This window comes from Kribbella sp. VKM Ac-2568, assembly GCF_004345365.1.
Lineage (GTDB): Bacteria > Actinomycetota > Actinomycetes > Propionibacteriales > Kribbellaceae > Kribbella > Kribbella orskensis.
The window spans coordinates 1-113,738 of record NZ_SLVF01000020.1; the positions used below are offsets into that span (position 1 = coordinate 1).

Genomic DNA, 113,738 nt, shown 5'->3' on the forward strand with positions numbered 1-113,738 from the left:
GTGCGATACCAGCACCTTCCTACCCGAGATCTTGTTCAGCGCCGTACTGACGATCGTGACGTCCTCGGCGACGCTGTTGAGGCCGAGCTCGGGGGTCACGGTGCGGTAGCCGTCGTCCTTGAGTTGCCGGGCGACCTTGTCCCAACTGGTGCTGTCTGCCCAGGCGCCGTGGACGAGCACGATCGTCGGTTTGGTGGTCTGCGCCTCGGCGGGCATCGTCAGGGACACGGCGGCGATCAGGACGGCCAGTACGGCGGCCCCGAGCGCGGCGATTCTCCGGCGGCGGCCTGGGGGAGTGGCGGTCTTGTGCTTGGGATGGGCATGCATGAGGTCCTCCTAGTGCGTGGGTCCCTTGATGACGGGATGCCGCCACTCTGGGTGGGAAGGTCGGCCCTGGGCGCCTGGGTAGTCCCGGGTCAATGCCCGGGCCGGCCACCTGGGGCTCGGACCCGGGGGTGGCCGGGGTACTCACAGGCGCGCGCCCTCCTGCTCGGCCCTGACAGTTGAGCATGACCTGGACCCCCACCATTCAGTCCTGCGACTCCTACCTGGACGATCGCACCGGCAAGTACGAGTTCCGTGCCGTCCGGTACCGCGCTGCCGCCGACTGGCTGACAGCGAGCGGCCTCACCCACGACATGACGATCGTGGACGTCGGCGCGGGCATGACCGAACTGGACTACTGCCTGCGCGCGGAGTACGGGTGGCGGGGACGGTACATCCCCGTGGACGGCGGCATCGACGGTGTCAATCTGAACTACTGGACGCCACCGCGGGACGCGCACTTCTTCGTCGCCCTGGAGATCATCGAGCACCTGTCCAACTGGCGCGCCCTGATCGAGCGGATGCAGCGGAAGGCACTGATCGGAGTGGTCATGTCGACGCCGAATCCGCGCACCACGGACGTGATCGGGATGGACCCGACGCACATGGTCGAGGTGTACTCCAAGGATCTCGAGCCCTACGCGTTCAAGGTTTCGGAGGAGACGTTCTACGGGGGCGTATTTTCAGACGGTGAACCGGACGCGCTGTTCGCGACCTGGAGACGCTGAGTCGAGCGAGCTCCGCGACCCCTACCGCAGTTCCGCTGGGAGGACGAGTGATGTCGACCGACGATCGCCGGCCGCAGCCGATGCCCACTTCGGCGAGCGCGATGCTGGCCACCCTGACAGACGAGCGCTTCTCCGATCCGGAGTGGTTGTTCGAGCGGAAGTGGGACGGCGTGCGGTGCCTGGCGTTCCGTACCGCGTCCGGCGAGGTGCGACTGCGCACGCGCAACGACAAGCCGCTCGAAGGCACCTACCCCGAGATCGCCGAAGCGGTGGCGAGCGAGTGCGAGGTCGCCGCGGTGCTGGACGGCGAGGTCGTGGCGTTCGTCGGCCGGCGGACCAGTTTCGAGCGCCTGCAGGGCCGTTTGGGGCTGACCGATCCTGTCGCGTCAAGAGCAACCGGCATCGCTGTGTACTACTACGTGTTCGACGTGTTGCATCTCGACGGGTACGACGTTCGGGCCTTGCCGTTGCGGGAGCGCAAGCGCTTGCTCCGCGACGCCGTCCATTTCGCCGATCCGCTGCGATTCACGGCGCACCGCAACACCACGGGTGAGGAGGAGTTCCGCAAGGCTTGCGCGCGAGGTGACGAGGGCGTGATCGCGAAGCGGGCCGATTCGCCGTACGCCGCCGGGCGGTCGCACGACTGGCTGAAGTTCAAGTGCGTGCGTGACCAGGAACTGGTGATCGGCGGCTACACCGCACCGAAGGGCTCCCGGACCGAATTCGGCGCATTGCTCGTCGGCTACTTCGACGGCGCCGATTTCGTCTATGCCGGGAAGGTGGGTACCGGCTTCAACGTCTCGGTGCTCACCGACCTCCACGCGCGAATGCAGCGCCTCGAGCAGGAGCACTCGCCGTTCACTCGGGGGCGGGTTCGTGAGCGGGACGTGCACTGGGTCGAACCGCGGCTCGTGGCGCAGATCGGCTTCACCGAGTGGACCCGGGACGGCCTGCTCCGGCACCCGCGGTACACCGGGTTGCGCGATGACAAGAACGCGCTCGAGGTCGTGCGCGAAAGCTGATCGGTCGTTCCTCGGCGGCGATGCCGCGGTCGGAACCGGCTGCCGTTCTAGCCTCTGGGCCGGCACATCGCCTGGTCGATCGCGGTCATCGCGGCCATCACCGCGACGTCCGGATCGGGGTCGGCCAGGTTGTGCCAGACCTGGGGATCGCACGGGCGGCCGCCGAGATCCGGAGGTATGTTCGAGCTGTCCCAGACGGATCGCGCGGTCGCGCCGCTGGAGGCGAGTGGGATAACGCTCACACCGCGCTCGAGTGCCCATCGCACCTCGTCGCTGGTGCCGCTTCCCCCGCAGATGACAAGCAGCGCGCGGCAGTCGTCCAGGACGCTGCCGACGAGTTCTTCCCGCTCGAGGTCGGTGAAGATCGCGGTGCCGACGTGCGCGTCCATCAGTGGCGCTTGTGCTGCGGAATTCTTCCGGAAGTAGATGCGGAACCGGTCAGGCCGGTAGCGACCGTTGGCTCGGAGCAGCTCGGCGAGCCGGCTCGTGACGCCCCACCCCGCGGGTCCGCCGAGCGAGGCGAGCTGCCACGACGGAGGACGGGCGGTGAGCGCGACCGCGAGCTTGTCGTACCACGGTTTCAGCAGTGCCTTGTCGCCGCTCCCGCTGACGAACAGGCGTTCCGGGCGGGTGCGGGTGGTGATTGCCTGCAGCATCGGGGTGAGTTCGCTGAAGTCGCTGATCTCGCAGACGTGCACACCGCTGTTCTCCAGATCGCGGACCCGCAGTTCGTGGAGCTGGACCCCCTCGGGGTCGGCCGGTCGACGCAGGACGGTGAGGTGCCGGTCGGCGGCTGTGGTGTCGTAGCGGCGGGCAAGTCGCAGCAGGACCTCGATGTTGGGGTCGGCGAAGCTGAAACCGAGGAACAGCATGGTGCGGGTGAGGTACGACGCCCGCAGGAGTGCCCACATCCGGGGATGCGTGTCCTCGTACTGCTCGAAGTCGCTGCGGGTGATCACCGGTGCGGCGGTCCAGGTCGTCGGGGTATAGCGGCTGAGGCTGCCGTGCATCTTGATGATCGTCCGGCGCCCGGTGCCGATGTCGAGAGCGTCGTTGTCCTGCGCCGCGACGCTGGCATCGGCAGCCGCCGTTTCCAGCAGCGGATCGAAGTTGGTCGTCCAGATCTCGTCGATCGGAAGCTTCGCGATGAGGTGGTGACTCTCCGCCGGTGTCCGGTACGCCGACAGCTCGTTGCGCAGGTGATTCTCCAACGCCGGTCGCCGGCCAGGACCGTTCTGCTCGTAGTACTCGGCAAGCAACGGCAGATCCGCGAACTCACCCGCTACGCCGATCTCGGCGGCGAGCGGGCCCAGGAGGTCGCTCCAGGTCGGCAGTCCGGCCGCCGCTGACAGACCGGCGCCCACGAACAGCGAGGCGACGCCGGCATCGACAGCGCTGCCGAAGATCCCCACGAGCTCGTACCGGTCGATGGTCACCCGACCAGCGTGCCACGTCCGGCCCGCGCTCGTTCCGCACCGAGGATCTCAGAGATCGTCGTGCCACCGTTGTCGTGCCGCGGCTGTGAGACAATTCGGCGGAGGTTTCCCGTGACGTCACCCCAGCTGCCCACAGAACTCCGCGGCAGGCAGAGCGAGTGCGCGACCCTTGACGCCCTCGTGGCCGGCGTGCGCGCCGGCGCGAGCCAGGTGCTGGTATTGCGCGGCGAGGCAGGCGTCGGCAAGACGGCACTGTTGGATTACCTGGCGGGTGGGCTCGGGCCGGGTTGCCGGCTCGCACGAGCAGCAGGCATCGAGTCCGAGGTGGAGTTGCCCTTCTCCGGCCTGCACCAGTTGTGCGCGCCGATGCTGGACCGTCTCGATCGCCTGCCCGGGCCACAGCGTGATGCGCTGGCCACGGCGTTCGGGATACACGCCGGGCAGCCGCCGGACCGATTCCTGGTCGGACTGGCGGTTCTGAGCCTGCTCGCCGACGTGGCGGATGAGCAGCCGCTGGTGTGCGTGATCGACGACGCGCAGTGGTTCGACCCCATCTCGGTTCAGACACTCGCGTTCGTGGCACGTCGTCAGCTCGCCGATCCGGTCGCGCTGGTCTTCGCGATCCGAGGAGAGCACGAGGACAAGGAACTGACCGGGCAACCGACGATGGCCGTTCGGGGGCTGAGGGACGCCGATGCTCACGCGCTGCTCGACACCGTCCTGACCGGCGACGTCGACCATCGCGTGCGCGAGACGATCGTGGCCGAGAGCCGGGGCAACCCGTTGGCGCTGCTGGAACTGCCTCGCGGCCTTTCGAGAGCCGAGCTCAGTTTCGGGTTCGGTCTCGCGCACGCGGTGCCGTTGGAGACTCAGCTGGAGCAGGGTTTCTCGCAGCGCTGGAGGGCACTTCCCAGGCGGACCCGCCTGTTCCTGCTGGCAGCTGCCCTCGAGCCCGTCGGGGACCTGAGCCTGCTGAAACGAGCCCTGCAGCGACTCGATGTCGACTTCGCAGCCTCGCTGCCGGCGGTGCGGGTGGGCCTGATCGAGCTGGGCGCTCGGGTCCGGTTCCGGCACCCGTTGGTGCGATCCGCCGTTGCCCGAGCCGCGGAGCCGACCGACCTGCGAGCTGTCCATCTCGCTCTGGCCGAGGAGACCGATCCGGTGCTGGATCCCGCCCGACGGGCCTGGCACCGGGCGCACGCCGCAAGCGGACCTGATGAGGAGATCGCCGTCGAACTGGAGAGGTCCGCGGATCGGGCGCGGGCCCGGGGCGGTCTGGCGGCGCAGGCGGCATTTCTCGAACGTGCCATCGAACTGACCCAAGACCCGGCCCGGCGCCCTGCCCGCGTCCTCGCCACCGCCAGGGCCCGGCACCAATCCGGCTCGTCGGACGCGGCGCTGGCGCTTCTGGCGGGCATCGAGACCGCGCCGCTCGACGAGCCGACTCACGCCGAGGTGGAGGTTCTCCGGGCGCAGATAGCGTTCTTCTCCAGCCGTGGCCGCGATGCGCCGCCTCTGCTGCTGTCAGCCGCCCGGCGGATGGAAGCGTTGAACGGAACCGCTGCCCACGACATCTACCTCGACGCGTTGGCGGCAGGGCTACTGGTCGGACGTCTGGCCGGCGATGTCGGCGCCCGTGAGGTCGCCACGGCGGCCCGCGCGGCACCGCCATCGACTGCTCGGCCGACCGATCTCCTCCTCGACGGTCTGGCGTCGCTGATGACCGCTGGGTATGCGGAAGGCGTCCCACCAGTGCGGCGCGCCCTGAACGCCTGGCGCACCGACAAGGTGCCGACCCCCGATGCCCTTCGCTGGCTGTGGCTCGCCACCCACGCTGCCCACGACGTCTGGGATGACGAGAGCTGGGAGGTGTTCAGCACACGTCACCTCCGCCTTGCGCGCGAGGCTGGAGCGCTGGCCGTGCTGCCGATCGCGCTCAACAGCCGGATGGGTCTGCATTTCCTCGCCGGCGAGTTCGCAGCGGCTGCCGCGCTGATCGACGAGTTCGCAACGGTCAACGAGGTCATGGGCAATCACCTGCTGCCGTACGGCGCTCTGGCGCTCGCGGCGTGGCAGGGCCGGAAAGACATCGTCTCCGGGCTCAGCCGAACCACCCTTGCGGAGGCTGGGGCGCGAGGTGAGGGCATGGGGCTCACCATCGTCGATTACTCGACGGCTGTCCTCCACAACGGTCTGGGGCAGTACCAGGAAGCGATGAGAGCAGCTGAGCTAGGAGCCGGCTACCCCGACGAGCTCGGCTTCTCCACCTGGTCGCTGACAGAGCTCGTCGAGGCTGCTGCGCGGAGCGGCCATCCCGACCGCGCAGCGGCTGCACTCGAGTCGCTGACTCGGACCACGAGCGCCAGCGGCACCGAATGGGCACTCGGAATCGAAGCCCGAGCTCGCGCGCTGGTGAGCCAGGGCGACGCGGCCGAGGCCTACTACGCCGAGGCCGTAGAGCGGCTCGGCCGGACTCGCATGCGCGTCGAACACGCTCGCGCTCAGCTGCTGTACGGCGAGTGGTTGCGGCGGGAGAACCGTCGTCGCGATGCACGCAGCCACCTGAGGTCGGCGTACGACATGCTCACTGACATCGGCGCCGAAGGCTTCGCCGAACGAGCGCGTCGCGAACTGGTCGCCACCGGGGAGACGCTCCGCAGGCGATCCGTCGAGGCCCGGGAAGAATTCACGGCGCAGGAGGCGCAGATCGCGCGGCTCGCGGCGGAGGGTCGAACGAACCCCGAGATCGGTGCGGAGTTGTTCCTCAGCCCCCGCACGGTCGAGTGGCACCTCCACAAGGTCTTCGCGAAGCTCGGGATCGGCTCTCGCCGAGAACTCTCCAGCACCCTCCTCAACGCCTGAGGCGGGTCCGCTCGTCCTGGCTCATCGGCGGAGCTCGGGTTCGACGTACTCGAAGGTCGGGCCGGCGGTGCTGCCGTCTCCGTCGGGCATCTCCATCAGGCTCTGCGCCTGGGTCTTGAGCGCGTACATGGTGCGGATCGCGGGGCCGAGCGTCTTCGGCCAGCCGTTGAACGCCTGTTCCAGCGACTGGAGCAATGTGCAGTAGGTGTTGTTGAACTCTTGCTGGGCGGTGCGGATCGGGCTGTCCAGCGGGTGATCGGCCAGTCGCGGGTTGCGCCGCATCGGGCGGACACCGGCGAAGTCGACAACGACGGGTTCGCCCGTGGGGCCGGATTGCGGCGTGTCGCCGCGCCGGTAGCGCCGGCCCAGCTTGAGTTCCACGAACCGGTAGTAGTGCGCGACCTCGTCCCGGTCGGGGTGGAAGATGTCCTGGTCGCCGTCCCAGACCTCGCCGCGGCTGGTGCCCTCGCCCTGCTCGACGATCTCCTTCAGCGCCGCGAGGGCCGTATCGAGATCGTCGACCCGGTTCAGTCGTCCGGCGGTGTGGCTGAAGTGGTCTGCGATGACCTGGCGAGACGGGTCGCCGGAGAAGACCTCCCGCTCGCCGAGTTCAGCGCACAAGCGGCGTAGTGCCTGTTCGATCGCGTCGTAGAACTGCCCGATCGTCTCGTAGTGGTCGCCCTCGGCCGGAGCGCCGGGCGGTGCGGGCTGTTCCAGGCGGAGGAACATCTCGAGTGCTTCCGGTCCGAAAGGGACCAGTGACAACTGCAGCGAGGGGTCGCCGTGGGGGAGGCGGCGGGGGTGGTGGGGGAGCATCTCGGGTGTGTCGAGCCGGGGCCTCCCGCCGACCGCGTTCAGCAGGTTCGCGGCCAAGGCCAGATGGATCATCTCCTCGACGAAGACGCTGCTCACCACTTGAACGGCGTCCGGGTTCTGCTCCGGGTCGAGCGAGTAGAGCGCGCACAGGTAGGGCGGCAGGGTGGCGTGCTCCAGTTCGACCGCCCACTGCAGGTGCTCGCGAAGACTTTCGAGCGTCTCGATCCGTGCCCTCGGCGGTGCCACGGCGGTCCGTTGCTGTCCTGGGTCATTCATGAGTGCCTCACTTCGGCTGTCGACAGGGTCGTTGGGGTGCGGGCAGTTCAACTGTGCGAGCCGGGCAGGAGGGCACGCGCCCGTGAGTACCCCGGTCATCCCCGGGTCCGAGGTCCCGGTGGGTCATGGCTGGGTCCTTCGTCATCCGGGTCACTCAGTAGCTGACTTGACTGCTCTGTAGTCAGCTCCTACAGTTCAGAATATCAAACCTGGATATCAAACATCCAGGATCATGGTGGGAGCTGAGGAGAAGTCATGGCGATGAGGATCTTTCTGGCCGGCGCGTCCGGAGTGATCGGGCAGCGGTTGATTCCCCGGCTGGTTCAGCAGGGGCACGTGGTCGGCGCCATGACGCGCTCGGCCGGCAAGACGGAGCTGCTGCGCGATCTCGGTGCGCAAGCGATTCTTTGTGATGTCTTCGACCGGGAGACGCTGATCCAGGCAGTGGTCGACTTCCAGCCTCACGTCATCCTGAACCAGCTGACGGACCTGCCGGACGATGTGACGAAGATCGGCGACCACGTAGACCTGAACGCCCGGATCCGGACCGAGGGCAACCAGAACCTGATCGAGGCCGCGCGGAAGAGCGGGTCGCCGAAGATCCTGGCTCAGAGCGTCGCGTGGCAGTTGCCTGACGGACCTGACGCTCTGGCTGTTGCAGAGCTGGAGGCTTCGGTTCTCGCCGAGGGCGGGGTGGTGCTGAGCTACGGACAGTTCTACGGGCCCGGCACCTACAACGAGCAGGGACAGCCCGCGGAGCCCCGGGTCCACATCGACCGAGCCGCCGACCGGACGGTGGCGGTACTGGGCGAGCCGTCCGGCGTCGTCGTCATCATCGACTGAGGATCAGGTGTCCTGTGGCTCGGCCCAATCACCGTTGGCCACGATCGCGAGATCGTCGAGGTCGAGGTTCCTGCCGGATTCGGTGCGCGGACCGATCACCACAGGCTCGCCGGTACCTCGTTCCACCAGGCGCAGCGGCCCGCCTTCTTCTGCCTGCAGGTGCTTGTTGCCCCACTGCATGAGCGCGAAGACGGCGGGCAGCAGGTCACGGCCCCTGTCGGTCAGGTGGTACTCGTCGCGGGTGCGCTTGCCCGGCTCCCGGTAGGGCTGCTTGGTGAACAGTCCGAGCTCGGTGAGTTCCTTGAGCCGCGCCGCCACGATCGCATCGGTGACCCTCGTACGCCGGGCGAAGTCGTCGAACCGGGTCGTGCCGTAGAGGGCCTCGCGAAGGATCAGCATCGACGACCGGGTGCCGATGACATCCATCGCGAGCGCGATCGAGCAGATCTCCAGCCGCCACGTACTCCGATCGGCCAGCACACCTTCGAACGTGATCGCCATGACTTCATCCACCTCGTAACCGCAAGGAGCTTCTCGTGTCATCATCTCAGGTCTCCACCACGGCGCCGGCCAGCCGGCGCCGTCCGCTCCTGCCCGCCGGACTGGCGTTGGCGGGCGCGGCGATCACGTTCACGAGCCTGTACCTCGCGGCAGGTGCGCTGACGCCGTTGCTCGTGGTCTACAAGGAGCAGTGGAACTTTCCCCCTTCGCTTCTCACGGTGGCGTTCGCCGTCTACGCGATCGGTTTCCTCGCCGCGGTCCTGACCGTCGGGTCGCTGTCCGACCACATCGGCCGGCGCCCGGTTCTGATCGGCGCACTCATCGTTCAGGTCGCGTCGAACCTGCTGTTCCTCGTGGCCAGTGACATCGGCTGGGTGATCGCCGGTCGCATCGTGCAAGGCGTTGCCAGCGGCGCGGCGACAACTGCCTTCACCGCGGCGCTCGTCGAACTCTCTCCGCCCAGCCGGAAGAGACTGGGCATGATCCTCGGCAGCGTCGGCCTGACCGGTGGCCTCGGTTTCGGCTCCTTGCTGGCCGGCCTGGCGATCCAGCTCACGACCGCGGCGAACACCATCATCTTCGTCGTCCTCACCATCGTCACGATCCTCGGCACCGTCGTCGTCGCCCTGTCTCCCGAGAGTGTGACCCGCTCACCGGGTGCGCTCCGCTCGCTGATCCCGCGGATCGCCTTCCCGCCCGCCACCCGCCGGGAGTTCGCCGCGGCGGCGCCCGTCGTGGCCGCGGTCTGGATGCTCGCGGGACTCTCGGGTGGGATCGCGCCGAACATGGTTCGCAGCGTCTTCCATCTGAACAGCGGCCTGCTCAACGGCCTGGCCGGCTTCATCGCGCCGGCCACCTCGGCCGTCATCGGACTGGCGTTCGCCCGCGTCGACGCCCGGCGCGCGATGACCATCGGCATCTACGCGTCCATCATCGGGGCCATCGGCATCATCAGCGGCGTGTACGCCGGAAGCCTGGCCGTCATGATCCTCGGACAGGCCATCGCCGGTGTCGGCTTCGGCGCATCCTTCACCGCGGCCCTCCGCCTCATCTTCCCGCTCGCGGCGGAGCACCAACGCGCTGGAGTCGTCGGCGGGATCTACTTGGTCTCGTACGTCGCTCTCGGCCTCCCCATCGTCATCGAAGGGCAACTGACCGGCCCCCTCGGCGAGATCCCGGCAGTCACCTGGTACACCGCAGCGGCCATCCTCCTCGCCCTGATCAGCCTCATCGCCCAACTCCGCCTGAAGCGCAGTACCCCCAGTGTCAGTGGAACAACTAGCAGCTCCGTACTGCGAACCAGCGACGCGCGCACACCGGAGCGAGACGACATCCCCGCATGACCACCACCGACTGAGGTCGGCGAGCGCGGCCGGTACCCGGCGCATAAAGTTGCCAAAGGCAACGTCAGGTGGGCCCACCGGCGTGACAGTGGTTCGAACAGTTCACACGCACCTTGGCCTGGGCGACGAAGTCTCCTACGTCGTTCTGGACGCGGAGCAAATACTTGCCGTTGGGGATGCCGCCGAACTCGATGGGTTCGGCAGAGCGGGCGGGCACCGTCACGACGTAGTCGTAGTGGGTGTCGCCCCCGGTGATTGGGACCATGTAGTCCTTGGTCGTCTTGTTGGGGTTGCGCAGTTTGGCCACGACTCCGGCACCTTCGGCGGGGTAACACGTGACCCGTGCCTTGCCGAGTGCGGGCGGCCGGGAAGCCTGGGCCGACACGTGCTCGGTCGTCTGGGCTGCCGCGGGCGTGCCGCCCGCCGCGAGTAGACCTACCGCCATCGTCGAGACCAGCAGACCGCCGATGAGCGGACGTCGTCGTGTTGTCGTCATTGCTTTCGCAACAGAGATCGCCGCAAGTGCGAACGGTCTTCGAGGCTGATACATGTCAAGCTCCTGACGGTTGTCGCCGGCAACGCCGGCTACCAGTCTTGATGCGCGCGACATGCCGGAAGTTGCGAGCCGGCCGCTGTCATGAGCAGCAGGACCGCCGGACCACTTGGTGGAAGTCGGGCAGCACGGTCGGTGCATCTCGGCTACGGTGGATCGCGGTTGGCCGTTGGATATTCACGCGACCTCGTGCGAGGAGGAGAAGGTGTCGAAGCCGCTCAAGATCGCGGTACTGGGGTTCTGGCATGTTCATGCGAAGGACTACGCCCGGCAGACCCAGGAGCATCCCGGCACGGAGCTCGTCGCGGTGTGGGATGACGACCTGGCGCTGGGCGAGGCCGGTGCGGAGCAGTTCGGCGTTCCGTTCACCGCGGATCTCGAGGCACTGCTGGGCCGTGACGACCTCGATGGTGTCGTCATCAGCACGGCCACGAACGTTCATCGCGACCTGATGGTCAGGGCGGCGAAGGCGGGCAAGCACATCTTCACCGAGAAGGTGCTCGCGCCGACCGTGACCGAGGCGGAGGAGATCATCGCCGCGGCCGACGACAACGGCGTCAAGCTCGTAGTCTCCCTGCCCCGGCTCGCGCACGGCTACACGCAGGCGATCCGTGACGTGATCGGCGCCAGCGGGCTCGGACGGCTCACCTACGGCCGGGTCCGGCTCTCCCACGACGGGGCTGTTCCGCGGGATGGAAACGAAGGCTGGCTGCCCCAGCGCTTCTTCGACCGGGAGACCGCCATCGGTGGAGCCCTGACCGACCTCGGCTGCCATCCGGTCTACCTGATCCAGCTGTTCCTCGGCGCCGACCCCGAGACCGTCAGCGCGACCTATCGCTCCGTGAACGGTCGCGGCCTGGAGGACAACGCCGTCGTCACCGTCGGCTATCGCGACCAGAAGATCGGCGTGATCGAGGCAGGGTTCGCCAGCCGGAACCCCTTCACGATCGAGATCTTCGGCACCGACGGCAGCCTGACCTACACCGAGACAGGCAACGTACTGCGGGTCTCGGGGCCGGCGTTCGGCGGCAACGACCAGCAATTGCCGGTGCCGGAACATGGCAACGATCCCTTCGCCCAGTGGGTCGACCACATCACCAACGACACCCGGGCGGATGACAACCTGGCCCGGGCAGTGGAGCTGACCCGGATGGTTGCCGCTGCCAACGAATCCGCGGCGCAGGGCCGCTCTGTCCCGTACTCCGCGTCGGACGGCGTCTGACCTTCCCACCCTTCCTCACCACCCCAGGCAACCGAGGAGAAGACTGCTATGCCTCAGATCAAGGTCGGGCTCATCGGGGGTGGTGGCATCGCGGCCGCCCACATCCGTGGCTATCGGGAGCACGCCGAGAGGATCGGCATCACCGCCGTGGCCGACGCAGTGGAGCAGACGGCGGTGGACCGCGGCGGCGAGCTGGGCGCCACGCCGTACACCGACTATCACACTATGCTCGAAGCCGAGGACCTCGACGCGGTCGACATCTGCCTGCCCCACCACCTGCACAGGGACGCGATCGTCGCCGCTGCCCAGGCCGGCAAGCACATCTTGTGCGAGAAGCCGCTCTGCCTCACCGCGGACGAAGCGGCGGACGTCCGGGCGGCAGTGCGGACCAACGACGTGACGCTCATGTGCGCGCACAACCAGCTGTTCCTGCCGGCCGTGGCCAAGGCGAAGGAGTTGCTGGACGCCGGAACCATCGGCGCCGTCTACGAGGTCCGGACCACCGACAGTTTCTACAACAACTTCGATCCGGCCAACATGGGCTGGCGCGCGAGCAGCAAGACGAGCGGTGGTGGCGAGCTGATCGACACCGGGTACCACCCGACGTACCTGATGCTGCACCTCGCCGGCGGCTCCCCGGTCGAGGCCACGGCGATGTTGTCGACCCACCGGCTGAAGTTCATGGAGGGCGAGGATTCCGCGCAGGTGCTGATCAGGTTCGACAACGGCGTCGTCGGCCAGCTCGTGACCAGCTGGGCCTACCAGCCCGCCGCCGTCACCGAGCGCTTCTCTGTCGTCGGGGAGCTCGGATCCCTGCACAGCAACGGCAACTCGCTGACCTACCAGCTCCGGTCCGGTGAGACCGACACCTTCGACCTGGAGCCGGTCGACACCTTCGTCGCCGAGGTCGGTCACTTCGCCGATTCCCTGATCAACAAGACCCGTCCGCTGCATACGGACGAGGAGGGCATCGCAGTACTCGGGATCCTCCTGGCCGCCTATGAAGGCGCGCGGACGAAGACCATCGCCCCTGTCCTCCAGACCTAGTGTCCCGCCGACCAGATCCTCGACACCCTCGCCGCATCCTGCCGGCGAATTGCCGACTCACGACACCAGGCACTCGCGAACTCGAAGGTGCTCAGCAGCTGACGGGCTCGCGTGACATCAGGAGGTCTTGTGGCGGGCGCCGCCCTCAAGGTGGACTGTCTCGCCGGAGATGAAGCCCGCGCGGAGTAGCCACATCACCGTGTCGACGACGTCGTCGGACTCGCCGTACCGTCCGACCAGCGTTCCAGCGGCACTCTTGCTCAGCAAGCCGGCCTTGCCGTCGCCCAACCGGTCCCAGGCACCCGAGTCGACGACACCGGGCGAGATGGCGTTGACCCGCACCGGGGCGAGGTCCGCCGCGAGATGGCGAGCGACGTACTCGACCGCACCGTTGGTCACCCCCTTGACCAGCGAGCCTGGTCCCGGCCGCCACCCGACGACCCCGGAGAACAACACGATCGACCCGTTCGGCCGCAGCACCGGCGCGAAGTGCTTGGCGACCAGCATCGGTCCGATCACCTTCGCCGTGAACGCGGCGATCAGCTTGTCGTGATCCAGTTCGACAGCCCGAACGTCGTGCGGCGCCGAACCGGTCGTCACGATGTGGTCGATCCCATCCGTGAGCCGCGTGGCCGCGGCGGCCATCGTCGTCTCGTCCTGCAGATCGATTCGCACCGCGGTCGCGTCGATCCCGGCCGCCAGCGCCTCGGCGGCAGCCAGATCACGTGCACCGATCACCACCTCGTACCCGTCGTTCACCGCACGCCGCGCGACTGCCGCCCCCAGCGCCCGTGCACCGCCGATGACCAGGATCCGTTCCACTTTCGTCACTCCCTCTCGTAGGATGGATCTCACGGTATGGATTTGATACCGGTATCTTCAACGGAACTGGGAGCACCCATGGGCAAGGCGTACAACGTGATGGCGGCGACCTGTCCGAGCCGAACCGTGCTCCACCGCATCGGCGCCCGCTGGACCGTGTTCGTCGTCAACGCCCTCGCCGACGGCCCCCGCCGCTTCACCGACCTCAAAGCACACATCCAAGGCATCACCCCGAAGGTCCTGACCGAGACCCTCCGCTCCCTCGAAGTCGACGGCCTGATCAGCCGGCACGAGTACGCCGAAAACCCGCCACATGTCGAATACGCCCTGACACCACTAGGACGCTCCCTCCTGGTCCCGCTCCGCGCCGTACGACTCTGGGCCGAACAACACGTCCCCGACATCGAAGCCGCCCGGGCCCGTCACGAGGACCAGACGTACGCCGACACGGTGTGAATGGGCGAGTCATGCTGGGCGCGCGGCTCAACCTGGTCGAACGCTGGTTCGCCGAACTCACCAACCGCAGACTCCGCCGCTCCGCCCACCGCAGCATCACCGAACTCGAAGCCGACGTCCGCCAATGGAGCTTGATCAGCTTGTACGGCGACACGGGGGTGGCCAGCGAGTTCAGGTCACCGTCGTAGCGGACCCGGCTCCGATCGATCAGGATCACTCGCCGGCACAACGACGCCACATCGGCCATGTAGTGGCTGGTGAGCAGAACCGTCGCGCCGGTTCGGACCGCGTAGTCCGCGACGAATCGGCGTAGCGCGGCCGCCGCGGACACGTCGAGTCCGAGCGTCGGCTCGTCCAGGAACAGCACCTTCGGCCGGTACACCAGGGTCGTGGCGAGCCCGGCCCGCATCCGTTCGCCCAGACTCAGGGCGCGCACCTGCCGGTCCAGCAACGACTCGAGGCCGAGCATGCCGACCAGTTCGGCGACGTTGGCGCGGAAGTCGGCGTGCGATACCTCGTACAGAAGCTGTTGGTAGCGCAAGGAGTCCATCACCGTCAGTTCGGCGGGACCACCGATAGGTTGGCTGCCTCGGACGAGGGCGATCTTCTTGAGGTAGTCGTGCTGCCGTCGCCAGGGCACAAAGCCGAGCACCCGGGCTTCACCGACAGTCGGATGCAAGATGCCGGACAGGATCTTCATCGTCGTGGTCTTCCCTGCGCCATTGGGACCGATGAACCCGACGACCTCGCCGGCATGGAGATCGAAGGACACCTCGGCTACCGCTTCGATCTCCCGGTACTCGCGTTTCACCGCCGAACGCCACGCCGCCCGCAGCCCTGCCTCCCGCACCGGCGCGCGGTACGTCATACCGAGTCGTCGCACCGAAACAACTGGTCCGGACTCACTGTCGGTGACCCCATCTGTCCTCATAGGCTCAAACTAGGAGCTTCATGCAAGCTGAAGGGTTAGGGAGATCGCTTGTGCCAGATGACGCTTCAGGCGCTGCCAAAAGCCTGCGCCGTAGGTCAAACCCCCGGACGCAGCTGCGGCCGATCGACCTGGCCCGGATGGCCGGCCTCGGCGTCACCCAGATCCGCACGTACGAGCGGGTCGGCTTCCTGCCGGCGGCAGAGCGTCGGGCCAACGGTTACCGCCGCTACTCGGCCGACCACGTCGAGGCACTCCGGGTCTCGAGGATCTTGATCGACGGCTACGGCTGGCAGGGCGCCCTCGAGGTCATGCGCGCCGTTCATCTCGGCGATCGCCCGACCGCCTTTGCCCTCGTCAACTCGCGGCATGCGGCACTCGACAGCCAACGCATCCGGATCGCCGCGGCCCTCGAGGCCACCGACGCGGTACTGCGCCGATCCAGGCAGGTCTCGCAGGCGCGCGGCCGAGCGGCGGTCCGAATCAAGGCAGCCGCAAGGACCGTCGGCGTGAGACCTTCCGCCGTGCGCTTCTGGGAACGTCAGGGACTGCTCCACCCCACACGTGAGCCGTCGACCGAATACCGCCTGTACGACGCCGAGCAACTCGGCCGGCTCAATGTGATCGCTCTGCTCCGAGATGTCGGCTACCGCTTCGACGCGATCCGCCAGGTCCTCGACGAGCTGGCCGGTGGCCGCCCCGACCAGATCCGGCACGCCCTCGACGAACGGCTCGAGACACTGAACCAGACGACCTGGTTATGCATCACCGCCACCAGCGCCTTGCGCAACTACCTGGATTAGGCACTGCCCGACGCCGGTCGAAATCGTTAGGCTGGCCAAGACACTCTGGGCCGCCCCACACCGATCAAACGGAGGCACGGAATGGGAACGATCACGACCAGCGACGGCATCGAGATCTTCTTCAAGGATTGGGGAAGCGGCCAGCCGATCGTCTTCAGTCACGGATGGCCGCTATCGGCCGACGACTGGGACAACCAGATGCTGTTCTTCCTGCAGCAGGGGTATCGCGTCGTCGCTCATGACCGTCGTGGTCACGGCCGGTCCACGCAGACCGCCGACGGCCACGACATGGACCACTACGCGGACGACCTGGCTGCTGTCGTCGAGCATCTCGACCTGCACGAGGCCATCCACGTCGGCCACTCGACCGGTGGCGGGGAGGTCACTCACTACCTGGCCCGGCACGGCGAGAGCCGGGCCGTCAAAGCCGCGCTGATCAGCGCGGTGCCACCGCTGATGCTGAAGACCGACGCCAACCCGGACGGCCTGCCGAAGGAGGTCTTCGACGATCTGCAGGCACAACTGGCCGCGAACCGCTCGGAGTTCTACCGCGCGTTGCCGACCGGGCCGTTCTACGGGTACAACCGGCCGGGCGTCGAGTCGTCCGAGGCGATCATCGCGAACTGGTGGCGCCAGGGCATGATGGGCGGCGCGAAGGCCCACTACGACGGCATCGTCGCCTTCTCCCAGACCGATTTCACCGAAGACCTGAAGAAGATCACCATCCCGGTGCTGGTGATCCACAGTGAGGACGACCAGATCGTGCCTTACATCGCAGCAGGCCCCCGATCGGCGGAGCTCCTGGCGAACGGGACCCTCAAGACCTACAAGGACTTCCCGCACGGCATGCCGACCACCCAGGCTGACGCCGTCAACGCCGACCTGCTCGCCTTCTTCCAGTCCTGACAGGCAGGCTCCAGTCCTGACCGGCTGTATCCAGCCCTGACGAACCCTTTGGCACGGGACACTGGTCCCCGCTGGCCGAGTCGTTCGAAGGGGTGTTCGTGGTGATCACCGGGGCAAGCTTCCCCACGCCGGATTTCATCAAGGTGTCGCCGAATCCTGACGTGTGGGATCAGCATGCGCGCTTCGCCGAGATCCAGGCGGACGGGGCGAACCGGGCGCTGGCCCGGCTGGACGTACCGCTCGACGACGTGTCGACGGTCGACGGCCGGGCCCAGGCGTTCCCGCACAGGACGGCTTCGACCAGCACGTGGGGACCAAGCAGCAACTGCTGAGCGGCGCCGGGCCATCGGAATTCAAGAAGCGTTGGTCAGCGGGCCACAGCAGGCGTCATAGCCAGCAGGTCTGCCAGGCCGAAGGCGGGTCCGGCCGCGGGCAGGGTCGGCTCCCAGTCCGATTCCAGGCTCAGGTAGCTCGCCGGGTCGGCGCGGAGCAGCCCGATCAGGACCTCTGCCACGATCTGGCCGCCGACCGGGCCCAGCCGGTCTCCGCCACCGCGGTGCTCGGACTCCTTGAGGATGTAGAACCAAAGCGGGGTGCCGTGCGGCCAGGCCTGTTCCAGTTCGTCGGAGGTCAGCGGCGCCGCGCCGACGAGCCGGGCGATCGCCTCACCGCTGGGCAGCCCGGTGGTCTCGCCGCGCAGCAGGTCGCGGACCGCCAGGGAGCGGTAGGAGTTGTTGTCGACCGCGCCGGTGACCTGCTCGGGAAGTCCGATGAGGCTGGCGGCGAGCCGGCCGTCGAGCCGTTTGGCGCGCTGCGCGGGCGGGTGTCCGGGCACATCGAAAACCTGTGTGAGATCCAGGCGCCGGTCAGCGGACAGTGGGCCGAACCCGACCAGGTCGGGGAAGAGCGGCACGGCCGGACCGCCCTCGACCAGTCGGTAGGTGTGCCGGATCTGGCCGTGGCCGTAGCGGTACGCCGCGTCGGCGAACTCCAGCGGGATGTACGCCTCCAACGGCCCCGGCGCGTACCAGCGGCCGCCCTCGGTGAGCACCTGCTCCGTCAGAGGAGCCCCGACCAGCCGGGGCAGGAAGTCGTGGACCACGATCCACTGGTAGTGCCAGGTGAGGGTGATCCGGGCCCGGTCGAAGACCTCGGGCTCGGACACCCCCTTCTCGCGCAGCAGGTCGACGATGCGGTTGTGCGCGTGCAGCAGGGCGACGTGCAGTGTCAGCGAGAACAGGTGCACGTCGTTGCGGGGGTCGCCGATCAGGGCCACTCCCTGCTGGTTGCGCGGTACGTCGCCGCCGTCGGGGCCGAGCAGGAACTTCGCCGGGTCGGCGAGGTCGAACAGGTACGGCGAGCCGATCGGGCCGTCGGAATAGACGATCTCCAGGTTGAGCTTCGGCACGCGGGCGTTGCGCAGCGCCTCGGAACTGACGCCGCCGGCGATGGGCGAGCGATCGGCGGTGATGTCGTGGGCGATCAACTGGCCGAAGAACGGCCAGCCGGCGGCCTCGGTGGCGTCGTCGCCGGCGGCTACCTCGTCCAGGACCGCGGCGGCGTCGCAGATACCGCCGTCGCCGCCGGCACGCATCAGCAGTCCGGGATCCGTGCCCAGCGGGTCCAGCCCCGGGAACATGCGCCCGTAGCGGGCCGCCCCGGTCGGCCGGTCCACAGCCCGTACGGCGCTGAGGCAATGGTCACGCGCGGCAGGGTGGCTGCCATGCGAGTGTCGCGGGGCCGTGGTTGACGCTTCTGGCACTGAATGACCTCCGGTGAGACTGGGGATGCACCTGCTAGGACCGGGTAACCACGCGGTTTGTGACAGGTCCTCCTAGCCGGTGAGACCGGGATCGGCCGGCGCGGCCTCGGCGGCCGGTGGGCGGAGCTGCCGTCGGGAGGTGATGCCCAGCTTGGTGAAGACCTTGCGCAGATGCCACTCGACCGTGTGCTGGCTGAGGAACATCTGGGCTCCGATCTGGGCATTCGTCAGGCCGGCGCCGGCGAGCTCGGCGATCTGTGCCTCCTGCGCGGTCAAGCTGTCACCGGCCCGGCGTGCGCGCTCGTCGATGACCTCACCGGTGGCGGCGAGCTCACGGCGCGCGCGGTCGGCGAACGCGTCGGCACCAGCCGCGGAGAGGATGTCGTACGCCGTCCGCAGCTCGCCGCGGGCATCCTGGCGCCGACCCTCCCGGCGGAGCCACTCGCCATAGACCAGGTGCGCCCGGGCGAGATCCATCCGGATGCGCGTCCGGCCGAGTCGTTCGATGGCCTCCAGATACTCGGACTCGGCCGCCGGGCCGGTCGCCAGCAGGGCTCTCGAGCGAGCGAGCTGGCCTAGCGCCCAGTCCGTGCCGCTGGCCTGCGCCATCTCGGTCAGCCGGTCGAAGCCGTCAGCCGCCAGCTCGGGCCGCCCGCTCCGCGCTGCCGCCTCGACCAGCTCTGGCAGCGCCCAGTCGGCGACACCGAAGTCTTTCGGATCCACGATGGCGGCTCTGGCCGCCGCCAGCGCCTCCTGGTACCTGGAGAGGCTGATCATGAGCACGGAGTTCGCCCAGTGGGTGAAGGACAACCCAGCGCCTTCGCCCCGCGCCGTGACGTCGTCGATGGTCGCGGCGATCAGAGGGCCGGCCTCGTCCGGATTGCCACGCCAGACGGCAACGGCGATGGCGCCGTACGGTGCCAGGCCGATCCCGGTCGCCTCCGCGATCGTCCGGATCTCCCCGACCAGCGAGGATGCCGTCGCGAACTCTCCGGCGAACAGATCCAGCAGGACCCGGGAGTTCATCACCAGCGGGAGCTCGGTGAGATCGCCCAGCTCGCGGGCGATCCTGAGGTGCCGCGCGGTGAGGACGTCCCAGTTCTCGTCGTCCCACAGATCGACGGCGGTGCGCGATGCCAGCCAGAGCCAGCGCAGATCGCTCTGCTCCGCCAGCTCCTCGTCCGAGAACCGCCGGAGCGCCTTCTTGGCCAGGGGTACCGCCGCCGGATAGCCGTCGGTGAAGAGCACAGCCACGGTTTCCAGCAGTAGATCGTGCTTGCGAGGTGTCTTCGGCTGCGGGGCCGCACGGGCTGCTCGCGCCACTTCGGTCTGCGGGGAACTGGGGGCGAGGCGCCCGGCGAACATCGAGGCCGCGATCGCGTCGAGGTAAGTGTCGCGGGCGAGTTCGAGGTCGAGCGGTTCGAGCCGGCGGGCTGCGTCCAGGAGCAGGTGAGCGCCTTCCACGCTGTGACCGGAGGCGAACGCGATCTGCGCGCGCAGGAGATTCACGTGGGCCCGGTGCAGGGGGTCCGCCGGCCCCTCGTCGGCGGTGACGAGCAGTCTCAGTGCGGTGTCGAAAGCGCCGGCGTGGAGGGTGGCCCGGGCGGCGGCCAGGGCGCGGGCAGCCCGCTCGGCCGGGTCCGGGGTGAGCTCGGTCGCCCGCTGGAGGAAGGCCGCCGTGGCCGCGACACCGCCGCGGCGTTGTGCCCGGTCGGCGGAGCTGACCAGCTCGCCGGCGACGTCCTCATCCGGACCGTCGGCTCCGTGGGCGCGATGCCAGGCGCGCCGGTCGGGATCGAGGCCCGGATCGATCGCCTCGGCGAGGGCCAGGTGTACTTCGCGGCGGTCGGCCGAGGCCTTCGTTCGATACGTCGCCGACCGCACCAGGGGATGCCGGAACCGGACTCGTGCACCGAGTTCGATCAGGCCGGCCGCTTCGGCAGGTGCTGCCGCGCTGACCGGGACACCCAGGATCGTGAGAGCACGGAGCAGGAGCGGTACGTCGCCGACCGACTCGGCCGCGGCGGTCAGCAACAACCGCTGCGTCTGCGGCGGGAGCGACTGCACCCGTTGCGCGAAGTTCTGCTCGATCTGGCTTGCCAGCGGTCGGGTGGCCGGCCGCTCGAACCCATCCGCCAGCTGGACCGTCGTCAGTCCCCGCGGTAGCTCCAGCAGCGCCAGCGGATTGCCGCGTGTCTCCGCCACGATCCGGTCCCTGATGTGGACGTCGAGCCGCCCGGGGACCACGGCATCGAGCAGGGCCCCGGCATGCTCGTCCGCCAGGCCGCCGACGACCAGATCCTGGAAACCTCGCCACTGGGGACCGGCCGCGGGCTCCCGGACGGCGAAAACCATGGCGATGCGCTCGGCGAACAGACGCCGGCCGACGAAGGCCAGTGTCTGCGCCGAAGCCTGGTCCAGCCACTGCGCATCGTCGATGACGCACAGCAGCGGCTGCCGGCCGGACGCCTCCGCCAGCAGACTCAGCGCCGCCACGCCGATCAGGAACCTGTCCGGCGGGCCCCCGACACTCTCGGCGAACGCGACCGCAAGCGCCTCGCGCTGCAGTCGCGGCAGGCGATCGCCGAGGTCGAGCATCGGAGCGCACAACTGGTGCAGGCCGGCGAAAGGGAGTTCCATCTCGGACTCGAACCCAGCCGCGCGGGCAACCCGGATGCCGTCGGCCTGTCCGACCAGGTAGTCGAGCAGAGCGGACTTTCCGATACCTGCCTCACCGCGGACGATCAGGACCTGACCCCGGCCCGAGCGCACGTCGGCCACCAGACGGTCCAGCCGCGCGCACTCCGCTCGCCGACCGCGAAGCTGCGCCCCGCCACCAATCGTCATCTCTCCAACGAGATTAGAGCTCTTCGCCGGTCCGCGACAGCGTGGCCCACCCGCCGGACACGAATGCGCCACCCGATCTCTCGGAGTGTGAGACTCACCGGACTGAGCATGATCGGGAGCGATCGGTCAGTAGTCGGTTGGAGCCGCGGTGGGGGACCGCGCGCTCCGGTAGCAGGAGGAGAACAGATGTCATTGGATCGCCATTACATCCGCAGCGTAGAGCTCTCGACCATCCGCACCCGCTATCCCCGGACGGTCGGTCGGAACGCTCGTCTCGGGAGCCATGGTAGTGGCGGCGACTCCGACATCGTGGTCATCCGTACCGACACCGGCAGGGTCGGCTGGGGACTGGTCGCCGGTCCCGTCCCGGCCGAACAGGTGACCGGACGGTCGGTGGCCGACCTGATCGATCCCGGCAGCGGCGTACGTCACGAAGCGCTGCGAGGTCTGGACTTTGCGTTGCATGACCTGGTCGGCCAGATCGAGGACCTACCCGTCCACACGTTGCTCGGGGGACACGGTCGGAGCACTGTCCCGTGCTACGACGGAGCGATCTACTTCGCCGATCTCGATCCGGACGACGGCCCGCGCGGAGTGCCCGCCGTACTGGCCGACTGTGCCGCCGACGACGCGGCCGGGTACCGGGCGTTCAAGCTGAAGATAGGTCGCGGCAACCGGTGGATGGACCGCGCCGCCGGCGGCGCCAGGGACATCGAGGTGACCAGGGCGGTCCGGAGGGCCTATCCAGAGCACCGGATCCTCGTGGACGCCAACGACGGCTATGACTGCGCCGGGTTCATCGAGTACCTACGGGCGGTCACCGACTGCGGGCTCTACTGGGTGGAGGAGCCGTTCCTCGACGACGCGGCCGACCTCGCCCGGCTGCGGAGTCACCTGCGCGACGCCGGGTCGGCGACGCTGATCGCCGAGGGGGAGAGCGATCCTGAGGTGGAGACCTTGCTGAAGATCGCCGGCCGCGGAGACATCGACGTCCTACTGATGGACGTGGTCTCGTTCGGGCTGACGAGTTGGCGCTCGGTCATGCCGAGGATCGCCGAGCTCGGCGCCCACGCGTCACCGCATGCCTGGGGCCTGCCCCTCAAGACTCTGTACGCGGCTCAGCTCGCCGCCGGACTGGGCCACGTGGACACAGTCGAGGGCGTTCCCGGTGAGACGATCGGTGTGGACACCAGCGGATACCTCTGGCGGGACGGCGAGCTGACCGTCCCCGACCGCCCGGGCTTCGGCCTGCCGCTCACCTAGTGCCCTGAGTCCGCACGGGGGTGGCAGGAGTAACCAGGCGGCTGACCAGGGCCTCCACAGGTGAAACGGGTCGTCCGGGGCTGCAGAGTGGTAGCAAGCGCAACTCCTCGAGAAACGGAAACCCAGATGGCCACGATCCATGTCAAAGAAACGACCACCTCGACGCCTGAGCAGTTCATCGCCGGGCTCACCGACTTCGGCCCGGGCCGCTCGAAGATCTTCGGCAACAGCGCGGACAAGTACCTCAAAGTGCACGACCAGAGTCCCGGTCACGCCGACGTCACCGAGGGCTCGGGCGGCATCTGGGAACGCCTGGACTACGACTGGACCGACCCGAACCACATCGTTCTCACCACCACCGACTCCAACATCTGGGGCGGCAGGTCGGGCCACACCTACACCTTGACGCCGCGACCCGACGGCCGGACCGACATCGACGCGGTCGTCGTCCGCGAAGGCAAGAACGCGAAGGGGCGCCTGCTGGGGGCCGTGGTCGGGCTCGCCGGCAGCCGCGTGCTGGGAAAGGCGTTCGGAAACACCGTCAGGGCCATCGAAGCCCGCAACAACGGAGCCACGCCGCCCGATCCCGCCTAGCCGCCCGAGCCGCGCCAGGCGGTGACCATCTGCTTGCCCCAGGCCCCTTCCTCGATCCTTGGCGGACCGGGAACAGGGCAGATTTGTGACAGCGCGTCGAACCGATGCCGTCACATGGACCGACGTCACAAGAGAGGTGGCTGTCCTGTCTTTCTCCGTAGCAACCGCCTAACGGAAGGAAGCACCAGTGACCACGCACATCCTCGAGGCCGCGGCGCAAGAAATCGCCGACGCGACCTCACAGTATTACCCGGTCACCGACGCGGGCCAGGACACCGACAGCTACCGCGAGTTCGCCGACGGCCCGTACCTCACTGCCAAGGGCATGGCTTCATGATGCTCAACCCCGTCCGCGAGACCGCCGCGACCACCGGCGCGATGGTGCAGGCGGTCCACGCCCTTCGCAAGGCACTCGGCACCAACTGATCCCCACCACAGCAGAAAGCAGGAACCTATGACTGAGCAGAAGCCCGTCGTTGTCCTCGTGCACGGGGCGTTCGCGGAGTCCGCGAGCTGGAACGGCGTCATCGAGCAGTTGCAGGCGAAGTCGATCGAGGCCGTCGCGGTCGCCAACCCGTTGCGCAGCGTCGCCGGTGACGCGGCCTATGTGCGCGACGTGATCGCGGGGATCGGCCGGCCTGTCGTGCTGGTCGGGCACTCCTACGGAGGCATTGTGATCACCGAGGCGGCCGCGGCCAACGAGTTGGTGGTCGGTCTCGTGTACGTCGACGCGTTCGCGCCCGAGCAGGGCGAGAGCGCCCTGGAGTTGTCGGGCAAGTTCCCCGGTAGCACTCTGGGCGAGGCCCTCGCCGCCTACCCGGTGTCCACCGGCGGCAACGAGTTCGTCATCAGGCCGGAGGCGTTCCACCACCAGTTCGCCGCCGATGTCTCCGCCGAACAGGCCGCACTGATGGCCGCCACGCAGCGACCGGTCACGGAAGCCGCACTCACCGACGGGCTCCCTACCGCCAGGCCGGCCTGGAAGAACCTCCCGTCGTGGTTCGTGATCAGCGACCAGGATTTGAACATCCCGTTCGCCGCTCACCGGTTCTTCGCCGAACGCGCCGGCTCCCGGGGCACCCGAGAGGTGGCGGGCGGCTCGCACGCGTTGAGCGTGTCACAGCCCGGTCCTGTCGCCGCATCCATCCTCGACGCCGTCGAGGCTGTCTCCAAGTGACCAACAGGGAGGGGGAGCACCATGAGCAAACGCCTTGAACCGCTGATGCACGTCACCACAGAGATCCTCGATGTGGCGTACTACGAGGTCGGTCCCGCCGGCGGACCTCCGGTGCTCCTCCTCCATGGATTCCCCTACGACATCCACAGCTATGTCGAGGTGGCTCCCCGACTGGCCGATTCCGGCTACCGGGTGATCGTCCCGTACCTGCGGGGACACGGGCCGACTCGGTTCCTCGATCCGGAGACGCCGAGATCCGGGCAGCAGGCCGCGCTCGGGAAGGACGTGGTCGACCTGCTGGATGCTCTCGGCATTCCCGCGGCGGTGCTGGCCGGCTACGACTGGGGTGGCCGGGCCGCCTGCGTAGCCGCCGCGCTCTGGCCCGACCGCGTCACCGGGCTGGTCTCAGTGAACAGCTACCTGATCCAGGACATCAGTACCGCGATGAATCCGATCCGCCCGGAGCTGGAGGCCGGCTTCTGGTACTTCTTCTACTTCCTCACCGATCGTGGTCACGCCGGCCTGACCGCGAACCGGCGGGAGATCGCCGAGGTGATCTGGCGACGCAACTCACCTCAGTGGGCCTTCGAGGACGCCGACCTGGACCTGGCGGCGGAGGCCTTCGCGAACCCTGACTACGTCGACGTCGTGATCCACTCCTACCGTCACCGCCTAGGACATGCCGCCGGTTCGGCCGCCTACGCGGAGCATGAACGCGTACTCGCCACCGCGCCCGCGATCGTGGTCCCGGCTGTGACGCTGGACGGCTCGGCCGATGGCAACTTTCCCGCCACCGACGGCAGTTCCAGCGCCGCACACTTCGTCGGTCCGCGGGCCCACCATCAGGTGCCGAACGCCGGTCACAACCTTCCTCGTGAAGCACCTGCCGCATTCGTGCGGGCTGTCGCCGAGGTGTTCGAGCTGGCTGTCACAGGTCGTGGGGCTGTCCTGTCTTAGCTGCTGACCGGACGGCAACTCGTGCCCCGGATGTGAGGAAGGTTTGCAATGAAGATCGTGGTTATCGGCGGTACCGGCCTGATCGGATCGAAGCTCGTGACGAAGCTCGGCGAGCACGGTCATGAGGCGGTAGCGGCGTCGCCGAACAGAGGAGTCAACACCATCACGGGTGAAGGGCTTGCGGACGCTCTCGCCGGGGCCTCCGTGGTGATCGATGTCTCGAACTCACCGAACTGGGAGGACGCCGCGGTACTGGAGTTCTTCGAGACCTCCACCCGCAACCTGCTCGCCGCGGAGTCCGAGGCGGGAGTCGGCCACCACGTCGCGCTGTCGGTCGTCGGCACCGAGCAGCTCCTCGAGAGCGGATACTTCCGGGCGAAGCTCGCACAGGAGAAGCTGATCGAGAGCTCCTCGATCCCTTACTCGATCGTGCGCGCCACTCAGTTCTTCGAGTTCGTGGCGAGCATCGCGGACGCCGCCACCCAGGACGGCGAGGTCCATCTGGCCCACGTGTTCTTCCAGCCCATCGCCGGCGAAGAGGTCGCCCAGGCCGTCGGCCGGGTCGCGGTCGCCGCGCCGCTGAACGGCCAGGTCGAGGTCGCGGGTCCGGACCGCTTCCGGATGGACGAGTTCTTCCGGCAGGTGCTTGCTGCCGGCAACGACAGCCGCGCGGTCGTGACCGACCCCGACGCCATGTACTACGGAATCTCACCCGCTGAGAGTGCCCTCGTCCCGGACGGCGACGCGATCCTCGGTGAGATCAGCTACACCACCTGGTCGGGCCGCGCGGCCGCGGACTCGTAGACCACTCGCTCGCCTCGCCATCCCACCCCGACTCGCCCTGGAGGTAAGCCATGCCCGAAACCGAACCGGTCGCTGCCGAGCAGCCGCCGAGATCAACCGCCTGGCAGACGGCGCTGACCGTGCTGCAGGAGGTGGAGCCGCCCACCGTCACGCCTGGATCCCACGCGATGACCGTGGTCATCGAGTACCCGCCGGGCGACCCGGGTGCGCCGCCCCACCGGCACCCCGGCGGTCCGGCCTTCGGCTACGTGGTCGAAGGCGAGATGTTGTTCGAGCTCGAAGGCGAGGCCCCGCGGGTCGTTCGGGCCGGCGAGGCGTTCTGGGAACCAGGTGGCGACCTCATTCACTACCAGGACGGGAACAACCGCGATGACACCAAGCTGCGCTTCACGGTGACGATGCTGTGTCAGCCGGACCAGCCGATGCTCGTGCTGGTGGACGACGAAGAGCTTGCCCAGCGCAAGGACCGCCGCGTACCCCGGCCCGCCTGACCAGTACCCGGACCAGACGGGAGTTCTGTCGTGACCGCAGCGGCGATGGTTGCCGAGTTCGACGATGTCGCGGGCTGGACCGCCGACGCCGTCGAGGAGCTCGGCGTCCGGTACGCGATACCGGCCGCCTGTCGTGGCAGCGCGAGCCCGGCTGCGCTGGCCTGGCTGGCCGAGGCCTGCGAGCTGTCGGCCGGGACCAGGTTGCTGGACGTCGGTGCGGGTGCCGGCGGTCCGGCGGCCTGGGCGGCCGAGCGGTTCGGAGTACGGCCCGTTCTGCTGGAGCCGATGCAGGCCGCGGGCCGGGCCGCCGCACGGCTCTTCGGACTGCCGGTCATCGCCGCCGACGGAGCACGGATTCCGTTGCGGACGGGCTCTGTCGATGCCGCCTGGTGCCTGGGTGTCCTGTGCACTGTCAAGGACAAGGCCGCGCTGCTCGGCGAGATCCATCGAGTGCTGACCCCTGGCGCCTCGCTGGGCCTCCTGGTGGTCGTTGCCGGAAGCCCCCAGAGTCTTCCGGGTCCTGAGGGCAACCACTTCCCGACCCAGGACGAGCTCGCCGGGCTCCTCGACCGTACTGGTTTCACGCTGCTCGAGCAGACCGGCCGCCCGGATGCCGCTCCGTTGTCCTGGTCACGGCGAGTGGAACAGGTCAACGCGGTCATCGCCGCGAGACATCAGTCGGCGCGCGCCTACACACTGGCCGCCCGCCAAGGCGAGCGCCTCAGCCGCCTGCTCGCCACCGGACAAGTCTCGATGCAGCTGATCCACGCGGTCAGCCGCCCAGCACCTAATACGTCCTTCGACAGCGGAGACGGCACTAGCGCCGGCCCGATCTTCGAGTACGTCGAACCCGAACTTCGCAGCTGACGGCGGTGGATCGCAGTACTCGGCGAGAATTGCGACCGCACGCTGATCCGTCGGAAAATCGCACCGGAAAGACGTCACAACCGGGAGGGTTGTCTGGTCTTAGCTGGCACTACCTAGAGAACAGAGGACATCGTGCGGACGACCCTGGTGGCCGGCGGACGGGCGAGAACCGCCCACCATGGCTGAGACGCGGCCTGCCGTCGAGTCGCTCGTGGAGTTGCTCGACGAACGGCAGCACCTGCTCGAGATCGGGTTGTGGATCTTCGACTCTGCCACCACGGCCGACCGGATAGTCCAGGAGACCTATCGCCGCTGGTACGCCCTCGACGACGACGAGCGCGCCCTCGCCGTACCGCGAGCTTGGCTCACCAGGACGGCAGGATCGGTGTGCCTCGAGCTGCTCGGTTCCCTCAGTGCCGTGGAATCTCCGGTGGTGACCGCGCCCGCGGTGCAGTCGGAGCGTGCCAGCCTGGTTCACTCCCCGCTACTCGCTCAGGTGGCGCAGGTGGATACCGGGCTGGAGGACGGTCGTCGCCATCTACGGAGATCCACCCAGGCGATGCTCAGGAGGCATGCCCGGGTCGTGCAGCGGTTCGCCGCGGCATGCGAGCGGGGAGACACCGCGACGTTGGAGACGATCCTGGCCGCTGACGCCATCGTGGTCAGCGATGGTGGCGGCAAGGTGCGAGCTCCGCTGAGTCCGGTGCAGGGAGCAAGTGAGGCCGCCCGGTTCGTCTCAGCTCTGCTGACCGGTCCGCAGAGCCTTGCTCTGGCCGTCGAGCCCGTCAACGGCCGGATGGGCCTGGCGCTGCGTCGGGCGGGCCAGGCGATCGCCGTGGTCAGCCTGACCGTCGTTGGGCACGAGGTCACTGCTGTGTGGGTCGTACTGAACCCGGACAAGCTGAGCAGCTGGCATCGCCCGTGATCAGAAACGGGCGCAGCGGAAGACGAGCGCCCGGTACCTGGTCATCCGACTCTCCCGGCGGCGATGACCTGGCCGACGGAGGCTCCAGGGACTGACCAGGGTGTCGCACTGGTGCGAGGCCGCGGTGAAGGCGACAAGCTTGTGCTCGACAGCGACCCGACCAGGAGGCAATCAATGAGCACCGCCGAAGCCAGCACAGCTTCTACCAATGACCCGACCGCCGGCACCGTCGACCTGAAGCTCGAGGCCATCGTCATCCCGGTGACGGATGTCGACCGGGCGAAGACGTTCTACGGCAACCTCGGCTGGAGGCTCGACGCCGACTTCGCTTTCGACAACGGCTTCCGGGTCGTCCAGTACACCTCGCCGGGCTCGCCGGCCTCGGTCCAGTTCGGTTCGAACATCACCTCGGCCACGCCCGGTTCGGCCCAGGGCCTCTACCTCGTCGTCTCCGACATCGAGGCCGCGCGCGAGGACCTCGTCGCCCACGGTGCCGCTGTCAGTGAGGTGTTCCACCCCGAGTCGCCGGGCGCTCAGTTCCAGGCGGACGGCACCGGTCGTGGCAGCGGCCGGGCGGACGACCAGGCCAGCTACGGTTCCTTCGCCACGTTCAGCGACCCGGACGGCAACACGTGGCTGCTGCAGGAGATCACGACCCGGCTCCCCGGCCGCATCGACACCGGCGTGACGTCGTACGCCTCGGAGAAGGACCTCATGGACGCGTTGCTCCGTGCGGCGCTGGCCCACGGCGAGCACGAGAAGCTCACCGGAGAGCCCGACGAGCAGTGGCCGGCGTGGTACGCCGCCTACATGGTCGCCGAGCAGGCGGGCACAGAACTGCCGACCTGATCACGTACGGCTGTCCCAGCGACCGCGCGCGGGAATACACTCGGGGGCGTGCCGTGGGTGCCTGATCTGTTCAGCGCGCGGGCGCTGGAGCGACTGCTGGAGAAGCGGCGCCGCGCCGAGCTGGTGGCTGTCCCCTTCTTCGACGGATTGCTGTCCGGTGAGCTCGACGCGTTGCTGGATTCGTTCGCCGGTGAGCCCTTGCTGCTTCATCCCGTCCGGGGCCGGATCCAGGGCAGGCAGGCGTTCGAGGCGTACGTCGCGGAGATGAACGTGTGGTTCGCGGAACACGAGGTCTCGGTCGAGGACGGCGGCCATGTCGTCCTCGAAACGCGTGGCTTCGAGGAAGTGGTCCTGCACATCGACGGCGGAGCGGTGGCTCTGCCGCTCGCGATCGTCGCGGACCATCCGCACGACGGCCGGCTGACCGAGCTGCGGATCTACTACAGCTCGTGGCCGGTCACCGGCCGCCACGCCGTCCGTCCGCCGCTGCTGCAGGCCGACTCGACCGTGCACCCTTCAGGCGTCATCGCCGACTATCAGAGCGCCCTCGCGGCCGGTGATGTGGACGCGATCGTCTCCACCTTCGAAGCTGACGGCTACGCTCGGGAACCCGCGGGCGATCCTTATCGACACTCGGGCACGCGCGACCTCCGCGCGTTCTACGAGCAGCTGTTCTCCAACGGCGGCGGCATTCCGCTCGAGCACTGCGCGGTGGTCGACGACGGCCACACGTGCGCGCTGGAGTACAACGTCACCCGGTGGGGCAAGACCGACCTGCCACCCCAGGCCGGCGTCGCGGTCTACGCACGAGGATCGAGCGGCAAGCTCGCCGCAGCCCGCATCTACGACGACGTCGACCCACCGTTGTAGCTTGAGGGCGGCGCCGGGCTCAGGTGAGTTGCTGGCCTCCGTCGATGTCGAAGGTGGCGCCGGTGACGGCCGTGTTGGCCATCAGGTGGACGGCGAGGTTGGCGATGTCCTCGGGGCCGACGACCCGTCCGATCGGGAGCGTCTTCCGGAGTTCCTCGAGGCGCGCGTCGAGCTCGTCGCCGAGGATCGTGGCAGACAGTGGCGTGTCGACGAACCCGGCCGCGATCAGGTTGACCCGGATCGGCGCCAGTTCGAGCGCGAGGTTCCTCGTCATGGCCGGCGTCGCGGCGGTCAGCGCGCCGATGACCGACATACCCGGCGCCGTACTGCGGCCGCCTGTGCCGCCCATGAAGAGCAGGGTCCCACCTGGGCGCACCCTGCCGATGGCGTTCCGGGCGATCGCCAGGGGGAGCAGGAGATGCGACTCGACATCGTCGCGAACCCGGTCGAGCTCCATCTCCGCCAGCGGCGCGTAGTACGGGCCGGGTCCTGTCACCAGCACGTGGTCGATCGGCGTGGGGAGCTCGCCGAAGAAGGCACTGAGCTGGTCGAAGTCGGTCGCGTCGAAAGCAGCGGTATCGGCTCCCAGCTCACGACCTGCTTGCGCCAGGCGGTCCGGGTTGCGCGCGGTGATGATCACCGCGGCGCCCTCCTCGCGAGCGCGCCGGGCAGTCTCCAGCCCGATGCCCAGGCTGCCCCCGATCACCACCACCGTCTGGCCGAGCAGTTCGGGTGGCCGACCGGTGTTCCGACGTGCCGACGCCTCCGTCATCGTTCCCTCCATTCATTGGTGTGTCCAGGAGCTCGACTCCTCTGCTCCCACCATCGTGCGTCAGATGGGCCATCGCGCCTGTGACCGCCCGGGTCAGCTCCCTGGCCCGCGGGTTCCGGCCGACCGGAGTCTCTCGGCCAGCACGCGACAGCGCTCCCCGAGCTCCGGAGGGTCGAGTGCCTCGAAGTCGTGCCCCAGTAGGAGCACGTGCAGGAGGACGAAGTCAAGGCTGCCGGCGCCGCTGACCACCTCGCAGCGGTCGTCCCCTCGCCGTCGTACGACGGCCGCCGACGCCGGTATCTGCGCGCGCACCGCATCGGCCGACGCGTGCACGAGGAAGCGCGCCTGGTGCGGATAGACCCGGCTCGCCACGCTCTCCTGCACGTACGCCGCCGCATCGGGCGCCGGCCGCGGGCGGAAGTGCCAGGTCCGTGCCGACACCTCGGTCATCCGGTCGACGCGGAAGCTGCGCCAGTCGTCGCGATCGAGGTCGTAGGCGAGGAGGTACCACCGCCGGTCGGAGGCCACCAGGCGGTAGGGCTCGACCCGCCGCCGTCGCACCTCGCTCCCGGACGGGTAGTCGAAGCCGGCCTCGACCTCGTCGCGGCAGGCTCTGGCCAGCGTCATGAGCACATCGGGGTCGACCGGCGTACGGCCTCCGCCGAAGGACTCCACCGAGCCGGAAAGCGCGCGCACCTCGGGCCGTAGCCGGGTGGGCAGCACCCGGTCGAGCTTGGTCAGCGCCCGTACTGCGGCGTCGCCGGCGTTGGCGACCGCGCCACCCGCCCCAGCGAGCAGCGAGACCGCGACCGCGATCGCCTCCTCGTCGTCGAGCAGCAGCGGCGGCAGGTCCTGCCCCGGGCCGAGTTGGTAGCCGCCGCCGACCCCCTGGCTGGCGTGCACCGGGTAGCCGAGAATGCGCAGCCGCTCGACATCACGCCGTACCGTGCGCGGCGTGACCCCGAGTCGGTCGGCGAGTTCGGGGCCGGTCCACACCTGGCGTTGCTGCAGCAGCCCGAGCAGGGTGAGCACCCGCTCCGTCGTACCGAGCTCGTCACCGTTTGCGGTGTCCATGTCACCCACCTTGCCAGAGATAGCGGACCGATCCTGTCCGCTTGGGATGTCAGGGTGTGTCCATGGATGCAGACGAGATCGACTGGAACCGGACACTGCGCGAGCAGTGGGAGCACCACTGGAACCACCAGCTTCGAGACCGGCTCGACGGCCTCACCGACGACGAGTATTTCTGGTCGCCGGTGCCGGACGCTTGGAGCGTGCGGCCGCGCGGTACGTCGGCGGCGCCCGTACAGGTCGGGGCCGGGGACTTCACGATGGACTACGCGATCCCGGAACCGGTCCCGGCGGCCTTCACCACGATTGCCTGGCGACTCGGTCACGTCATCGTGGGCGTGCTCGCCGCGCGCAACGCGTCGCACTTCGGCGCACCGGCGGCGTCGTACGACACTTGGGAGTACGCCGGTACCGCGGCCGGCGCGCTCGACCAGCTCGAGGCGCAGGTCGACGTGTGGATGGCCGGGGTACTCGCCCTCGATGAGGCCGAGCTCCGGGTTCCGGTCGGCGCGAAAGAGCCCTACCCCGAGGCGCCGATGGCCGACCTGGTGCTGCACATCCACCGCGAACTGATCCACCACCTGTCGGAGGTCTGCCTGCTGCGGGACCTCTACCTGCACACTACGAACGGAGCAACTCGATGAGCCGCAAGATCCAGGTCACCTTCGACGCCCGCGACCCGCGGACGCTGTCGACCTTCTGGCGCGACGTGCTGGGCTACGTCCATCCAGGACCGCCCGGAGTCGACGTGCCTGAGGGCGCGGACCCGCTGGCCGCGTGGGACGAGTTCCTCGAACGGGTCGGCGTACCGGAGGACCAGCGCAACACGAGATCGGCCGTCGAGGACCCGGACGGGGACGGTCCGCGGCTGTTCTTCCAGCAGGTGCCGGAGGACAAGGTCGCCAAGAACCGCGTCCACCTCGACGTCCGTGCGGCTCCCGGACTGCAGGGGGAGGAGCGGATGGCGGCGCTCGAAGCTGAGTGCGACCGGCTCGTCGGACTGGGAGCGAAGCGGGTGAGTCGCAGCGAGCCCGAGCCTCCCCTGAGCCTCGGCTTCATCGTGATGACCGACCCCGAGGGCAACGAGTTCTGCCTGGACTGACGCGGCCGGGCTGTCGTCGCGGGGAACTGGTCGTACTGGTCAGCTGAAGCGGACGCGGAGACGGCGGAAACCGCGGCCCTTGCTCTCCATCTTGACGATCTCCATCCGGCCGATCATGGCGGTGGAGGCCACGTGGGTGCCGCCGTCGGCCTGGGTGTCCAGGCCGACGATGTCGACGATGCGGACGACCTCGATGTCGGGCGGCAGCAGGTTCGTGGCGGTGCGGATGATGTCCGGGATGGCGAAGGCTTCTTCGCGCGGCAGCGTGTCCACGGTGATCCTGCGGTCCTCGCGGATCTCCTGGTTGACGGCCTCGGCGACGCGGTCCCTGAAGTCGGGCGGGACCTCGGCCAGGTCGAAGTCCATCCGGGCGGTCAGCGGTTCCATGTTCCCGCCGGTCACCAGTGCGCCGAAGTCGCGGAAGACCACCCCGGTCAGGACGTGGAGACCAGAGTGGGTCCGCATGAGATTCGTCCGGCGTTCGTCGTCGAGCGCGCCACGGACGGCGGTCCCGGCCGGCGGTACGGGATCGGCCTGATGCGGTACCAGGTAGAGGTCGTCGCCCTTGGTCGTCCCGACGATGCGGGTCCGCACTCCGCCCCAGAGCAGGACGCCCTCGTCCGGCGGCTGGCCGCCTCCACCGGGATAGAAGGCGGATCGGTCGAGCACGATGCCGCGATCGGGGTCGACGGCAACGACCACCGCGTCCCAGTCCCTGATCGAGGCGTCCTCGAGATCCAGCCGATGGGTGTGTCCGTGGCGATTCGGCGCGGTACTCATAGTCCTGCCGAATCTAGCAAGGACTCAGTACCCGTAGCCGCCTCCGGTGTTGGCCGGTGGGGCCTCGGTGGTGGTGGGCGCGGCTGCGGAGGTTGTTGCGGCGTGCCAGGTGAACGTGGTGCCGCCGAAGCTGTCCTGGGCGTTCTGGCCGTCGTGCTGGCCCGGTCCGGTGTCGAGCTTGAACGTGTAGAGCGGCTTACCTTGGAAGGCCAGTTGGTCCTGGCCGTTGTCCGGACGGTGCACGGTGGACAGACCTGCGACTGCTCCGCCGGCCGCACCATCCCCGGAGGCCGGGAACCAGAAGCCCAGGCAGGCTGCTGTGCACTTGATCGATCCGGCGGTGTCCTGATCGGTGAAATACAGCGTCTTGCCTGCGCTGTCCACCAGGGCCATGCCCACTCCGTCGACGTTCTTCACCGCAACAGACCCGGTACTGCCTGCGCCGCCCGCCGCGGCGCCTGTGCCACCGGCGCTCGTCCCGGCGTCGTTGCCGCCGCCGCAGCCCGCCAGGGCCATGGCGGCAGCCAGCGCGCCGACGGCCACGATCGCCCGGCGTTGTCCGGATCGCGATGACATCAATTTCATCTCGGGGTTCCTCATCACCAGTTCGGCCGTCCAGTTGCGGCCTTTGCTCTGGTGAGTACGCCGGCGGCGTCGCGGCGGTTCAATCGATACAACGATTGAACCGTTGGCGGCTGATCTGCGTATGTCCTGAGTGTGGAGCAAGCGCCCGACAAGGAGTCGATCGTCCGCGCCCTGTACGACAGGTACCGTCGGCCGCTGTTCGGTTACGTCCTGCGTTCGGTGGGCGGGGACTACCAGTACGCCGAGGACATCGTCCAGGAGACCATGATGCGAGCCTGGCGGGATCCGGCCCTCGTCGAGCCCGAGCGGGCCGGGCCCTGGTTGTTCACCGTGGCGCGCAATCTGGTCATCTCGGGACATCGCCGACGGACGGCACGGGTGAGCGAGGTCCCGATCGCCGAGCACGAGATCGAGGCCACCGATGACGAGATCGGGCATGTCATGCAGGCATGGCAGGTGATGGAGGTCCTGCACGGACTGAGCCACGACCACCGCGAGGTGATCATCGAACTGTTCTACCGCCGGCGGACCGTCGCGGAGGCCGCCAAGGTGCTGGGGATACCTCCGGGGACCGTGAAATCCCGGAGTTACTACGCGCTGCACGCCTTGCGCGCGGCGCTGGAGGAGCGAGGAGTGACGGGCTCATGACGTGTCCGGATACCGTCGCGATCGGCGCCTATGTACTCGGTGCGCTGGACCCCGCCGAGCGGCTCGAGCTGGAGCGGCACCTCCCTGACTGTCCGACCTGCCTCGACGCGCTCCTCCGCTTCGCCAACCTACCGGGCCTCCTGAATACGCTGACACTGGAAGAGGCCATCTCGACAGCGGCCGATCACGACCTCGCTGAGAGCCTCGCTCTCGGCCAGGAACACAACCTGCTGACGGCGGCCTCGCTGGACGATGCACGATCGCCTGCTCTTGCTCAGGTGCCTGCCTCAGCCGACGCTCCGGTTATCGGCAGGTCCGCCGGCAGGCCGCGGCGGACAATCCCTCGCAGACGTGCGCTGGTCGCTACTGCGGCCGCCATCTGCTTGGGGCTCACGGGCGTCGTGATCGGTCGCCAGACGGTCACTCAGCCGGCGCCGCAAGCGCAGACGAGCGTCAACTGGTCGGCCACGGACGGCGTCGGCGGACTCGACACCACCGCACGCCTCAGCAACCAGTCGTGGGGCACAGGCATCCAGCTGCAGATGAAGGACCTCAACCCCGGAGAGCTCTGCAAGCTCGTCGTGCACGCCCGCAGCGGGGCGTTGGAGACGACCGGCTGGTGGACGACCAACTACCTCGACCAGGCCGAGGTGCCGGCCAGCACTTCCATCGCCCTGCCGGACATCGACCGCATCGACGTCGTCACCGCGGCAGGCAGAGTCCTCACCTCGCTCTCACCGTCGACACGGTAGGCAACACGGTAGACGGCCGGCGAGAGCACATGGGGCGTGCTCTCGCCGACTTGCGACTCGACCTCGGGGATCGGCTCAGCCGACGGAGGGGCCCAGGCCGAGCGACTGTGGAGTGCTGGAGTCCGGCGACGGTTGGTGCAGGCCTTCGTCGAGGGGGCCGAACTCTGTCATCAGGGCGGCGCTTCCGCCCCACGGGGTCTGCTCTTCGGCGATGAGCGTGTTGGTGGTGAGCAGCAGGCCGGCCACCGAGGCGCCGTTCTGCAGTGCGGACCTGGCCACCCTGAGCGGATCGACGATGCCCATCTCGAGCATGTTCCCGTAGCGGCCCTCGAGCGCGTCGAACCCGTCGTCCGGGCCGAGCTGCCCGATCCGCTCCAGCACCTCCTCTCCGTTGTAGCCCGCATTCGTCGCGATCAGGTACGCCGGCTCGCGGAGCGCACGCCGTACGATCTCCACGCCGGTCGCGTAGTCGTCCTTCACCTCGAGATCGTCGAGCGCCGACGCGGCGTGCAGGATCGCCACCCCGCCACCGGCGACGATCCCCTCGGCCATCGCGGCCCGGGTCGCCGAGAGCGCGTCCTCGACGCGGTGCTGGAGCTCCTTCAGCTCGGCGGGTGTCGGCGCACCGACCTGGATCACCGCGACCTTGCCGGACAGGGCGCCGATCCGCTCGGTCAGCACGTCCTCGTCGATCCCGAACGTCGCCCGCTCCATCTCGGCCCGGAGCTGGGCGAGCCGGAAGGCGACATCCTGCTCGTGGCCGGCGGAGGCGACGATCGCGGTCCGGTCGGCGGTGACGCGGACCTGGTCGGCCCGGCCGAGCCGGCCGACGTCCATCGTCTCCAGCGTGAAGCCCGAGTGCTTGCTGAGCACCGCGCCACCGGTGATCGCGGCGATGTCCTCCAGTTTGTGCAGCCGCCGGTCGCCGAATCCCGGCGCCTTGACGCCGACGCACTGGAAGTGCCCGTTGATGTGGTTGTGCACGAGCATGCTGAGCGCGGTGCCTTCCAGGCTCTCGGCGATGATCACCAGCGGCTTCGGATCACGCATGATCTTGTCCAGCAGTGGCATCAGCTCCTGCACCTTGGTGATCTTGTCGCTGCAGAGCAGGATGTACGGGTCGTCGAGCACCGCCTGCAGACTGCCCGGATCGGTCACCATGTACGGCGACAGGTAGCCGTTGTCGAACTCGAAACCCTCGACGAAGTCCACCCGGATCCCGTGCGCGGTGGACTCCTCGACCGTCACGATGCCGCCGTCGCCGACCGAGTGCAGGGCTCTCGCGATCACCGCGCCGACCAGGTTGTCGTCGTTGGCCGAGATCGCCGCCACCCGGGCGTAGTCCTCCTCGGTGACGACCGGGTGCACGACCTGGCGCAGCCGCTCGACCAGGCGCGCGACCGCGATGTCGATGCCGCGCTTCACCAGCACCGGGTTGCCGCCGGAGCCGATCGCCAGCATGCCCTCGCGGACGATGGCGTGTGCCAGCACCGTCGCGGTGGTGGTGCCGTCGCCGACGATGTCGTTGGTCTTGATCGCCGCTTCCTTGACCAGCTGGGCGCCCATGTTCTCGAACTGGTTCTTGAGGTGGATCTCCCGGGCGATGGTGACGCCGTCGTTGGTGACCACCGGTGAGCCGGTGATCTTCTCCAGGATCACGTTGCGGCCCTTCGGCCCCAGCGTCGACCTCACCGCCTCCGCCAGCTGGTCCACCCCGGCCAGCATCAGCTCGCGCGCCTGCTCACCGAATCGCAGTTCCTTGGCCATCGGTCTCCTCCTTGACTGCCCGGTCAGGGCGAACGGTGTGTTGGAACGAGAAGCTAGGGAACGAGGATCGCCCGGCCCCGCACCCGGCCGGCATCGAGATCCGCGACCGCCTCGGCGGCCGCCTCCAGCGGGTAGGTCCTGGTGTGCAGCGTGACCTTGCCGGCCTGTGCGAGCGCCATCAGCTCGGCCAGCTCGTTGTAGGTGCCGACGATGTTTCCGATGATGTTGCGTTCGGTGGAGATGATGTCCAGGGTCGGGACCTGCAGCTGGCCGCCGTACCCGATCACGAAGTACGAGCCGTTCGGGGCGGTCATAGCGAAACCGTCCTGCTCGGCGCCCTGCTCGGCGACGAAGTCGAGTACGACGTTCGCGCCCGCGCCGCCGGTCAGCTCCTGGACCGCCGCCACCTGATTGCCATCAGCAACGATAGTGTGGTCGGCGCCGAGCTGCTCGGCGAGTTTCAGCGCGTCCGGGTTGCGATCCACCACGATGATCTTGGTGGCGGTCAGCGCGGCCAGGCACTGGATGCCGATGTGGCCGAGCCCGCCGGCGCCGATCAGCACACAGGACGTCCCTGGGTACAGCAGGGGGAGTGCCTTGCGCACTGCGTGGTACGCCGTGATGCCGGCGTCAGCCAGTGCCGCAACGTCCTTCGGCTGCGTCTCCGGGTCGAGCTTCACGCAGGCCCGCGCGGAGGTGAGCAGGTACTCGGCCATCCCACCGTCGCTGTCCAGGCCGGGGAAGGTGCTGGCCCCGCAGTGCATGTCGTCGCCGGCCCGGCAGGCGTGGCAGAGCCCGCAGGTCGGCGTCGGGTGCAGGATCACCGTGTCGCCGACCCGTACGTTGGTGACGGCGGAGCCGATCTCATGCACCCAGCCGGCATTCTCATGGCCGATCGTGTAGGGCAGCGTCGGGTGCATCGCCTCCGCCCACTGGCCCTCGATGATGTGCAGATCGGTGCGGCACACCCCGGCGCCGCCGATCTTGACGACCACGTCCAGCGGGCCTTTGACGCTCGGTTCCGGGACGTCCTCGACCACTGGTTGCTGGTGGTATCCGTGCAGTCGAACGGCCTTCATTCCTCGTCCTCCTCCTCACCCGCACCGGTGGTTGCGTAGCGGTGCCGCAGCATTCCCCGGCAGATACCGGTGTTGGCCTCGATACCGACCCTGGTGAGCCGCGCCTTGCCCAGATGCAGAGACACCGTGGCACCGGTGATCGGTTCACCGGTGCCAGGATCGACGAGCAGGGGCGCAGCAGGGTCCGTTCGCAGCCCGAGCTCAGCCCGCCGTCGGCACAGCCGCTCGAGCTGTGCCGACGGGGGCATGTTGCCGAGCGTCATCGTCGTCAGCGCCGCCGGGTCGAGCCCGGCGGCCAGCAGCGGACGGCAGACCTGATCAGTGCCGGCGAGCACCGCCTTCGTGATGAAGGTTCGGCGTAGCTCGTCCAGCTCGCCGACCGCCTCGCCCTCGAACGACACGGCGAAACCGGCCCGCGCCGCCACGCCGGCATTGATCGCCGCCGACGCGAAGTGGTCCTCCAGGGCGACGTCGGCATGGCGCACCTCCGGCAGGGCCGCCACCACGTCGTACGCGTCGGCGACCATCAGGAAGGCGAAGTTGGGCGCGCAGAAGTACGTCGGCAACCGGAGCCGGACCACAACGTCACCGGCGGCCGACACGACGCACGACGACACGAACCCGAGCGTCGTGATGGGCTCGTCGAGCTCCGGGTCCCGCACCGCGTCGAGCGCGGTGAGGACCCGGGACCGCTGCGCGACCGCAGCCGGCATTACTGCGTGACCAGCTTCGCGTCGTCCTGCGCGGCGGGCTGCCCGTGGTCGAGCTGTAGCTCGTCCGGCACCTTGATGTCGTACAGCTTCGCCGCGTTCAGCCCGAGGATCTTCTTCTTGCCCGCGGTGCCGAGCCGCGGGTAGTCGGAGTACGCCTCGTCGTCCGGGAAGTCCCAGTCGACGAAGCCCTCGACCTGCCACTTCGGCTCCCAGATGGCGTAGTCGCTGCCGAACGTCATCTTGTCCTCGCCGACCCAGAACAGCAGCTCGCCCATCACCTTGGCGAAGAACCGCGGCCGGGCGGCCATCAGACCACCGATCACCACCGACAGTCCGGCGTACACGTTGGGCTCCTGGGTCGCCATGAAGCAGAAGTCCTCGATCCGCGGCAGCCCGACGTGCTCGACGATGAAGTTGAGCTCGGGGAAGTCGGTTGCGGCGTGGTCGACGTCGGACACGTCGAACGCGTCCTTGTCCAGCGGCCAGATCGTGGGGCCCTTGTGGACGTGGATGTTCTTGATCCCGAGTTCCTGGGCCTTCTCCAGGTAGCGGTACGCCGCGGTGTCGGTGAGCTTGTAGCCGCGCGAGCCGGCGTTCCACTCGGCCGTGTAGAGCTTGACGCCACGGGATCCGTACCTGTCGACGTTGGCCTTCAGGTCCTCGAGGCCGACGTCACCGTCACGGGGGTCGAACCGGGTGTTGTGGACAAACATCCCGGGGTGCTTCTCACCCAGGGCGGCGTTCTTCTCGGTGGTGTTGAACCCTTCCTTGTACCACTCCTTCAAGTACGTCGGCTGGAAGATCGCCACGTCCACGTAGCCGTCCTCGAAGACGTCCTTCATCAGGTCTTCCTCGGTGTAGCTCATGAACTTCTCGATCGGCCAGTGGGTCTCCTTCGGTGCCAGGCTCTGGTAGGCGTGGAAACACTCGATCCACCCCTTGGCGTACTGTTCGGCTCCTGGCACCCAGTTGTCCGGTCCGGCGTTCCAGAAGTGCATGTGGCTGTCGACCACGAAGTACTTCTCGCCATCCTTCTCGTACACGGTCGCCTCCCGGCGTTTCTCAGACCGCCCTGAGGTCGAAGCCGAGATACTCGGCGGCGTCCTCGGGGTTGGCGAACATGATCGTGCGGTCGTCGAGGTGGATCATCCGGCCGTAGTGCGTCGACATGTTCTCCTCGAACTCGGCGGCGTCGAAGTACCCCGGCTCCTCGCCCAGCGCTTCGGAGATCTCGTCGTAGACGACCTCCATCTTGCCGACCGCGTCGACCCTGATCATCGACGGCAGCGGCATCAGGGTGACGTTGTCGTTCTGACCCATCACCTCGGCGACGACCTCCCCGACCTGGTTGTTCATCAGCGTGAATCCGCACCGGTTGGACGCGGTGCTGTCGGACTTGAACGGACTCTCTGCGGTGGTGAAGGCGGTGGTCACTGTGCCAGCTCCTTGGGCTCCTCGAGGCCGAGTCCGATGACGATGCCGCTGAAGCGGCTCTTCGCCCGGTCCAGCCCGTCTTCGAATCGTGGTGGCTTGCTGTCCGGCTGCGACCAGAGCGGCTGCATCGTCCGGGCCGCCTCGATCGCACGGGTCGTCCAGTCGGACAGCCAGTCCTGCATGATCGCCTTGTTGTGGTCGGCGAACTCCTTGTCCGCGGTCAGCAGCTCGAACATCGCCCTGGTGTAGCGCAGGTCGCGTTCGGCGAAGTCGTACTCCGCCGCGCCGACCACCGTCGGCGTCACGAAGTCACCGTTGCCGGGGGAGGCCTGCTGGACCAGCTGGCTGCGGAACAGCTCGCCGACGAGCGGTTCGAACACGACATTGGCGGCGAAGATCGCCTCGCACCAGTCGTCGATCGCGGTGAGTCGCTCGGCCAGGTCACGCACGCCCTGCCAGGCCGGGTCGGAGTTCCAGGTCTCCAGGTGCGCGCTGCCGTCGAAGTCGGGGAGCTCCTCGCTCAGGGTCAGGTTGTAGAGCGCGAGGTCCTGCGCGGCGCGGATCCGGTGCATGCTGTTCACCGAGATCGCGTTGTTGTGCATGTTGGTCGGAGCCCGCCGGTTCGCGTTCGCGAAAAGGTAGAGACCCAGGCCGTGGTCGACGTGCATCCACGCGCCGACGTGGTGCTCGATGAAGCGGATCCAGTTGCGGTTCCACTGCTCGAAGGCCTTGGACTGCCGGGCCGCCTCGACGTTCTGGGTCACCTGCCGTACGACGTTGGAGTTGTACCGGTAGAGCGTCATCTCCCATTCTTCGTTGGGGTCCCGGAACTCGTGCCAGCCGGTAGCCGGCCAGTCGTAGCCCTTGCCGCCGGTACCGGGGCCGCGCGCCGGCTCGGGCCGGTCCGAGCCCCAGGCCTTCAGTACGGTCCAGTCGAGCGGGTAGCCACCGCGGCCGTCGGAGAACCCGTACAGCCAGCCCTGGCTGAGGTAGTGCCGTGGGTCCGGCTGCACCTCGACGGTGACGTCCTCGTAGTGGCTCTGCTTGCGCTTCTGCGGCGTGTAGTAGTTGAAGTGACGTTCCGTCGAGTCCGGGAACACCTTGGCGCCGGCCTCAGCATCGGTGAAGACCGGCTGCGGCACGCTCCGTACTTGGGGGGAGTCCTGTGTGGCCGTCATCTGGTATCTGCCTCCAGCACCTCGGGATCACCGGCGTCGCCGGTGGTGGTGAACTTGTCGTAGAAGATTCGCTTCTGCGCGACGCCCAGCCGTTCCAGCAGGGGTAGCGCGGCTTCGACCATCGGCGGCGGGCCGCAGACGTACGCGTCGGCGCCGGCCAGGTCCTCCTCGTGCCGGGCGACGACGTCGGTGATCAGACCGACCTCGCCGTCCCATTCGTCATCGTCGGCCGGCTCGGACAGCGCCGGCACGTAGCGGAAGTTCGGCAAAGTCTCGGCCAGCGCCCGGAGTTCCTGGTCGAAGCAAAGGTCACGCTTGGCGCGCGCCCCGTAGTAGTAGGTCGCCGGCCGGTCGATCGCGCGCTCTGCCATCGACCGGAGCAGCGCGAGGATCGGCGCCATCCCGGCTCCGCCCCCGAGGAACACCAGCCGCGCGTCGAGGTTGTCCCGCAACGTGAAGACCCCGAACGGCCCGGTCAGATCGAGCCGGTCACCAGGCGACACGCTCTCGTCCAGGTACGCCGAGAACAACCCGCCCGGGTAGATCTTGATCACGAACTCGAGCAGTCCGCCGTCACGGCTGGACGTGTTCGCCATCGAGAACGACCGGGTGGCCACGGTCCCCGGTACCGCGATGTCGACGTACTGGCCCGGGAAGTACTTCAGCTCGCCCGGCTCCAGCAACCGCAGTACCAGGTGCCGCATGTCGTGCGTGACCGCGTCGTTCGCGACCACCTCGGCGACGGCCTCCTGGATCGGCAGCCCCGACCGGATCATGTCCTCGTCGTAGTTGAGCAGCTCGATCGTCAGATCCTCGTACGGATGCGCCCGGCAGAGCAGCGTGTAGCCCTCGTTCAGCTCATACTCCGGCAGCGCGAACGTCGAGTACCGCTCGAGCTCGATGTCGTCACCGTCGAGCACGAACGACTTGCACGACGAGCATTGGCCCTCCTTGCAGCCGTGCATCAGCATCACGCCCTGCTCGGCCGCCGCCCGCAGGATCGTCTGATTCTCGTCGACCTCGATCTCGATGCCGACGGGCTCGAACCGTACGACGTGCTTGTCGCCCATGGCTCCTCACAGTCGCGCTGACAGGAAGGGATGCCGGGAGGGCAGGGACACCTGCCCTCCCGCGTGACGTTGCGCGGTCAGCCGTCGGCAGGAGCCCGTCCGGCAGGTCCGCCGCGGACATAGCGGGCTGCGAAGGCCGTCCGCTCGTCGTCGGACATCTCGTTGAGCAGCACGTTCGGGCTCTGCAGTGGCGGGCACCGCCGCAGGTGGTCCAGGGTCCACATCTTGTCCGGGTTCAGGTCGAGATGCGGTTGCGCGACCATCGTCTTGCCGTCGTCGCGGACGAATCCCATGTCGGACACCACGTCGGCCCAGTTCCAGCCGTGGTACAGCGTCTCCCACTCACGGTGGCCGATCAGCTGGCCCATGTTCGGCGTCTGCCGGCCCTGGTACGTCGGCCGGAACGCCGTCTCGTCGGTCCACTTGCACATCTCGTGGCAGTACGTGCGCCACTGGCCGTCGACCTTCGCCATCACCATGTCCTCGCGGACCAGGCACGGCACCATGCAGGTCCAGCAGCGGTGCGGGTACTCGTAGTCGACGTCCTCGAAGACGATCGGCTTGTGACCGTTCGGCATGGACAGCCGGTTGTAGTTCTCCCACCACTTGCCGTACTTCTCGTACCAGCCTGGGTACTTGAACTCGAACCACTCGAAGTCCTTGTCGGTCATCGGGTCGATCCGCCAGTAGTTCGCCAGCCAGCCGGTGGCGAAGAACTGGGCCACTTCGTGCACGTAGCCCTTGTTCCAGATCTGGTTCCAGGACTCCTCGATCAGGTCGTGCGGGATCTCCAGGCCGTACTTCTCCAGCGGTACCAGGTAGCTGCGGTAGTAGTCGTCGTAGATCCACCGGCGCCACATCTCGGCGTAGCTCTCGCGGTCCTTGCGCCGGTCCTTGGTGCCGTACTCGATGAAGGTGCCGATGGCCGCGTCGACGACCCGGTGGTTGTTCCACCAGGCGTAGCGCAGGTCGCGCGCGAGCAGCTGGTGGTTGCCCTCGTCGGACAGGGCCATCAGGAGGGTCGCGTAGCCGTTGCTGATGTGCCGCGACTCGTCGGACTGCACCGAGTGGAACACGGTCGGCAACAGGTAGTCGCCGTTCGCGGCCGCCTCGGCGGGCATCGCGACGAACAACGTGTTGGTGAAGGCGGTCTCGGCCACGATGGTGAGGTAGATGCTCGCCGCCGTGATCGCGTCACCGGTGATGAAGCCTTCCGCGAACTGCCGCCCGATGGTGCCGCAGTAGTCGTTCTGGAAGTTGCGCAGGCTGGAGTTGAAGCCCGCCGGGTCGATGTAGTTGTTCATGTACAGGCGCTTGAGGTTCTGCTGGATCGTCGAGTGCCTCACCTCGTCGATCATCTGGATCGCCTGGCCGTTGTGCAGCTCGGGGTTCGGCACCGTCCGGAACAGCAGCGGCATCGCCCGGGCCGCCGAGATCTCCGGCAGCGGGATGATGCTCAGGAACAACTTCTGCCACTCCAGCCAGCGCTCCTGCACCTGGCGGAACATGTTGCCGCGGATGGCTCCGTCCGCGGCGCCGTACACGCGGTGGTCCTTCTCTTCCTGCATCGGGAAGTACGACCGCAGGACCTGCTTCAGCGGGTCCTTCTTCTGAGCCTTCTGGAACGAGTAGTCGGTCCCGTACTGCGAAACGGGCTCGTGGTACGCGGGCTCCCAGGAGAGTTCCTGGATCTTCTGGTGGGCCTTAGCCACACTCTGGCGACTCATGGCACTCCTCACGCTTGCTGTGGCCGCGGGCCTGGCCCCACCTACCGGTCCGGCATCTCGGTGCCGTCCAGGCCGCAGGGCCGTGCGGGCGTGGGCCCTCGGCGCGAGCCCACGTCTTGCTAGCGTTTGGAGTAAGTACATCGCCGCCGTGCTCGGCGGGAGGTCTCAAATTGAGACACCTCTTGCGTCAGGAGTCTCCGAACATGGCCTGCCGGAGCTCGGCGAGTTCATCCTTCGCGTCCCGCAGGGGCCGGACATCACCATGGGTGGACGGCCGGATGCCGAGCGCGACGAGCAGGGCGGCGGCTGCTTCGCTCGGATCGCCGGCCGCTCCGAGCACGGGATGCAGGCCGGCATCGGCCAGTTGGCGGAAGACCGCGTTCACGATCGTCCACGGGTTGTAGGTCTCCTCGGCAGGAATGTCGTCGTCCATGCGCTACTCCCATCCGGTCCTTCTCATCAGACGCCAAGGCGCCGGAACCGGCTGTCTCAATCTGAGACAACCAGATGCTCGCGAAGCACTACGCTGAAAAGAGCGATGCCACCGGTGGGGGAGGCCTCCACACCCAGCAGGGTCTCCCGGCCGGTCGCCAGGAGGCCTCGTGGACGAGATGGAACCCGTGTCAGGCCGCCGGACTGCCCAGGCCCGGCTGAGCTTTCTGACCTTCGACGCGTTCCCGGTAGGCGACGTACGCCGTCCGGTGCTGGCCTCCTGGGTGCGTTCCCGGCGGCGGAACCTCCCCGCCGACCGGATCGACCTGCCGTACGTCGCGGACCCGGACCTCGACCAGCCCCTGGCCCGCACCGCGACCCCAGTACTGCGCCGGCTCCGCGAGCACCTCGATGGACAGCCGATCAGCGTCATCCTGACCGAACGCAACGGCCTGGTACTGCGACGCCTGACCGCCGATACCCAGCTGAGCAGACACCTCGATCAGGTCCACCTCGCGCCGGGCTTCAGCTACTCCGAACAGTTCGCGGGTACCAACGGCATCGGCACGGCCCTCGAGCGCGGTGGCCCGATGCACGTCTTCGGGCACGAGCACTACGCGGAGGATCTCGAGGACCTGGCCTGTGCCGGGGTTCCGATCAAGCACCCGGTCAGCGGCAAGATCGTGGGCGCCATCGACCTCACCTGCTGGCGCAAGGACGCCGGATCGCTGCTGATCACGCTGGCCAAGACCACCGCGGACCAGATCCGCGCGGCCCTGATGAGTGACAGCTCGGCCCGCGAGTTGGAACTGCTCCAGGAGTACCTGCAGGCGGGACGCCGGTCTTCCGACATGGTGCTCGCCTTCGCCGAGGACCTGCTGCTGATGAACGCCACCGCGAAGCAGAACCTCGACGGTAGCGACCAGTCGGCCGTCCTCGCGCATGCCACCGAGATGCTGGCCGAGGCCCGGGCCGTGGCCCTGGTGGAGCTCCCGAGCGGGAGCCGGGTCCGGATCAGCTGCCGCCCTGTGCCCGAGGGGGCACGGGCCACCGGAGCCGTCCTCCAGGTCACCCCGCAAGCCGCCGACCTGAGTTTGGCGGTGAGCGCGCACCGGCCACCACCACGCCCGGACCTGCCCGGCATCGTCGGCAGAAGTGGTCCTTGGCTCGCCTGCAGCCGGGAGGTGGACAACGCCTATCGCTCCGGGAACTGGATCGTGCTCAGCGGCGAGGCAGGGTCCGGAAAGCTGGCCCTCGCGCGGGCGGCTCACCGGCAGAACAGCCGGGCCAGGTCGCTGCGGGTGATGGACGCCACCGATGCGGCGGATGACTTCGCGGACGACGTCGAGGCGGAGCTGGCCGACGACATCGTCCAATCGCTGGTGATCCGCCACGTCGAACGGCTCGGCCAGATGCGGCTCGACGAACTGATCGGCGCCCTCTACAGCAGCCGCGAGCGCCGGCTGTCGGATCCGCCGTGGGTAGCGCTGACGCTGACGACCGGTGGCTCGAACCAGCCCGACCTGGGCGAGTTGCTGACGTTGTTCCCCCTCACCGTTGATGTGCCACCGCTGCGGCACCACATCGACGACGTTCGTGAGCTGGTCCCGTTCTTCCTGAGCCAGTTGAGCCACGGCGACCTGAGCTGCTCGCCGGAAGCGATGCACCAACTGCTGCGATCGGCCTGGCCGGGCAACACCGCGGAGCTCCGCCAGGTCATGAAGCAGATCGTCCAGCACCGGCGACGGACCGGCGTCATCGTCCTGGCCGACCTGCCGGCCGACCAGCAGGCGATCAGCCGCCGCAGCCTCAGCCAACTGGAAGCCCTGGAACGCGACGCGATCATCCGAAGCCTCCTCGACAACAACGGCAACAGAAGCGACGCCGCCCGAGCCCTAGGCATGTCCCGAGCCACCATCTACCGAAAGATCCACGACTACGGCATCCGCTGACCGCATCCGTTCGTAGCACCTCTGACGGGGTGCGGTGGTCACGCGATCTAGGGTGGCGGGGTGGACGATCAGGTGAGCTGGCGGGAGAGGCGGCGGGAGGCGTCGGCTGTTCAGGCTGCTGCGCTTGAGCGGCGTAAGGCTGCTGAGACTGTGCAAGCTCGCGCGCAGTTGGTCGAGTTCGTCCAGACGATGAAGGAAAAGGGCATCCAGCCGGGGCTGCTGCGGGCGCCGGTTGTGGGCTCGGGCGCGAGTTATCGGACCGGGATCACCGGCTGGTATCTGCGCCGTAATCGGTCGCTCGGTGTGGACACCGACGGCAATTTCTACATTCTCGGTGCGCCCGCCAGTCTGAAGGCGCGGCTGGTGGGCGTGCGGATCTCGCCGTCCGACCCGCCGCTCACGGTCGGCCTCGGCGCGCGCGACGGTGAATCGTTGCCCCTCAAGAAGCTCCTGCGGCTCCGGCTGGAGGAGATCGACGACGCGCAGCGGCGGGCCGGCGGCGAAACCCAGGAGCCGGAGCACCCGGGCGCCGACTAGCGCAGTGCGGGCAGGACCAGTTCGACCAAGGCGTCGACGTCTTCGTCGACCATCGGCTCGCCGGTCATGCCCATCCGGTGGAGCAGGGTTCCGACCACGACGTCGATCAAGAAGAGGACCCGGTTCTGCGGTTCGCCCAGCGCGTCCTGCAGCGCGATCCGGTACGGGTCCTGCAACTGGGTGGACAGGATCTGGCGCAGCCCAGGATCGGCGACGGCATCGGTGAACACGCCCGCGAAGGCCGCGCCGATCCCGGGTTCACCGATCTTCGCCGCAATCCAGCGGATGGCTGACGACAAGACCTCCTCCCGGTCGGCGCCCTCCAGCGGCACCGGGCCGAACGCGTCGACGAGGCAGGCGGTGATCAGCGCGCCCTTCGACGGCCAGCGACGGTAGACCGTGGTCTTCGCGACGCCTGCCGCGGCGGCGATGCGGTCGACGGTGGCGCGCCCGTAGCCGAGCTCGTGGACCGTGCTCAGCGTCGCCGCGAAGACCGTGGCGTCGACGCCGGAGCGGGGGCGGCCGGGTGGTCTGGTGGGGGTGGTTGCTCGGGCCATGGTGACACCTTAGCTAGTTATGCTACTTTCGGTATCGATACTTCTAGTAGCGAAACCAGGTCGGCCGAGGAGAAGACATGCACGACACCACCACCACCACCAAGCAGCAGCCACCGCTGGGCATCCGCTTGCTGCACGCCCTGAGCAAGGAGCCGGACTGGTTGACGATGTCGGCCGAGGCGCTGACCGCCTTCCGCGACGCGGAGAACCGCAAGCGGTCCTCTGGTCTGGCGCGGGTGATCACCGGGTTCCCGGACAGAGGGGCCACGATCAACTGGCAGCAAGTGACGCTGCCCGACCGCGTACTGCGGGTCCGGGTGTACCGGCCGTCGCCCGGGCGCGGCGGCACGGACGCCGGCCTGCCGCTAGTGCTCCACGTGCATGGCGGGGGATTCGTGGGTACGGCAGTGCAGTGCGACTGGGTCAACAGTCACCTCGCCGCCCGGTTGCCCGCGGTGGTCGTGTCGGTCGAGCACCGGCTTGTCTCTCCGGAGATCCCGCTATCAGCGGCAGTCGACGACGGCTGGGACGTACTGCGTCATGTGGTGCAGGACGCCGCCCAGTGGGGAGTCGACCGGGCACGAGTGGTTGTCGTCGGAGAAAGTGCCGGTTCGATGGTCACCGCCCTGGCCGCGATCCGGGCCAGGGGGTCCGAGCTGTCGCTGCGGGCGCAGGTACTGGTCAATCCCTGTGTCGATCTGACCTCTACGGCGTTCGACTACCACTCGATGGCCGACTATGCCGACACCCCGACCCTCACCGTGAACCAGATGGAGTTCTTCCGCCGATTGGCCGTTCCGGAAGGTGCGGATCCTCGTGCGGTGTCGCCGCTGTACGCCGACGACCTGAGCGGGCTGGCCCCGGCGCTCGTGGTGGTGCCGACGCTCGACCCCGTGGCCGATCACGGACGCGTGTACGCCGATCGGCTGCGCGAGGCCGGAACGCCCGTGCAGGTGAGCGAACACGCCGGGGCGGGGCACGCGTTCCTCAGCATGCCGGGCGTCGTGCCGCAGGCCAGGGCCGCGCGGACCCGGATCACCGAGTTCCTCCGCGACCGTCTCGCCGGCTGACCTGCCTTGCGGTGGGAGAGGGCCGATCTGGTTGCTGGCGGCAACTAGCCGCGCTGTCCAGCGGTCGTGGCGTGCGTCCCGGCATCGGGCTCGGCGACGTGACAGGCCGCATCGTGCCCCTCGCCCAGGCGGCGGAGGGTGGGGGTGACGTGGTGGCACTCGTCGACGACGAGAGGGCAGCGCCAGCGGAAGCGGCAGCCGGGTGTCGGGTCGATGACCCTCGGCGGCTCGCCGGTATCGCCTTCGACGGCGACGCTGAGCGGTGCGCGGGGATCGGGCACCGCCCCGAGCAGCAGGTCGGTATAGGGGTGCTTGGGGTTGGCCAGTACCGCCTCGGTCGGGCCGGACTCGACGATGTGACCGGCGTACATGATGAGGAGGCGGTCGGCGACGTACCGGGCGCTCGCGATGTCGTGGGTGATGTAGAGGAACGAGACGCCGGCCGACCTGCGCAGCTCCGCCATCAGGTTGAGCAGGCCGATCCGGATCGACACGTCGAGCATCGACACCGGCTCGTCGGCCAGGATGAGCTTGGGCTTGTGCGCCAAGGCCTGGGCGAAGCCGATGCGTTGCCGTTGTCCGCCGCTGAGCTCGTAGGGGTAGCGGTACATGAGGTCGGAGGCCGGCGCCAGGCCGACCGCCTCGATCACTCGCTCGGCTTCCTCGTTCCGCTGTGCCCGCGTGAGCTCGGGCTGGTGCAGTTTCAGGCTGCGCAGGATGCCGTGGGAGACGCGGAAGGCGGGATTGAGGGAGCTGAACGGATCCTGGAACACCATCGGCACATCGCCGCGGTAGGCCAGTCGGTCGCGTCGCGATCGCATACTCGACACGGCGCGGCCCTGGTAGTAGATCTCGCCGCTTGTCGGTGTGTAGACACCCGCGAGCAGGCGGGCGATGGTGCTCTTTCCGCTGCCGCTCTCGCCCGCGAGCGCGACGATCTCCTGCCGATCGACTGTGATGTCGACGTCGTCGACGGCGTGCAGCATCTTGGGGGAGAGTCCGCGGCCGACCCGGAAATGGCGGGTCAGCTTCCTGGTGTCGATCAGCGGCGCTGTCGGCGCGGCCGCCCGCGGGTCGGTGTCGACGCTCACATCGGTCATGACCTCGCCTCCTGGACGGGTTCTGCCGCGGTCGCGGCGCCGGGAGCGTGCAGCAGACAGCGCGCCTGCACGGCTCCGACCTGATAGAGCTCGGGCTCGACCTTGGGACAGTCGGCGAACACCTCCGGACAGCGCGGATTGAAGCGGCAGCCGCTCGGTGGGTGGGCGAGGTTGGGCGGGCTCCCGGGAATCCCGATCAGTGGCACCTTCGGTCCGCGGATCGACGGGAACGCGTCGAGCAACCCTTTGCTGTACGGATGCGCCGGATGATCGAAGACCGCACGAGTGGCCCCCAGCTCGACCACCTGGCCGGCGTACATCACCACCAGCTGGTCGGAGAAGTGACTGATCAGGGACATGTCGTGGGTGACGAAGACGACCGCGAAGCCGAGCTGCTGCTGCAGCTCCTTGATCTGCACCATCAGGGACCGCTGGGCCACGACGTCGAGGGCCGACGTCGGCTCGTCCATGATGATCAGGTCGGGCGTGAACAGCAGCGCCATCGCGATCATGGCCCGTTGCCGCATCCCACCGCTGAGCTGGTGCGGATAGCTCTTGAGGTGGATCGGATCGATGCCGACCAGCCGCATTACCTCGGCCGGGCGATCGTCGGCCACCGCTTCGTCGTGCGCCATGATCGCGTCCCTGAACTGGGTGCCGATGCTCGTCACCGGGTTGAGGGCGTTCATCGCGCTCTGCATGACGACGGAGAAGTCACGCCAGCGCAAGGCGGCCAGCTTCTTCTCGCTCATCGCGACGAGGTTCTGGCCCTGGAACCGAACGTCTCCGCTGGTGATGGCGGCCGGCGGGCTGAGCAGCTGCGCGATGGCGAACAACAGCGTCGACTTGCCGCAGCCCGACTCGCCGACCACACCCACGAACTCACCGGCATGGACGTCGAGATCCACCGAGTCGACCGCGACGACGGGACGATCGCCGCCGGTGTCGTACTCGACGGTGAGATCACGGACCTCGAGAATGGGCTTGCCCTCAATGTGACCGTGCACGTCGCCTCCGAACCGGCCGCAGCGCGGGGTTGCTGATCTCGTCGAACGCGTAGTTGAGCAGGGCGAACGAAACACCCAGGAGCGCGACCGCCAGTCCCGGCGACAGCGCCCAGGCGGGCAGGCCGTTCACCAGCGCACCCTGGTTCTGCGCCCAGTACAGCATCGTGCCCCAGCTCAGCGAGTTGGGGTCGCCGAGTCCGAGGAACTGCAGGCCGGCGGCGGTCAGTACGGCGTACAGCGCGGCGCCGAGGAAGTTCGCGACGATGAGGGAGGTCATCGTCGGCAGCATCTCGACCACGATGATGTACGACTGACGTTCACCCCGGACGCGGGCCGACTCGAGGAAATCACGGTTGCGCAGGGAGAGCGCCTGCGCGCGCATCTGCCGGGCGCCGTACGACCAGCCGGTCAGGATAAGCACGACGACGATCACGGTGAGGTTGCCCTTGCCGGCGTACGTCGCCAGCACGATGATCAGCGGGAACGTCGGCAGCACCAGGAACACGTCGGTCAACATCGACAGCGCGTCGTCGGCGTAACCGCCGAGATAGGCGGCCGAGACGCCGATGATGACCGACAGGAAGGTCGCGCCGAGACCCACGACGACCGCGATGATCAGCGACTCCCGCGTGCTGTAGACCAGCTGGGCGTACACGTCCTGGCCGAGGCCGGTGGTGCCGAGCCAGTGCTTGCCGGAGGGATGCTCCAGCGGCAGGTCGCCGATCGCGCGTGGATCGCCGTGCAGCCACGGCACGAACAGATGCGGGAAAGCGGCCAGCAGAACGAAGAGGAGGAGCAGCACCGCGCCCAGCATGGCCTTGCGGTTGTGCAGGATGGCACGCCACAGACCGCCCCTCGGGCGGCGGGCCGCAGTCGGTGCGGGCGCGGCGGTGCCGGCAACGAGAGCGCTCATCGTTCTATCCCTTCGTCCGGGCTCGCGGGTCGAGCAGGAACACCGCGAAGTCGCAGAGCAGGACACAGATCAGCACGGCCAGCGTCACGAGCAGGAACAAGGCCTGCAGTAATGGGTAGTCCGTGCTCACCGTGGCGTTGTAGAACATGTAACCCAGGCCGGGATAGTTGAAGACGTACTCGACCAGGATCGTGCCGGAGATGACGAAACCGAGCGACATCGCGAAACCGGACAGATTCGGCAGGAACGCGTTCCGGCCCGCGTAGCCGAACATGATCCGCCGGTTCGGGATGCCCTTGGCCCGGGCCATCCGGACGTAGTCCTCGGCCAGCGTGGTCACCATGTTGTTGCGCATCGTCAGGATCCAGCCGCCGATGGCGGTGATCAGGATGGTGCCGGCCGGCAGGATGCCGTGCTTCAGCACGCTGCCGATGAACGGCGGGTTGAATCCCGGCGTCAATCCCTGTTCGTAGTTGAAGTCGTTGGGCAGGATCGGATTGCTGCCGATCGCGAAGAGCGAGATGAACACCAGCGCGACCCAGAAGTACGGCAGGGCGGAGGTGATGATGAAGACCGGCGGAACGACCCCGTCCATCAGCCCGCCGCGCCGCCAGCCGGCGATCGTGCCGATCAGCGTGCCGAGGACGAACGCGAGGACGGTCGCGATGCCGACCAGGCCGACCGTCCACGGCAACGCGTCGCCGATCAGCGTGGTCACCGGGGCGCCGAGGCTGCTGCCGATCGACACGCCCCAGTGTCCGGTGACCATCGCCTTCAGGTACTCGGTGTACTGGAGAATGATGTTCTTGTCCGGGTCGAAGCCGAACTCGGCCAGGACCGTTCGCAACTGCTCCGGCGAGACGACCGAGCCGCTCTTGCTGAACCGCTCCCGCAGAGCTTCCTCGGGACTGCCGGGCATCATCCGCGGGATGAAGAAGTTCAGCGTCATGGCCGCCCAGAGGGTGAGCACGAAGAATCCGAGGCGACGAATCAGGAATCTCACGGACACCAGCTCCTCGTGCTCACTCTCACCGACGTTTCCTTACTTCTGGGCCGACTTGGAGTACAGGTTCGTCAGGACCTGTCCGACGTCGGGGATGTTGTACGGCGCGGGCTGGGCGTAGGGGTCTTCCTGCGTCGGCCAGCCCTCTAGGTCCTTGGTGTTGTACTGGTACCAGTCGACCGACTCGGTGGTCGGAATGATCGGCACGTCCTTGATCATGTAGCCCGAGATCTGCTTGATCAGCTTGACCTGCGTGTCCGGGTCGGCACTCGCGTACTGGTCGAACAGCTTGTCCACCTCAGGCTTGATGTAGCGCGAGTAGTTGCTGCTGGCCTGTGTGCCGATCGGGGCGCTGTTCTTCGAGTACAGCAGTTGCCGCAGCTCGTAGTACGGCGTAGGGCCGCCGGACAGGCTGGAGTAGGCCAGGTCGTAGTCACCGGTGAAGAGCTTCTGGTTGTACGACTGCTGCTGCAGGTCCTGGATGGACAGCTCGATGCCGACCTTCGCCAGCTGCTGCTTCACGACCGCCAGCGACGCGTCCCAGTCGGTGTAGCCGGTGACCGTGATGACGCTGAGCTTCAACGGGTTCGACGACGAGTAGCCCGCACTCTCCAGCAGTTGCTTGGCCTTGTCCGGGTTCGGCTTGTCGTAGCCGGCGGCCGTCAGCGCGTCCTTGTCGAAGTACTTGTCGAAGGTCGGCGTGACGACGCCGGTCTGGTTCGCGGCCGGCTGGTAGCCGCTCTCACCGATCTTCGAGATCTGCTCCCGGTCGAGCGCGTAGGCGATCGCCTGCCGGACGGCCAGGTTGCTGGTCACCTTGTGCGACGGGTCGAGGTTCGGGATGATCGCCACGTTCGCGGTCGGCGGGAACCAGTAGTTGTTCTCCGGCGACTTGGACTTGTAGAAGTTGTCGATGTTCGGGATGTACTGACCACCCCACTGCGCCTTGCCGCTGGCCAGGTCGAGGTTGGCCGGGTTGTTGTCCAGATACGCGGGATACTGGACCTTCTCCAGGTACGGCTTGCCCGGCTGCCAGTAGCTGCCGTTGGCAACGTAGGAGATGTTGTTGCTGGTGCAGGACCCGACCGTGAATGCCCCGGTGCCGACCGGTTTCGTATTCGGCCAGGTGGCAGGCTTGGCGGCCGCGTCGCCGGTGGACCAGATGTGCTTGGGCACGATGCCGACCTGGTTCGCGAAGTTGAAGAAGTACGGCTCGGCCGGTGCCTTGAACTTCAGCGTGACCTTGTCACCGGCCGCGGTGACACTGGTCAGGCCGGCACCGGTCCACAGCGAGTACAGGTCGAGGGCCGGCTGCTGCTTCATCAGGTTGAACGTGTAGACCACGTCGTCGGCGCTGAACGGCTGCCCGTCGCTCCACTTCACGCCAGAGCGGATGGTGAAGACGATCGAGTCCTTGGTCGGCGACCAACTGAAGGCGGTGGCCAGCATGGGGGTGGTGGCACCGCTCTTCAGCACGTTGACGAAGGTCAGGGGCTCGTAGACGAAGCCGAGAGCCTGCTGGTTGACCGCCGGGTTGAACGGGTTGAACTGACACGGCCAGGTCTGACCGCCCACATTGGCGATCGTGACCGTGCCGCCCTTCTTGAACTGCCCTGTGCTGCCGCCGCTGCTCGTCGAGGACGACGGGTTGCTGGACGCGCCTCCGATCGGCTCGTCGCCGCCGCCACAGCCAGCGGCCAGTACGCCGACCGCCACCGCGGTGACGGCGATACGTTTGATGCCACTCATCGTCTCTGCCTTTCATTCCTCGAACTCATGGTCATGCGAATGCCTCCGCACCGAGAACCGCACCCGCGGCCTCGACGCCGAGGGCGAGTGCCCCCACCAGCGGCGCGTCCGAAGGGAATCGGGCCACTGTCAGCTCCGGTGGGAAGGGGACTGCCGCGTCGAGTGCCCGACGCAGCTCAGGTGCGATCCGGTCCCACGCGCCGACCAGCCCGCCACCGACGGCGATCCGGACCGGGTCGAGGGCGATCGCCAGGTTGACGACATGCATCGCCAGTTCGCGCTGGAACTCCTCGGCGAGTACTGCAGCGTCCGGCTGTGATCGCGCGAGCGCGAACACATCGGCCGCCGTGACCGGCTTGCCCAGCCGGGCGCTACCGGTGGTCTCGAGTGCTTGGCCGCTGACGACATGTTCCAGGATCGTGCGCTCTTCGGCGCCGATCCAAACGTCCGCGGCGGATCGCAGGTTGTAGCCGATCTCGCCGGACGCGCCGTGCGCCCCGGAGATCACGGTGCCCCCGGCAACGATCGCCGTGGCGAGACCGGTGCCGAGATTGAGGTAGATGCCCGGATCGCAGCCGACCAGCGCGCCCCACCGCAGCTCGGCGGCAGCGGCCGCCTTCACGTCGGTCCCGAGCCGGACGGGGATGCCGGGGAAGGCGTCCCGGATCAGCTGTCCGAAGGGGAGTGCACCCCAACCGGGGAAAGTGGGCGCGAGCTCGACGCGGTTGTCGTACGGGATGCCGAGGGTGGCTGCGCCGACCCCGGCGAGCTCCTGACCCGGGGCGACGTCCGCGAGCAGATCGCTCGCCGCGGCGAGGCCGCGAGCCATGGCTGCGTCGGCTCCGGCCTCGGCCAGGCTGTCGATGGTCGCGTCACCGAGACGCCGGCCGGACAGGTCTCCGACGGCAAGAGCGATCTTCGTCCCGCCGAAATCGAGTCCGAGGACGACCGGCCTACGTTTCATGGACTGGCACCTCCTCGTGCCGACCAATAGAATCGATAGGAAACTAACTTAACAATCACCCCGGGCACAAGGGCTAACTCTGACTGTGACCCGAAGTGTTAACGAGCGAGGAGATCGACGTGACGGTTGTCGCCGGGGGTGCCTCCGCGGCCCGCCCGCAACTGATCCGCGCGATCAACGGGAAGGTCCTGCTGGACCACCTCCGGCGATCCGGGCCACTGTCGAGGACAGAGCTGGCCAGGCTCTCCGGCCTGTCGAAACCCACGGTCTCCGCTGCGCTGGGCACCATCGAGCGCGCCGGACTCGTGCACGCGACCGGTCAGCGGACGGGGGTCCCCGGTCCTGCCGCGATCCTGTACGACGTACGGCCGGAAGCAGGGTTCATCCTCGGGCTGGACGTCGGGCGGGAGTTCCTGCGCGGCGCGGTCGCCGATCTGGCCGGCACCGTGCGCAGCCGGATGAGCGTGCGCACGAAGGCCGTCGACGCGATGGCCCGGATCCGGGAGCTGGCCGGCCTCGCAACAAAGCTCCTGGGTGACTCCGGCATCAGCGCCTCGCAGCTCACCCAGACGGTGATCGGAAGTCCCGGTGTCTACGACCCGAAGGTCGACACCCTGACATTGACCGGGCGTCTGTCCGGCTGGGACTCCCCGGCCGTGCTGCCGGCGCTGCGCGACGCGTTCGGACCGGCGTTGATGATCGAGAACGACGTGGACGCGGCCGCCCTGGCCGAACGGGTCCACGGTCATGGTCGCGACGTCGACAGCTTCGCGTTCGTGTCCGTCGGCACCGGGATCGGCATGGGTCTGGTGCTCGACGGCAAGCTCCGGCACGGCTCGCACGGTGTGGCCGGCGAGATCAGCTACCTGCCGTTCGCCGAAGGCACCGGCAGCGATGCGCGGGATGCCCGCAAGCGGGGCAGCTTTGACGCCTCAGCCTCGGCGGCGGCGGTGGTCCGAGCCGCGAGACGTGCCGGCGTCCGTAGTGCGTCGACGGCCGAGAAAGTGTTCGCCGCCGCGGCGCGCGGTGATGCGGTCGCCGCCGGGATCGTGGCCGAAGAGGCACTGCTCGTGGCCAAGGCAGTGTGCACCGTCATCACGGTCGTCGACCCCGACCTGATCGTCCTGGGCGGCGGCATCGGCCAGGCGCCAGGTTTCCTCGACGCCGTCGTCGACCAGCTACGGATCCTGGCACCGGTCCTGCCGGAAGTGAAGGTCAGCGTCCTTGCCGCCGACGCGGTCGTGGCCGGCTGCTTAGCCGCCGGCCTCGACCGAGCCTGGCAACACGTCGCAGCCCGAATTGGGAACTCAGCCAGCTGAGCTACAGCGGCACGCCCCAGGCCGCGAAGGTGGCGGGCGCCGCGTCGTAGTACTGACCAGGGTTCTGATGGAGCCAGCGGACGTTGGCGGCGCTGATGGGGGAGTCGAACAGGCGCAGGTCGTCGACGTCGGCCACCGACGAGTCCGGGTTGTCGCCGCCTACGTTCAGCTCGTTCGGCTGCAGGAGCGCGCCCACCGAGTAGGGTTCGACCGTGAACATCTTCCCGTTCAGGAAGAACTGGATCGCCTTCTGATCGCACGATGCCGCTACGTGCGTCCAGGTCTCGGCGGCGATCGGCCCTCTGGTCGAGTTGATGATGCCGGTGGTGCCGCTCGCGCCGAACAGCCGCACCCAGAACAGCCCGTCCAGGTAGCCGGCATGGGCGACCTCGCCACCACCGTTGCGCAGTACGAGGAATCGGGCGCCGCTGCTGCTGGTGCGACACTTCACCCAGGCCGAGAACGCCCAGCCCGGGGGCGACGCCGGCCACGTGAACGAGGTCCTCGACGCGCCCGGACCGGTGCCGTTCGACCCGAGCGCGGATCCCTGGACGCCGGTCACCCAGGACCCGGCCGCCGTGAGGGTGAGGTCGTTGCCGGACGGCGACTTGTCGTCGACGATTGTCCCGGTGTTCTCGTTGAAGTGGTAGACGCCGCGCGCGGCGTTGGCCGGCCGGTACGGCGTGACGACCGGCGCGCCGCTCCAGTACCCCGAGGTCACCTCGGCGAGGAAGTTCTTGGTGAAGGTCAGGTAGTCGTACGACACCCGGCCCCCGGCGGTGGCGTCGCCGCCGACGTGCAACTGGTCCAGCCCGTCGATGGCCGGCGTCACGTGCGGAACACCGTCGCCGATGTTCGCCGTCGCGTTGTCGGCCTCGAGCCGGACCTGCACGTAGGTCGGGTTGATCGCGAACTGGAACCGGGTCCACTGGCCGACGGTCAGCGTCGCCGTACTGGTCACCGAGACGGTCCCGTCGTCGATCGTGGTCCAGGTGGCGGTGACGGTTCGGGCGGTGTTCACCACGACGCGGACCCGCGCGCTGCCGAGGGTGTCGTTGATGGCGAGGATCGGGGCGGGGGAGCCGACGGGCGCGGTATCGAGGCGGAGCCAACCGCAGATGGCGAGCCGGTCACAGTCGGGGAAGTTGACGGCACCAGTTGCGCCGGCCGCCGTCGCGCCGGAGACCAGAGCGCCGCCGTACAGGCCCGTGGTGAAGCTGGCGGACGGTGCGACCGCGAGATCCCGCCCGTAGCTGCCGAAGTCCTCGGCGGTGTCGTTGTCGAACGGGTAGACCGCCAACTGGTGGTCGATCTGCTCGGCGGCCACGAGGGTCGGCCAGTACGCCGCCTCGACCGGGTCGTTCCACCAGCGCAGGTCGTCGACGATCCCGTCGAGGGCATCGGTGCCGGTGAGCGTGTTCCGTCCGGCCTCCATGGTGACCTCGGTATCGGAGTAGGTCATCGCGGCGCCGGCGTTGACCGACAGCACCTGGACACCGTCGACGGCGATCTTCACGGTGTCGGTGGACGGCGTGGCGTCGTACACGACGAGGACGTGATGCTGCTGGCCGTCGCGGATGCTCGTGCTGGTGCTGTACGTCGCGCCCGCGATCCTCGCCTCCACGTTGCCGGTGGCGTTGGAGGCGTACACGGCCCAGTTGAGAGTGCCGTCGCTGGTCGCTGACGCGATGCAGCGGGCCGCGACGGTGTTGGTGTTCAGTTGTACCCAGGCCGCGACCGACAGCCCGCCGTCGGTGTTGAGAGGGTAGAAGTCGTCTCCGGCCTTCGGCGGCCGCACGAGGACGTGCATCGCGCCACCGGTGCAGTTCAGGCCGTTGCCGTACCTGCCCGTCGTGAGCGCTGCCGAACCGACGATCGTGCCGTGCAGGAAATAGCCGGCGACGTCTCGTACCGTCGTGCCGTCGACCGTGTCCGCGTTGAACGTGTAGCCCGCTGCTTGCGCCACGCCCGTCGCCTAACTGGCCTTGCGGACCCGGACGGTCACCGTCAGATCAGCGCCCGCGGCTGTCGATCCGACCTGGTCGACATCGACCGTCAGGTAGTCGCCGGCGGCCAGCGCGGTGACGTCCGGATTGTTGCCGGTGGCACTGTTCGTCCCGGCCGCGATACTCGGCCGGTGGCCCTGGTCGGTATAGATAGTCGTGCCGTTCCTGTTCACATCGACCACCAACGCGGCGCCGGTCGGCGCGGTGTTGACCGCCGCCCGGACGGTCTCGACGATGTAATCGCCCTCGAGGTAGATCCGCGACTTGCCGGTCGTGACCGCGACGGCACCCGTCACGGAGAACGTGTACGCCTCGATCGGCACGGCCAAGACGCCGTCAATCGTCAGACTGCCCTGAATCTGCATCAGCGATTCCCCCCCAGCACAGTGGTGAACTCCCCGGCCGCCGTCACCCCACGACGACCCACATAGCGGACGAGCGTACGGGGTGAACCGGCCGCCCGGAAGTGGACAGCGGCGAATAATCGGTGGCGGCTCGTCGGGGGCGCTGGTAGCGTGCTCGGCCTGTCTTTTCGGGTGGTTTCCCTGCACTGCGTGAAGGATCGAATCGAACCGGATGGTTCTCCGGGGCGGGACCCTGTTGATCGCCTCCAGTCCGCCGTTCGTACACCTGCCAACACGAGTTGAGGCCCCTTCCGATGGTCCAATCTGCACTCACTCCTGCCAGCTCTCCGGAACTCGAGGCCGAAAGGGCCTTCCTCACCGAGGCTCGCGCTGCCCTCTCCCGTATGCACCAGGTCGTGGAGGAGCGGGATGTCCCGCTGATCGGTGGCGAGGACAACGACGAACGCTTCACCAACGAGTCCAACATCCGCGCCAAGCAACTTCGTGCGCAGGCGCTGCTCGACCTACCCGATGTACCGCTCTTCTTCGGGCTGCTCGACTACGAGAGCGGCACTATCGAGGGGCTCGACCGGGTTCACATCGGCCGCCGGCACGTTCACGACGGCAGCGGCGCCCCACTCGTGATCGACTGGCGGGCGCCGGTGTCGGTGCCGTTCTATCGAGCGACCCGCAGCGACCGGCAGCGGGTCCTGCTGCGGCGCCGCTATGGGTTCTCCGATGCGGCCGAGCTGACCGGTTTCGAGGACGAGCCGCTGATCGGAACCGGCGAGTCCGGTCAGGCCGACGCGTTCCTGCGCGCCGAGATCGAGCGCCCGCGCACCGGTCCGATGCGCGACATCGTGGCCACGATCCAGCCTGAGCAGGACGACCTGGTCCGGGCGCCCCTGCATCCGAGTGTCTGCGTGCAGGGCGCACCCGGTACGGGGAAGACGGCTGTCGGCCTGCACCGCGTGGCGTACCTGCTCTACACCGAACGGGAACGCCTTCGTCGGGGCGGCGTCGTGATCGTCGGACCGAACCGCTCGTTCCTCTCCTATATCCGCAAGGTCCTGCCGGCGCTCGGTGAGGTCGACGTACGGCAGATCACCATCGACGAGCTGATCAGTCAGCCCGCGACGGCGTCGGACGAACCGGGGGCCGCGCGCGTCAAAGGTGATGCCCGGATGGCCCGCGTACTGCGACGCGCGCTGTGGTCGCACGTCGGCACGCCGGCGGAAGGAATCCTGTACAGCAAGGGTTCCCAGCGTTTCCGGGTGCACGACTACGAGGTCGCGGAGATCGTGTCCGCGCTGCGTGAGTCGACCAGGTACGCCCCGGGGCGAAACGCCCTCGCGCAACGGATCGCCCACGCCGTACTGGTCCTGATGGAGCAGCGCGGCGACTCGCCGGACGACCGTGTACAGAATGCCGTGGCCCGCTCGAAGCCCGTGAAGCAACTGCTCGACGCGGTCTGGCCCCGGGTCGTTCCGGAACAGGTCCTGCACCGGCTGTTCTCCGATGCCGACTACCTGGCGCAGTCGGCCGATGAACTCACGGCGGCAGAGCGCACCGCGTTGCTCTGGCGCAAGGCTCCCCGCTCCTGGAAGACGGCGAAGTGGTCGGGCGCCGACACCCTGTTGCTCGACGAGCTCGAGGACCTGATCGAACGCAGCTCCGGCTCACTCGGCCATCTCGTCCTGGACGAGGCGCAAGACCTGTCGGCGATGCAGTTGCGCGCTCTGGGCCGGCGTTGTCGCACCGGCTCGGCAACAGTCCTCGGCGACCTCGCCCAGGCGACGACCCCGTGGGCCGCGGGCTCCTGGGACCGGGTCCTCGGTCACCTCGAGAAGACGGACGCCGTTGTGGCCGAACTCGATCGGGGTTTCCGCGTGCCGGCCCAGATCATCGACTTCGCGGCGAGGTTACTGCCGCAGATCGCCCCCACGCTCGGCGTGCCGAGCGGTATCCGGACGCGCGCCGACGCACTCTCGATCCTCTCGACCGATGAGCCTTCGTTCGCGGACACCCTCGTCGCAGCCTGCAGGACCGCCCTCACCGGCGAAGGCTCGGTCGCACTCATCGCAGCCGACGAGCAGATCTCAGACCTGCACGACGCGCTCGCCGCCGCCGGTCTCCACCCGGCCCTCCTCGGCGCGACCGAGGACGAGATGGACACGGAACGACTGGTCTGCGTCCCGGCAAGCCTCGCGAAGGGCCTCGAATTCGACGCGGTCATAGTGGCCGAACCAGCCCAGATCGTCGCAGCCGAACCTCGCGGCCTCCACCGCCTGTACGTCGTCCTGACCCGCGCCGTCACCCGCCTCCAGATCGTCCACGCAACACCCTTACCCACCGCCCTGACCGAGGTCCCGGCGAGCATCAGCTGAGGGCAGTCACAGCAGCGATGAGCCTGGCCCAGAAGGCGGCCCGGTCGAGCTCCATCGCGACCTGGGCATTGGCAGGACGGCCGGTGTAGCCGTGCAGGTCGACGGCTGTCGCTCCCGCCGTCCAGCGACCGGCCGTCTCTACGACCACGTTTGCCTCGACGCACCGGACGATCGACGGGTCGATGACCCGGGCGACGGCGACCGGGTCGTGCAGCGGTGGCGCTTCGAAGCCCCAGAGCTGCCGATAGGTCGAGGCGAAGAAGGTCATCCACTCGACGCAGATCTCGGCCAACGGCGTGCCGATGCGCGCGAACGCCGCCAGTACGTCGTCGGTGACCAGCGCCTGGTGGGTGACGTTGAGGCCGCACATGGTGAACGGGAGGCCGCACCGCAGGACCTGATCCGCGGCCTCCGGATCGACGAAGGCGTTGGCCTCGGCGTACGGCGTCACGTTGCCGCGCTCGGTCGACCCACCCATCCAGACGATCTGGTCGATCCGCCCGGACAGGTCCGGCCGGTCGGAGAGCAACCTCGCGACGTTCGTCAGAGCCCCGGTCGCCACGATCGTGACCGGCCCGTCGTGGTCTCGGAGTACCTCGATGAGCAGTTCGTGGGCCGTCTGAGGGGCCTCCGGCACCGCCGGGTCGCCTTCGAAGCGGGGGCCGTCCAGACCCGTCACGCCGTGCACGTCGTCGGCGATGCGCAGCGGCCGGACCAGGGGACGGGCGGCGCCGCGTGCCACCGGAACGTCCACCGCTCCCGCGAGCGACAGCACCCGCCTGGCGTTGACCGTGCACTTCTCGACGGTCTGGTTGCCGCCGACCGTGGTCACGGCCAGCAGGTCGACGGCCGGATCGGCGATCGCGAGCAGCAACGCCATCGCGTCATCGTGCCCGGGGTCACAGTCGAGAATCAGCGGTATCGCCATGCAGCAGTTTGTACCAGCAGCCGGGCACAGAACTCTGCCCGCAGAGAGCAAGATGCCCGGTGACCGATCACGTGGTCACCGGGCATCTGTGCGGCTGGTGTCAGCTCAGCCCAGGGAAGCCAGGGCGTCGTTCCAGGTCTTCGACGGGCGCATCACGGCCGCGGCCTTGGCCGGGTCGGGCTGGTAGTAGCCGCCGAGGTCGACCGGGTTGCCCTGGACGGCGAGCAGTTCCTCGACGATGACCTGCTCGTTGCCGGCCAGGGTCTCGGCCAGCGGCGTGAAGGCCTTGGCCAGCTCGGCGTCGTCGGTCTGGCTGGCCAGTTCCTGCGCCCAGTACAAGGACAGGTAGAAGTGGCTTCCGCGGTTGTCGATGCCGCCGACGCGCCGGGTGGGGGACTTGTCCTCGTTGAGGAACGTCGCGGTGGCGCGGTCCAGGGTGTCCGCGAGCACCTGGGCGCGGGCGTTGCCGGTGGTCTGGGCCAGGTGTTCGAAGCTGGCGGCCAGGGCGAAGAACTCGCCGAGGCTGTCCCAGCGCAGGTAGTTCTCCTTCACCAACTGCTGGACGTGCTTCGGCGCGGAGCCGCCCGCGCCGGTCTCGAACAGACCGCCGCCGGCCATCAGCGGAACGACCGACAGCATCTTCGCGCTGGTGCCGAGCTCGAGGATCGGGAACAGGTCGGTCAGGTAGTCGCGCAGTACGTTGCCGGTGACCGAGATGGTGTTCTCGCCCCGGCGGATCCGCTCCAGCGAGAACTTGATCGCGTCCACCGGCGCCAGGATCTTCAGCTCCAGGCCGTCGGTGTCGTGCTCGGTCAGGTACTGCTCGACCTTCGCGATCAGCTTCGCGTCGTGGGCGCGGGTCTCGTCCAGCCAGAAGACCGCTGGGTCGCCGGTGGCCCGGGCCCGGGTGACGGCCAGCTTGACCCAGTCCCGGATCGGGGCGTCCTTCGTCTGGCAGGCGCGGAAGATGTCGCCCGCCGCGACCTCCTGCTCAAGTACTACGTTGCCGTCCGCATCGACCAGCCGGACCGCACCGGCTCCGGCGATCTCGAAGGTCTTGTCGTGGCTGCCGTACTCCTCGGCCTTCCGCGCCATCAGGCCGACGTTCGGGACCGAGCCCATCGTCGCGGGGTCGAACGCACCGTTGGCGCGGCAGTCGTCGAGGACGACCTGATAGATCCCGGCGTAGCTGCTGTCCGGCAGTACTGCGAGGGTGTCGTGCTCCTGGCCGTCCGGACCCCACATGTGCCCGGAGGTACGGATCATCGCCGGCATCGAGGCGTCGACGATCACGTCGGACGGCACGTGCAGGTTGGTGATGCCCTTGTCGGAGTCCACCATCGCCAGCGCCGGGCCTTCGGCCAGCTCCGCGTCGAACGACGCCTTGATCGCGTCGCCGTCCCCCAACGCGGACAGGCCGGCGTAGATCCCGCCGAGCCCGTTGTTCGGGGACAGCCCGGCCGCGGCCAGCGTCTCGCCGTACTGCGCGAAGGTCTTCGGGAAGAACGCGCGGACCACGTGCCCGAACACGATCGGGTCGGACACCTTCATCATGGTGGCCTTCAGGTGGACCGAGAACAGCACGTCCTCGGCCTTCGCCCGGGCGATCTGGGCGGTGAGGAACTCGCGCAGCGCTGCGACGTGCATGACCGAGCTGTCAACGACCTCGTCGGCCAGTACTGGCACCGACTCACGCAGTACAGTCGTCTCGCCGTCCGCGCCGACGAACTCGATCCGGAGCGAGCCGTCGGACTCGATCACGGCCGACTTCTCGGTGGAGCGGAAGTCGTTCTCGCCCATCGTGGCCACGTTCGTCTTGGACTCCGGCGTCCAGGCGCCCATGCGGTGCGGGTGGGTCTTAGCGTAGTTCTTCACCGAGGCGGGCGCGCGGCGGTCGGAGTTGCCCTCGCGCAGGACCGGGTTGACGGCGGAGCCCTTGATCTTGTCGTAGCGGGCCTGGATCTCGCGCTCGGCGTCGGTCTTCGGCTCGTCCGGGTACTCCGGCAGCGCGTAGCCCTGGCTCTGCAGCTCCGCGATCGCGGCCTTGAGTTGCGGGAGAGAGGCGGAGACGTTCGGCAGCTTGATGATGTTCGCGCCCGGCGTCTTGGCCAGGTCGCCGAGCTCGGCCAGCGCGTCCGGGATCCGCTGGTCCTCGGTCAGGTGGTCGCCGAAGACGGCGATGATCCGCCCGGCCAGCGAGATGTCCCGGGTCTCCACGCCCACCCCGGCCTGCGCGGCGTACGCCTGGATCACCGGCAGGAACGAGTAGGTGGCCAGGGCCGGGGCCTCGTCCGTGTGCGTGTAGATGATGGTTGACTCAGTCACCGCGTACTCCGCTTCCTCTACTCCGTCGATGTCGCTCCCGGTCACGCCGTGGAGGCATCCCCACCCTAATGGGCGGACCGCCCGCGGCAGCCGGAGAGTGGCGATGGTCACCGCCCGTACCGGAGGTTGACGCCCCGGCCCGGCTGAGCCGCGCTTGTGCGAGGGCCGGGGCATCCTGGTCGGTCGGGCGACCGCCGAGGAGATGTTCGAGTATTGGCCCACCGCCGGCGACGAGAAACCGCTGGAGCTGATCAGCTCGACAGCGTTCGAGAGCGGTGTGTGCGGGCTGTACTACAAGCCCACTACCGGCTAGGCGGCCAGTTGCAGCGGTGGCGATACTGCGAGGCCGTCGTGGTGGCCGCTGACGCGCGGTAGCCGGTGCGTGGTCTGGACAGTGGCGGACAGTTTGGCCAGCTGGTAGCAGCCTGCTGTGATCGCATCCTGCAGGGTCGGCCATTGGTCGACGCACCAGTAGGGGTCGTCGGGCTGGCGGTCGTGGTCGTCGTCGATATCGGCGCACCAGCCGCCGGTGAAAGCGTGGTGGATGTGCAGTCTGAGATTCATGGCCGTTGTCTGTCGGATTGTGCGGGCGGGCTGGGTCAGAAGGGAAGCGGTCGGCCGGACGGCGTACGGAGGTCGAGCGGCTGCGTGCTCTTGCGCGTGAGTGGTCGTTGTGGTCTTCGCTGGATCCGAATCTGTCGCATCGTCTTGCTCCTACCTGGGGGAGTGGTGCGACGGGCCGCCGTACCGCTCGATTACTGGTAAGAACAACATCCCAGGCCGAAAGTTCAGATACATGCGGGGAATTACCTATATCGATACCTACGCACCCCTGACCCACTCCATAGGGATCCTCATCCGCCCCCTGACCCCACGCTCAGGGCTCGGACCGCGGCAGTTGAGTGCAGTGCGCGACTGTGGCGTCGTCAGGGAGCCGAGCATCGGGGTCTCCGGCGGTGCGCGCTTCGGCCTCCCGAACGCGGCGGATGATCTCGGTCGGCCCACTTGCGCCGAGCAGTTCCAGCACGCCGGGCCAGTCGGTCAGGCCGTACGGGCTGACAATGCGGCTGGCGCCATTGCTGAGCAGCGCGAGGCCATCCAGGTCGTGCAGCGGCTGGCTGCCGGTCACCGCTTCCTCCGCCGCGTGCGGGTCATCCTTGGCGATCCAGTAGCCACCCGGTTGGTTCCGCCGAGCCCGCAGCGACTCAACGCAGGAGTCTCGAATGCGGTCGTACTCCGGTGTTCCCCTGGGAACGCCATCCAGCGGCCCTGAGCAGACTCGCCTGGCGGCGACCTCACGCTCATCGGTGATCACCCGCGGGCCTCCGCTGCCCAGGTCGAGCACGAGAAAGGAGTCCGCGAGCAGAAGATAGTCCAGGCGACCCCGGCAAGCACGCACAATCGCCACAGTCGCCTGCGGGCTACTGGGGTCCGCGATGTCGCAGCTACCGCCATGATCAGCAGCTATCTCGCCGATCGCGCCGGCGAGGATCGCCCCAAGGCCTCGCCCGTCATCCCGCGACAACTGCCCAACCAACGCCCCACCAAGCCGATGCGTATACCAGGCAACCCCATGCGAGCAGATCGACTCGGTCCCCGGGATGCCAGCCCCGTCCAGCAGCACAACAGCCCCAGAAACCGCCCCGACAAAGTCCTCATTCGCCCGCCCGAACCCACCGGCACTACTCGCCATACTGACCCGCACTCACGGCCTCCTCAGGCAGGGCCTGCAGGGACGACCACCGACGATCCCCGCAGATCGGACAGAGAACTGACGTACTCGCCTGGCTCACCGACCAGCCTGACTGCAACCCTGGCACGCCCCAACCGACTCGAGCGCGCGATCCCGGCGTGGAGGCCGGTGGAGCGGGCGGTCCGGAGAGACGTCGAGCGCCCAGGTAGGGACGTCGGCTGGGGCGCCGCTCGTTAGCGCCAAGCGTCCCCGGGCGTTTGGACGTAGCGCCTCCAGGTGTATCGCCAAGGGATGACGGCGACGATGACGACGACGAAGGAACAGTTGAACAGGACCGCGCGTGTTGCGGCGTCCAGGTCGTCGGAGACCAGGTGGGGAATGGCGACCGCGGCGATCCAGATGACCTTCCAGGTCACCTCGAACAGCAGGATCGGCAGCATCCGGACGGGGTATCTGAGCCCGAGGAACGCCAGCAGCGACATGGCCGTCAGCAGGCAGGCGACGACTCCCTCCATCACCGGGAGGGAATGGGCGTTCTGGATGAGCGGCCACTTGACGATCGCCAGTCCCACCCCCCAGAACGCGTAGCCGAAACGCAGGACGTTCAGGCGGCGCGTAGACAGTTCTTCGTCGATAGCTGTCGCGTCGACGATCCGGGCAGCAGGCATGGCTCCTCTTCCTTTTCTTCCTTTGTGGTTGGTGGATCTGGCGTACTGCGGGACGTGGCGGCTCAGCTGGTCGCGGTACGGGTCAAGAGGCGTCGACGGAGCCGGTGCAGCTGTGGCATCAGCCCGTAGATGACGATCGGTACTGCGATGGTCGCGAGCACGAACGTGCGCACGACCGGTGTCAGCGTGCGCAGCCAGTCACCGAGGGCAAGGTTGATGACGGTGAGGGTCGGGAAGACGGCCAGCCAGATCATCAGCGCCAACTGGTGCTTGGTCGGCGGTCCAGGAACGCGGTGCTGGGAAATCGGGGCGGGGTTCGGGTCGGACGCTGGGACGGTCACTGTGACTCCTTCGGGTGGACGTACGCGACGCCTACGCGCGACAAATAGCTGCGCTACGTCGTAGTGGTTCATGTCCCAAGGCTGGAGGCGCGTGGGCTGTTCACCTACGAAGGTTGCTGTTTGTGGGAAATGGGCGTCAGATGAGTCCCGTGGAGGACGCCTCAGCGGCCGAGATCGCCGCAGTGCTCGGCCGGGTCGGTGGCCGGCTCAAGCGAGTCCGCACACAACGCCGGATGACTCTCGCCGATGTTGCGAAGGCGACCGATATCTCGAAGAGCACGCTGTCGCGGCTCGAGAACGGACAGCGGCCGCCCACCCTGGAACTGCTCCTCGCGTTGTCGCATGCCTATCGGGTGCCGCTGGACGACCTCGTCGCGGCTCCGGAGGAGGGCGATCCGCGCATCCGTCTCAAGCCTGGCCGGGTCAAGGGCAGAACGGTGATCCCACTGACCCGACAGCCCGATGGCACGCAGGCCTGGAAGATCGTCATTCCGACCAGCAAGGTCACCCCCGAACCACGGGCGCACGACGGCCACGAGTGGATCTACGTTCTGTCCGGCCACCTGCGTCTCGTTCTCGGCGACCAGGACTGGGTGCTCTGCCCCGGCGAGGTCGCGGAATTCGACACCCAGGTCCCGCACTGGTTCGGCAGCTCAGGCAACGAGCCCGCGGAGATCCTCAGCATCTTCGGCCGCCCCGGTGAACGAATGAACGCCCGAGGAACACCACCGCCGGCTTAGTTGCGGAGGTCGAGGCGCATCAGGATCCGGGGATGGCCGGCCAGGACAGAGGTGGTGTCGGCGGCTTTGGTGAAGCCGGCGCGCTCGAAGTTCTTCCGGATCCCCGCGTACGCCATCGTCAGGTCGACCTTGGCGTCGCCATTGTCCAGTGGGTAGGCCTCGATCGCCGGGGCACCGTGGTCGCGGGCGAATTCGACCGCGCCGGCGATGAGGGCGTGCGAGATGCCCGTCTTTCGGTGACCAGGGCGTACGCGGATGCACCACAGCGACCAGACCGGCAGGTCGTCCAGGTGCGGGATCTTGCGGTTGCGGGCGAAGGAGGTGTCCGAACGCGGTGCGACCGCGGCCCAACCGGCCGGCGTACCGCCGTCGTAGGCAAGCACTCCCGGAGCGGGCTCGGCTCGGCACAGTTCGGCGACGAACTCGCCTCGGGCCGGGCCGCGCAGTTCGTTGTTCTGCTTGGACGGGATCCGGTAGCTCAGGCACCAGCAGACGTTGGACCCAGGCGACTTCGGGCCGAGGACGGCACGAACATCCTCGAAGACCTCAGCCGGTCGAACCTCGATCGTCATGGCCCCACAATCCCACGGGCCGCCTTCGAAGAACTCCTGTACTGCCCCAGCCCCGCCGTACGCGTCGCCGATGCCGTGCGGTGCCTCGGCTCAGGGCGATCAGACCGGGCGTGGGCTCAAATCTTGACAGAGTTAAGTAAAGGCTCCAATATCCTATCGGATCCGTGTTCCTGGGAAACGTGTGTCGAAGACCGCGAGCACCAGGGGTCTCGGCTGGCAGATCATCAGAGAGGTCACCGCTCATGACCAGATCCCTTCGAAAGAGGGCGATGCAAGGCATAGTCGCGCTTGTCGCCGTCGGCGTGCTGCTCCCAGCGGGCGCGGCTGCGACGCCATCCGCCGTACCTGGCGCGAGTGGACCGCCACGGGGGCCGCGCGAGGTCACCACGACGGCGAGCGCTCCCAGCGCGGCGAGCATCAGCAGCCCGGCGAGCGTCACCGCGGCGGCGAGCCCTTCGCTCGGCCCGGCGGGGGAGGCGGCGCAGAAGCCCTACATGGGCTGGAGCAGTTACAGCATGCAGGTGTACGAAACCAAGCCTGGCGCCCCCAGTTGGATCACGGCGGACCAGATCATCGCGCAATCGGATGCGATGCATCGCAAGCTCCAGCCGTTCGGGTTCAAGAACATCAACATCGACGCCGGGTGGAACGACGGCGTAGACGAGTACGGCCGGCCCGTGCCGAGCAAGAAGCTGTATCCGAACGGTCTGCAGGCGGTGATCAAGCACATCCACGCGAACGGCCAGAAGGTCGGGCTCTACAGCATCCCGGGAATCTCGAAGGCGATGATGGACGCCAACTATCCCGTGTACGGCCATCCTGGCTGTACGACGGGTGACCTGGCCAAGCAGCCGTTGCAGCAGGGGGACTACTGGGGCTTCGGGTACCGCATCGACATGACGAAGCCGTGCGCCCAGGCGTACATCGACTCGATCGCCGATCAGTTCGCCGCGTGGGGCGTCGACTTCCTGAAGTTCGACAGCGTGACGCCGGGCTCCGGCAAGAACGATCTCTCCCTCGACGCGCGCGACGAGGTCAAGGGCTGGTCGCAGGCTCTCGCTCGGCACAAGATCTGGTTCGAACTCTCCTGGGCTCTCGACATCAACTACGCGGACTACTGGAAGCAGTGGGCGAACGGATGGCGACTCGACTGGGACGTCGAGTGCTACTGCCCGGGTGAGGCGCTGACGGCCTGGCCGAACATCGCGCGACTCTTCCCCAAGGTGGCGGACTGGTGGCGCCATGGTGGGCCGGGTGGCTGGAACGATCTCGACTCGCTGGATGTCGGCAACGGCACGATGGACGGCCTGACCAAGGACGAGCGTCGTACTGCGGCAACGCTGTGGGCGGTCTCCGCCGCTCCGTTCTACATCGGCAACGACATGACCAAGCTCGACTCGTACGGGCTGGAGCTGCTCACGAACCCCGAGGTGATCGCGGTCAACCAGGCCGGGCGTCCCGCGCAGCCGGTGTCGACCAAGACCAACCGGCAGGTGTGGTACTCGCTCAACGCCGACAGCTCGTACACCGTCGCGATGTTCAACCTCGGGACCACCGAGGCCGACATGACGGCGAACTTCGCGGACCTCGGTCTGGACGGCTCCGCGAAGGTGCGCGACCTGTGGGCGAAGAAGGACCTGGGACAGTTCGCGTCCAGCTACACCGCGGCGACTGTGCCCCCGCACGGTGTCCGTCTGTTCAAGGTCACGCCGCAGAAGAACTCGGCGATCCGCGTCAACGACGATGACCTGCGCGTCTCCTACGAGGGCGCCTGGAAGCGCAACGGCAACAACGAGGTTCCGGCGGTCTCGGAGCCGCTGACGGTCACGGTGGCGGACTCGGGGGCTTCCGCGGCCGCCAAGGCGACCACGTCCGCCGTACGGACGGTCGAGCTGAACAACGACGACCCGGGCATCGTCTACACGGGCTCGTGGAGCCGGAGTACGGGCCGTGGGCTCGGTGACTATCAGGACGACGTGCAGTACACGGAGACCAACGGCGACGCCTTCTCGTACAGCTTCGTCGGCAACGGTGTCGACTACGTGACGGAGAAGGACCCCTCGCAGGGTGAGGTCGAGATCTACGTCGACGGGGCCTTGAAGGCAACCGTGGACACCCACGCCGATGGGCGATCCGCGCAGCAGGTGGTGTACAGCATCTCGGACCTGCCGAACGGAAGCCACACGATCCGCGGTGTGAAGAAGTCGGGACAGTTCATGCTGGTCGACAAGCTGGTCGTGCGGCAGGAGAGCCTGCTCAACCCGGGTGCCGCGGCCTTCGACAAGTCCGCTCAGGCCGATGTCAGCACCGAGATCGGGCGCGACTCCGGCGAGTTGGTCTCCATCGCGAACGCCGGCAAGATCCTTGTCAAGGGCACCGACTACACCGTCGAGGGCAAGGTCGTGACCATCAAGAAGGAGTACCTCGCGGCCCAGCCGGTCGGCAGCACGGTGTTGGACTTCAGTTTCCGTGGTGACTACCGCGACGACGTGCACTCCGCCACGGCGAACGGCGCGGCGATCACCTTCGCCTTCCGGGGCACGGGCGTCGACTGGATCACGGCGCTGGCTCCGGATCAGGGCGACGCCGACGTCTACCTCGACGGCAAGCTCGTACGCCGGGTGAACCTCTCCAACGAGGCGCGTGTCACGACGCGCCAGGTGTTCAGCCAAACCGGCCTGACGGATGGGCAGCACACTCTGCGCATCGTGAAGGTCTCAGGCGAGGTGCTGCGAAGCGACGTCATCCGCTACACGATCGCGAAGTAGCCCTGACACCGTAGGGACTGGGAGATCTGGAACCTGTCGAAGGTTCCAGATCCCCCAACCCGCTGTCACGTGGCGCAAGGCATCCGCCAGGGACGTGACGGTGGTCACGGGATTGACCGGTGAACGCCGCCTCGTCGTCGGGATCGCCCGGAGGCCAGCAGCGGGAGGTACACCTCGGGTGACGTAAGGTCGGGCTTACTCATGGTCTGACCGACCGAAGGTGATCTGATGCCTGTGGGGGTGGGGGAAATCGTCATGACCGGTTGCGGCAACAGGAGAGAGGTCCGGATCCGGGCGATCGAGGTGGCCCGGTCATGACCGGCGCGGGTACTTCGCCCAGGCGTGCCGGACGGTGGCGTCGAAGGCCGTTCTCGGTCGAGGCGCGCTTGGCCGAGCATGTCGACCGGCTGGCCGATGAACATCCGCCGATCCCGGTGGACAGCGCCGACTACTCGATGGCGCGCCCGGAGGTGCTCGCCGAGAGATTCGGCCCAGTGCTCACCTACATGTCGAGGGTCGAGCTGGAAGTCGAGCGGAACGTGCTCGAACTCAACATCCTGCTGCCGGATCCGCCGGCCGTGGACCGGCACTTCTACGCCGACGTGTGGCTTCCGCAGGAGACGCATCACGGGCTACTGCTGGATCGGTTGCAGTCGCTGGCCGGTTTGCCGCCGGCGGATCCGGATCTCACCAAGGTGGCCTTCAGCTATCGGCTACTCGGTTCGCTCGGGCGATGGAGCGCCGTACAAGACGTGAGCCGGATGCTGTACTACCTGACCGGTGTGGCGACGGAGCAGTCGGCCATTCTCGCGTACAACAAGCTGCACCAGGGTTTGCTGGAGCTCGGTGAGCGAGCCGTCGCCGCGACCATCGTCGCGCCGATCCGTCGCCAGGAGCCGGGCCACTTCGCCTACTACAAGATCGCCGCCCAGGGTCTGTGGACCGAGCTGGCCTCGTGGCAGAAGTGGCTGGTCAGGACGCTGCGCCGCCATACCTTCGAACCGGTCGGCGCGTACACCAAGAAGCAGTGGGCGGAGTTCGGTGCCGTGATGCACCATCTCGGCATCACGGCAGAGGGTGGGGGCGGGTTGACTCGCTACGCCCAGCAGATCGGGAGAGTCGAACTCGAACTGCTCTGGGCACAGAAGCAGGGTTTGCGCGTGCCTGCCTACGTCGTGGACTCCCTCAAGTCCGCCGCCAGGCTCGCCGCAGCCGAGCGCTCTGTGTCGCCTTCGAAATGAGCGTGGTCAGAAGCATTGGGGTGCCGAATGTGAGGTGCCGGTGAGCAAGGGCTGGTGGTGGATCGCGGTCGGCGCCGTTGTTGTGGCGGCGTGGGCTGCGCGCGGGGGAGACTCGCCGGAGACTGCGGTCCCGCCGCCCCGGGCCACTGCGTCGGACACGCCCAGACCTCCGGCACCGAAGCCGAGCCCCAAGCTCACGCCGAGTCCCGCGGACTGGTCCACGAGCTACGATCCTGCATCCTTCGCCGTGCAGGTGCGCAGGTCTGCCGGTCGGGCAGGGATCAAACCTCAGTTGCTGATGGCAATCCTGTACAACGAGTCCTACAAGCCGCATGACCCCGAGCTGGAACGCTCCTGGCAGCGCATCAAGCCCGACGCGGCGTTCGGCATCGCCAACATGCATCGCGCCGCCTTCAACGAGACCAAACGCGGCCGCAGCTTCGCCGGCCGGAGCTGGGAAGAGCTGCCCGACAACCCCGAGCTCGCCGTGGAAGCGGCTGCCTGGCATCTGCATGACCTGGCCGCGCGATTGCCCCGTCGTACGCGCGGGACGCTCAGCAAGGACGAATTGCTTGCTCTCGGCTACAACACCGGTTCAGGCAATATGCGAGCCTTCGCCACGGGCGCGAAGCCTGGCGCTCAAGCGCAGTCCTACCTCGACCGCCTGCACCAAAACTGGGCCAAGGCTGCGAACGCCGTCCAGGTGCCATAGCGCCTCCGCACCAACGATGCGGCTAACTGGTGCAGGGCAGCGTGCCTACGCGGAGGGCGTGTTTGCCGGTGTTGCCGTCGTCGGGCCAGGGAGCCGCCTCGTGGCCGGCGGAACAGTACATCCGAGTGACCAGGAGGTTGTCCGACACGGGGTGGGCCGTCGTTCCGGGCCTGTGGACAAGTCTCGAGGTTGGGAGGACATTGGTAGCAGGGGGAGGGGATTCAATGGCCATTGCTGTTGTCCGTAAGGTCCCCGTGGATGGCGCGAACACGACGTCGATGGCATCCAACAAGGGCCGTTAGTCAAGGCGAAGCCCGGGGGAAATCCTGGTCGCTCCTGATCGGACTCCCGAGCTCGAAATCATCAAACAGATGCTTAAGGGCGAGACAGAGATTCTCTTCGCGATCTTCGCCGTTGCCGGCTCGTCACGCATCGACGATGCGATGCCTGCGCTCGCACGCGGCGTAAAGATCAAAGGTGTATTCGACCCGGGCCAGGCACGGCAGAAGTGAGCGGCGCCGCGTGGCTTGTCTATCCGATATCGAGGAGGTCGAGGGATCACCGGCAGCGTGCCGTACAGCTCTGGCTAGCGAACGAGGGGGATCGAGATGTATTTGGAGACGACTGACATCTACGCACGGATGGATCCGAGGCTGCAACGGGCGGTCGAGCGGCGTCGGCGCGGTATGAGGACTGTGGCCACCGCGTCGAGCGACGAGGCTGAGATCGGCGTGCTCGTTCTGGTCGAAGACACGGAGCAGTTCGCCGCCAGGGGAGACGTACGGCTTGGCGCGGTGATCGGTGAGGTCGACGGCGGCTGGCTGGTGACTGCCCGGGTGCCGCTCGGCAGAATTGAGACCATCCGCCAGGCGGAAGGGGTACGCAGTATGAAATCGGCGCAGCCGATGCGGCCTGTGCTGAACGCCACGGTACCGGAGATCGAGGCCGACCAGGCCGCGCTCCCGCCAGGCTCACTCGCCGCCGGCGGCGCGGGAGTGGTGGTCGGGATCATCGACTCTGGCGCCGACTTCGCGCACCGCAACTTCCTGCGGCCAGACGGTTCGACGCGGCTGGTCGCGCTGTGGCACCAGGACGGACCGTCCACTCCTGGCAGCCCGTTCGGCTATGGCAAGCGTTACACCGCGGCCGACATCGATCTGGCGCTGAGTGGGCCGAACCCGTATGACGCGCTTGGCTATGGCCCCGCGCCGGATGTCATCGGGCGGCCCAAAGGCACTCACGGCACGCACGTCAGCGATATCGCGGCGGGCAATGGCGGCGGCTCGGGGGCCACTGGCGTGGCCCACGAGGCCGACATCGCGTTCGTGGAGCCCGCATTGTCAGACATCGCCTGGGAAGGCGAGGATGTGGTCAACTCCTTCTTCGGCGACTCCGTGCAGCAACTCGAAGCGGCGCGCTTCCTGTTCGACGAGGCCGGCGCGCGACCCTGCGTGATAAACATCAGCCTTGGCACCAACGGCGGGCCGCACGACGGCTCCAGCCTGGTGGAGAAGGGCCTGGACGCGCTGGTTGCGCAGCGGCCTAACCGCGCAGTGGTGATCGCGGCGGGGAACGCCTTCGACGACGGTGTTCACATCGCGGGCGCGGTGCCTGCCGGCGGCTTTGTCGACGTGGGCTTGTCGATCCCGGACGGTCTCGTCTCGCAAACCGAAATGGAGCTTTGGTACGCCGGGGGTGACCGCTTCACTGCCGAGTTGATCACCCCGGCAGGGGAAAGCCTTGGCGAGGTGCCGCTCGGGTCCAACGCCCGAGTCCGGGCCGACGACGGCACGACGCTGCTGTTCGTCAGCCATCGTGCCGACGACCCGAACAACGGCGACAACATGTTCAGCATCTTCTTGGAGGAGCGGGTGCCGGCGGGCGTCTGGCAGGTCCGACTGCACGGCGAGCAGGTCGCCGACGGTGGTTACCATGCGTGGATCGAGCGCAACGACCAGTCCCAGGCGTCCTTCGTCGACGCAGACGGCAGCGGAACGTTGGGTTCCATCTCCTGCGGCCGGCTCACCCTGACGGTTGGCTCGTACGACGCGCACAAAGCTGCCAAGCCACTGTCATTCTTCTCCGCCGCCGGGCCGACCCGAGATGGTCGGCAGAAGCCGGAGATCAGCGCACCGGGACAGGACGTCTTCGCAGCCCACTCGCGGACGACGACCGGGGTGGTCCGCAAGTCAGGCACGAGCATGGCTGCACCGGCCGCTACCGGTGTCGTTGCGCTGATCCTGGCGGAGGCCCATGCTCGCGGCATCGCGCTGGACGCAGCTGCCCTGCGACACATCGTGACGGACAGCGCCCGCAGCGGCCCGCCGCCCGCCGGCGGGTGGGATGACCGGTACGGTCACGGCCGGATCGATGCCGCCGAGGCGTTGCGGGCAGTTCAGAGGCTGGCTGGGCCGTAGGTTGAGCGACAAGGGACCGGACCCCGACAAGGCAGATCGCGACGCACGGGACCGCGACCTGCCGGACCGAGACACGCGGGACCGGGACATGCCGGAACGGGAGGTGCCAGGACCGCTGGAGATCGAGGAGCCCAGCGGTCCCGGCCGCTACCGGAAGGTGCGTGCTCGGACGGGCTTGCCTCTCGACGCGGAGGTAGCGGCCGACCAGCCGCTGACCGCCGTCATCGAGGTGACTGAGCCGGGTTACCGACCGCCGGGTGTCGACGTCCGGGGGTTCATCACGGAGACGCTGCTCACCGGCAGAGTCCGCCCGTCAGCACTCGCCGGGCTCGACCAGGACCCTCGCGTCGCCTCGATCGAGCTCGGCAGCCAGGCGGACCAGGTCGACTGACCGGCGCAGCGGCTGCTGTTCGGGGGTATTCATGAAGGACTCGGACGATGGCTGAGCTGTCCGGAATTGATTCGCTTTGCCGTTGTACTGAAGGACGGCGTGGGCTCGATCGCTCCGTTCATCTATCGACGGGAGAAAACCATGCCATTGGCAAGTTACGGAGTCCTGGCCGGCAAGCTGATCCGATTCGCCAGGGAGGATCCGAACGATTTCGGGTCGTGGTATCACGGCAAGCTGTACATCGCGACGCCGGCCGGCGAGTACGAATGCGCCGTGGACGTGTCGACGCCCAGCGGAGTACCTGTCCAGTACCGCGAAGTGCGGAACCTGGACCGGCGGCTCTTCGCCTCGACGGCCGCTCTGAGCGACGGGTGGCATCGGTTGGCCAGTTCACCCGACTCGGGTGCCTTGGACTATGTCCGATCGCCGTTGTTGCGCGGACGGGGCGGATGTGTGGCAGTGGTTGCCAGCCCGTTGATCGTCCTGATCAACGCCATCCTGCGATCTCCGAGGTTCGGTTGGGTGGACAGCACCGCCGACAATGCTTTGGATCTCCTGGAACAACGCCTGACCGGGTGCGAACGGGTCTACGTCTTCGGCGCCCCCTACTCGAGCGGACTCGGGGTCCACGACATTCACTACAACCAAGGCGACCCGCCCGGACAGTTCCAGCACCTCGACGGGATCTGGCAGGACGGCGGCACGATCATCCAACTCGCCGGTGGCGAACTGACGGCATTCCTCACGAAGTTCAAGCCCCAGTCGCTCACCACCGATGACCACGGACTACCTGCATGATGCGGGCCCCTGCGACCTGTGAGCCGCAATTGTTGTCAGGTGTCAAAGCACCAGGCTTGCCAGGGCACCGACGAGTAGCGCGACGAGGATGCTGGACAGGTACTGCGTGGCCGGTATCCGGGTGCGGCGGGGTCACGAACCACTGCAAACGCGTCGCTTCACTGTCCGTGCAGGAGGACGATGGAGCGGGGGTTGACCGGGACGTGGTCGCCGGCGGCGATCCGGTCCGGCGATGCGGTGCCGTTGGGTTCGTAGGTGTCGATCTCGCGGGTCCACGTCCTGCCGGTCTCGGTCGCCGGTACGACGACGTCCAGCGGCTCCCACCAGGCGTTGACCAGGAGCAGGAAGTCGTCATCGACCAGCAGTGTTCCGTCCGCGGCCCGATCGGGATCGTCGTCCCCGTCGAGGTAGAGCGCGACGCTCCGCGCACCCGGGTCGGTCCAGTCCGCCTGAGTCATCTCCGCGCCACCCGGGGTGTACCACCGCAGCTCGTCGGCCCCGACGCCGGTGAGGAACCGGCGCCGCCGGAACACCGGGTGGGCCCGGCGCAGCGCGATGAGTTTCTTGACGAAGACGGTCAACTGCTCGTCCTGGGTGGACCAGTCGAACCAGCTGATCGCGTTGTCCTGGCAGTAGGCGTTGTTGTTCCCCTGCTGGGTGCGGCCGAGCTCGTCGCCTCCCAGGAGCATCGGTACTCCGAACGACAGCATCAGCGTGGTGAGCATGGCACGGCTCTGCCTGGCTCGTAGGTCCAGGACACCCTGATCGGTGCTAGGCCCCTCGACACCGCAGTTCCACGAGCGGTTGTCGTTGGTGCCGTCCGCGTTCGCCTCGCCGTTGGCCTCGTTGTGCTTCGCGTCGTACGAGACGAGATCGGCCATCGTGAAGCCGTCGTGAACCGTGATCAGGTTGACCGAAGCGGTGGGACGCCGGCCGGCCGCTGAGTACAGGTCGGACGATCCGCTGAGGCGGGAGGCGAACTCACCGATCAGGCCGTCGTGGCTGCGCCAGAAATCGCGCATCACGTCGCGGTACCGGCCGTTCCACTCGCTCCAGAGCGGCGGGAACCGGCCGAGGTCGTAACTGTCGGCCTGGCCGACGTCCCACGGCTCGGCGATGAGCTTGGCGCGGGAGACCACCGGGTCCTGCGCGGTCAGGTCGAAGAACGCCGCCATCTTGTCGAAGCTGCCATCCTCACGCGCCAGCGTCGGCGCCAGGTCGAAGCGGAAGCCGTCGACCTGCATCTCGGTCAGCCAGTAGCGCAGGGAGTCCATGATCAGCTGCAGGCTGACCGGACTGTCGGCGTTCAGCGAGTTGCCGGTGCCCGTCGTGTCCACGTAGAACCGAGGGTCGCCGGGGTCCAGCCGGTAGTACGCCGGGTTGTGCAGTCCGCGATGGCACAGCGTCGGGCCGAGGTGGTTGCCTTCGGCGGTGTGGTTGAAGACCACGTCGAGGATGACCTCGAGGCCGGCGCCGTGGAGGGTGTCGACCATCGCCTGGAACTCGGCGACCTGCTTGTCGGGCCGACCGGCCCGGACCGCGGCGGAGTAGCCGGCGTGCGGCGCGAAGTACCCGATGGTGTTGTAGCCCCAGTAGTTGGTGAGGCCGCGCTCGACCAGGAAACCCTCGGGGACGCTCTGGTGCACCGGGAGCAGCTCCACGGCGGTCACCCCGAGGCCGACGAGATGGTCCACCGCGGCCTCGTGCGCCAGGCCGGCGTAGGTACCGCGGATCTGCTCCGGTACGGCGGGGTGCGCGGCCGTGAAGCCTTTGACGTGGAGCTCGTAGATGATCGTGTCGGCGTAGGAGTAGGCCGGCCGGGGATGGTCGCTCCAGTCGAAGGAGGTGTCGACCACCAGACTGCGGGGGACGTGGCCGGCCGAGTCCAGCGCGCTCGGGGCTTCGACGTCGTCGACTGCGTAGCCGAGCAGCTCCGGCCCGAACCGTACCTCGCCGTCGATCGCCCTCGCGTAGGGATCGAGCAGCAGCTTCGCCGGATTGCACCGCACACCTCGCTGCGCGTCGTACGGTCCGGTGGCGCGGTAGCCGTAGGCCTGGCCGGGCCGTACGCCGGGCAGGAACCCGTGCCAGATGTCGCCATCGCGCTCCAGCAGCGGGATCTGGGTCTCGGTGCCGTCTGAGTCGAAGAGGCACAAGAGCACGCCATCGGCGGCCGACGCGACCGCGAAGTTCGTACCGTCAGGCCCGGGGGTCGCGCCGAGTGGGGCGGCGGCACCGGGAAGGGCCGGCGCGATCGAGACCTGCGCGGTCATGACTATCCGCCCAACGTGCGGAGGACTTCCCCGATGGACCGCACCGACCCGTGTCTGCGCCGGATCACATCGGCCACGATCCCGGTCCAGCCGGTCTGATGCGTGGCACCCAGACCGGCCCCGTTGTCGCCGTGGAAGTACTCGTTGAACATGAGGTTGTCCTTCCAGTTCGGGTCGTGCTGCAGCCGGTCGACCCCGCCGAAGCACGGCCGCCGGCCGTCCGGACCGACGAGGAAGATCGACACCAGCCGAGCGAACAGATCGTCGGCGACGGTGTCGAGAGCGAGCAACTCGCCCGATCCGGTGGGGTACTCGATCTTCAGGTCATCGCCGAAGAAGCGGTGGTAGCGCTGCACGGCGGTGGTCGCGAGGAAGTTCAGCGGGAACCAGATGGGCCCGCGCCAGTTCGAGTTGCCGCCGAACATGTCGGTGGTCGACTCGGCCGGTTCGTAGTCCACCGTGGCGCGCATCCCCTCCACCTCGAGGGTGTAAGGGTGGTCGCGGTGGAAGGCGGAGATCGAGCGCAGTCCGTACGGCGACAAGAACTCGTCGGGGTCGAACAGCTTGCCGAACAGGCGCAGTACCTGCTCGACCCCGACGGCGCCCATCAGCAACCGCTGCTGCCCGGCGTCGCCCCGCAGTACGCCGGCCGCCGCCAGGCTCTCCCGGTCGCGCAGCCCCTGGCGATCGAGGAACTCGGCGAACTGCTTGCCCGGGGCAACAGCTCGCTCGAGCAGCTGATCGTCGATCACGGCGACCGCCAGCATCGGGATGATGCCGACCATCGAGTGCACCTTGACCGGCACGACGCCGCCGTCGGGAGTGGCGATCCGGTCGTAGAACAAGCCGTCGGTCTCGTCCCACATCCCCTGCTGCGCCATCGCGGTGCGGATCGCGGCGAAGTGCTCGAGGAACTTGTGGACCAGGTCGCGCGCGGGCCGGTGTCCGGTCCGGTTCAGGATCGCCGCGATCGTCGTCATCGCCAGCGCGTACGCCGCCATCCAGCCGGTGGCGTCGGACTGTTCGAGCACCCCGCCGACCGGCAGGTGCGAGCGGTCGAGCGGGCCGATGTTGTCCAGCCCGAGGAACCCGCCCTCGAACAGGTTCGACCCGTCGGCGTCCTCCCGGTTGACCCACCAGGTGAAGTTGACCAGCAGCTTGTCGAAGATCCGGCTGAGGAAGTCGAGATCGCGCCCACCGTCGATGGCGAACACCTCGAGCGCCGCGAACGCCTGCACCGGCGGGTTCACGTCACCGAAGTCCCACTCGTATGCCGGCAGGGCGCCGTTGGGGTGCTGGAACCACTCGCGACACACCAGCAGCAGCTGATCCTTGGCGAACTCCGGATCGACGTGCGCGAGCGCGATGCAGTGGAAGGCGAGGTCCCAGGAGGCGAACCAGGGGTACTCCCACTTGTCCGGCATCGACATCACGTCGAAGGCGTTGAAGGTGCGCCACCGGCTGTTGCGCCCGGTGTGCCGCGAGGCCGGCGGCACCGGCTGTCCCGGGTCGCCGTCCAGCCAGCGGGCGACGTCGTAGTAGTAGAGCTGTTTGCTCCACAACATCCCGGCGAAGGCCTGCCGCATCACCATCGCCTCGTCGGGCGACGCGGCCGCCGGGGTCAGCTCGGCGTAGAACTCGTCCGCCTCCGCCCGGCGGGTTCTGAGGACCTGCTCGTACTCCGGTCCGAGTGCGGTCGCGGAGTCAGCGCCTGATCCTGCCGGACGCAGCCGTATCCGCAACTCCGCGGTCGCACCCGGCGCGACCTCGACGCGGTACCAGGCCGCGCACTTGGTACCGCGCTGAGCGGGGTCGACGGTGGACGCACCGGTTACGACGTGGTCGTTGATCCCGTCCTTTGGGTACGGCGTCGACCCGGCAACGCCGTACAGGTGCTGGAGGTTGGTCTCGTTCTCACAGAACAGGAGCTCCGGCGGGGACCCGTCCGGACCTGGTGCGGCCAGTAGTTCCAGCTCGCCCAGGGATGGGTGCGAGACCCGCACGCTCGTGTCACCTGTCGCGGCGAGCTCGGGTCGTGGAGCATCTGGGCTCCACGACCAGGTGTTGCGGAACCAGGCCGTCGGCAGGACATGGAGTGTCTCCGGGTCGGGACCGGCGTTCGTGACCTGGATCGTCATCAGCAGGTCGGTCGGGTTCGCCTTGGCGTAGTGCACCTCGACGATCCAGTACCGATCCTCGTCGAACGCGCCGGTGTCGAGGAGTTCGTACTCCGGATCGTGCTTGCCGCGTCTCCCGTTCTCGGCTCGCAGGCCTTCGTATGGGAACGCACCCTGCGGGTAGTGGTAGCGCCAGCGGTTCCAGGCATGGCTGGGCACGGCGTCGAGGTACCACCAGTAGTCCTTCACGTCCTCGCCGTGGTTCGCCTCCGCGCCGGTCAACCCGAACGGCCGCTCCTTGAGGATCGGGTCGCGTCCGTTCCACAACGTCAGCCCGAGGCACAGCCGTTGCTCGATATCGCTGAACCCGGCCAGTCCGTCCTCGCCCCACCGGTACGCCGTGGCGCGGGCGCGGTCGTGCGAGAGGTAGCCCCACGCCTCGCCGTCGGCGCTGTAGTCCTCCCGCACCGTGCCCCACTGACGCTCGCTGAGGTACGGACCCCAGAGATACCAGTCGTTCCGCTGCGACCTGGGCTGGTCGCCAGCCATCCGCTCGCGCTCGACTCCGGACGTGTGAGGCTGTGTCGTCACGCGGTCCTCCCAGCGGTGGTGATCGTGCACGGCAGCTCTCGCGGAGCCACAGCCCATTCTTCGAGGACCGGCCGAGTTCCGCGTCGTCTACAGATGATGATTCAGAGCTGTCCGCGGGGGAGGGGTTGGCTGTCAGCTCAGGCCGGTTGCGTCGGCGATCAGCTCGATCTGCTGGAGGTCGGGGTTGGCAGGGAACAGGATCAGTTCGTCGCATCTGGCTGCGGTGAAGCCGGCTACGGCGTCGGCGACTCTCTGTTGTGTGGTGAGGGCGCCGGCCACGATCCGGTCGACGTACTCACCCGCGAAGCTGTAGTAGTCGCCGAGATAGCGCCGTGCGTGCTCCTCGGCCTCGTTGCCGAGACTCACGTACCCGATGGCGACCAGGCGCGGCTCACCTTCGCGTCGGGCGTCGCGCCAGGATGCCCTGGCTGTGTCCGCTGCCGCGGCGAATGCGTCCGGCCCGCCGGCGCCGAGGATCCAGCCTGCGCCGTACTCGGTCATTCGGCGGAAGGCGGCGGCAGACCCACCGCCGATGAGCAGCGGGGGACCACCTGGTCGCACCGGGGCCGGGCCGATCGGACCGGCGTACCCCCTCGACTCACCGGCCCACACAGCGCGCATCTCGGCCAACTGGGCGTCGAACGCCTTTCCGCGCTCGGCGTACGGCGACGCCGTAGCCTCGAAGTCATCCGGGCGCGATCCCACGGCCATGCCGACCGTCAGCCGGCCGTCGGAGATGCGATCCACGGTGGCCAGTTGCTTGGCGAGCAGCGCACCGTTGCCCCGGTACGGGCCGATCATGATGGCCGTCGTCAGGCCGATCCGCTCGGTCACCGCCGCCGCGGCCGCGAGTGTCGGAATTGTCTCGAGATTGCCGTACACGAGGCGGTCGAGCGTCCCCAGGGTCGAGAACCCGGCCTGCTCGGCGGCCCGAGCCCAGTCCAGGATCAGCCGGCTCGGGATGCCGGGAATCGTGGACGGCAGACCGATACCGATGTCCATATGAACTCTCCTTGATCCAGTTTGATGCGATCGATGGCCGAGGCTAGTGATAACTCAAGCCGCTTCAGCCAACGACCACGCCGTCTGGCAGCCACCGGATTCCCTCATCCTCTACCTGGCGCATCGCCTACGACCCCCGGAACGGCGCAGGTAGCAGTCGATGGGCGTCTGTCATGGTGCGGTGAGGGCGTCGGTGAGTGGGTGGATCACGGTTAGTGCGGCGGCGGTTTCGGGGTGGAGTCGGTGTCGTTCGGCGATGCTCTCGGGGGAGTAGTACGCAAGCCGCGTTGTCCCCGCGTCGTCCCAGATGAGCAGCTTCAGGGGGAGGTCCAGTGCGGCCAGCGGAGCGGCTGCCATGACGGGCGTTCCGGCGGCCGGGTTGCCGAAGATCACCAGAACAGTGTCGCGCAGGTCGAGACCGGCCGTGCGAGCCGCGTCCGCCTGGTCGATAACGGCGAACACCATGACCCCCTTGGCTTCGAGCATCTGGCGGAATCGCGCAGTCACCTCCGCCACAGTTCCAGCAGCCACCTTACTGACCACCCCGCCCGGCAACGGTCCGCTTCCAGAGTTGGCAGAACCAGGCATCATCGCGCTCCCTCTTTGACGTCATTCCTACGGATTCCGGTCTCGGGAAAGTGTATTTGTGGGTACTCTTGTCGGCTCTCTTCACTGGCCAGGGGCCTGCGGTGGGCGTCACGGGTGGGGAGGGTTCGGTGGGAGCTGTGGTGAGATCTGCGGTTGTGGTCGGCGGTGGCATCGTCGGTCTGTCCGTGGCGAGGGCTTTGCAGCGGCTCGATCCCGGTACGCCGGTCGTCGTACTGGAGAAGGAACGGTCGGTCGCGGCGCACCAGACCGGGCACAACTCGGGGGTTTTGCATTCCGGGCTGTACTACAAGCCCGGATCCCTGAAGGCGCGACTGGCTGTCGCCGGGGGAGCGGCGCTGAGGGAGTACTGCGAGGAGAAGGGCATCCCGGTGGAGATCCCCGGGAAGCTGGTCGTCGCGACGACAGAGGCCGACTTGCCTCAGCTCGACCGCCTGTTCGGCATCGGCGGTGAGAACGGTGTCCCGGTCCGTCGGCTGTCCCTCGGCGAGGTCGCGGAGCGCGAACCGCACCTGCGTGTGAAAGGTGCCCTGGCGGTCGATTCCACCGGTCGGGTGGACTTCAAGCTGGTGGCCGACGCCCTGGCCGATGACGTCCGCGCGGCGGGCGGCGAGATCCGTACCGGAGTGACGGTGACCTCGATCGATAACGCGGGCTCCGTCGTCCGGGTGCGTACGACGGACGACGTGATCGAGGCGGAGCGCGTCGCCGTCTGCGCCGGCTTGCACAGCGACCGGCTCGCGCGGGCCTCCGGGCTCGAGCCCGGTGTCCGCATCCTCCCGTTCCGCGGCGAGTTCAGCGAGATCGTCCCGGAGCGCGACTATCTGGTGAAGGGGCTGGTCTATCCGGTGCCCGACCCCGAGCTGCCGTTCCTCGGCGTCCACCTCACCCGTGGCATCGAGGGAACCGTCCACATCGGGCCGAACGCCGTACCGGCCCTGGCCCGGGAGGGTTATTCCTGGTCGAAGATCGTGCCTCGGGACCTGTGGGAGTCCATGACCTACCGGGGCACCTGGCGCCTCGCCCGGCGCTACGCCAAGACAGGCGCCAAGGAGGTGATGCGCTCACTCACCGGCCGAGCGCTCGTGCGGGAAGCCCAGCGGATGCTGCCTGAACTGCGAGTCTCGGACGTACGGCGCTCTGGCGCCGGCGTGCGTGCGCAGGCCGTGACCCGCGACGGCAAGCTCGTCGACGACTTCCTGTTCCTCCGCGACGGCCGCACGCTGCACGTCCTCAACGCCCCATCCCCAGCCGCCACCGCCTGCCTTGTGATCGGCGAACGCATCGCCGAGGAGCTGTCCGCCGACCGGGCCTGAAAGTCCTCGCGGTCAATCGCGGATCCAGCGAGGTACGGTCGTCTTCCGGTTCGTTCGCTGATCGGAGGAGTGCACGTGGCTGGTGATATCAGGCTGATCGTTCAAGGTGACGACTTCGGCATGTGTCATGCCGTCAACGTCGGCACGATGCAGGCGTTCCAGGAGGGGATCCTGACCCAGGTCTCGACCATGGCCGCGTGTCCGTGGTTCACGGAGGCCGCGGCGCTGGCGCGTGAGTCCGGGATTCCGCTCGGCGTACATCAGACGCTGACCTGCGAATGGGACTTTCTGCGGTGGCGGCCGCTGACCGATGGACCCTCGCTCGTGGGTGCCGATGGAACATTCTTCCGGACAATCGCCGAGGCCCGGGCTTCAGTCACCCATGCCGACGCCGTACGCGAACTGTCCGCTCAGGTGGCGAGATTCGCTGCCGAGGGGCTCGCTGTCGACTACCTGGACGTCCATATGGGCGAGTCCGCGCCGGAGGCGTACGCGGAGATCTCGAACGCCGTCGGCAAGCCGTACATCTATGGCCCCGTGGAGTCGCGTAGGTTCGCCTCGATCGAGACTCTGAGCGACCGGGAAGCGGCTGCCAAGAAGCCCTGGGTGCTCGCCTACATCGCCGGCCTGACGCCAGGCGTCCACCTGTTGGTCACGCACTGCGCCGCCGCGGAACCGGAACTCGCTGCGCTGACCGCGCCCGGCACCGAGACCTACCGATGGGCCGAGGAGTACCGGCTCGGCGACCAGGACATCGTGACCGACCCCGAGATCCGCAAGGCGATCGAGGAACGAGACATCGAGCTGGTGTCGGTGCGCAACGCGTTCACCGGCTGACGTGGTAGAAGGGGTGCATGACTGCGAACAACCCTCAGTTGACCCGAACGCTCTCGAATGGTGCGGAGATCCCGCTGCTGGGCCTGGGGGTCTGGCAGGTGGAGGACGGCCCGGAAACCGAGCGGGCGGTCGCCTGGGCGCTCGAGAAGGGCTACCGGCTGATCGACACGGCGCAGGCGTACGGGAATGAATCGAGTGTGGGGCGGGCGATCCGGAGCAGCGGGATCCCCAGGGAGGAAATCTTCCTCACCACGAAGTTCTACCCGGGGAGCCGGGATCCACGGGTCGAGGCGGAGAAGAGCTTGGGGCGGCTCGGCACCGACTACCTCGACCTCTATCTGATCCACTGGCCGAAGGGCGGGCCGACGTGGGCCTGGCCCGGGATGGAGGCGGCCGGCGAGGCCGGCCTGACCAAAGGCATCGGCATCTCGAACTTCGGAGCCTCGGAGATCCAAGAGCTCTTGAAGGTGAGCCAGATCCAGCCGGCGGTCAATCAGATCCAGTTCAGCCCGTTCGAGTACCGCCGGGCCCTGGTCGATGCGTGTGAGGATGCGGGTGTGGTCGCACAGGCGTACAGCCCGCTGGGAACCGGGCGGCACCTCGGGGATCCAGTAGTCGAGCGGATCGCGTCTGCCTCCGGACGTACGCCGGCTCAGGTCCTGATCAGGTGGGCGATCCAGAAGGGACTCTCGGTCATCCCCAAGTCAAGCCACCGCGAACGCATCGACGAGAACTTCGACGTCCTCGACTTCGACCTCGACGAAGAGTCCGTCTCCGCCCTGGACGCCCTCGACACCACCGGCCAGACCCCCGACGCGCTGTCGCGGAGCGGTAAGTGGTGGTGATGATCGCCGGGTCCGCCTTGCCGGGGATCCGCACGAGGAGTCGGCTTTGAAGGTGTTCTTGTCAACTGACATGGAGGGAACGGCCGGCGTCGTCGACTGGAGTCAATGCCGCGGTCCGGGTCAGGAGTACGAGTACTACCGAGGGCAGCTGCAGGCGGAGGTCAACGCCGCGATCGACGGCGCACTTGCCGCCGGCGCGACCGAGTTCCTGGTCAACGACTCACACTCGACGATGCAGAATCTCCGCCCGGACGAGCTCCGCGGCCGCGCGAGCTACCTGTCCGGCCGGCACAAGCCGCTGTACATGATGGAAGGCCTCGATGATTCCTTCGACGCGGCCTTCTTCGTCTCGTACCACGGGTCGGCGGGTTCCACGTCGTCGGTGCTTCATCACACGTACAACCCCCGGGCCATCGCCGAGGTCCGCCTCAACGACGCGATCGCCGGCGAGGCCGGAGTCAATGCGCTGGTGGCGCTCGCCCACGGGGTTCCGGTGGTACTCATTTCGGGCGACCGGGTGACGATCGAGGAGGCGCAGCCGTTCTGCCCGGATGTCGAGGCGGTCGTCGTCAAGGAGTCGGTCTCGCACAATGCCGCCCTGTCCGTGCATCCGGACCTGGCACGCGAACTGATCCGGAAGGGTGCGCAACGCGCGCTGGCCCGGCTGTCTGACTTCCAGCTGCCGAGCGTCACGCTGCCCGCTGAGCTGACCGTCCGTTTCCACAACCGCGCGCCGGCGGAACTGGCGTGCGCACTTCGTGGCGTCGAGCAACGAGAAGAGAAGGTCGTTGCCATCCGCAACGAGGACCCACTCCAACTGTTCCGGACCTTCATCGCCACAGTAATCCTGAGCAGAGGCGTAAGCGACTGATCGAGATCGCCAACCGTGACGCGGGGGACCCGGGGTCCGGGATGCACACGTCAGGGGCCTCGCGCGGTCCGGGTTCCGCCTACAGCCCTTACCAGGTAAGGCTGTACTAGTTCGGTGAACAGCTCGCTCGGTGGCAGCCCGAGCTCACGATGCAGCATCGCGCGGAATTTCACGTAGTGCTTGACGGCCTCGACGATGTCGCCGTTGTCCAGGTGGGTTCGGACGATGGTGCGGTGCGCACTCTCGTGAAGTGGCTCGATGCTGGTCGCGGCGCGCGCAGCCTGGAGTGCCTCGTGACCGCGCCGTTGGAGCCGCCAGCGGCTGGCGAGGGCGTCCAGAGCGCTGAGCCGCAGGTACTGCAACCGCTCGCGCGCGGCGAGGACCCAGTCGTCGTACCAGCCGGGCAGTAGCTCCGAGGAGTGCAGGACAGCGGCCGCGGCGTCCTCGCCGTCTTCCCTGCCGTACGGGTCGTGGATCAGCAGTTCGGCACTCAGCCGGAATCGGTGGACGTCCACGACGACTTCGCTCGCCAATGCGAGGGAGGTGTCGCCGATCTCCAGCAACGGTGGTACGCCGGCATGCCGGTGCCGCAGTCTCCAGAGGATCGCCCGGAGGCGAGCGGCCGCCACCTCGTCGCGGCAGTCCGGCCACAGGGTCGCGGCCGCTTGAGTCCTTGCGCAGCGACCCTGCAAGGCCAACAGGGCAATGAGATGCTGCGGCCCGGACGGTAGCTCGACCGATTCGTGAGTGTCGGTGTGGCTGTCGCCGACGGTCAGGAACCAGTCGCCGAGAAGGTGAAGGCGGAGGTCGCAATCCCCTAGTGTGCGCACTGCTCGGCCTCCCCCCAGTCGAGGTGACGGCGTGCGTCAGAACGAGCCCGCCCCCCGGCTATGCTGCCCCCGCAGATCTGCTTCCACTATGTGTGACGGCGGACACCGAACGCCACCATCTATTGCACGATTGGTCAGGAAGCGCCGGATGTCAACCTGTCAGACCAATCCCTCGGCGCTTGATCGGTCGATGAAACGTTCGAGCTAGGCTCTGACCTCGCTGTCGTCTCAGTGGTGACGTCGACCGACGGCTTCCTGACAACGCTGAGACAACAGCGTGACAACGCGGTGAGCACGCGCCCCGGACTCCACTTGCTGTGAGCACTGAACAGGCGAGGGGGTGACTCATGAACAAGAAGATGACGAAGGTCGCGCTCGAGCTGGAAGAGGTCCAGATCCTCCCGGCGCGAGAGGCGCTGGGTTCGTTCAACATTGCGAACATCGTCGCATCCAACACGGCGGTGGCGGTGAACGCGGCGTCCCACTTCTCCGTGGCGAACGCGGTGGCGCTGCAGGGCATCAACGTCCACCAGCGCTAGCAGACCCGACACAGACCGGTGCGTGGGCGGTGGCGCAGTGCGCGCCGTCCACGCACTCGAGGAGAGGATGGAATGTCGATGACGAATCTCGGCAGGATCTCTCGGACGGAGGTCGCGAACCAGTCGGTCGACCTCTTGCCCGCGAGAGAGGCGTTGGCGTTGGTCAACATCACCAACATCACCGCGATCAACCTGGCCATCGCGGTGAACGCGGCCACTATCGGCTCGACCGCGAGCGCAGCGGCGCTGCAGCATGTGGCTGTGTTCCAGCGCTAGCAGCTTCCGCGCACGCGCAATGCGGGGGGCTTGCGCCTCCCGCTCTGGTCGAAGGCCACCGCGATGACGATGAACGAGTTGGTCGATCGCACGACTGTGGGCCCGGTTCAAGGCGGGCCCAGGCCGAGCCGTGCGGTCGGCCTGCGGCTGCTCGGACCGTACGAGGGATCGGGGTTTCGGGAGGAGCGCTACCTGGTCGAGCGGGCCGACCGGCAGATGGTGCTGCTCACCAAGCTGCTCTACCTGATCGTCGACTACGCCGACGGGCGCACCTCCACCGACCTGCTGGCCGACCGGGTGAGCCGGGCGTACGGCCAGCGTCTCGATCCCGCCGACCTGGTTCAGCTCATCCACGAGAAGCTCGGGCCGTCCGGCTTGGTCGCGCTCTGGAACGGCGCACCTGTCGGGCAGCGACGCGCCGACCCGCTGCTCGCGTTGAGTGTCCGGGGGGTGCTGCTGCCCACGGCCGCAGTACGAGTCGTCGCCCGGGTCTTCGCGCCGTTGTTCCACCGGCCGATCGTCCTCGGCGTGCTGACGGCAGTGGTCGCCTTCGACGTGTGGATGGTCACCAATCTGGCGCCTTCGCAGGTGTTTGCCGCTCTGATCGAGCCGGCCGGCGTACTTGCCGTCCTGGTGCTGTTGCTCGCCGCAACGATTTTCCACGAGTTCGGCCACGCCGCTGGATGCCGCTACGGAGGTGCCAAACCGGGGCAGATCGGCGTGGGCATCTATTTGTGGATCCCGGCTTTCTACACGAACGTGACCAACGCGTACCGCCTGAATCGTGCGGGCCGGCTGCGGACCGATCTTGGCGGCGTGTACTTCAACACGGTGTTCATCGTCGCGGCCGCCGCGACGTACCTGTGGACCGGGTGGGCTCCGCTGCTCGCGGTCGTTGCCCTCTCGCACTTGGAGATAATCCAGCAACTGCTGCCTGTGGTCCGCTTCGACGGGTACTACATCCTGGGGGACCTCGCCGGGGTACCGAATCTGTTCGGGCACGTCCGGCCGATCATGCGGAGTCTGCTTCCGGGCCATGGTGGCGACCGCGGCGTGGCGCAGCTCCAGCTCCGGCCCCGGGTGATCGTTACGGCCTGGGTGCTGGTCACCGTGCCCACGTTGGCCATCGGCGTCGGAATTGCCGTTCGGAACGCCCCTCGCTACCTGGCCGACTTCTGGGACCGCTCGAGCGAATTGGCGGCCGGTGCGCGAGCGCTCTTCTCCGCGGGGCAGCCGGGCGCGGCGACGCTCGCCATCCTGTCTCTGCTGGCGATCACCGTGCCCGTCATCGGCCTCGGCCTGGTGCTCGGCAGATCGTTGCTCCACGTCAGCCGGGGGCTGTGGGCGCGACGTGCAGCAGGCGGGGCGGCTCCCGCCCCGCCATTGGCAGAGGACCAGCAACGGACGGTGCCGGGGGAGGAACCCATGAGCTCTGTGGACAGCTCGAACGACCACAAGATCAACGGCGTCGAGTCCGAACTCGTTGCGGCAGCGCCGCCCGGCGCGGCCGCTTTCACCGAGGAGGCGATGCTCCGCCGGCGCGTACCGCCGCCCCAGCGCGGTTGGCGTCACGGCCTGTACTTCGCGACGAGCGGTCGCGTCAACGTCGGGCCGAGCGTCGCCGAACAACGCGAGCGGGAGCGGATCTCCCGGGTCCGAGCGCCGCTCCGGGGCCCGCGCCGAGTGGTCACGCTGAGCCGCAAGGGCGGCGCCGGAAAGACCACTACGACGCTGATGCTCGGCCACACACTCGCCGTCCACCGCGGCGACCGGGTGGTTGCCCTGGACGCCAATCCCGACGCGGGCTCCCTCATCTACCGCGTCCGGCGAGAGTCACCGGCCACGGTGACCAGCCTGCTGGGCGAGCGCGAGCTCATCACCAAGTACGCCGACCTGCGGGCCTACACCTCGCAGGCGCCGAGCCGGCTCGAAGTGATCGCCTCCGACGACGATCCTCGGATCACCCAGGCTCTGGGCGACCTCGACTATCGCGCCGCGATCGGGCTCCTCACGCAGCACTACAACCTGATCCTCATCGACACCGGAACCGGCATCCTGGACAGCGCCGTCCAGGGCATCCTCCGGGAGGCAGACCAGGTTGTCGTGGTCATGCCGCCCGCGCTGGACGGCGCTCGGGTCGCCGCGGGAACTCTGGACTGGCTCGACCAGCACGGCCACCAGGACCTGGTCGCCTCCGCTGTCGCGGTCATCAACACGACCAGAGGAAGGCCGCGCTGGCTCCAGCTCGACGAGATCGAGAAGCATTTCTCCACGCGCTGCGCCGGCACGGTCCGCATTCCGTGGGACCCCGCGTTGGAGACCGGCGCAGCGACCGATCTCGAGGACCTGCGCCCCGCCACCCGCGAGGCGTACCTTGAACTGGCCGAATTGGTTGCCGACGGCTTCTCCGTGGACCACAGGAGCACCCCATGAACCGTCATCCGTCCGTGTCAGGTCCCACCCGAAGAGGAGCCACCCGATGACGATTCGCCAGCGACTCCAAGCGACAGTGCTGATTGCATCCCTGGTCGTCAGTGCGGCCGGCGGCTCCAGCATGCTGAGGTACCGCAACGGGCAGGACTTCGACCTGGTCGCGTCCGCCAATCCGGCGACTCCGGGCAGTTCCGACGCGGACCGCACGACCATGTACGAACGCGCACGCGGGAAGCGGACCCAGGCCGATGCCGTGGCGAGCGCCTCAGCAACCTGCGACTCCTGCAGGGGGACCGCGACCACGGTGCAGGTCATCTATTTCGGTAAACCGCGGAAGGGCACAGCCGACAACACGGCGACCGCGTGGTCGAGCTGTAGCAACTGCGGCGCCATCAGCGTGTCCGTGCAGGTGGTGGTGGTACGGCCTGGAACCAATCTGACCGCCCGGAACCGCGCACTGGCGGTCAATGCCTCCTGCGCAGGCTGTACCACGGCGTCGGTCGCGGTCCAGTTCGTTGTCGTCACGAAGAAGCACCAGGCGTTCTCAAGCAAGGGCCGCGCACAACTCGAGGCGCTGGCGAATCAGCTGGAAGCCGAGCTGCAAGGGGCGTCCCGCACCAAGGCAGCCCGGACGTCCGCGGCCAAGGAGATCGGACTCCCGGGCATCGAAGCCCTTGTCAGGAACGAGCTCAAGCCGACGACCATGCAACCACACTTCGCCATCAAGACCGGCTGACGGGAGGCAACGCAGATGCCTGTCCACCGACTGACCACCATCGCACTAGCCGCCGTTGTTTCACTCGCGCTTGTTGGCTGTGAACCCGTCGAGACAACATCACGAAGCAGCAAGAGCAGCAGCAGTAAGAGCAGCAGCAGCAGTAAGAGCAAGACCAGTGGCAACAGCGGAAAGAGCAGCACGAAATCGCGCGCCAGTGTCAAGATCACCGCGTCCGACAAGGTCTGCTGGGCTGGGAAGGTGGGCGGGCAGACCAAGAAGGGCTGCGGCAATGCCACCATCCAGGTCCGGGACTCCAAAGGCACCTATCGGATCGAGCTCCGAAAGACCAAGGGGAGCGACAACCTCAAGGTCGTACTGATCGTCAACGGCGACAAAGTCGACAGCGGCAGCATCACCTCCACCTCAGGCGCAGTCTCCATCAGCTACGCCAACCGATAGACAGGCGACCAGGACCGAAGGCTGCAAGCCCAACCAGCCACGGTGACGCAGCTAACGGCGGACCGTGCAGTCCGCTCAATGCAGTCGACGAGTGTCCTCAGGACGTCGCCATTTGGGTGGTCTGCTGCGCGGCCCATTGGGCCGCGGCGTCGGCGACCGGGATCGTCGGGTTCACCAGCCACGCGGCCTCGAGGCCGTAGCAGAACGCGATGATCTCCATGGCCTTGAGCTGCGGATCGATGTCGTCGCGCATCTCGCCGCGCTGTTGTGCGGAACGCAGGGTCGCCGTCACGCGGTCGATCGTCGTCCGGTAGCCCTCGACCAGGCGCGGGTGGAGGTCGGTGTCGGGACTGACGTTCTCCCCGAGGACGACCGTGTTCATGCCGAGCAGGCTGTAAACCTTGTCGTCGTGCTGGCTCGGCCAGCTGGCCATGTGCCTGGCGATGATGTCCACGATCTTGACGCCGGGGTCGGGTCCGTCGCCCCACAGCCACTCCTCGGTGAAGGCCAGGTGGCGGTCCAGGACGGCGTTGAGCAGTGCCTCCTTGCTGCCGAAGTGGTACAGCAACCCGGTCTGTGACACGCCCGCCTCGGCAGCGATGTCGGCCAGGCTCGTGCCGCGCGCCCCGTTGCGCGCGATGAATCGCACGGCGACGTCGACGATGCGCTCCCGCGTCTCGAGGCCCTTGGCCGAGGTCTTGGGCTTCTGGATAGCGGGCACGGTCGATCTCCCTCGCGATGGCCGAGACGGTCGCGGCCAAGCATAGACAACTGACTGAGTACTCGGTAGCTTTTGCAAAACAGACTGAGTACTCAGTCTGGAATGTCGGCAACGAAAGGACGGATCCCGATGAGCGCAGCCTTCCGGCCGGAATCTCCGGTCGTCCGCGATGAGGACACTCCGCCACGGCCGCAAGAGCAGGTCCAGGCATTCCTGGACAGCTCCGGCTCGTCGCCCGACCCGTGGAGCTCCGACATCGCGACGGTTCGGGCGGACGCGCGCGAGAAGGTCCTGGCAGTGACCGGCAAGCCCGCGTCGGTGGCCTCCGTCGAATCGATCGACGCGGACGGCGTGCCTGGCCGGCTCTACCGACCCACCGGCACGGAGCGAGAAGTGCTGGTCTGGGCACACGGCGGCGGCTGGATGCACGGCGACCTCGACACCGCCGACGGTGTCTCCCGTGCTCTGGCGAACCGGGCCGCCTGCGCGGTCTTGTCGATCGACTACCGGCTCGCGCCGGAACATCCTTTCCCGGCCGGCTTCGACGACGCGTGGACCGCCATCACGTGGGCACGGCGCAACTTCGACAGCGTGGCCGTCGGTGGCGACAGTTCGGGCGGCAATCTCGCGGCGGCGGCGGCACTCAAGGCGCGGGATGAACGCGTCGAGTTGGCGGCCCAGCTTCTCGTCTACCCGGTGCTCGACAGCATCGAGGACACCGACTACAAGGTCGCGTTCCAGCAGCGGTATGCGCGCTTCGCGGGCCGGCCAGGCTTCGGCTCCAACAGCTACCGGCGGCTCAGGCACATCTGGGAGACCTACGTTCCCGACCCAGCGGCCCGCAAGGCGTCGTACGCGTCGCCGCTCCACGCCGAGTCTGTGGAAGGCGTCGCGCCCGCGACGATCATCACTGCCGAACACGACTTCCTCCGCGGCGAGGCCGAGGACTACGCCCGACGCCTGAAGACGGCCGGCGTACAGGTCGAGCTGGACGAGTACGCAGGCCAGATCCATGGCTTCTTCGAGATGTTCACCGCAATGACCGACGCGCATCACGCGGTCGGCGTGGCCGGCGACGCCGTCCGTCGCGCCTTCCAGTCCATCCACTCCAGCGAGCCTTCAAAGGAGTTCTCGTGCGATCGCTGACCCAGTACCGCGGAATCGTCCGGGTGGCCGCCATAGCCGCGGCCGCTGCACTGCTCCTCGCCGCCTGTGCACCCGGCGGGAACTCCGAAGCCGGCCCGGCGCCGACCAGGCAGGCGTCCACCGGCGTCGGCAGCGAGCCAGTCACGCTGAGGCTGCTCGTCAACAGCGGCGTCGACGTCCCGTTCTACACCGCGCTCGGCGAGCTGTTCCACGCCAAGTACGACAACGTCACCGTCAAGGTGGAGAACCAGGACTACGCCACCCTGACCACGAACATCGCGCACATCCTTGCCGGGAGCAACGTGCCCGACCTCGTCCGGGTCTCGCAGCTCGGCAACCTGATCGAGGACCACCTGCTGACCGGCCTCGACCCCTATGCCAAGGCGTACGGGTGGGACCAGTGGCCGCAGTCGCAGTTCGCCTCCACCCGCGTCGGGCCGGACGGCAAGCAGCGCGGTACGGGCTCGCTCTACGCCGCCGGCGCAGGTTTCGGCCTGACCGGGGTGTATTACAACAAGGCGCTCGCGCAGCGGATCGGTATGACGCGTCCACCGGCGACTGTCGCCGAATTCGAGCAGTTGCTCGCCAAGGCGAAAGACGCCGGGTTGCAGCCGATCATGATCAACGGCAAGGACGGCGGCAGCGTCTATCCACTGCAGAATCTGGTGATGTCCTCCGCGGGCGACGCGCAAGCCGTCCAGGACTGGAACTACGCCAAGCCCGGCGCGAGTATCGACAACGCGGCGACGGTGAAGGCCGCCACGTCGCTGCAGCGCTGGGGACAAGCGGGATACCTGCCGGCCGACGTGAACGACATCGACCAGACCCGGGCGCCGGCCGAGTTCGTCAAAGGCAACGGGGTGTTCTTCCCGAGCGGCAACTGGCAGGCGCCGGCACTGGACAAGGCCGGGGCCGGCCAGTTCGGGTTCTTTCTCTTCCCGTCCGGCGAAACCGGCGGCCCGTCGTACGCGATGACCGCCCCCGCCAATCTGGGGATCCCGGCGAAGTCGCCTCATGCCGACGTCGCGGCCGCGTTCCTGGACTTCGTGCAGACCAACTCGCAGGCCCGGCAGGACACGGTGACCCTCGGCGGCCTCGTACCCGCGGGTCCGTCGGAGGCCGCGGCTCCGACTGCGCCAGAGGGATCGGCCGTCGCCGCCACCGTCGGCTCGTTCCAGGAGCTGCTGAAGAGCAACGGGCTGGTCGGCTTCATGGCTGACGCGACGGCTTCGATCCACGTCAACAGCCTGATCCCGCAAACGCAGCTGCTGCTGGCCGGCAAGACGACGCCCGAGGCGTTCGCGGCCAAGGTGCAGTCCGACTACGAGCGCGACCTCGGACAATGATCCCGGCGAAGCGACCCGGAGGTCAGGCTGTGGCGAGCATCTCGGGCCCGCCGGTGGTGCGGCAGGCTTCGCCTACGGCGGACCCGGCAAGCGTGCCGGCCGCAACGCAACCCGTCGTACCGCGCCGAACCGCACCGCGGACCCGACGCTGGAGCGCGCTGCTCTGGGTTGCGCCGGCGTTCGGCATGTATGCGGTGTTCGTGCTGTTCCCGATGGCCCAGTCCGTTCAGTACTCGTTCTACGACTGGGACGGCATCGGCCCGGCGACGCCGGCCGGGCTGGACAACTGGAAGGCGATCTTCACCCGGCCGGAGCTGCTGCACTCCGTGGAGCACGCGTTCATCCTCGTCATCTTCTACACGGTGCTGCCGGTCGGGCTCGGGCTGGTCGCGGCCTCACTCATCCGCGAACTCCGGCCCGGTGCGTTCAGCACGACCGCCCGGGTGGTGCTGTTCATCCCGCAGGTGCTGCCACTGGTCGCCGCGGGCATCGCCTGGACCTGGATGTACTCCTCGGACGGTCTGGTCAACCAGGTCCTGCGCGCGGTCGGCCTCGAACAGCACACTCGGGCCTGGCTCAGTGACTTCACGTTCGCCTTGCCTGCGGTCGGTGTCATCGGGGTCTGGGTCATGCTCGGCTTCTGTACGGTGCTGCTGCTGGCAGGCATCGGCAAGATCGATCCGGCGCTGTACGAGGCGGCCCGGCTGGACGGCGCCGGGCGGATCAGCGAGTTCTTCGCCGTGACGCTGCCCGGGCTGCGGCGGGAACTCGTCGTGTGCACGACGTTCACGATGATCGCGGCGCTGGCGAGCTTCGACGTCATCCAGATCTCGACGCAGGGCGGCCCCGGCTACCAGACGATGGTGCCCGGCGTGGAGATCTACCGGCTGACGTTCCTGCAGCAGCACGTCGGCCAGGCCTCCGCGCTTGCGGTGTTCCTGGCCGCCCTCGTGCTGGTGGTCATCTGGCCGATCCAGCGTCTCGGGAGGGAGAAATGACGACGTCCGCAGTCGCTCAGCGCGTCACGCGCACCGGCCTCCTACTCGCGCTGATGCTGTTCGCGATCGTGCCGCTGCTGAGTATGTTCACCACGGCGCTCGCGACGCCCGGCAGCACGCCCCAGGGGCTCAGCTGGCCGAGCGACCCGCACTGGCACAACTTCGTGGACGCGTGGAGCGCGGCGAACTTCCTCGCGCTGTTCCGCTCGAGCACGCTCATCGTGCTGGGCGTCGTCCCGGCCACGGTCGCCATGGCCACCGCCGCGGGCTACGCCCTGGCCCAGCTGAACGTGCCCTTCGGCAAGGCGATCTACGGTCTTCTGCTCGTCGGGCTCACCCTGCCGTTCGAGGCCCTCATCACCCCGCTGTACTACGACCTCCGGAGCATGGGACTGCTCGGAACGCGGCTGGCGATCATCCTGCCGCTCATCGGCCTGCTGATGCCCTTCGGGGTCTTCTGGATGCGCGCGCACTTCCTCGGCGCCGAGCCGGCCCTCACCGAGGCCGCGAAGGTCGACGGCGCGAACACTTGGCAAACGTTCCGCCGTGTCCACCTGCCACTCGCCACCTCCGCGTGGTCCGCGTTGGCCGTGCTCTTCTTCCTCGCCAGCTGGAACCAGTACCTGCTGCCCCTCGTCCTCGTCGACGACCCGACGAAGCGAACCGTGGCCGGCGGGCTGGGCGCCTTCCAGGGCCAGTACGGCACCGACATCGTGCTGCTCTGCGCCGGATCGCTGCTGATCATCCTGCCCTCGCTGGTGATCTTCCTGATCTTCCAGCGCAACTTGGTCAAAGCGCTGATGCAAGGAGCCGTGAAATGAAGCACGCTCAGGTAGCCCACCGCAGCGTCCTCGTCGGGCCGGCGACCTCACAGCTCGAGGAGGCCGAGGTCCGAGCGCCCGGGCCAGGCGAACTACTGATCCAGGTGATCGCGAACGGCCTGTGCGCCAGTGAGCTGCCGACGTGGTTGGGCGGCCCGGCCGAGGGCGCCCCGACAACCCTCGGGCACGAGCCGGTCGGTCGTGTCGTCGAGGTCGGCGGCGGCGTCGACACGGTCGCGATCGGCGACGTCGTCACCGGCCGGCTGACCGCCTCGTTCGCCGAACTGATCGTCGCGCCGGCCGAGTACGCTGTCGTCGTTCCGCCCGGACTCGAGTACGAGGCCGGTATCGGCGAGCCACTCGGCTGCGTCGTCGAGGCGTTGCGCCGTGCCCGGCTCGACACCGGTGATCGCGTTGCCGTGGTCGGCGTCGGCTTCATGGGCCTGTGCCTGATCCAGCTACTCGCCACCAGCCCCATCGGTGAGCTCGTCGCGATCGACGGACGAGAGGACGCCAAGCGGGCCGCCCTGGCGTACGGCGCCTCCGCCGCGTCCAACCCCGAGGACGCGGCTCAGTTGACCGACGCGTTCGACGTGGTCTTCGAGGTGAGCGGCACTCAGGGCGGCCTCGACCTGGCCACCGCGCTCACGCGATCTGGCGGCACGCTCGACATCGTCGGCTACCACCAGGGCACGCGCACGGTCGACCTGCAGGCCTGGAACTGGAAGGCCCTCGACGTCGTCAACGGACACGTCCGGGACCAGCGGCGGCTCACCGAGAGTGTCCGGCGTGGCCTCGCCATCGCCGCCGGTGGCCGCATCGACTACGCGTCGCTGTTCACCCACCGCTATCCACTGAGCGACATCGACCGGGCCTACGCCGACCTACGCGCCAAGCCCGACGGCTTCGTCAAGGCGCTCATCGTGATGAACGAGCACTGACCTCCGCAACCTGCATCGGCCGCAGATCCGGCGGACGGTCGAAAACGGCGGTTCGGCAACGTCAGCGGTGCTTTCAGGGGCGTTCGGAGCGACAATGGGGGTGGCGGCCGAGGTCTCGGAATCCACCATCAGGGGACGATGACCGGATCTCCGCGAGCCTCAGCCGACCGAGGAGGTCGTGATGAGCATGCATCCGGAGTCGCGAGTACACAGGCAGGTGCGCCGGTTCGGGTTCGGCCGGACTCCCTTGCGCCGGACCGTGGATCGAGTGGAGACCGCGATCCTCCTGGTTGCCGGGCTGATCGCCGTACTGGTGGTACCGGCCGCCATGGCTGTCGGTACTGCGGCATCCGACGCGAGCAAGGACGCCGCGGCTCAGCGGCGCGCGGTTCTGACCGAGACGCCGGCGCAAACCCTGTCGGACGCAGGGAGTTGGGCTGGGGCGATGCCAGGGCAGACGATGGCCCCGGTCCTGGTTGCTTGGACCGACACGGCCGGCAAGTCTCTGGAGGGATGGACCTACGCGATGTTGGGGACCAAGAGCGGCAGCGAGGTGACGATCTGGCTCGATCGTTCGGGTGCGATCGTCACGCCGCCGCGTCAACCGGCCGACAGTGAGGCGATCGGGACCTTGGCTGGGTCGGCAGCGGCGATGGCCGCTTGGCTGACGCTCATCGGCCTGACCCGACTGGCCGTTGTTCGGCTCGATCGGCGGCGCGCCCGGGACCTGGACCGCGAATGGGAACGGATCGCGCCCCGCTGGAGACACCACGAGAGTTGACCGGCTCGCGCGATCTCGATCTTTGATGTCGTCCGGCGGGCTGCCTCCGCCCTCTCAGTGGTGGATTGTGCCGGGGGTGACGAGGCCGGACTCGTAGGCGGCTATGACTGCTTGGGTGCGGTCGCGGAGGCGGAGTTTGGCGAGGAGGCGGCTGACGTGGGTTTTGACGGTTTCGTCGCTGACCGTCAGGCGAGCGGCGATCTCCGGGTTGGACAGACCCTCGGCGATCAGGGCCAGTACTTCGACTTCCCGGGGCGTGAGGTTGCTGAGGGCAATGGCCTTGGCGGGCGAGCGGGGCCGCTGCCGGGCGAACTCCGCGATCAGTCGGCGGGTGACGCTCGGTGCCAGCAGGCCGCCGCCGGCCGCGATCACGCGGACGGCGTCGAACAGGCGTTCCGCGGTCACGTCCTTGAGCAGGAAGCCGCTCGCTCCTGCGGCCAAGGCGTCGTACACGTGCTCGTCGAGGTCGAAGGTGGTGAGCATCAGGATCCGTGGGCACTGGTCCGGACCGGCGTCCGCGACGATCTGCCGGGTCGCCTCGATGCCGTCCAGGACCGGCATGCGTACGTCCATCAGGACAACGTCCGGGCGCGGCCCGGAGCGGCACAGTGCGACCGCGGCGGCACCGTCGGCCGCCGTACCGTCGACGACGAAGTCGGGCTGGGTGTGCAGGAGCGCGCCGAACCCGGCCCGGACCACCTCTTGGTCGTCCACCACGACGATCCGGATCATGGTTCCTCCGCCGGGATCGGCAGCACGGCCTCGACCAGGCAGCCGCCACCTGGCGATCGGCCCACCACCACGGTGCCACCGACCATCCCGGCCCGCTCGCGCATACCCAGCAGGCCATGGCCACTGCCCTCGCCCGGGACGTCAGGCCCCGGTCCGTTGTCGCGAACCCGGACAAGCAAGGCCGCTGCCGTGTAGTCGAGTTCGACGTCGACAGCCGCACCGGGTGCATGCCGGCGCGCGTTGGTGAGCGCCTCCTGCACGATTCGGTACGCCGTGAGCTGTACGCCCGGGTCGAGCGGCATCACCGTGCCCCGCACGATCAGCCGCGTGCCGGCACCGCCGGACGCGCGTGCCTCGTCGACAAGCGCGTTGAGTTGCTCCAACCCGGGTTGTGGCGCGCGGACGGGACCGCTGTCCGGCGGGCCGACGTCCTCGCGTAGTACTCCCAATAGCCGCCGCATCTCGGTCAGCGCCGTCCGGGCGGTGTCGCCGATCGCCAGCAACCGTTTGGCGCCGTCCGGCGGCAGGCCGGGGGTGGTCAGCCTGGCCGTCTCGGCCTGGACCGCGATCATCGAGATGTGGTGTGCGACCACGTCGTGCAGCTCCCGGGCGATCCGGGCCCGCTCACCTCGGGCTGCGTGTTCCAGCAAGGTGTCGGCCGTGGCCCGGCTGGCTGCGGCGTTCGCGACCGCGTCGCCGCGATCCCGGACGGCCGCCCCCAGCAGGACGGCGGCGGCCATCAAGACCAGCAACAGCGTGGAGCCCGGGTCCGGACGGGCGAGGGCGAACAGCACGAACGGCAGCAAGAACGGCAGTGCAATCTTGCGTGGGCGGGTCCGCCCGAGCCAGTACAGCGCGAGCAGTTCGGCCAGCACGCCCGCGACGAACGGCGGCTCCTCACCCCCGAGCATGATGGCGTTGGCCAGCGTCACGGCCAGCGTCACCGCGACCGGTTGCGCCGCCAGCAAGGCCAGTGGTGCGGTCGCCATCAGGCCGAGCAGCAGCAACGTACCGAGGTCCATGCCTGTTTGGTCGCCACGGTTCCCGGCCTCGACGACGGCGAGCACGGCAAGGACCGCGGCAACGACGAGCATCGCGTCGCGGGTGCCGCCGATCCGGCGGGTGCCGAGCAGCACCCGGTCGGCCAGTTCGCGGGCCTGACTCACGTCAGCATTGTCCGCCCGGTACCACCCTGCCCGCATCACCCCGCGGCAGTACCTCTCGTGGGGGACGGAACACGGTCCCGCTAGGTGACGACTCTCCGCCCGAACGGCCGTAGCGTCCCAGGACATGAACAGCGTCGAGGTGCAGGAATTGCGCAAGAGGTACGGCGCCACCGTCGCGGTGGACGGCCTGTCGTTCACAGTTCAGCCCGGCCAGGTGACCGGCTTCGTCGGACCGAACGGTGCCGGCAAGTCGACGACGATGCGGGTGGTCCTCGGGCTGGACGCACCGGACGGCGGCAGCGCGCTGGTCGGTGGGCGCCGCTACCGGGACATCGGCAATCCATTGCGCGAGGTCGGTGCGCTCCTCGACGCGGGCGCAGTCCATCCTGCCCGGAAGGCCCGCGACCACCTCCTGTGGATGGCGCAGTACAACGGCTTGCCCGCCCGGCGGGTGGACGAGGTCCTGGACCTGGTGGGACTCGCGGAGGTGGCGCGGCGCCGGGCAGGCGGGTTCTCGCTCGGGATGCGGCAGCGGCTCGGGATTGCCGGCGCATTGCTCGGGGACCCCCCGATCCTGTTGTTCGACGAGCCGGTGAACGGGCTCGACCCGGAGGGCATCGTGTGGATCCGTGGGTTGCTGCGGTCGCTGGCGGCCGAGGGTCGAGCGGTGCTGGTGTCCAGCCACCTGATGGGGGAGTTGGAGGGCAGTGCGGACCACCTCATCGTGATCGGGCGTGGCCGGTTGATCGCGGACACGACGGTGCGCGAGTTGCTGGCCGCCGCGTCGGCGGACCGGGTCGGGTTGCGTACGGCGGAGCGCACGGCGGCGATGACCGTCCTCGCGAACGCCGGTGCCGTGGTGGCCGCGACCGACCACGACCGGGTGACGGTGACCGGGCTGACCCCCGAGCGCGTCATCAAGCTGCTGAACGAGAACGAAGTGCGGTTTTCCGAGATCGCGGCCTACCGAGCCTCGCTGGAGGAGGCGTACATGGACTTGACCAGGGACGCGGTCGAGTTCGCCGCTCACACGAGGTCGCGGGAGGCGTGATGAGCACTTTCCTGCAGGTCCTGCGCGGCGAGTGGACGAAGTTCAGGTCGGTCCGCAGCAGCTCGCTGTGCCTGTTCGCCGCGGTCGCCGTGACGGTGCTGCTGGAGCTGCTCGGATCGACCGCTGGATCCACCGACGCCAACAAGCAGCCGCGCTACTCGGACGAGGCGTACTTCGTGCACAAGCCGCTCAGCGGTGACGGCACAGTCGTCGCCCGTGTCGTCAGCCAGCTGGACAGCCAGGAGTGGGCGAAAGCCGGCCTGCTCGTCAAGGCCGGGCTTGCGCCCGGATCGCCGTACGCCGCGGTCATGCTGACCCCTGAGCATGGGGTCCGGATGCAGGCAACGTTCGACACCGACCTCACCGGCACGGCGACCGCGGCGCCACGGTGGCTCAAGCTGACCCGGACCGGCAACACCGTCGCGGGACACGAGTCGACGGACGGCCAGAGCTGGCAGCAGGTCGGCACTGTGACTGTGGCGCTGCCCCGAGACGCCGAGGTCGGGCTCTTCGTGGCCTCGCCGGCGAATTACCGGACCACGCGGACCGGTAGCGGTTCTGCGATCACCCTCGAAGCGACAGTCGGTACGGCGGTCTTCGACAGCGTGACCGTCACCGGTGCACGAACGTCGCCGGACTGGGCCGGCCAGAACATCACCAGCGGGCCGTCCAAGGTGAACCCGATGCTCGGCGCGGGCGACGGGCTCGCTCGGTCGGGCGGGACGTTCACCGTGACCGGGTCGGGTGACATCGCCGGCTACGGCATTGCCAGTTGGCGCTCGCCGGGTGACGACGACGTGGTCATGCTCAGCCTGTTCGGCGTACGTCTCGGGATGATCGCGATCATCGCTCTCGGGGTCCTGTTCATGACCGCCGAGTACCGGACCGGCCTGATCCGGACCACGCTGGCCGCCTCGCCCCGGCGTGGGCACGTGCTGGCCGGCAAGGCCGTGGTACTTGGTGGAGTGGTGTTCGTCGCCGGGCTGCTCGCGAGTGTGGCCGCGTTCCTGCTTGCGCAGCCGGGGATGCATGACGGTGGCTACAACCCACCGGCGTACCCGCACGTCTCGCTGGCGGACGGCACAACGCTTCGCGCGGTGGTCGGCACGGCCATCTACCTGGCGCTCGTCGCGCTGTTCAGCCTCGGCATCGCGATGGTCCGGCGGCGGACCACTGGAGCGATCGTGTTCGTCATCGCCCTGGTGGTGCTGCCGCAGATCATCGGGCCGGTGATCTCGCCGGAGGCCGACATCTGGATCAGCCGGCTGACGCCGATAGCCGGGCTGGCAGTTCAGCAGTCCATCGAGCCCGGCCAGGTCATCGGCCCGTGGGCCGGGCTGGGCGTGATGTGCGCGTACGCCGTCGCAGCACTCGGTCTCGCGTACTGGCAGCTCACCCGCCGGGACGCCTGATGCAGCGCGCCGGACGAGCCCTGTGGGCCGAGTGGACCAAGCTGCGCACTGTACCGAGCACCGGCTGGACGCTCCTTTCGGCCGTGGTCATGACCGCTGCGGTCGGTGCGCTGGTCAGCTGGGACCTCACGCCGCCGAACTGCGAGCGCTCCGATCCGTCCTGCGACTTCGACCTGACCAAGCTCAGCCTGTCCGGGGTGTACATCGGCCAGGCTGCGGTGGTCGTGCTGGCGGTGCTCGCCGTGACCGCGGAGTACGAAGCCGGCATGATCCGCACCACCCTGGCGGCCTGCCCGCGCCGTCTGACCGTCCTTGCGGCAAAGCTCATGGTGCTTACTTCAGTGGTGCTGCTGGTGTCAGTCGCCAGTGTCCTCGGCTCGCTGGTAGTGGGCCGGGAAATCCTTGCGCGCGGCGGGTTTACGAGAGCAGGAGGCTACCGGCCACTGTTGCTCGGCGACGGCCCGACGCTGCGCGCCTACGGCGGCACCGTGCTGTACCTGGGCCTGGTGGCAATCATTGCTCTCGGCATCGGTTTTGTCGTCCGGCACACTGGTGGCGCAGTGACGCTCGTCCTCGGGTTTCTCTACCTGGCGCCTGTCATCACGATCGCCGTCTCCGACCCGCGCTGGCGCGAATGGATCGAACAGGTGTCGCCGATGACCGCCGGGTTGTCCATCCAGGCCACCCTGCGACTCGACGCACTGCCGATCTCACCATGGCGCGGCCTGGGCGTCGTAGCCCTCTACGCCGCTGCCTCCACCGCCGCCGCTGCAGTCGCCCTACGCTTCCGCGACGCCTGACGGGAATCTGTTGCCTTGGGCGCGCAGCGTCTACCGACAGTGACCGTCTTGCCATAGGGTCTTGGGCCATGAGCTTGGTGGGGAGGTTCGACACGCCGGGGTCGCTCCGCGACGTCCCGGCCGGCTCGCCGTTGTACGACCGCTGGCACGCCACGATCGGCGCCCTGATCGCGCCGTCGACCCCGCTCAGCGGACCTGGCGCCTACGTCGATCCGAGCGAACGCGACCTCGACGTCACCGCCACCCGGGCCTACACGTGGACCGGCTTCTCGCGACCCCTGCTGATGAAGCACCGCGACGACCGCGACGCCGCGTTTGCCGAGGGCGAGGATCGATCCACCCAGATCGAGTACCTCGAGTGGCACGTGGCCCGCGACCCCAGCGGCGTCATCGTGCGGGTCACGTTCACGACCGAGACGCCGGAGTACTGGAAGGCGCTCGCCGCGGTCGCCCCCAACCGGGTCGTGGCGCTGTACCGGGAGTTGGTCGATCCCGCGGTCCGAAGTAAGGACCTGTTCAAGGCCAACGGCAGGTACGACCCGCTGAACCGCTGGAACACGACCCACGGCATCGTGCACTACATCATGCCGATCAACTCCATGAGGGATCTGCTCGGCGTCTCGCAGGAGGTCGAGCGCACCGGCGCCGCGCTCGACGGGTACGGCGCGCTGCCGTACGGCCGCGAGACGGGCGCCGACGCCCGGATCAACCTCGATCTCTGGTCGATCAACCGGAAGGGGTACGCCGTCGCTACCGCCGACCCGCCCGGTCCGCTCATCATCGATTGGGACGATTCGGGATGGACCGATCCCGCCGGCGAACCCGTGGGTGACCACTGGAGGGTCGTCCGCGGCGTGCGGGGCGCCGCGCTGCGGGTGGTCTACGAGGTACCGCCGGCAGCCGGGTACCGGGTCGGAGACATCCGGATCGGCGGCCGGCCCATCGCCTTTGGCGGCCAGCTCGCCGAGCATGTGATCATGTCGGCCCACGGCGTCATCGATCGGGGCGCCTCGTGAACTCCGACGCGGCCATCGCACTGGCCGCGCTCGCGGAGACCCAGACGGCGCTGCTGTCGGGCGTCGAGCTCCCGGCAAGCAGCGGCGATGCCGCTGCGCGTCTCGGCCGGGCCGCGGCGGAGACGGTCGGGGCCGAAGCGGTCGCTGCCGAGAGTGGCGAGGTGACAGGCGACCAGATGCCCGCCGGCAGCGGCCGGACCCCGCAGGCGTTGGCCGACGAGCCCGTGTACGACGCCGATGCCGCCGCCGACATCCAGGGCAACATCGTCCCCGGGTTCAACAAGGACCACCAGCACTTCCTGTTCCTGCGCTTCGGAAGCATCGACGGCGCCCGCGAGTGGGTGGGCTGGCTGGCGCCTCGCATCACCGCCATGGACGAGGTGCTGGACTTCCGGCGCGAGTTCCGCGCGCTGCGCCTACGCCTCGGCGTCCGCGAACCCGGACTCAGCGCCACCTGGACCGCGGTCGCCTTCTCGTTCCCGGCCATCGCGGCGCTCGCCGGGCACACCGATGCGCGCGCCTTCGGCGAACAGAGCTTCCGACAAGGCCTGGCTGAGCGGTCCACCTACCTCGGCGACCCGACTGACCCTGATCACCGGGGGCATCGTGCCAACTGGGTCGTGGGCGGCCCGGACAACGAGGCCGACGCCTTGGTGATCGTCGCCGCCGATGACCCGAACGACCTGGACGCCATGGTCGACGAGATCCTCGACCACGCCAGCGCACACGGCATCACGTTGCTTTTCGGGCAGCGCGGCGACACTCTCCCTGGGAACCTCCAAGGCCACGAGCACTTCGGGTTCAAGGACGGCATCTCCCAGCCGGGCGTGCGCGGCCGGCGGGCGACCTCGCCGGACGACCACCTCACGCCCCGCTTCCTCGACGCCGACGACCCGCACGCTGAGCTCTTCGCCAAGCCCGGCCAGCCGCTTGTCTGGCCCGGGCAGTTTCTGCTCGGCGAGCTCCGCCAGCACCATCAGGACCCGACGATCCCGGCCGCACCCGCCAGTGCGTTCCCCGACTGGGCCCGGCGCGGCTCGTACCTGGTGTGCCGACGCCTCCATCAGGACGTCGTCGGCTTCTGGGAGATGGCAACGGCCGCCGCCGCGGCGATGGGGACTACCCCGGTCAGGCTCGCGTCGATGCTCGTCGGTCGCTGGCCGAGCGGAGCTCCGTTGATGCGCTCGCCCGATGCGGACGACGCTGCCCTCGCCGGCGACGAGTTCGCCAACAACCACTTCCTCTTCGACGACGAGACCCGCCCGTCCGCGCTGGTCGATCTCCCCGGTTACCCCGGCGACACGCATCGGCCCGCGACCGAGGACCTGCTCGGCAAGGTGTGCCCGTTCGCCGCCCACATCCGCAAAGTCAACTCCCGCGACAGTGGCACCGACTTCGGTGCACCCGCGGACACGTTCCTGCGGCTGATGCTGCGGCGCGGCATCCCCTACGGTGAACCGATCGCAGGCATCGCCGACCCGTCGCCCGAACTGGAGACGGGCGAGCGCGGCCTGCTGTTCGCCGCGTACATGGCGTCGATCGAGGATCAGTTCGAGTTCGTCACCCGCCGCTGGGCCAACTCGCCTGTACAGCCCAACGTCGGCGGCGTCGACCCGATCATCGGCCAGCGCGACGTGCGGGGGGACCGCCGGCGTACGGTCGACCTTCCGGCCGCCGATGGCTCGACCACCACGATCGAGCTCCAGGAGGACCTCGTCACACCCACAGGTGGCGGCTACTTCTTCGCCCCGCCCATCTCGGCGCTCCGTGGCACCCTCGCCGCCGGCTGATCGCACGCCGGAGTCCGTGAACACCCGCCTCCGCCACGCGGCCAAGGCTCGCTGCCCCTCGAGACACTCAGAGTCTGCTTGCCTGAGCCGGTGCTGAACGCCCGTAATACCACCGGCTGGGGGCCGTCCAGGTCTATTTGCCTCAGGCCACTTCCTCGGGACTTGTCGTCCGGGGCTGCGACCACCGGCGCGACGAGCTCCGATCGACGGCAGCTCAGGCGGATGGCGGTGGTGATCAACCCGGTGACGAACGGCAAGATCGAGGTCCGCGGTCGCGAAGTCCTCCGTGGGCCACTCAAAAGGGCGTCAACCGGCGATACACTCGCCGGTCAGGCGAACCCGGTCAACTGACACAGCATGAGGGGACCCAGCGGATGCGGCATCACGATGAGACGCTCGCGGCGTTCATAAGGACTCCTTGTGAGGACTGGCTAGCGGTTGTGCTGGACGGCTCGGTGGCGCGCGGCCGGGAGCGACCGGACTCCGACGTCGATGTGACCGTCGTCGTGACAGAGGAGGCGTTCGAGCAAGCCCGCGCAGGGGATCGGGTGAGCTACGTCGACCGCGAGGTCGCGACGTACGAGCGCGGCTACGTCGACGTCAAGGTTGTCACTCTGGCACTGCTGGCCGCAGGCGCAGTGCGCGGCGACGAGCCGATGCGGGCCGCCTTCACTGAGGCCCGGGTCGCCTGGTCGCGCGACGATGCCATCCGCTCAGAGCTCGAGCACCTGCTGAAGGGCGTCGTTGAACTCGATGAGGAGGAGTGGGAACGGCGGATGGCGTCCGCCATCGCGGTCGTGCGGCTGCAGGCCGGCTATTTCGCAAAGCAGGCATTCGCCTCGGGGGAGGAGTACCTGGTTCGTCACGCGACACTCCACACCGTCTCGGCGGCGGGCCGTGCGCTGCTGGCCTTCAATCGCACCTTGTTCCAAGGCCACAAGTACCTGTTCCCTACCCTCGCCGGGCTGGAGAACACACCGGACGGGTTTCTCGATCAGGCACGCTCTGTCTTGGCGGATCCAACGCCGGAGAGACTCGACGTGCTTGTCAAGACGGTGGAGGACTTCCACGACTGGCCGCTGACTCGTGAAGCGACTCTCTCCCGCTACGTCTCCGACAACGAGCTGGCCTGGCTCGACCGCTCACTCCCAACCGAATACCACTGAACGCCGCCAGGTCGAGCGTCGCCACGCCTAGCTGGGGCCGGCGGTGACAGTTGCTGATGGCAACGTAGGTGTCGGCGTCGTCAATTGCGCTTCGGGTGGGTCAGGTGGCGGGATCGAGGTAGCTACTTAGGCGGGGGAGCGTGTGGGTCTTCTTGAGGGTGGTGGTCAGGTTGGCGAGTTGCTCGCAGCCGGCGGTGAGGGCGTCTTGCAGGGTGGGCCAGCGGTCGACGCACCAGTAGGGGTCGTCGGGCTGGCGGTCGTGGTCGTCGTCGATGTCGGCGCACCAGCCGCCGGCGTACGCGTGGTGGATGTGCAATCTGAGCTTCATGGTCGTTCGTCTCTCGGGGAAGTGCGTGCGTGGAGTCAGTAGGGCAGTCGTCGGCCCGAAGGGGTCCGGAGGTCGATGACTTTGGTGTTCCTTGGTCTGCGGGTTCGCAGCGGCCGTTGGCGAAGTTGGATTTGTCGCATTGGACTCACCTCCTGTGGTGGCGTTGCCTGACAACGACGCTGGCAGTGGCTGATGCCGCAGCCAGCTGGTCGTAGCAGGGGCTATTTCCGGCTATTGCAGGTAGTTCGGGCTTGTGCACGAGTCGGATGGGTGCGTCGTTCCGCGGAACGCTTCGGTGGGCGAGGGCTGACCGGTCAGATCTACCGGACCTGAGCGCGCAGTTCGCCGGCTACCAGTGCCACCTGCAGCGACATCCGGATGTGAGACGGCAAGAAGGTCGCGTCGGCCACCACGTGCGGTCCGCGGCCGCGCAGACCCGGTAGGCCAGAGGGTTCGGCGACAGTCGGCTGCCTCACTTTCCGTAACCTGACCGGTCAGCAGCCACGACACGGCGTACCGTCGTGGGATCTGAGCGTCCTGTGGGCGAACAGAGCTGCGCTGGCGGCGGTGCCAGGTGAAGGAGGCCTGAGCCGCGACCAGCTCAAGTTCTCGACTACAACGCTGACCGACGGAACGATGCCGTTGGCGGCCGGTGCCTCCGTATCGTCGCAGTAGTCGATTCGTCCTGGCATCGATGCAGCCGAGGCACCCATCGGCGACCGGTAAGGGTTCAGCGCGTGTAGCGGGCGACGAGCGTGTTCATGGCCTCGTCGATGCTGTGGTCGACGCGGTGTCGGGTGGGGTCCTCGTCGTACCAGGTGATGATTTCGCGGGCGCCTGTTTCGAAGGGGATGGTGGCGACGAAGTCCGGGACCACCTGGCGGAGTTTGCTGTTGTCGAAGACCGCCGAATGGGCCTTGTCGCCCAGGAGGCCGTCCCCCCAGCCCTGATGCACAGCGGCGATGGCGTCCGAAGGGACGTGGACGATCTGTGCTGACGTCCCGGCTGCCGTGGCCAGCGCGTGCGCGATCTGATCCCAGGTCAGGACGTCGTCCGAGGTGATTTGGAAGGCGTCGCCGAGCGTGCGGGGGTGGCCGAGCAGCGGAACCAGTCCACGGGCGAAGTCGCGGTGGTGCGTCAGAGTCCACAGCGAGGTTCCGTCACCGTGCACCACCACAGGTTGGCCGCGGCGCATCCGTTCGACGATCGTCCAGCCGCCGTCGAACGGGACGAGGGTGCGGTCGTAGGTGTGCGAGGGCCGCACGATCGTGACCGGATAACCCTCGTCGCGGTACAGGGCGGTGAGGAGGTCCTCGCAGGCGATCTTGTTACGTGAGTACTGCCAGTACGGGTTTCGCAGCGGCGTCGACTCGATGATCGGCAGCCGGGCCGGTGGCGTCTGGTACGCCGACGCGGAGCTGATGAAGACGTACTGGCCGACGTGTCCTCGTAGCGCGTCGGTGCGGGCGCGCACCTGATCGGGCGTGAATGCGACCCAGTCGACGACGACATCGAAGTCCTGGCCGGCAACCGCGGCCAAGGATGCCGCGTCGTCGACATCGGCAGTGATCTGTTTCGCCTCCGGCGGGAGGGAACGAATCGAGGTCTGACCGCGGTTGGCGACGGTGAGGTCGAGCCCCGCCTCGACTGCTCGCCAGGAGCAGGCCGAGCTGATGATTCCGGTTCCGCCGAGAAAGAGAACACGCAGGCCACTCATTCGATCGACTCCTCGGGCAGCTAACTGTAAGGTCACTGACGCTCAGAACTTGGAGAATGATAACAGTTGAGCGATCCTGGTCTTACGGATGGAAGATTCAAGATCCACAAGGGGAGGGTGTGTTGTGACCAGTCTCGAGGGGCGCGTTGTTCTGATCACCGGCGCCGGTGGTGGTATCGGCTCGGCGACTGCTCGCACGGTGGTGGCCCAGGGCGGGCATGCGCTGATTCACGACATCACGGGATCCGCGCTCGATGCTCTCGCCAAGGAACTCGGTGACAGCGCCACGGTGCTGGTCGCCGACCTCACCGACCTGGCGGCGGTCAAGAAGCTGTGGGACGACGCTTGGGCCGTCAAGGGGCAGGTGGACGTCGTGGTCAACAATGCCGGCGCCTATCCGCCTGCTCCGCTGGACGCCCCGCTCGACGAGTGGCTCAAGGTCTGGGACTTCTCGCTCGACCTGCATCTCAAGGCGCCCGCGGTCTTGTGCCGCGAGGCGGTGGCGGCGTACTCCGGACTGGAGCGGGGCGGCATCATCATCAACCTGGCGTCGCGCGCTGCGTTTCGCGGCGAGGATCCGGAGTACTGGCACTACGCGGCCGCCAAGGCGGGGGTGGTTGCGATGACGCGCACGATCGCACGCCAGTACGGCCGTCACGGTGTGACTGCCTTCGCTGTCGCTCCTGGGTATGTGAACACCGACTTGAACGAGCACTTCCGTGACACTGTCGGGGTCGAAGTCGCCGCGGAGCAGACGGGCCTGGGGGAGGTCGCACAACCGCAGGACGTTGCCAACATCATCGCGTTCCTGGCGACTGGTCTGGCGAAGCACGCGACGGGCACCACCATCGACGTGAACGGAGCGTCGTATGTCCGTTGACACCGGCCTCGCGCGGATGAGTGCGGACCTGTTCGTCAACGGATCCTGGACCGCGGGCAAGGCCGGGACACTCGACAACGTTGACCCAGGCAACGGTCAGACCGTCGGTGCGGTCTCGCTGGCCGGCGCCGACCAGGTCGCTGAGGCGATCACCGCCGCCGAGAACGCGTTCCCAGCCTGCGCGGCGATGCCGGCTGCTGCGAGAGGGGATATCCTCCGGCGTGCGGCACGCCTGCTCGCGGATCGTGCCGAGGAGGCCGCGGCGACGATCCTGCTGGAGACCGGCAAGACGGAGGCCGACGCTCGCGGCGAGATCGACCGGGCCGTGGAGACGCTGCGCTGGAACGGTGAGCAGGCCGGCCGGGTACAGGCCACGATGTTCCCGGGCGTCGTGGCCGGTTCGCGGCGTACGTCGATCCCGACTTCGCTCGGCCCGGCCGCGGTGATCACGGCCTGGAACTTCCCGGCGGTCCTGGCCACGCGCAAGCTCGGCGCTGCTCTCGCGGCCGGCTGCACGGTGGTGTTCAAAGCGTCGGAGTTCGCTCCGGCCACGGCGCGACTCGTCGTCGAAGTGCTGGTTGACGCAGGCCTTCCGGCCGGCGTGCTGAATCTGGTCTTCGGTGATCCGCGGGCGGTGTCGGAACAGTTGACCTCGTCCTCGTCGATCAAGGTTTTGTCCTTCACCGGGTCGACGGCCGTCGGGAAGGCGTTGGCCGCGCAGGCGGCACCGAATCTGATCCGCACCGTGATGGAGTTGGGCGGGCATGCTCCCGCGCTGGTGATGGACGACGCCGATGTGGATCACGTGATCGCCACCACGGCGGCCGCCAAGTTCGGTTCCGCAGGTCAGTCGTGTGTCGCGCCCTCGAGGTACTTCGTTCACGAGTCCCTCTACCAGGAGTTCGTCGACAAGCTCACGGCCAAGGCCGGGTCCTACATCCTCGGGCATGGCACCGGGGAGGGAGTCACGCTCGGCGCGGTCGCACATCAGGGACGCGTGGACGCCTTGGTCCGCCTCGCCCGCGATGCTGCCGATCATGGGGCCACCGTCACCACCGGGGGCAAACAAGCGGGCCGGGACGGGTTCTACTTCGAGCCGACGGTCGTCGCTGGACTCCCGCTGGACTCCAAGGCCATGATCCTCTCGGAAGAGCCGTTCGGTCCCATCGCGACCGTCTCCTCGTTCAGCACGCTGGACGAGGCGATCAGTGCAGCCAACGCGGCGCCCTATGCGTTCGCGGCGTACCTGTTCACGAACAGCATGAACGTGCGCGACGAGGTCGTCCGGCGGCTGAACGCCTCGAACA

Annotated in this window: 111 protein-coding genes and 1 pseudogene (1 of these 112 running past the window's edge); 63 read left to right on the plus strand and 49 right to left on the minus strand. The window is 68.0% G+C overall.

Annotated features, from left to right (window positions below; translation table 11 throughout):
• On the minus strand, positions 1-327 hold a 327-nt coding region (locus EV648_RS39120), incomplete at its 3' end, for an esterase/lipase family protein (protein WP_370452767.1).
• 182 nt (positions 328-509) lie between these two features.
• On the opposite strand from EV648_RS39120, the gene EV648_RS39125 reads away from it, so the two are divergent.
• Positions 510-1,052 carry a hypothetical protein gene (locus tag EV648_RS39125; protein WP_132300985.1) on the plus strand — a complete coding sequence of 181 codons (543 nt, stop codon included), beginning with the start codon at positions 510-512 and terminating at the stop codon, positions 1,050-1,052.
• A 50-nt stretch (positions 1,053-1,102) separates the two neighbouring features.
• A complete protein-coding gene (gene ligD, locus EV648_RS39130) occupies positions 1,103-2,074 on the plus strand; it encodes a non-homologous end-joining DNA ligase (protein ID WP_132300987.1) in 972 nt (323 codons plus the stop codon).
• Between the two features lie 47 nt (positions 2,075-2,121).
• Here ligD and EV648_RS39135 read toward each other — a convergent pair whose 3' ends face one another.
• Positions 2,122-3,510: an SIR2 family protein gene (locus EV648_RS39135; RefSeq protein ID WP_132300989.1), complete on the minus strand. Its 1,389-nt coding sequence runs from the start codon at positions 3,508-3,510 to the stop codon at positions 2,122-2,124.
• 111 nt (positions 3,511-3,621) lie between these two features.
• On the opposite strand from EV648_RS39135, the gene EV648_RS39140 reads away from it, so the two are divergent.
• Positions 3,622-6,372 carry an AAA family ATPase gene (locus tag EV648_RS39140; protein WP_132300991.1) on the plus strand — a complete coding sequence of 917 codons (2,751 nt, stop codon included), beginning with the start codon at positions 3,622-3,624 and terminating at the stop codon, positions 6,370-6,372.
• Between the two features lie 21 nt (positions 6,373-6,393).
• Here the strand turns inward: EV648_RS39140 and EV648_RS39145 are convergent, their stop codons facing one another.
• On the minus strand, positions 6,394-7,464 hold the full coding sequence (locus EV648_RS39145) for a ferritin-like protein (protein ID WP_132300993.1): 1,071 nt from the start codon (positions 7,462-7,464) through the stop codon (positions 6,394-6,396).
• Between the two features lie 255 nt (positions 7,465-7,719).
• Here EV648_RS39145 and EV648_RS39150 point away from each other — a divergent pair, with 255 nt between their 5' ends.
• Entirely contained in the window at positions 7,720-8,307 is a 588-nt protein-coding gene (locus EV648_RS39150; RefSeq protein WP_206751960.1) for an SDR family oxidoreductase, read from the plus strand.
• A 3-nt stretch (positions 8,308-8,310) separates the two neighbouring features.
• Here EV648_RS39150 and EV648_RS39155 read toward each other — a convergent pair whose 3' ends face one another.
• Positions 8,311-8,808, minus strand: a complete 498-nt coding sequence (locus EV648_RS39155; protein WP_132300997.1) for a helix-turn-helix domain-containing protein — start codon at positions 8,806-8,808, stop codon at positions 8,311-8,313.
• 35 nt (positions 8,809-8,843) lie between these two features.
• On the opposite strand from EV648_RS39155, the gene EV648_RS39160 reads away from it, so the two are divergent.
• Positions 8,844-10,151 (plus strand): MFS transporter, encoded by a 1,308-nt coding sequence (locus EV648_RS39160; protein WP_132300999.1) that lies wholly within the window; start codon positions 8,844-8,846, stop codon positions 10,149-10,151.
• A gap of 64 nt (positions 10,152-10,215) precedes the next feature.
• Here the strand turns inward: EV648_RS39160 and EV648_RS39165 are convergent, their stop codons facing one another.
• Positions 10,216-10,647 (minus strand): hypothetical protein, encoded by a 432-nt coding sequence (locus tag EV648_RS39165; protein WP_132301001.1) that lies wholly within the window; start codon positions 10,645-10,647, stop codon positions 10,216-10,218.
• Between the two features lie 262 nt (positions 10,648-10,909).
• Here EV648_RS39165 and EV648_RS39170 point away from each other — a divergent pair, with 262 nt between their 5' ends.
• Both EV648_RS39170 and EV648_RS39175 read left to right on the plus strand, forming a co-directional pair.
• Positions 10,910-11,926, plus strand: coding sequence for a Gfo/Idh/MocA family protein (locus EV648_RS39170; protein WP_132301003.1), 1,017 nt, complete (start codon positions 10,910-10,912; stop codon positions 11,924-11,926).
• 48 nt (positions 11,927-11,974) lie between these two features.
• A complete protein-coding gene (locus tag EV648_RS39175) occupies positions 11,975-12,973 on the plus strand; it encodes a Gfo/Idh/MocA family protein (RefSeq protein WP_132301005.1) in 999 nt (332 codons plus the stop codon).
• Between the two features lie 117 nt (positions 12,974-13,090).
• Here EV648_RS39175 and EV648_RS39180 read toward each other — a convergent pair whose 3' ends face one another.
• Positions 13,091-13,804, minus strand: a complete 714-nt coding sequence (locus tag EV648_RS39180) for an SDR family oxidoreductase (RefSeq protein WP_132301007.1) — start codon at positions 13,802-13,804, stop codon at positions 13,091-13,093.
• 69 nt (positions 13,805-13,873) lie between these two features.
• On the opposite strand from EV648_RS39180, the gene EV648_RS39185 reads away from it, so the two are divergent.
• A complete protein-coding gene (locus tag EV648_RS39185) occupies positions 13,874-14,251 on the plus strand; it encodes a helix-turn-helix domain-containing protein (RefSeq protein ID WP_132195838.1) in 378 nt (125 codons plus the stop codon).
• Entirely contained in the window at positions 14,248-14,439 is a 192-nt protein-coding gene (locus EV648_RS39190) for a hypothetical protein (RefSeq protein WP_132301009.1), read from the plus strand. Before EV648_RS39185 ends, EV648_RS39190 begins: the two co-directional genes overlap by 4 nt.
• A gap of 74 nt (positions 14,440-14,513) precedes the next feature.
• Here EV648_RS39190 and EV648_RS39195 read toward each other — a convergent pair.
• Positions 14,514-15,182, minus strand: a pseudogene (locus EV648_RS39195) (ATP-binding cassette domain-containing protein); the annotation flags it as partial.
• 50 nt (positions 15,183-15,232) lie between these two features.
• Between EV648_RS39195 and EV648_RS39200 the strand changes: the two are divergent.
• From EV648_RS39200 to EV648_RS39210, 3 genes are all read left to right on the plus strand, one after another.
• On the plus strand, positions 15,233-15,982 hold the full coding sequence (locus tag EV648_RS39200; RefSeq protein WP_158294191.1) for a MerR family transcriptional regulator: 750 nt from the start codon (positions 15,233-15,235) through the stop codon (positions 15,980-15,982).
• An 81-nt stretch (positions 15,983-16,063) separates the two neighbouring features.
• Entirely contained in the window at positions 16,064-16,888 is an 825-nt protein-coding gene (locus EV648_RS39205) for an alpha/beta fold hydrolase (RefSeq protein WP_132301013.1), read from the plus strand.
• 101 nt (positions 16,889-16,989) lie between these two features.
• Complete coding sequence (locus EV648_RS39210) at positions 16,990-17,220, plus strand: hypothetical protein (RefSeq protein ID WP_132301015.1); 231 nt, start codon at positions 16,990-16,992, stop codon at positions 17,218-17,220.
• A gap of 35 nt (positions 17,221-17,255) precedes the next feature.
• On the opposite strand, the gene EV648_RS39215 is transcribed toward EV648_RS39210, so the two are convergent.
• Together EV648_RS39215 and EV648_RS39220 are read right to left on the minus strand one after the other, a co-directional pair.
• Entirely contained in the window at positions 17,256-18,563 is a 1,308-nt protein-coding gene (locus EV648_RS39215; RefSeq protein WP_199235071.1) for a peroxidase family protein, read from the minus strand.
• Between the two features lie 159 nt (positions 18,564-18,722).
• A complete protein-coding gene (locus tag EV648_RS39220) occupies positions 18,723-21,497 on the minus strand; it encodes an AAA family ATPase (RefSeq protein WP_132301019.1) in 2,775 nt (924 codons plus the stop codon).
• 186 nt (positions 21,498-21,683) lie between these two features.
• Between EV648_RS39220 and EV648_RS39225 the strand changes: the two genes are divergently transcribed.
• The 11 genes from EV648_RS39225 to EV648_RS39275 all read left to right on the plus strand — a co-directional run bounded on the left by EV648_RS39225 (position 21,684) and on the right by EV648_RS39275 (position 30,294).
• Positions 21,684-22,760, plus strand: coding sequence for a mandelate racemase/muconate lactonizing enzyme family protein (locus tag EV648_RS39225; RefSeq protein ID WP_132301021.1), 1,077 nt, complete (start codon positions 21,684-21,686; stop codon positions 22,758-22,760).
• A gap of 126 nt (positions 22,761-22,886) precedes the next feature.
• Positions 22,887-23,354, plus strand: a complete 468-nt coding sequence (locus tag EV648_RS39230) for a hypothetical protein (protein WP_132301023.1) — start codon at positions 22,887-22,889, stop codon at positions 23,352-23,354.
• Positions 23,355-23,541: 187 nt separating this feature from the next.
• Positions 23,542-23,691 (plus strand): hypothetical protein, encoded by a 150-nt coding sequence (locus tag EV648_RS43545; RefSeq protein ID WP_199235072.1) that lies wholly within the window; start codon positions 23,542-23,544, stop codon positions 23,689-23,691.
• A gap of 117 nt (positions 23,692-23,808) precedes the next feature.
• Positions 23,809-24,531, plus strand: a complete 723-nt coding sequence (locus tag EV648_RS39240) for an alpha/beta fold hydrolase (RefSeq protein ID WP_132301025.1) — start codon at positions 23,809-23,811, stop codon at positions 24,529-24,531.
• Positions 24,532-24,552: 21 nt separating this feature from the next.
• Positions 24,553-25,488, plus strand: a complete 936-nt coding sequence (locus EV648_RS39245) for an alpha/beta fold hydrolase (protein ID WP_132301027.1) — start codon at positions 24,553-24,555, stop codon at positions 25,486-25,488.
• A gap of 48 nt (positions 25,489-25,536) precedes the next feature.
• On the plus strand, positions 25,537-26,292 hold the full coding sequence (locus tag EV648_RS39250) for an SDR family oxidoreductase (RefSeq protein ID WP_132301029.1): 756 nt from the start codon (positions 25,537-25,539) through the stop codon (positions 26,290-26,292).
• A gap of 50 nt (positions 26,293-26,342) precedes the next feature.
• Positions 26,343-26,783: a cupin domain-containing protein gene (locus EV648_RS39255; RefSeq protein WP_132301031.1), complete on the plus strand. Its 441-nt coding sequence runs from the start codon at positions 26,343-26,345 to the stop codon at positions 26,781-26,783.
• 30 nt (positions 26,784-26,813) lie between these two features.
• Positions 26,814-27,650: a class I SAM-dependent methyltransferase gene (locus EV648_RS39260; protein WP_132301033.1), complete on the plus strand. Its 837-nt coding sequence runs from the start codon at positions 26,814-26,816 to the stop codon at positions 27,648-27,650.
• A gap of 178 nt (positions 27,651-27,828) precedes the next feature.
• The gene (locus EV648_RS39265; protein ID WP_132301035.1) at positions 27,829-28,575 is read left to right on the plus strand and encodes a hypothetical protein; all 747 of its coding nucleotides are present in this window, start codon (positions 27,829-27,831) and stop codon (positions 28,573-28,575) included.
• A gap of 174 nt (positions 28,576-28,749) precedes the next feature.
• Positions 28,750-29,424 carry a VOC family protein gene (locus EV648_RS39270; protein ID WP_132301037.1) on the plus strand — a complete coding sequence of 225 codons (675 nt, stop codon included), beginning with the start codon at positions 28,750-28,752 and terminating at the stop codon, positions 29,422-29,424.
• A gap of 48 nt (positions 29,425-29,472) precedes the next feature.
• Positions 29,473-30,294, plus strand: a complete 822-nt coding sequence (locus tag EV648_RS39275; protein WP_132301039.1) for a nuclear transport factor 2 family protein — start codon at positions 29,473-29,475, stop codon at positions 30,292-30,294.
• A 19-nt stretch (positions 30,295-30,313) separates the two neighbouring features.
• Here EV648_RS39275 and EV648_RS39280 read toward each other — a convergent pair whose 3' ends face one another.
• Positions 30,314-31,066 carry an SDR family oxidoreductase gene (locus EV648_RS39280; RefSeq protein WP_132301041.1) on the minus strand — a complete coding sequence of 251 codons (753 nt, stop codon included), beginning with the start codon at positions 31,064-31,066 and terminating at the stop codon, positions 30,314-30,316.
• 93 nt (positions 31,067-31,159) lie between these two features.
• Positions 31,160-32,140, minus strand: coding sequence for a YafY family protein (locus tag EV648_RS39285; protein ID WP_132301043.1), 981 nt, complete (start codon positions 32,138-32,140; stop codon positions 31,160-31,162).
• A gap of 62 nt (positions 32,141-32,202) precedes the next feature.
• Here EV648_RS39285 and EV648_RS39290 point away from each other — a divergent pair, with 62 nt between their 5' ends.
• Positions 32,203-32,781 (plus strand): DinB family protein, encoded by a 579-nt coding sequence (locus EV648_RS39290; protein WP_132301045.1) that lies wholly within the window; start codon positions 32,203-32,205, stop codon positions 32,779-32,781.
• Positions 32,778-33,239 carry a VOC family protein gene (locus tag EV648_RS39295; protein WP_132301047.1) on the plus strand — a complete coding sequence of 154 codons (462 nt, stop codon included), beginning with the start codon at positions 32,778-32,780 and terminating at the stop codon, positions 33,237-33,239. The genes EV648_RS39290 and EV648_RS39295 overlap by 4 nt, the downstream gene beginning before the upstream one ends.
• Before the next feature lie 39 nt (positions 33,240-33,278).
• On the opposite strand, the gene EV648_RS39300 is transcribed toward EV648_RS39295, so the two are convergent.
• Together EV648_RS39300 and EV648_RS39305 are read right to left on the minus strand one after the other, a co-directional pair.
• Positions 33,279-34,019 carry an alanyl-tRNA editing protein gene (locus EV648_RS39300; RefSeq protein WP_132301049.1) on the minus strand — a complete coding sequence of 247 codons (741 nt, stop codon included), beginning with the start codon at positions 34,017-34,019 and terminating at the stop codon, positions 33,279-33,281.
• A 24-nt stretch (positions 34,020-34,043) separates the two neighbouring features.
• Positions 34,044-34,595, minus strand: a complete 552-nt coding sequence (locus EV648_RS39305) for a hypothetical protein (RefSeq protein WP_158294192.1) — start codon at positions 34,593-34,595, stop codon at positions 34,044-34,046.
• 141 nt (positions 34,596-34,736) lie between these two features.
• On the opposite strand from EV648_RS39305, the gene EV648_RS39310 reads away from it, so the two are divergent.
• Both EV648_RS39310 and EV648_RS39315 read left to right on the plus strand, forming a co-directional pair.
• Positions 34,737-35,252, plus strand: coding sequence for a sigma-70 family RNA polymerase sigma factor (locus EV648_RS39310; protein ID WP_132301053.1), 516 nt, complete (start codon positions 34,737-34,739; stop codon positions 35,250-35,252).
• Positions 35,249-36,004 carry a zf-HC2 domain-containing protein gene (locus EV648_RS39315; RefSeq protein ID WP_132301055.1) on the plus strand — a complete coding sequence of 252 codons (756 nt, stop codon included), beginning with the start codon at positions 35,249-35,251 and terminating at the stop codon, positions 36,002-36,004. Before EV648_RS39310 ends, EV648_RS39315 begins: the two co-directional genes overlap by 4 nt.
• A gap of 75 nt (positions 36,005-36,079) precedes the next feature.
• On the opposite strand, the gene groL is transcribed toward EV648_RS39315, so the two are convergent.
• From groL to EV648_RS39360, 9 genes are all read right to left on the minus strand, one after another.
• Complete coding sequence (gene groL / locus EV648_RS39320) at positions 36,080-37,771, minus strand: chaperonin GroEL (RefSeq protein WP_132301057.1); 1,692 nt, start codon at positions 37,769-37,771, stop codon at positions 36,080-36,082.
• 53 nt (positions 37,772-37,824) lie between these two features.
• Positions 37,825-38,850, minus strand: coding sequence for an NAD(P)-dependent alcohol dehydrogenase (locus EV648_RS39325; protein ID WP_132301059.1), 1,026 nt, complete (start codon positions 38,848-38,850; stop codon positions 37,825-37,827).
• Positions 38,847-39,563, minus strand: coding sequence for an iron-sulfur cluster assembly protein (locus tag EV648_RS39330; RefSeq protein WP_132301061.1), 717 nt, complete (start codon positions 39,561-39,563; stop codon positions 38,847-38,849). The genes EV648_RS39325 and EV648_RS39330 overlap by 4 nt, the downstream gene beginning before the upstream one ends.
• Positions 39,563-40,606, minus strand: coding sequence for an amidohydrolase family protein (locus EV648_RS39335; RefSeq protein ID WP_132301063.1), 1,044 nt, complete (start codon positions 40,604-40,606; stop codon positions 39,563-39,565). Before EV648_RS39335 ends, EV648_RS39330 begins: the two co-directional genes overlap by 1 nt.
• 19 nt (positions 40,607-40,625) lie before the next feature.
• Positions 40,626-40,997 carry a propane 2-monooxygenase effector subunit MimD gene (gene mimD / locus EV648_RS39340; RefSeq protein WP_132301065.1) on the minus strand — a complete coding sequence of 124 codons (372 nt, stop codon included), beginning with the start codon at positions 40,995-40,997 and terminating at the stop codon, positions 40,626-40,628.
• On the minus strand, positions 40,994-42,175 hold the full coding sequence (locus tag EV648_RS39345; protein ID WP_132301067.1) for a toluene hydroxylase: 1,182 nt from the start codon (positions 42,173-42,175) through the stop codon (positions 40,994-40,996). Before EV648_RS39345 ends, mimD begins: the two co-directional genes overlap by 4 nt.
• A complete protein-coding gene (locus tag EV648_RS39350) occupies positions 42,172-43,245 on the minus strand; it encodes an NADH:ubiquinone reductase (Na(+)-transporting) subunit F (protein WP_132301069.1) in 1,074 nt (357 codons plus the stop codon). The genes EV648_RS39345 and EV648_RS39350 overlap by 4 nt, the downstream gene beginning before the upstream one ends.
• A 77-nt stretch (positions 43,246-43,322) precedes the next feature.
• Entirely contained in the window at positions 43,323-44,972 is a 1,650-nt protein-coding gene (locus EV648_RS39355; protein WP_132188545.1) for a methane monooxygenase, read from the minus strand.
• A gap of 187 nt (positions 44,973-45,159) precedes the next feature.
• Positions 45,160-45,405, minus strand: coding sequence for a hypothetical protein (locus tag EV648_RS39360; RefSeq protein ID WP_132301071.1), 246 nt, complete (start codon positions 45,403-45,405; stop codon positions 45,160-45,162).
• 178 nt (positions 45,406-45,583) lie between these two features.
• Here EV648_RS39360 and EV648_RS39365 point away from each other — a divergent pair, with 178 nt between their 5' ends.
• Both EV648_RS39365 and EV648_RS39370 read left to right on the plus strand, forming a co-directional pair.
• Positions 45,584-47,356 carry a sigma-54-dependent Fis family transcriptional regulator gene (locus tag EV648_RS39365; RefSeq protein ID WP_132301195.1) on the plus strand — a complete coding sequence of 591 codons (1,773 nt, stop codon included), beginning with the start codon at positions 45,584-45,586 and terminating at the stop codon, positions 47,354-47,356.
• 60 nt (positions 47,357-47,416) lie between these two features.
• Positions 47,417-47,893: a hypothetical protein gene (locus EV648_RS39370; protein WP_132301073.1), complete on the plus strand. Its 477-nt coding sequence runs from the start codon at positions 47,417-47,419 to the stop codon at positions 47,891-47,893.
• On the opposite strand, the gene EV648_RS39375 is transcribed toward EV648_RS39370, so the two are convergent.
• Positions 47,890-48,450, minus strand: a complete 561-nt coding sequence (locus EV648_RS39375) for a TetR/AcrR family transcriptional regulator (protein ID WP_132301075.1) — start codon at positions 48,448-48,450, stop codon at positions 47,890-47,892. The two genes, EV648_RS39370 and EV648_RS39375, sit on opposite strands and share 4 nt — an antisense overlap.
• A gap of 77 nt (positions 48,451-48,527) precedes the next feature.
• On the opposite strand from EV648_RS39375, the gene EV648_RS39380 reads away from it, so the two are divergent.
• Positions 48,528-49,520 carry an alpha/beta hydrolase gene (locus EV648_RS39380; RefSeq protein ID WP_132301077.1) on the plus strand — a complete coding sequence of 331 codons (993 nt, stop codon included), beginning with the start codon at positions 48,528-48,530 and terminating at the stop codon, positions 49,518-49,520.
• A 44-nt stretch (positions 49,521-49,564) separates the two neighbouring features.
• On the opposite strand, the gene EV648_RS39385 is transcribed toward EV648_RS39380, so the two are convergent.
• The 6 genes from EV648_RS39385 to EV648_RS39410 are packed head-to-tail and all read right to left on the minus strand — an operon-like array spanning position 49,565 to position 56,256.
• Positions 49,565-50,620, minus strand: coding sequence for an ABC transporter ATP-binding protein (locus EV648_RS39385; protein WP_132301079.1), 1,056 nt, complete (start codon positions 50,618-50,620; stop codon positions 49,565-49,567).
• Positions 50,617-51,627 (minus strand): ABC transporter ATP-binding protein, encoded by a 1,011-nt coding sequence (locus tag EV648_RS39390; protein ID WP_199235074.1) that lies wholly within the window; start codon positions 51,625-51,627, stop codon positions 50,617-50,619. The genes EV648_RS39385 and EV648_RS39390 overlap by 4 nt, the downstream gene beginning before the upstream one ends.
• A complete protein-coding gene (locus tag EV648_RS39395; RefSeq protein WP_132301081.1) occupies positions 51,611-52,540 on the minus strand; it encodes an ABC transporter permease in 930 nt (309 codons plus the stop codon). Before EV648_RS39395 ends, EV648_RS39390 begins: the two co-directional genes overlap by 17 nt.
• Positions 52,541-52,544: 4 nt before the next feature.
• Positions 52,545-53,543 carry an ABC transporter permease gene (locus EV648_RS39400; protein ID WP_132301083.1) on the minus strand — a complete coding sequence of 333 codons (999 nt, stop codon included), beginning with the start codon at positions 53,541-53,543 and terminating at the stop codon, positions 52,545-52,547.
• Between the two features lie 39 nt (positions 53,544-53,582).
• Positions 53,583-55,292 (minus strand): ABC transporter substrate-binding protein, encoded by a 1,710-nt coding sequence (locus EV648_RS39405; RefSeq protein ID WP_132301085.1) that lies wholly within the window; start codon positions 55,290-55,292, stop codon positions 53,583-53,585.
• 31 nt (positions 55,293-55,323) lie between these two features.
• Positions 55,324-56,256 (minus strand): ROK family protein, encoded by a 933-nt coding sequence (locus tag EV648_RS39410; RefSeq protein WP_132301087.1) that lies wholly within the window; start codon positions 56,254-56,256, stop codon positions 55,324-55,326.
• Positions 56,257-56,375: 119 nt separating this feature from the next.
• Here EV648_RS39410 and EV648_RS39415 point away from each other — a divergent pair, with 119 nt between their 5' ends.
• Positions 56,376-57,575 (plus strand): ROK family transcriptional regulator, encoded by a 1,200-nt coding sequence (locus EV648_RS39415; RefSeq protein ID WP_206751961.1) that lies wholly within the window; start codon positions 56,376-56,378, stop codon positions 57,573-57,575.
• Between the two features lies 1 nt (position 57,576).
• Here EV648_RS39415 and EV648_RS39420 read toward each other — a convergent pair whose 3' ends face one another.
• Entirely contained in the window at positions 57,577-59,541 is a 1,965-nt protein-coding gene (locus tag EV648_RS39420) for a LamG-like jellyroll fold domain-containing protein (protein ID WP_132301091.1), read from the minus strand.
• Between the two features lie 9 nt (positions 59,542-59,550).
• A complete protein-coding gene (locus tag EV648_RS39425; protein WP_132301093.1) occupies positions 59,551-59,946 on the minus strand; it encodes a hypothetical protein in 396 nt (131 codons plus the stop codon).
• Positions 59,947-60,239: 293 nt separating this feature from the next.
• Between EV648_RS39425 and EV648_RS39430 the strand changes: the two genes are divergently transcribed.
• A complete protein-coding gene (locus tag EV648_RS39430; RefSeq protein WP_132301095.1) occupies positions 60,240-62,312 on the plus strand; it encodes an AAA family ATPase in 2,073 nt (690 codons plus the stop codon).
• Here the strand turns inward: EV648_RS39430 and EV648_RS39435 are convergent.
• From EV648_RS39435 to EV648_RS39460, 6 genes are all read right to left on the minus strand, one after another.
• Complete coding sequence (locus EV648_RS39435) at positions 62,305-63,240, minus strand: nucleoside hydrolase (RefSeq protein WP_132301097.1); 936 nt, start codon at positions 63,238-63,240, stop codon at positions 62,305-62,307. The two genes, EV648_RS39430 and EV648_RS39435, sit on opposite strands and share 8 nt — an antisense overlap.
• Positions 63,241-63,345: 105 nt before the next feature.
• Positions 63,346-65,565, minus strand: coding sequence for an NADP-dependent isocitrate dehydrogenase (locus EV648_RS39440; protein WP_132301099.1), 2,220 nt, complete (start codon positions 65,563-65,565; stop codon positions 63,346-63,348).
• 309 nt (positions 65,566-65,874) lie between these two features.
• Positions 65,875-66,129, minus strand: a complete 255-nt coding sequence (locus EV648_RS39445) for a hypothetical protein (protein ID WP_132188520.1) — start codon at positions 66,127-66,129, stop codon at positions 65,875-65,877.
• A 313-nt stretch (positions 66,130-66,442) separates the two neighbouring features.
• Positions 66,443-66,964: a hypothetical protein gene (locus EV648_RS44550; protein ID WP_241996064.1), complete on the minus strand. Its 522-nt coding sequence runs from the start codon at positions 66,962-66,964 to the stop codon at positions 66,443-66,445.
• A gap of 527 nt (positions 66,965-67,491) precedes the next feature.
• On the minus strand, positions 67,492-67,926 hold the full coding sequence (locus tag EV648_RS39455) for a hypothetical protein (protein ID WP_132301101.1): 435 nt from the start codon (positions 67,924-67,926) through the stop codon (positions 67,492-67,494).
• A 62-nt stretch (positions 67,927-67,988) separates the two neighbouring features.
• Positions 67,989-68,267: a hypothetical protein gene (locus EV648_RS39460; protein ID WP_241996065.1), complete on the minus strand. Its 279-nt coding sequence runs from the start codon at positions 68,265-68,267 to the stop codon at positions 67,989-67,991.
• Between the two features lie 140 nt (positions 68,268-68,407).
• On the opposite strand from EV648_RS39460, the gene EV648_RS39465 reads away from it, so the two are divergent.
• A complete protein-coding gene (locus EV648_RS39465) occupies positions 68,408-69,007 on the plus strand; it encodes a helix-turn-helix domain-containing protein (protein WP_132301103.1) in 600 nt (199 codons plus the stop codon).
• On the opposite strand, the gene EV648_RS39470 is transcribed toward EV648_RS39465, so the two are convergent.
• On the minus strand, positions 69,004-69,579 hold the full coding sequence (locus EV648_RS39470; RefSeq protein ID WP_132301105.1) for a GNAT family N-acetyltransferase: 576 nt from the start codon (positions 69,577-69,579) through the stop codon (positions 69,004-69,006). The genes EV648_RS39465 and EV648_RS39470 overlap by 4 nt on opposite strands.
• Positions 69,580-69,821: 242 nt before the next feature.
• Here EV648_RS39470 and EV648_RS39475 point away from each other — a divergent pair, with 242 nt between their 5' ends.
• The 7 genes from EV648_RS39475 to EV648_RS39500 all read left to right on the plus strand — a co-directional run bounded on the left by EV648_RS39475 (position 69,822) and on the right by EV648_RS39500 (position 77,906).
• Positions 69,822-72,347, plus strand: coding sequence for a X2-like carbohydrate binding domain-containing protein (locus tag EV648_RS39475; protein ID WP_132301107.1), 2,526 nt, complete (start codon positions 69,822-69,824; stop codon positions 72,345-72,347).
• A 314-nt stretch (positions 72,348-72,661) separates the two neighbouring features.
• Positions 72,662-73,588 (plus strand): GTP-binding protein LepA, encoded by a 927-nt coding sequence (locus EV648_RS39480; protein WP_241996066.1) that lies wholly within the window; start codon positions 72,662-72,664, stop codon positions 73,586-73,588.
• Between the two features lie 253 nt (positions 73,589-73,841).
• Positions 73,842-74,300: a transglycosylase SLT domain-containing protein gene (locus EV648_RS43550; protein ID WP_255512895.1), complete on the plus strand. Its 459-nt coding sequence runs from the start codon at positions 73,842-73,844 to the stop codon at positions 74,298-74,300.
• Positions 74,301-74,671: 371 nt separating this feature from the next.
• Complete coding sequence (locus EV648_RS42890; RefSeq protein ID WP_158294193.1) at positions 74,672-74,812, plus strand: hypothetical protein; 141 nt, start codon at positions 74,672-74,674, stop codon at positions 74,810-74,812.
• A 96-nt stretch (positions 74,813-74,908) separates the two neighbouring features.
• Complete coding sequence (locus EV648_RS39490; RefSeq protein WP_132301111.1) at positions 74,909-76,717, plus strand: S8 family serine peptidase; 1,809 nt, start codon at positions 74,909-74,911, stop codon at positions 76,715-76,717.
• An 88-nt stretch (positions 76,718-76,805) separates the two neighbouring features.
• The gene (locus EV648_RS39495) at positions 76,806-77,108 is read left to right on the plus strand and encodes a hypothetical protein (RefSeq protein ID WP_132301112.1); all 303 of its coding nucleotides are present in this window, start codon (positions 76,806-76,808) and stop codon (positions 77,106-77,108) included.
• A gap of 141 nt (positions 77,109-77,249) precedes the next feature.
• On the plus strand, positions 77,250-77,906 hold the full coding sequence (locus EV648_RS39500; RefSeq protein WP_132301113.1) for a DUF2278 family protein: 657 nt from the start codon (positions 77,250-77,252) through the stop codon (positions 77,904-77,906).
• Between the two features lie 158 nt (positions 77,907-78,064).
• On the opposite strand, the gene glgX is transcribed toward EV648_RS39500, so the two are convergent.
• From glgX to EV648_RS39520, 4 genes are all read right to left on the minus strand, one after another.
• Positions 78,065-80,179: a glycogen debranching protein GlgX gene (gene glgX / locus EV648_RS39505; RefSeq protein WP_132301115.1), complete on the minus strand. Its 2,115-nt coding sequence runs from the start codon at positions 80,177-80,179 to the stop codon at positions 78,065-78,067.
• Between the two features lie 2 nt (positions 80,180-80,181).
• A complete protein-coding gene (locus EV648_RS39510; protein WP_199235077.1) occupies positions 80,182-82,887 on the minus strand; it encodes a hypothetical protein in 2,706 nt (901 codons plus the stop codon).
• 132 nt (positions 82,888-83,019) lie between these two features.
• Positions 83,020-83,889, minus strand: coding sequence for an LLM class flavin-dependent oxidoreductase (locus EV648_RS39515; RefSeq protein ID WP_132301117.1), 870 nt, complete (start codon positions 83,887-83,889; stop codon positions 83,020-83,022).
• A 171-nt stretch (positions 83,890-84,060) separates the two neighbouring features.
• On the minus strand, positions 84,061-84,396 hold the full coding sequence (locus EV648_RS39520; RefSeq protein WP_158294194.1) for a DUF302 domain-containing protein: 336 nt from the start codon (positions 84,394-84,396) through the stop codon (positions 84,061-84,063).
• Positions 84,397-84,617: 221 nt separating this feature from the next.
• Here EV648_RS39520 and lhgO point away from each other — a divergent pair, with 221 nt between their 5' ends.
• The 4 genes from lhgO to EV648_RS39540 all read left to right on the plus strand — a co-directional run bounded on the left by lhgO (position 84,618) and on the right by EV648_RS39540 (position 88,364).
• On the plus strand, positions 84,618-85,811 hold the full coding sequence (lhgO, locus tag EV648_RS39525) for an L-2-hydroxyglutarate oxidase (RefSeq protein ID WP_199235078.1): 1,194 nt from the start codon (positions 84,618-84,620) through the stop codon (positions 85,809-85,811).
• 75 nt (positions 85,812-85,886) lie between these two features.
• Positions 85,887-86,648, plus strand: coding sequence for a carbohydrate deacetylase (locus EV648_RS39530; protein WP_132301123.1), 762 nt, complete (start codon positions 85,887-85,889; stop codon positions 86,646-86,648).
• Between the two features lie 17 nt (positions 86,649-86,665).
• Positions 86,666-87,493, plus strand: coding sequence for an aldo/keto reductase (locus tag EV648_RS39535; RefSeq protein ID WP_132301125.1), 828 nt, complete (start codon positions 86,666-86,668; stop codon positions 87,491-87,493).
• 52 nt (positions 87,494-87,545) lie between these two features.
• Positions 87,546-88,364, plus strand: a complete 819-nt coding sequence (locus EV648_RS39540) for a M55 family metallopeptidase (RefSeq protein ID WP_199235079.1) — start codon at positions 87,546-87,548, stop codon at positions 88,362-88,364.
• A 50-nt stretch (positions 88,365-88,414) separates the two neighbouring features.
• Here EV648_RS39540 and EV648_RS39545 read toward each other — a convergent pair whose 3' ends face one another.
• A complete protein-coding gene (locus tag EV648_RS39545; protein ID WP_132301129.1) occupies positions 88,415-89,194 on the minus strand; it encodes a BTAD domain-containing putative transcriptional regulator in 780 nt (259 codons plus the stop codon).
• A gap of 347 nt (positions 89,195-89,541) precedes the next feature.
• On the opposite strand from EV648_RS39545, the gene EV648_RS39550 reads away from it, so the two are divergent.
• From EV648_RS39550 to EV648_RS42900, 5 genes are all read left to right on the plus strand, one after another.
• Positions 89,542-89,733 (plus strand): hypothetical protein, encoded by a 192-nt coding sequence (locus tag EV648_RS39550; RefSeq protein ID WP_199235080.1) that lies wholly within the window; start codon positions 89,542-89,544, stop codon positions 89,731-89,733.
• 72 nt (positions 89,734-89,805) lie between these two features.
• On the plus strand, positions 89,806-90,009 hold the full coding sequence (locus tag EV648_RS39555) for a hypothetical protein (RefSeq protein WP_132301131.1): 204 nt from the start codon (positions 89,806-89,808) through the stop codon (positions 90,007-90,009).
• A 63-nt stretch (positions 90,010-90,072) separates the two neighbouring features.
• The gene (locus EV648_RS39560; RefSeq protein ID WP_132301133.1) at positions 90,073-92,442 is read left to right on the plus strand and encodes a MinD/ParA family protein; all 2,370 of its coding nucleotides are present in this window, start codon (positions 90,073-90,075) and stop codon (positions 92,440-92,442) included.
• A gap of 46 nt (positions 92,443-92,488) precedes the next feature.
• Positions 92,489-93,178 carry a hypothetical protein gene (locus tag EV648_RS42895; protein ID WP_158294195.1) on the plus strand — a complete coding sequence of 230 codons (690 nt, stop codon included), beginning with the start codon at positions 92,489-92,491 and terminating at the stop codon, positions 93,176-93,178.
• Positions 93,179-93,193: 15 nt separating this feature from the next.
• Positions 93,194-93,619, plus strand: coding sequence for a hypothetical protein (locus tag EV648_RS42900; protein WP_158294196.1), 426 nt, complete (start codon positions 93,194-93,196; stop codon positions 93,617-93,619).
• Positions 93,620-93,716: 97 nt separating this feature from the next.
• Here the strand turns inward: EV648_RS42900 and EV648_RS42905 are convergent, their stop codons facing one another.
• Complete coding sequence (locus tag EV648_RS42905; RefSeq protein ID WP_158294197.1) at positions 93,717-94,340, minus strand: TetR/AcrR family transcriptional regulator; 624 nt, start codon at positions 94,338-94,340, stop codon at positions 93,717-93,719.
• A 129-nt stretch (positions 94,341-94,469) separates the two neighbouring features.
• Here EV648_RS42905 and EV648_RS39585 point away from each other — a divergent pair, with 129 nt between their 5' ends.
• The 6 genes from EV648_RS39585 (at position 94,470) to EV648_RS39610 (ending at position 100,373) form a co-directional block, all read left to right on the plus strand.
• A complete protein-coding gene (locus tag EV648_RS39585) occupies positions 94,470-95,486 on the plus strand; it encodes an alpha/beta hydrolase (RefSeq protein WP_158294198.1) in 1,017 nt (338 codons plus the stop codon).
• On the plus strand, positions 95,474-96,832 hold the full coding sequence (locus EV648_RS39590; protein ID WP_132301141.1) for an ABC transporter substrate-binding protein: 1,359 nt from the start codon (positions 95,474-95,476) through the stop codon (positions 96,830-96,832). The genes EV648_RS39585 and EV648_RS39590 overlap by 13 nt, the downstream gene beginning before the upstream one ends.
• 29 nt (positions 96,833-96,861) lie before the next feature.
• Positions 96,862-97,830, plus strand: coding sequence for a carbohydrate ABC transporter permease (locus tag EV648_RS39595; protein WP_199235081.1), 969 nt, complete (start codon positions 96,862-96,864; stop codon positions 97,828-97,830).
• Positions 97,827-98,651: a carbohydrate ABC transporter permease gene (locus EV648_RS39600; RefSeq protein ID WP_132301145.1), complete on the plus strand. Its 825-nt coding sequence runs from the start codon at positions 97,827-97,829 to the stop codon at positions 98,649-98,651. The genes EV648_RS39595 and EV648_RS39600 overlap by 4 nt, the downstream gene beginning before the upstream one ends.
• Positions 98,648-99,592, plus strand: coding sequence for an alcohol dehydrogenase catalytic domain-containing protein (locus EV648_RS39605; protein ID WP_132301147.1), 945 nt, complete (start codon positions 98,648-98,650; stop codon positions 99,590-99,592). Before EV648_RS39600 ends, EV648_RS39605 begins: the two co-directional genes overlap by 4 nt.
• Before the next feature lie 181 nt (positions 99,593-99,773).
• On the plus strand, positions 99,774-100,373 hold the full coding sequence (locus tag EV648_RS39610) for a hypothetical protein (protein ID WP_132301149.1): 600 nt from the start codon (positions 99,774-99,776) through the stop codon (positions 100,371-100,373).
• 54 nt (positions 100,374-100,427) lie between these two features.
• Here EV648_RS39610 and EV648_RS39615 read toward each other — a convergent pair whose 3' ends face one another.
• Positions 100,428-101,105 (minus strand): response regulator transcription factor, encoded by a 678-nt coding sequence (locus tag EV648_RS39615; RefSeq protein WP_132301151.1) that lies wholly within the window; start codon positions 101,103-101,105, stop codon positions 100,428-100,430.
• Complete coding sequence (locus EV648_RS39620; RefSeq protein ID WP_199235082.1) at positions 101,102-102,271, minus strand: sensor histidine kinase; 1,170 nt, start codon at positions 102,269-102,271, stop codon at positions 101,102-101,104. The genes EV648_RS39615 and EV648_RS39620 overlap by 4 nt, the downstream gene beginning before the upstream one ends.
• 124 nt (positions 102,272-102,395) lie before the next feature.
• Here EV648_RS39620 and EV648_RS39625 point away from each other — a divergent pair, with 124 nt between their 5' ends.
• The 6 genes from EV648_RS39625 to EV648_RS39650 all read left to right on the plus strand — a co-directional run bounded on the left by EV648_RS39625 (position 102,396) and on the right by EV648_RS39650 (position 109,506).
• Positions 102,396-103,322 carry an ABC transporter ATP-binding protein gene (locus tag EV648_RS39625; protein WP_132301153.1) on the plus strand — a complete coding sequence of 309 codons (927 nt, stop codon included), beginning with the start codon at positions 102,396-102,398 and terminating at the stop codon, positions 103,320-103,322.
• Positions 103,322-104,734 (plus strand): ABC transporter permease subunit, encoded by a 1,413-nt coding sequence (locus EV648_RS39630; RefSeq protein ID WP_132301155.1) that lies wholly within the window; start codon positions 103,322-103,324, stop codon positions 104,732-104,734. The genes EV648_RS39625 and EV648_RS39630 overlap by 1 nt, the downstream gene beginning before the upstream one ends.
• Positions 104,734-105,534, plus strand: a complete 801-nt coding sequence (locus EV648_RS39635) for an ABC transporter permease (protein WP_132301157.1) — start codon at positions 104,734-104,736, stop codon at positions 105,532-105,534. Before EV648_RS39630 ends, EV648_RS39635 begins: the two co-directional genes overlap by 1 nt.
• Positions 105,535-105,602: 68 nt before the next feature.
• Entirely contained in the window at positions 105,603-106,550 is a 948-nt protein-coding gene (locus EV648_RS39640; protein ID WP_132301159.1) for a hypothetical protein, read from the plus strand.
• Positions 106,547-108,340 (plus strand): Dyp-type peroxidase, encoded by a 1,794-nt coding sequence (locus tag EV648_RS39645; protein WP_132301161.1) that lies wholly within the window; start codon positions 106,547-106,549, stop codon positions 108,338-108,340. The genes EV648_RS39640 and EV648_RS39645 overlap by 4 nt, the downstream gene beginning before the upstream one ends.
• 374 nt (positions 108,341-108,714) lie before the next feature.
• Complete coding sequence (locus tag EV648_RS39650; RefSeq protein WP_132301163.1) at positions 108,715-109,506, plus strand: nucleotidyltransferase domain-containing protein; 792 nt, start codon at positions 108,715-108,717, stop codon at positions 109,504-109,506.
• Positions 109,507-109,606: 100 nt separating this feature from the next.
• On the opposite strand, the gene EV648_RS39655 is transcribed toward EV648_RS39650, so the two are convergent.
• The 3 genes from EV648_RS39655 to EV648_RS39665 all read right to left on the minus strand — a co-directional run bounded on the left by EV648_RS39655 (position 109,607) and on the right by EV648_RS39665 (position 111,551).
• On the minus strand, positions 109,607-109,834 hold the full coding sequence (locus EV648_RS39655; RefSeq protein ID WP_132301165.1) for a hypothetical protein: 228 nt from the start codon (positions 109,832-109,834) through the stop codon (positions 109,607-109,609).
• Positions 109,835-110,154: 320 nt separating this feature from the next.
• On the minus strand, positions 110,155-110,310 hold the full coding sequence (locus tag EV648_RS42910) for a hypothetical protein (protein ID WP_158294199.1): 156 nt from the start codon (positions 110,308-110,310) through the stop codon (positions 110,155-110,157).
• A 254-nt stretch (positions 110,311-110,564) separates the two neighbouring features.
• Positions 110,565-111,551: an NAD-dependent epimerase/dehydratase family protein gene (locus tag EV648_RS39665; RefSeq protein WP_132301167.1), complete on the minus strand. Its 987-nt coding sequence runs from the start codon at positions 111,549-111,551 to the stop codon at positions 110,565-110,567.
• A 124-nt stretch (positions 111,552-111,675) separates the two neighbouring features.
• On the opposite strand from EV648_RS39665, the gene EV648_RS39670 reads away from it, so the two are divergent.
• Together EV648_RS39670 and EV648_RS39675 are read left to right on the plus strand one after the other, a co-directional pair.
• Positions 111,676-112,431 (plus strand): SDR family NAD(P)-dependent oxidoreductase, encoded by a 756-nt coding sequence (locus tag EV648_RS39670; protein ID WP_132301169.1) that lies wholly within the window; start codon positions 111,676-111,678, stop codon positions 112,429-112,431.
• Positions 112,421-113,738, plus strand: the 5' portion of a protein-coding gene (locus EV648_RS39675; protein ID WP_199235083.1) for an aldehyde dehydrogenase family protein. 191 nt of this gene lie beyond the right edge of the window; only the first 1,318 of its 1,509 coding nucleotides appear in the window; it begins with the start codon at positions 112,421-112,423; the stop codon falls past the right edge of the window. Before EV648_RS39670 ends, EV648_RS39675 begins: the two co-directional genes overlap by 11 nt.

Excerpts from the sequence above, each read along its gene's own strand:
- EV648_RS39365 (WP_132301195.1), top strand. The coding sequence starts at position 45,584 with ATGGAACCCGTGTCAGGCCGCCGGACTGCCCAGGCCCGGCTGAGCTTT.
- EV648_RS39355 (WP_132188545.1), bottom strand. The coding sequence starts at position 44,972 with ATGAGTCGCCAGAGTGTGGCTAAGGCCCACCAGAAGATCCAGGAACTC.
- EV648_RS39205 (WP_132301013.1), top strand. The coding sequence starts at position 16,064 with ATGGGAACGATCACGACCAGCGACGGCATCGAGATCTTCTTCAAGGAT.
- EV648_RS39295 (WP_132301047.1), top strand. The coding sequence starts at position 32,778 with ATGAGCCGCAAGATCCAGGTCACCTTCGACGCCCGCGACCCGCGGACG.
- EV648_RS39635 (WP_132301157.1), top strand. The coding sequence starts at position 104,734 with ATGCAGCGCGCCGGACGAGCCCTGTGGGCCGAGTGGACCAAGCTGCGC.
- EV648_RS39650 (WP_132301163.1), top strand. The coding sequence starts at position 108,715 with ATGCGGCATCACGATGAGACGCTCGCGGCGTTCATAAGGACTCCTTGT.
- EV648_RS39610 (WP_132301149.1), top strand. The coding sequence starts at position 99,774 with ATGAGCATGCATCCGGAGTCGCGAGTACACAGGCAGGTGCGCCGGTTC.
- EV648_RS39495 (WP_132301112.1), top strand. The coding sequence starts at position 76,806 with ATGCCGGAACGGGAGGTGCCAGGACCGCTGGAGATCGAGGAGCCCAGC.
- EV648_RS39345 (WP_132301067.1), bottom strand. The coding sequence starts at position 42,175 with ATGACGGCCACACAGGACTCCCCCCAAGTACGGAGCGTGCCGCAGCCG.
- EV648_RS39430 (WP_132301095.1), top strand. The coding sequence starts at position 60,240 with ATGGTCCAATCTGCACTCACTCCTGCCAGCTCTCCGGAACTCGAGGCC.
- EV648_RS39165 (WP_132301001.1), bottom strand. The coding sequence starts at position 10,647 with ATGACGACAACACGACGACGTCCGCTCATCGGCGGTCTGCTGGTCTCG.
- EV648_RS42900 (WP_158294196.1), top strand. The coding sequence starts at position 93,194 with ATGCCTGTCCACCGACTGACCACCATCGCACTAGCCGCCGTTGTTTCA.
- EV648_RS39305 (WP_158294192.1), bottom strand. The coding sequence starts at position 34,595 with ATGTCATCGCGATCCGGACAACGCCGGGCGATCGTGGCCGTCGGCGCG.
- EV648_RS39220 (WP_132301019.1), bottom strand. The coding sequence starts at position 21,497 with ATGACGATTGGTGGCGGGGCGCAGCTTCGCGGTCGGCGAGCGGAGTGC.
- EV648_RS39175 (WP_132301005.1), top strand. The coding sequence starts at position 11,975 with ATGCCTCAGATCAAGGTCGGGCTCATCGGGGGTGGTGGCATCGCGGCC.
- EV648_RS39555 (WP_132301131.1), top strand. The coding sequence starts at position 89,806 with ATGTCGATGACGAATCTCGGCAGGATCTCTCGGACGGAGGTCGCGAAC.
- EV648_RS39255 (WP_132301031.1), top strand. The coding sequence starts at position 26,343 with ATGCCCGAAACCGAACCGGTCGCTGCCGAGCAGCCGCCGAGATCAACC.
- EV648_RS39630 (WP_132301155.1), top strand. The coding sequence starts at position 103,322 with ATGAGCACTTTCCTGCAGGTCCTGCGCGGCGAGTGGACGAAGTTCAGG.
- EV648_RS39515 (WP_132301117.1), bottom strand. The coding sequence starts at position 83,889 with ATGGACATCGGTATCGGTCTGCCGTCCACGATTCCCGGCATCCCGAGC.
- EV648_RS39600 (WP_132301145.1), top strand. The coding sequence starts at position 97,827 with ATGACGACGTCCGCAGTCGCTCAGCGCGTCACGCGCACCGGCCTCCTA.
- EV648_RS39605 (WP_132301147.1), top strand. The coding sequence starts at position 98,648 with ATGAAGCACGCTCAGGTAGCCCACCGCAGCGTCCTCGTCGGGCCGGCG.
- EV648_RS39560 (WP_132301133.1), top strand. The coding sequence starts at position 90,073 with ATGACGATGAACGAGTTGGTCGATCGCACGACTGTGGGCCCGGTTCAA.
- EV648_RS39455 (WP_132301101.1), bottom strand. The coding sequence starts at position 67,926 with ATGCCTGCTGCCCGGATCGTCGACGCGACAGCTATCGACGAAGAACTG.
- EV648_RS39615 (WP_132301151.1), bottom strand. The coding sequence starts at position 101,105 with ATGATCCGGATCGTCGTGGTGGACGACCAAGAGGTGGTCCGGGCCGGG.
- EV648_RS39150 (WP_206751960.1), top strand. The coding sequence starts at position 7,720 with ATGGCGATGAGGATCTTTCTGGCCGGCGCGTCCGGAGTGATCGGGCAG.
- EV648_RS39360 (WP_132301071.1), bottom strand. The coding sequence starts at position 45,405 with ATGGACGACGACATTCCTGCCGAGGAGACCTACAACCCGTGGACGATC.
- EV648_RS39225 (WP_132301021.1), top strand. The coding sequence starts at position 21,684 with ATGTCATTGGATCGCCATTACATCCGCAGCGTAGAGCTCTCGACCATC.
- EV648_RS39270 (WP_132301037.1), top strand. The coding sequence starts at position 28,750 with ATGAGCACCGCCGAAGCCAGCACAGCTTCTACCAATGACCCGACCGCC.
- EV648_RS39330 (WP_132301061.1), bottom strand. The coding sequence starts at position 39,563 with ATGCCGGCTGCGGTCGCGCAGCGGTCCCGGGTCCTCACCGCGCTCGAC.
- EV648_RS39325 (WP_132301059.1), bottom strand. The coding sequence starts at position 38,850 with ATGAAGGCCGTTCGACTGCACGGATACCACCAGCAACCAGTGGTCGAG.
- ligD (WP_132300987.1), top strand. The coding sequence starts at position 1,103 with ATGTCGACCGACGATCGCCGGCCGCAGCCGATGCCCACTTCGGCGAGC.
- EV648_RS39315 (WP_132301055.1), top strand. The coding sequence starts at position 35,249 with ATGACGTGTCCGGATACCGTCGCGATCGGCGCCTATGTACTCGGTGCG.
- EV648_RS39665 (WP_132301167.1), bottom strand. The coding sequence starts at position 111,551 with ATGAGTGGCCTGCGTGTTCTCTTTCTCGGCGGAACCGGAATCATCAGC.
- EV648_RS39350 (WP_132301069.1), bottom strand. The coding sequence starts at position 43,245 with ATGGGCGACAAGCACGTCGTACGGTTCGAGCCCGTCGGCATCGAGATC.
- EV648_RS39490 (WP_132301111.1), top strand. The coding sequence starts at position 74,909 with ATGTATTTGGAGACGACTGACATCTACGCACGGATGGATCCGAGGCTG.
- EV648_RS39410 (WP_132301087.1), bottom strand. The coding sequence starts at position 56,256 with ATGAAACGTAGGCCGGTCGTCCTCGGACTCGATTTCGGCGGGACGAAG.
- EV648_RS39240 (WP_132301025.1), top strand. The coding sequence starts at position 23,809 with ATGACTGAGCAGAAGCCCGTCGTTGTCCTCGTGCACGGGGCGTTCGCG.
- EV648_RS39155 (WP_132300997.1), bottom strand. The coding sequence starts at position 8,808 with ATGGCGATCACGTTCGAAGGTGTGCTGGCCGATCGGAGTACGTGGCGG.
- EV648_RS39465 (WP_132301103.1), top strand. The coding sequence starts at position 68,408 with ATGAGTCCCGTGGAGGACGCCTCAGCGGCCGAGATCGCCGCAGTGCTC.
- EV648_RS39385 (WP_132301079.1), bottom strand. The coding sequence starts at position 50,620 with ATGACCGATGTGAGCGTCGACACCGACCCGCGGGCGGCCGCGCCGACA.
- EV648_RS39380 (WP_132301077.1), top strand. The coding sequence starts at position 48,528 with ATGCACGACACCACCACCACCACCAAGCAGCAGCCACCGCTGGGCATC.
- EV648_RS39125 (WP_132300985.1), top strand. The coding sequence starts at position 510 with ATGACCTGGACCCCCACCATTCAGTCCTGCGACTCCTACCTGGACGAT.
- groL (WP_132301057.1), bottom strand. The coding sequence starts at position 37,771 with ATGGCCAAGGAACTGCGATTCGGTGAGCAGGCGCGCGAGCTGATGCTG.
- EV648_RS39375 (WP_132301075.1), bottom strand. The coding sequence starts at position 48,450 with ATGGCCCGAGCAACCACCCCCACCAGACCACCCGGCCGCCCCCGCTCC.
- EV648_RS39290 (WP_132301045.1), top strand. The coding sequence starts at position 32,203 with ATGGATGCAGACGAGATCGACTGGAACCGGACACTGCGCGAGCAGTGG.
- EV648_RS39395 (WP_132301081.1), bottom strand. The coding sequence starts at position 52,540 with ATGAGCGCTCTCGTTGCCGGCACCGCCGCGCCCGCACCGACTGCGGCC.
- EV648_RS39435 (WP_132301097.1), bottom strand. The coding sequence starts at position 63,240 with ATGGCGATACCGCTGATTCTCGACTGTGACCCCGGGCACGATGACGCG.
- EV648_RS39280 (WP_132301041.1), bottom strand. The coding sequence starts at position 31,066 with ATGACGGAGGCGTCGGCACGTCGGAACACCGGTCGGCCACCCGAACTG.
- EV648_RS39425 (WP_132301093.1), bottom strand. The coding sequence starts at position 59,946 with ATGCAGATTCAGGGCAGTCTGACGATTGACGGCGTCTTGGCCGTGCCG.
- EV648_RS39585 (WP_158294198.1), top strand. The coding sequence starts at position 94,470 with ATGAGCGCAGCCTTCCGGCCGGAATCTCCGGTCGTCCGCGATGAGGAC.
- EV648_RS39245 (WP_132301027.1), top strand. The coding sequence starts at position 24,553 with ATGAGCAAACGCCTTGAACCGCTGATGCACGTCACCACAGAGATCCTC.
- EV648_RS39265 (WP_132301035.1), top strand. The coding sequence starts at position 27,829 with ATGGCTGAGACGCGGCCTGCCGTCGAGTCGCTCGTGGAGTTGCTCGAC.
- EV648_RS42895 (WP_158294195.1), top strand. The coding sequence starts at position 92,489 with ATGACGATTCGCCAGCGACTCCAAGCGACAGTGCTGATTGCATCCCTG.
- EV648_RS39470 (WP_132301105.1), bottom strand. The coding sequence starts at position 69,579 with ATGACGATCGAGGTTCGACCGGCTGAGGTCTTCGAGGATGTTCGTGCC.
- EV648_RS39145 (WP_132300993.1), bottom strand. The coding sequence starts at position 7,464 with ATGAATGACCCAGGACAGCAACGGACCGCCGTGGCACCGCCGAGGGCA.
- EV648_RS39250 (WP_132301029.1), top strand. The coding sequence starts at position 25,537 with ATGAAGATCGTGGTTATCGGCGGTACCGGCCTGATCGGATCGAAGCTC.
- EV648_RS39655 (WP_132301165.1), bottom strand. The coding sequence starts at position 109,834 with ATGAAGCTCAGATTGCACATCCACCACGCGTACGCCGGCGGCTGGTGC.
- glgX (WP_132301115.1), bottom strand. The coding sequence starts at position 80,179 with ATGACCGCGCAGGTCTCGATCGCGCCGGCCCTTCCCGGTGCCGCCGCC.
- EV648_RS39475 (WP_132301107.1), top strand. The coding sequence starts at position 69,822 with ATGACCAGATCCCTTCGAAAGAGGGCGATGCAAGGCATAGTCGCGCTT.
- EV648_RS39535 (WP_132301125.1), top strand. The coding sequence starts at position 86,666 with ATGACTGCGAACAACCCTCAGTTGACCCGAACGCTCTCGAATGGTGCG.
- EV648_RS39500 (WP_132301113.1), top strand. The coding sequence starts at position 77,250 with ATGCCATTGGCAAGTTACGGAGTCCTGGCCGGCAAGCTGATCCGATTC.
- EV648_RS39230 (WP_132301023.1), top strand. The coding sequence starts at position 22,887 with ATGGCCACGATCCATGTCAAAGAAACGACCACCTCGACGCCTGAGCAG.
- EV648_RS42890 (WP_158294193.1), top strand. The coding sequence starts at position 74,672 with ATGCTTAAGGGCGAGACAGAGATTCTCTTCGCGATCTTCGCCGTTGCC.
- EV648_RS39445 (WP_132188520.1), bottom strand. The coding sequence starts at position 66,129 with ATGAATCTCAGACTGCACATCCACCACGCTTTCACCGGCGGCTGGTGC.
- EV648_RS39185 (WP_132195838.1), top strand. The coding sequence starts at position 13,874 with ATGGGCAAGGCGTACAACGTGATGGCGGCGACCTGTCCGAGCCGAACC.
- EV648_RS39285 (WP_132301043.1), bottom strand. The coding sequence starts at position 32,140 with ATGGACACCGCAAACGGTGACGAGCTCGGTACGACGGAGCGGGTGCTC.
- EV648_RS39625 (WP_132301153.1), top strand. The coding sequence starts at position 102,396 with ATGAACAGCGTCGAGGTGCAGGAATTGCGCAAGAGGTACGGCGCCACC.
- EV648_RS39480 (WP_241996066.1), top strand. The coding sequence starts at position 72,662 with ATGACCGGCGCGGGTACTTCGCCCAGGCGTGCCGGACGGTGGCGTCGA.
- EV648_RS39550 (WP_199235080.1), top strand. The coding sequence starts at position 89,542 with ATGAACAAGAAGATGACGAAGGTCGCGCTCGAGCTGGAAGAGGTCCAG.
- EV648_RS39405 (WP_132301085.1), bottom strand. The coding sequence starts at position 55,292 with ATGAGTGGCATCAAACGTATCGCCGTCACCGCGGTGGCGGTCGGCGTA.
- EV648_RS39640 (WP_132301159.1), top strand. The coding sequence starts at position 105,603 with ATGAGCTTGGTGGGGAGGTTCGACACGCCGGGGTCGCTCCGCGACGTC.
- EV648_RS39300 (WP_132301049.1), bottom strand. The coding sequence starts at position 34,019 with ATGAGTACCGCGCCGAATCGCCACGGACACACCCATCGGCTGGATCTC.